Source organism: Lacihabitans sp. LS3-19, assembly GCF_024343575.1.
GTDB lineage: Bacteria > Bacteroidota > Bacteroidia > Cytophagales > Spirosomataceae > Leadbetterella.
The window spans coordinates 115,344-230,686 of the sequence record NZ_RJUA01000127.1; the positions used below are offsets into that span (position 1 = coordinate 115,344).

General features: G+C 36.6%; 79 protein-coding genes and 1 pseudogene (2 of these 80 cut by a window edge). 20 read left to right on the top strand and 60 right to left on the bottom strand.

The features are described 5' to 3' along the window. Both EGI22_RS21200 and EGI22_RS21205 read right to left on the bottom strand, forming a co-directional pair. Nucleotides 1-958, bottom strand: partial view of an IS1595 family transposase gene (locus tag EGI22_RS21200; protein WP_255070492.1) — the 5' portion only. 74 nt of this gene lie to the left of the window's left edge; 958 of the gene's 1,032 nt are visible here — the first part of the coding sequence; its start codon is at nt 956-958; the stop codon falls past the left edge of the window. 194 nt (nt 959-1,152) lie between these two features. After that, on the bottom strand, nt 1,153-3,462 hold the full coding sequence (locus tag EGI22_RS21205; protein ID WP_255070493.1) for a glycoside hydrolase family 3 N-terminal domain-containing protein: 2,310 nt from the start codon (nt 3,460-3,462) through the stop codon (nt 1,153-1,155). 288 nt (nt 3,463-3,750) lie between these two features. On the opposite strand from EGI22_RS21205, the gene EGI22_RS21210 reads away from it, so the two are divergent. Next, the gene (locus EGI22_RS21210; protein WP_255070494.1) at nt 3,751-4,146 is read left to right on the top strand and encodes a DoxX family protein; all 396 of its coding nucleotides are present in this window, start codon (nt 3,751-3,753) and stop codon (nt 4,144-4,146) included. Between the two features lie 61 nt (nt 4,147-4,207). Here EGI22_RS21210 and EGI22_RS21215 read toward each other — a convergent pair whose 3' ends face one another. The 10 genes from EGI22_RS21215 to EGI22_RS21260 form a co-directional block, all read right to left on the bottom strand. Continuing rightward, complete coding sequence (locus EGI22_RS21215) at nt 4,208-5,113, bottom strand: 5-dehydro-4-deoxyglucarate dehydratase (protein WP_255070495.1); 906 nt, start codon at nt 5,111-5,113, stop codon at nt 4,208-4,210. Nucleotides 5,114-5,448: 335 nt separating this feature from the next. Then, entirely contained in the window at nt 5,449-6,744 is a 1,296-nt protein-coding gene (locus tag EGI22_RS21220) for an enolase C-terminal domain-like protein (protein ID WP_255070496.1), read from the bottom strand. Between the two features lie 363 nt (nt 6,745-7,107). Next, complete coding sequence (gene garD, locus EGI22_RS21225) at nt 7,108-8,781, bottom strand: galactarate dehydratase (RefSeq protein ID WP_255070497.1); 1,674 nt, start codon at nt 8,779-8,781, stop codon at nt 7,108-7,110. Further along, entirely contained in the window at nt 8,778-10,223 is a 1,446-nt protein-coding gene (locus EGI22_RS21230; protein ID WP_255070499.1) for a GntP family permease, read from the bottom strand. The genes garD and EGI22_RS21230 overlap by 4 nt, the downstream gene beginning before the upstream one ends. A 434-nt stretch (nt 10,224-10,657) precedes the next feature. Beyond that, the gene (locus tag EGI22_RS21235; RefSeq protein WP_255070500.1) at nt 10,658-12,898 is read right to left on the bottom strand and encodes a xanthine dehydrogenase family protein molybdopterin-binding subunit; all 2,241 of its coding nucleotides are present in this window, start codon (nt 12,896-12,898) and stop codon (nt 10,658-10,660) included. 4 nt (nt 12,899-12,902) lie between these two features. Further along, nucleotides 12,903-13,358, bottom strand: a complete 456-nt coding sequence (locus EGI22_RS21240) for a (2Fe-2S)-binding protein (RefSeq protein ID WP_255070501.1) — start codon at nt 13,356-13,358, stop codon at nt 12,903-12,905. 162 nt (nt 13,359-13,520) lie between these two features. Beyond that, complete coding sequence (locus EGI22_RS21245; RefSeq protein ID WP_255070502.1) at nt 13,521-13,637, bottom strand: twin-arginine translocation signal domain-containing protein; 117 nt, start codon at nt 13,635-13,637, stop codon at nt 13,521-13,523. An 84-nt stretch (nt 13,638-13,721) separates the two neighbouring features. Then, complete coding sequence (locus EGI22_RS21250) at nt 13,722-14,162, bottom strand: nuclear transport factor 2 family protein (RefSeq protein WP_255070503.1); 441 nt, start codon at nt 14,160-14,162, stop codon at nt 13,722-13,724. Between the two features lie 28 nt (nt 14,163-14,190). Then, a complete protein-coding gene (locus EGI22_RS21255; protein ID WP_255070505.1) occupies nt 14,191-14,640 on the bottom strand; it encodes a nuclear transport factor 2 family protein in 450 nt (149 codons plus the stop codon). A gap of 55 nt (nt 14,641-14,695) precedes the next feature. Next, a complete protein-coding gene (locus EGI22_RS21260; RefSeq protein WP_255070506.1) occupies nt 14,696-14,821 on the bottom strand; it encodes a hypothetical protein in 126 nt (41 codons plus the stop codon). A 118-nt stretch (nt 14,822-14,939) separates the two neighbouring features. On the opposite strand from EGI22_RS21260, the gene EGI22_RS21265 reads away from it, so the two are divergent. Continuing rightward, nucleotides 14,940-15,851, top strand: coding sequence for an AraC family transcriptional regulator (locus EGI22_RS21265; RefSeq protein ID WP_255070507.1), 912 nt, complete (start codon nt 14,940-14,942; stop codon nt 15,849-15,851). A gap of 155 nt (nt 15,852-16,006) precedes the next feature. On the opposite strand, the gene EGI22_RS21270 is transcribed toward EGI22_RS21265, so the two are convergent. Both EGI22_RS21270 and EGI22_RS21275 read right to left on the bottom strand, forming a co-directional pair. Next, entirely contained in the window at nt 16,007-17,722 is a 1,716-nt protein-coding gene (locus EGI22_RS21270) for a GMC oxidoreductase (RefSeq protein ID WP_255070509.1), read from the bottom strand. 262 nt (nt 17,723-17,984) lie between these two features. Then, a complete protein-coding gene (locus EGI22_RS21275; protein ID WP_255070511.1) occupies nt 17,985-18,527 on the bottom strand; it encodes a gluconate 2-dehydrogenase subunit 3 family protein in 543 nt (180 codons plus the stop codon). 389 nt (nt 18,528-18,916) lie between these two features. Between EGI22_RS21275 and EGI22_RS21280 the strand changes: the two genes are divergently transcribed. Beyond that, nucleotides 18,917-19,648, top strand: a complete 732-nt coding sequence (locus EGI22_RS21280; RefSeq protein WP_255070512.1) for a ZIP family metal transporter — start codon at nt 18,917-18,919, stop codon at nt 19,646-19,648. A gap of 109 nt (nt 19,649-19,757) precedes the next feature. On the opposite strand, the gene EGI22_RS21285 is transcribed toward EGI22_RS21280, so the two are convergent. From EGI22_RS21285 to EGI22_RS21315, 7 genes are all read right to left on the bottom strand, one after another. After that, nucleotides 19,758-19,967 carry a hypothetical protein gene (locus tag EGI22_RS21285; RefSeq protein ID WP_255070513.1) on the bottom strand — a complete coding sequence of 70 codons (210 nt, stop codon included), beginning with the start codon at nt 19,965-19,967 and terminating at the stop codon, nt 19,758-19,760. A 91-nt stretch (nt 19,968-20,058) separates the two neighbouring features. Beyond that, nucleotides 20,059-23,172 (bottom strand): DNA methyltransferase, encoded by a 3,114-nt coding sequence (locus tag EGI22_RS21290; RefSeq protein ID WP_255070515.1) that lies wholly within the window; start codon nt 23,170-23,172, stop codon nt 20,059-20,061. 146 nt (nt 23,173-23,318) lie between these two features. Beyond that, nucleotides 23,319-24,620 (bottom strand): prolyl oligopeptidase family serine peptidase, encoded by a 1,302-nt coding sequence (locus tag EGI22_RS21295; RefSeq protein ID WP_255070517.1) that lies wholly within the window; start codon nt 24,618-24,620, stop codon nt 23,319-23,321. A 314-nt stretch (nt 24,621-24,934) separates the two neighbouring features. Beyond that, nucleotides 24,935-25,921 carry an aldo/keto reductase gene (locus tag EGI22_RS21300; RefSeq protein WP_255070518.1) on the bottom strand — a complete coding sequence of 329 codons (987 nt, stop codon included), beginning with the start codon at nt 25,919-25,921 and terminating at the stop codon, nt 24,935-24,937. A gap of 121 nt (nt 25,922-26,042) precedes the next feature. After that, complete coding sequence (locus tag EGI22_RS21305; RefSeq protein ID WP_255070519.1) at nt 26,043-26,570, bottom strand: GNAT family N-acetyltransferase; 528 nt, start codon at nt 26,568-26,570, stop codon at nt 26,043-26,045. Between the two features lie 72 nt (nt 26,571-26,642). Continuing rightward, nucleotides 26,643-27,554: an AraC family transcriptional regulator gene (locus EGI22_RS21310; RefSeq protein WP_255070520.1), complete on the bottom strand. Its 912-nt coding sequence runs from the start codon at nt 27,552-27,554 to the stop codon at nt 26,643-26,645. Between the two features lie 2 nt (nt 27,555-27,556). Further along, nucleotides 27,557-28,303, bottom strand: a complete 747-nt coding sequence (locus EGI22_RS21315) for a hypothetical protein (RefSeq protein ID WP_255070522.1) — start codon at nt 28,301-28,303, stop codon at nt 27,557-27,559. Between the two features lie 537 nt (nt 28,304-28,840). On the opposite strand from EGI22_RS21315, the gene EGI22_RS21320 reads away from it, so the two are divergent. Genes EGI22_RS21320 through EGI22_RS21335 form a run of 4 tightly spaced genes read left to right on the top strand, consistent with a single transcriptional unit; the run spans nt 28,841 to nt 33,623 of the window. Beyond that, entirely contained in the window at nt 28,841-30,139 is a 1,299-nt protein-coding gene (locus EGI22_RS21320) for an amidohydrolase/deacetylase family metallohydrolase (RefSeq protein ID WP_255070524.1), read from the top strand. A 31-nt stretch (nt 30,140-30,170) separates the two neighbouring features. Then, nucleotides 30,171-30,626: a RidA family protein gene (locus tag EGI22_RS21325; protein ID WP_255070525.1), complete on the top strand. Its 456-nt coding sequence runs from the start codon at nt 30,171-30,173 to the stop codon at nt 30,624-30,626. 11 nt (nt 30,627-30,637) lie between these two features. After that, nucleotides 30,638-31,843, top strand: a complete 1,206-nt coding sequence (locus EGI22_RS21330; RefSeq protein WP_255070526.1) for a PLP-dependent transferase — start codon at nt 30,638-30,640, stop codon at nt 31,841-31,843. Between the two features lie 43 nt (nt 31,844-31,886). After that, nucleotides 31,887-33,623, top strand: a complete 1,737-nt coding sequence (locus tag EGI22_RS21335; RefSeq protein ID WP_255070527.1) for a c-type cytochrome — start codon at nt 31,887-31,889, stop codon at nt 33,621-33,623. A gap of 393 nt (nt 33,624-34,016) precedes the next feature. On the opposite strand, the gene EGI22_RS21340 is transcribed toward EGI22_RS21335, so the two are convergent. The 4 genes from EGI22_RS21340 to EGI22_RS21355 all read right to left on the bottom strand — a co-directional run bounded on the left by EGI22_RS21340 (nt 34,017) and on the right by EGI22_RS21355 (nt 51,553). Continuing rightward, nucleotides 34,017-36,017 (bottom strand): TonB-dependent siderophore receptor, encoded by a 2,001-nt coding sequence (locus EGI22_RS21340; RefSeq protein ID WP_255070529.1) that lies wholly within the window; start codon nt 36,015-36,017, stop codon nt 34,017-34,019. 273 nt (nt 36,018-36,290) lie between these two features. Continuing rightward, the gene (locus EGI22_RS21345) at nt 36,291-37,472 is read right to left on the bottom strand and encodes an oxygenase MpaB family protein (protein WP_255070531.1); all 1,182 of its coding nucleotides are present in this window, start codon (nt 37,470-37,472) and stop codon (nt 36,291-36,293) included. Nucleotides 37,473-37,677: 205 nt separating this feature from the next. Further along, on the bottom strand, nt 37,678-50,289 hold the full coding sequence (locus EGI22_RS21350) for a fibronectin type III domain-containing protein (RefSeq protein WP_255070532.1): 12,612 nt from the start codon (nt 50,287-50,289) through the stop codon (nt 37,678-37,680). 268 nt (nt 50,290-50,557) lie between these two features. Then, entirely contained in the window at nt 50,558-51,553 is a 996-nt protein-coding gene (locus tag EGI22_RS21355; protein ID WP_255070534.1) for an LLM class flavin-dependent oxidoreductase, read from the bottom strand. Nucleotides 51,554-51,920: 367 nt separating this feature from the next. On the opposite strand from EGI22_RS21355, the gene EGI22_RS21360 reads away from it, so the two are divergent. The 3 genes from EGI22_RS21360 (at nt 51,921) to EGI22_RS21370 (ending at nt 58,644) form a co-directional block, all read left to right on the top strand. After that, the gene (locus tag EGI22_RS21360) at nt 51,921-54,662 is read left to right on the top strand and encodes an ATP-binding protein (RefSeq protein ID WP_255070535.1); all 2,742 of its coding nucleotides are present in this window, start codon (nt 51,921-51,923) and stop codon (nt 54,660-54,662) included. 228 nt (nt 54,663-54,890) lie between these two features. Then, a complete protein-coding gene (locus EGI22_RS21365; protein WP_255070538.1) occupies nt 54,891-55,250 on the top strand; it encodes a LytTR family DNA-binding domain-containing protein in 360 nt (119 codons plus the stop codon). Nucleotides 55,251-55,254: 4 nt separating this feature from the next. Next, a complete protein-coding gene (locus EGI22_RS21370; protein WP_255070539.1) occupies nt 55,255-58,644 on the top strand; it encodes a LamG domain-containing protein in 3,390 nt (1,129 codons plus the stop codon). A 603-nt stretch (nt 58,645-59,247) separates the two neighbouring features. Here the strand turns inward: EGI22_RS21370 and EGI22_RS21375 are convergent. The 5 genes from EGI22_RS21375 to EGI22_RS21395 form a co-directional block, all read right to left on the bottom strand. Beyond that, on the bottom strand, nt 59,248-59,904 hold the full coding sequence (locus tag EGI22_RS21375; protein ID WP_255070540.1) for an LLM class flavin-dependent oxidoreductase: 657 nt from the start codon (nt 59,902-59,904) through the stop codon (nt 59,248-59,250). Between the two features lie 209 nt (nt 59,905-60,113). Then, nucleotides 60,114-62,327, bottom strand: a complete 2,214-nt coding sequence (locus EGI22_RS21380) for a molybdopterin cofactor-binding domain-containing protein (RefSeq protein ID WP_255070541.1) — start codon at nt 62,325-62,327, stop codon at nt 60,114-60,116. Then, nucleotides 62,324-62,794, bottom strand: coding sequence for a (2Fe-2S)-binding protein (locus tag EGI22_RS21385; protein ID WP_255070870.1), 471 nt, complete (start codon nt 62,792-62,794; stop codon nt 62,324-62,326). Before EGI22_RS21385 ends, EGI22_RS21380 begins: the two co-directional genes overlap by 4 nt. Nucleotides 62,795-62,877: 83 nt before the next feature. Beyond that, nucleotides 62,878-63,540: a hypothetical protein gene (locus EGI22_RS21390; protein WP_255070542.1), complete on the bottom strand. Its 663-nt coding sequence runs from the start codon at nt 63,538-63,540 to the stop codon at nt 62,878-62,880. A gap of 22 nt (nt 63,541-63,562) precedes the next feature. After that, complete coding sequence (locus tag EGI22_RS21395) at nt 63,563-67,318, bottom strand: ThuA domain-containing protein (RefSeq protein ID WP_255070543.1); 3,756 nt, start codon at nt 67,316-67,318, stop codon at nt 63,563-63,565. A 147-nt stretch (nt 67,319-67,465) separates the two neighbouring features. Between EGI22_RS21395 and EGI22_RS21400 the strand changes: the two genes are divergently transcribed. Both EGI22_RS21400 and EGI22_RS21405 read left to right on the top strand, forming a co-directional pair. Beyond that, nucleotides 67,466-68,188, top strand: coding sequence for an NUDIX domain-containing protein (locus EGI22_RS21400; RefSeq protein WP_255070545.1), 723 nt, complete (start codon nt 67,466-67,468; stop codon nt 68,186-68,188). Between the two features lie 155 nt (nt 68,189-68,343). Further along, a complete protein-coding gene (locus tag EGI22_RS21405) occupies nt 68,344-69,483 on the top strand; it encodes a trypsin-like serine protease (RefSeq protein ID WP_255070547.1) in 1,140 nt (379 codons plus the stop codon). Nucleotides 69,484-69,542: 59 nt separating this feature from the next. Here the strand turns inward: EGI22_RS21405 and EGI22_RS21410 are convergent, their stop codons facing one another. Together EGI22_RS21410 and EGI22_RS21415 are read right to left on the bottom strand one after the other, a co-directional pair. Further along, nucleotides 69,543-71,939: a TonB-dependent receptor gene (locus tag EGI22_RS21410; RefSeq protein ID WP_255070549.1), complete on the bottom strand. Its 2,397-nt coding sequence runs from the start codon at nt 71,937-71,939 to the stop codon at nt 69,543-69,545. Between the two features lie 480 nt (nt 71,940-72,419). Then, on the bottom strand, nt 72,420-74,075 hold the full coding sequence (locus EGI22_RS21415; RefSeq protein WP_255070551.1) for a carboxylesterase/lipase family protein: 1,656 nt from the start codon (nt 74,073-74,075) through the stop codon (nt 72,420-72,422). Between the two features lie 538 nt (nt 74,076-74,613). On the opposite strand from EGI22_RS21415, the gene EGI22_RS21420 reads away from it, so the two are divergent. Then, complete coding sequence (locus tag EGI22_RS21420; RefSeq protein ID WP_255070553.1) at nt 74,614-75,264, top strand: transposase; 651 nt, start codon at nt 74,614-74,616, stop codon at nt 75,262-75,264. Nucleotides 75,265-75,431: 167 nt separating this feature from the next. Here the strand turns inward: EGI22_RS21420 and EGI22_RS21425 are convergent, their stop codons facing one another. The 23 genes and pseudogenes from EGI22_RS21425 to pcaH all read right to left on the bottom strand — a co-directional run bounded on the left by EGI22_RS21425 (nt 75,432) and on the right by pcaH (nt 98,890). Then, complete coding sequence (locus EGI22_RS21425; protein WP_255070555.1) at nt 75,432-78,731, bottom strand: glycosyl hydrolase; 3,300 nt, start codon at nt 78,729-78,731, stop codon at nt 75,432-75,434. 36 nt (nt 78,732-78,767) lie between these two features. Continuing rightward, nucleotides 78,768-79,634, bottom strand: coding sequence for a PHB depolymerase family esterase (locus EGI22_RS21430; RefSeq protein ID WP_255070556.1), 867 nt, complete (start codon nt 79,632-79,634; stop codon nt 78,768-78,770). After that, entirely contained in the window at nt 79,635-80,609 is a 975-nt protein-coding gene (locus EGI22_RS21435) for an alpha/beta hydrolase (RefSeq protein ID WP_255070558.1), read from the bottom strand. It abuts the gene before it with no gap. A 53-nt stretch (nt 80,610-80,662) separates the two neighbouring features. Then, a complete protein-coding gene (locus tag EGI22_RS21440; protein ID WP_255070559.1) occupies nt 80,663-81,274 on the bottom strand; it encodes a hypothetical protein in 612 nt (203 codons plus the stop codon). A gap of 4 nt (nt 81,275-81,278) precedes the next feature. Then, nucleotides 81,279-81,575: a Dabb family protein gene (locus tag EGI22_RS21445; RefSeq protein ID WP_255070561.1), complete on the bottom strand. Its 297-nt coding sequence runs from the start codon at nt 81,573-81,575 to the stop codon at nt 81,279-81,281. Between the two features lie 15 nt (nt 81,576-81,590). Next, nucleotides 81,591-82,361 carry an SDR family NAD(P)-dependent oxidoreductase gene (locus tag EGI22_RS21450; protein WP_255070562.1) on the bottom strand — a complete coding sequence of 257 codons (771 nt, stop codon included), beginning with the start codon at nt 82,359-82,361 and terminating at the stop codon, nt 81,591-81,593. A gap of 79 nt (nt 82,362-82,440) precedes the next feature. Next, nucleotides 82,441-83,637: an MFS transporter gene (locus tag EGI22_RS21455; protein WP_255070563.1), complete on the bottom strand. Its 1,197-nt coding sequence runs from the start codon at nt 83,635-83,637 to the stop codon at nt 82,441-82,443. 180 nt (nt 83,638-83,817) lie between these two features. Beyond that, nucleotides 83,818-85,533, bottom strand: coding sequence for a DUF5597 domain-containing protein (locus EGI22_RS21460; RefSeq protein ID WP_255070564.1), 1,716 nt, complete (start codon nt 85,531-85,533; stop codon nt 83,818-83,820). Nucleotides 85,534-85,555: 22 nt separating this feature from the next. Next, entirely contained in the window at nt 85,556-86,458 is a 903-nt protein-coding gene (locus EGI22_RS21465) for an AraC family transcriptional regulator (RefSeq protein ID WP_255070565.1), read from the bottom strand. Nucleotide 86,459: 1 nt separating this feature from the next. After that, on the bottom strand, nt 86,460-87,215 hold the full coding sequence (locus tag EGI22_RS21470; protein WP_255070566.1) for a cyclase family protein: 756 nt from the start codon (nt 87,213-87,215) through the stop codon (nt 86,460-86,462). A gap of 305 nt (nt 87,216-87,520) precedes the next feature. After that, nucleotides 87,521-88,273 (bottom strand): SDR family NAD(P)-dependent oxidoreductase, encoded by a 753-nt coding sequence (locus EGI22_RS21475; RefSeq protein ID WP_255070568.1) that lies wholly within the window; start codon nt 88,271-88,273, stop codon nt 87,521-87,523. 329 nt (nt 88,274-88,602) lie between these two features. After that, entirely contained in the window at nt 88,603-89,880 is a 1,278-nt protein-coding gene (hisD, locus tag EGI22_RS21480; protein WP_255070569.1) for a histidinol dehydrogenase, read from the bottom strand. Then, on the bottom strand, nt 89,881-90,168 hold the full coding sequence (locus tag EGI22_RS21485) for an antibiotic biosynthesis monooxygenase (protein ID WP_255070572.1): 288 nt from the start codon (nt 90,166-90,168) through the stop codon (nt 89,881-89,883). Between the two features lie 241 nt (nt 90,169-90,409). Then, on the bottom strand, nt 90,410-91,618 hold the full coding sequence (pcaF, locus tag EGI22_RS21490) for a 3-oxoadipyl-CoA thiolase (RefSeq protein WP_255070573.1): 1,209 nt from the start codon (nt 91,616-91,618) through the stop codon (nt 90,410-90,412). Next, nucleotides 91,615-91,980, bottom strand: a complete 366-nt coding sequence (locus EGI22_RS21495; protein ID WP_255070574.1) for a DUF983 domain-containing protein — start codon at nt 91,978-91,980, stop codon at nt 91,615-91,617. Before EGI22_RS21495 ends, pcaF begins: the two co-directional genes overlap by 4 nt. Before the next feature lie 82 nt (nt 91,981-92,062). Then, nucleotides 92,063-93,409: a 3-oxoacid CoA-transferase gene (locus EGI22_RS21500; RefSeq protein WP_255070575.1), complete on the bottom strand. Its 1,347-nt coding sequence runs from the start codon at nt 93,407-93,409 to the stop codon at nt 92,063-92,065. Further along, the gene (locus EGI22_RS21505) at nt 93,396-94,613 is read right to left on the bottom strand and encodes a 4-hydroxybenzoate 3-monooxygenase (RefSeq protein WP_255070576.1); all 1,218 of its coding nucleotides are present in this window, start codon (nt 94,611-94,613) and stop codon (nt 93,396-93,398) included. The genes EGI22_RS21500 and EGI22_RS21505 overlap by 14 nt, the downstream gene beginning before the upstream one ends. 18 nt (nt 94,614-94,631) lie before the next feature. Next, on the bottom strand, nt 94,632-95,024 hold the full coding sequence (gene pcaC / locus EGI22_RS24195; protein ID WP_369010888.1) for a 4-carboxymuconolactone decarboxylase: 393 nt from the start codon (nt 95,022-95,024) through the stop codon (nt 94,632-94,634). Then, nucleotides 95,019-95,759, bottom strand: a pseudogene (pcaD, locus tag EGI22_RS21510) (3-oxoadipate enol-lactonase); the annotation flags it as partial. The pseudogene pcaD and the gene pcaC, both read right to left, overlap by 6 nt. Before the next feature lie 148 nt (nt 95,760-95,907). Next, nucleotides 95,908-96,285: a GxxExxY protein gene (locus EGI22_RS21515; protein ID WP_255070578.1), complete on the bottom strand. Its 378-nt coding sequence runs from the start codon at nt 96,283-96,285 to the stop codon at nt 95,908-95,910. Nucleotides 96,286-96,326: 41 nt separating this feature from the next. After that, nucleotides 96,327-97,655, bottom strand: a complete 1,329-nt coding sequence (gene pcaB / locus EGI22_RS21520; RefSeq protein WP_255070579.1) for a 3-carboxy-cis,cis-muconate cycloisomerase — start codon at nt 97,653-97,655, stop codon at nt 96,327-96,329. 11 nt (nt 97,656-97,666) lie between these two features. Next, nucleotides 97,667-98,176, bottom strand: a complete 510-nt coding sequence (locus EGI22_RS21525; protein WP_255070580.1) for a protocatechuate 3,4-dioxygenase subunit alpha — start codon at nt 98,174-98,176, stop codon at nt 97,667-97,669. Between the two features lie 6 nt (nt 98,177-98,182). Further along, nucleotides 98,183-98,890, bottom strand: coding sequence for a protocatechuate 3,4-dioxygenase subunit beta (gene pcaH, locus EGI22_RS21530; protein WP_255070581.1), 708 nt, complete (start codon nt 98,888-98,890; stop codon nt 98,183-98,185). 210 nt (nt 98,891-99,100) lie between these two features. On the opposite strand from pcaH, the gene EGI22_RS21535 reads away from it, so the two are divergent. Further along, nucleotides 99,101-99,973: a helix-turn-helix domain-containing protein gene (locus EGI22_RS21535; protein WP_255070582.1), complete on the top strand. Its 873-nt coding sequence runs from the start codon at nt 99,101-99,103 to the stop codon at nt 99,971-99,973. On the opposite strand, the gene EGI22_RS21540 is transcribed toward EGI22_RS21535, so the two are convergent. Continuing rightward, nucleotides 99,970-102,045, bottom strand: coding sequence for a BatA domain-containing protein (locus EGI22_RS21540; RefSeq protein ID WP_255070583.1), 2,076 nt, complete (start codon nt 102,043-102,045; stop codon nt 99,970-99,972). The genes EGI22_RS21535 and EGI22_RS21540 overlap by 4 nt on opposite strands. A 186-nt stretch (nt 102,046-102,231) precedes the next feature. Beyond that, on the bottom strand, nt 102,232-102,498 hold the full coding sequence (locus tag EGI22_RS21545; protein ID WP_255070584.1) for a hypothetical protein: 267 nt from the start codon (nt 102,496-102,498) through the stop codon (nt 102,232-102,234). Between the two features lie 115 nt (nt 102,499-102,613). Between EGI22_RS21545 and lhgO the strand changes: the two genes are divergently transcribed. The 5 genes from lhgO to EGI22_RS21570 all read left to right on the top strand — a co-directional run bounded on the left by lhgO (nt 102,614) and on the right by EGI22_RS21570 (nt 111,134). Continuing rightward, a complete protein-coding gene (gene lhgO / locus EGI22_RS21550; protein WP_255070585.1) occupies nt 102,614-103,816 on the top strand; it encodes an L-2-hydroxyglutarate oxidase in 1,203 nt (400 codons plus the stop codon). Between the two features lie 87 nt (nt 103,817-103,903). Further along, complete coding sequence (locus tag EGI22_RS21555) at nt 103,904-106,045, top strand: NADH-quinone oxidoreductase subunit L (protein WP_255070587.1); 2,142 nt, start codon at nt 103,904-103,906, stop codon at nt 106,043-106,045. A 1-nt stretch (nt 106,046) separates the two neighbouring features. After that, the gene (locus EGI22_RS21560) at nt 106,047-107,618 is read left to right on the top strand and encodes a NuoM family protein (RefSeq protein WP_255070588.1); all 1,572 of its coding nucleotides are present in this window, start codon (nt 106,047-106,049) and stop codon (nt 107,616-107,618) included. Then, nucleotides 107,615-109,060 (top strand): NADH-quinone oxidoreductase subunit N, encoded by a 1,446-nt coding sequence (locus tag EGI22_RS21565; RefSeq protein WP_255070589.1) that lies wholly within the window; start codon nt 107,615-107,617, stop codon nt 109,058-109,060. Before EGI22_RS21560 ends, EGI22_RS21565 begins: the two co-directional genes overlap by 4 nt. Before the next feature lie 322 nt (nt 109,061-109,382). Beyond that, nucleotides 109,383-111,134 carry a hypothetical protein gene (locus EGI22_RS21570; RefSeq protein ID WP_255070590.1) on the top strand — a complete coding sequence of 584 codons (1,752 nt, stop codon included), beginning with the start codon at nt 109,383-109,385 and terminating at the stop codon, nt 111,132-111,134. A gap of 69 nt (nt 111,135-111,203) precedes the next feature. Here EGI22_RS21570 and EGI22_RS21575 read toward each other — a convergent pair whose 3' ends face one another. From EGI22_RS21575 to EGI22_RS21585, 3 genes are read right to left on the bottom strand one after another with little or no spacing between them, the layout of a single operon-like run. Continuing rightward, nucleotides 111,204-112,745, bottom strand: a complete 1,542-nt coding sequence (locus EGI22_RS21575) for a S10 family peptidase (protein ID WP_255070591.1) — start codon at nt 112,743-112,745, stop codon at nt 111,204-111,206. Nucleotides 112,746-112,749: 4 nt separating this feature from the next. After that, nucleotides 112,750-113,463, bottom strand: coding sequence for a LytTR family DNA-binding domain-containing protein (locus EGI22_RS21580; protein ID WP_255070592.1), 714 nt, complete (start codon nt 113,461-113,463; stop codon nt 112,750-112,752). Further along, nucleotides 113,460-114,392: a sensor histidine kinase gene (locus EGI22_RS21585; RefSeq protein ID WP_255070593.1), complete on the bottom strand. Its 933-nt coding sequence runs from the start codon at nt 114,390-114,392 to the stop codon at nt 113,460-113,462. The genes EGI22_RS21580 and EGI22_RS21585 overlap by 4 nt, the downstream gene beginning before the upstream one ends. Before the next feature lie 334 nt (nt 114,393-114,726). On the opposite strand from EGI22_RS21585, the gene EGI22_RS21590 reads away from it, so the two are divergent. Continuing rightward, on the top strand, nt 114,727-115,343 hold the 5' portion of the coding sequence (locus EGI22_RS21590) for a TonB-dependent receptor (RefSeq protein ID WP_255070594.1). The gene runs 1,888 nt beyond the window's last position; 617 of the gene's 2,505 nt are visible here — the first part of the coding sequence; the start codon lies at nt 114,727-114,729; the stop codon falls past the right edge of the window.

Here is a 115,343-nt window from a genome sequence, read left to right on the forward strand (position 1 = left end):
CTTTCATTGTATGAGTATTGAATCTAAATGCGACTTCATTGACGTAATTTTGAAGATGCCTCTTACTCATAGAATGATAAACACCAATATAAGACCTTTTAAGCCACGTCCAAAATCCTTCTAAAGAATTTGTTGTGTCTCCATTATCATTAACATACTGCTTTACACGATGATCTACGATCCTGTGGTCGTAATCACTACCCAACCCTTGGTATGCAGTCCACTCATCAGAGACTAATATACTCCCCTCCTTTACATGTTCTTTTATAATTGGCTTTAAACTAACCCCTTTAGTGTTGTTTACAACTCTACAACGAACAATTGCAGGACTATGGATAATTTTCTCCATGACCATTCTATTTGGATTGTTTTTGCTAGGTCTTTCAATGAATTCTGAAACTTCTTCTTGTAACATTCCCATTACCGGAGTTTTGTCTTTAAAACTACGCCCTTGCGATTGTGCTACTTTTTTATCCGCATGTCGATTTCTGTTTTTTCCTCCTACAAAAGTTTCATCTAGCTCAACTGTACCCTCCAATTGATTATCTAAGTTCTCATTTTCACCTAGTCCAAATCTAATACGATGAAGCATAAACCAAGAAGATTTTTGAGTTACTTTAATGTCCTTTGCTAATTGGTGTGAGGATATGCCCTTTTTATGAGCTTTAACCAAATAAATTGCAACATACCATTTTCTAAGAGGAATTTTACTGTCTTCAAAAATAGTGCCTACCTTTGCAGTGAATTGTTCTCTACAAGAAGCACATTTGAATCTCTTTTGGTCGGAGAACCTATAAACCTTAGAACAGCTACAATGGGGACAGGTAGGTTGACCGTTCCATCTTTTTTGTTCTAAATATTGAAGTGCCTTAATTTCGGTGTCGAAATAAGAAATAACATCTATTAGACTATCAAAATTATCCATGTGACATACTTGTATAACCCAAAGGTAAAACAATAATTTGGGTTATACAAGTAAATCAAATAAAAATAGTTAAAAGTTGTATTAATGTGGTTTTAATTAACCTCTAGGCGATATAGATTAATTAATCAAGAATTTATCTTCAAGAGATAGTGATTTTAGCTTTTCAAGATTGGGTTAGTATTGTATATCATTACCTAATATTTAATAAATAGCAACCTAAAAATATATCATTTATATTTCAAAACTCTCGCATCTTTGATTACACCTTTCCAATTCAAACCGTATCCAAAATTATAACTATTGCCTTCAGAATCTTTTAGTGGAACCATGTCATAAGGCACATCTTCCATTTGAGTTTCTACTGTGCTCATATTGGCTGGCATTTGCATTGGAAGCAATGCCGAAGGTTCTGATTTTCCGGAAATAATATCCAAAAGTGCCTGATCTTGAACACCAAAACTTAGTAAAATTCCACTTACTTTCGTCTCAAATTCTGCTAAAACAAGAGGATTTCCTGTGTTTACGCTAACTATTACTGGTTTACCATTCATTTTTTGTGCTGTTTCATCTACCAATTTCAAATCACTAATATTAGAAGTTTTGGCTATTTTGCCTTTATAGCTTCTGTTGGTAAAATTCTCCATTGGATCACCACCTGCTATGCTCTTTTCACGAGCTTCTGTGGCGGCATAATCATTGTATTGAAGACTGATTGGAATATATCCGTTCCCTCCATTTTCCAGGTCTTTTTTGTCGTAACCCATGGTAGCAGCTGGAGCTTGAATAAACACCAAAGCAAAGTCTGCTTCTTCTGGAGTATCTGTCACATTATAGTATTTTTTTACAATTTCCATGTTTACAGGATAATCTGTAGATGCGGGAGTTTCCATACCTAAGAAATTACGGCTGGCTGGAGTAAATCTTTTGGGAACATAAACTGTCTTTCTTCCTGAAATAGGCAATGTATTTCTTTTGTTTTTAAGCATTACGATTGACTTTAATTGAGCCTCATAGCCTTCTTTCATTTTCGCAGGACTTCCTACTACCTCTTTTGTTTTTACAGGATCTAAATATGGATTTTCGAAAACTCCCACTCTAAAAATATTCAGAAGCAATCTGTAGCCAGATTCTTGCATTCTGGCTTTCATTTTAGCTTCTCCCATTTCTTTTACACCTATTTGGTAAGCATCCAAGACTGGTTTGATATCGTTATTGCCACCAAACTGATCAACACCTGCCATCAATACTTTATAATGTCTTTCAGCCAATGTCAAACCTTCAACTCCCCAAGATTTTCCATCCACAAAATTATCCATAGCCTTGTGATCACCCGTTACCAACCAATCGGTACAAACCACACCATTGTAAGCATATTTCTTACGTAGCAAATCGGTAATGATGTATTTGTTATAATTATTCGCCACATTTTCATGGTTTACCACGTCTTGATTCCACGAGATTGTGTAATATGGCATAACCGCTGAAGCCATTTTGGTTTTGCCTTTAAGCTTGAAAGCACCTTGAATAAACGGAATCATGTGGGCATTAAAATTATTGCCTGGATATACTGCGAACTTACCGTTGGCATAATGTGCATCCCTACCAGATTCTCCAGCACCACCTCCTGGCCAATGTTTTACCATGGCATTTACACTTCCTTGTCCCCAACCAGAGACAGAATTCTTTGTGGTTTGAAATCCGTCGCAATAAGCTTCGGCCATAGCTGCTGAAAGCAATGGACTCTCGCCAAAAGTACCGCTAAACCTTGCCCAACGTGGCTCAGTGGCTATATCGACCTGAGGCGAAAGTGCAGTTGTGACACCTAATGCACGGTATTCTTCAGCTGCAATTTGTCCAAACTTTCTCACCAATTCAGGATCAAAAGTGGCAGCTAAGCCCAATGAACTTGGCCACATAGAAATTTCTCCACCTGCTGCTGCATTGTATTCGGCATTGGCTCTCGTTCCGTGTCTTGGGTCTGTGCTATTATTGGCAGGAATTCCATTTCCAACACTTTCGCAAAACGCCTGCATTTTATTGTTCCACTGAGCTGCAATTTCAGGTGACTGAACAGTAGTGATAAGCACATGTCTCAGGTTATCGTCTTTCAGAAATTTCTTTTGTTGATCTGTCAAATCACTTGGGTCAGTTTCGCCTGCTACAAATGGTTTACCATTGTATGTACCTGCAAAATACCCACCAGCTCGAGCAGGAATAGACTGATGTGCAGAATATAACATAAGTCCGGCTATTTCTTCGACTGTAAGTTTTGAGGCCAAATCTTTGGCTCTTATTTCGTAGCTTAATCGCCAATCTTCAAATTTATCTAGCTTATTGTTTTTATTTAAATCTTTAAATGCTAGTCCATTAACGGTTAGAATTTTTATACCAGAATTAGGTGAATATCCAAGAATTTGGCCATTCCCATTATTGATTACATTAAAGCTTTCATTGGTTTTTTCTGTCCATTTTTTTTGAGCGAAAGTGGAAAAACAAACAATATTTATTAAGGAAATAAAAGCAAGTTTAAGTTTCATTTTTATAACAATTTAAGGTTAAAGAATATCTTAAAATAAAGACAAAAAATTATAAAGTAATAACTACAAAGATAAATTGAAAAGCGATTAATTAAGTATTCAATTTACGGCAATTAATATGCAAAATCAAGTTTATTGACCTTATAGTTTTAGTGTATTTTTCAAAAGAAATAATGAACGAAAATTTATCCTTTTTCCTTATATGTGAAATTATGGATAAAACTTCTTTAAGCTTTTATTCATTTTTATAATTATTTTAAACGCTAATTTTTTAAACCCTAATTTAACATGGAAAACAACCAAACTATTTCAAAAGGACGTTTGTATACGTCGTATGGTCTTCAAGGCCTAGTTTCACTTATGTTCCTAATGGGAGCATTTATGAATATCAGCCAAAATGCTGAAGCCGTAAAAGGTGCCACCGACATGGGATTTGCAGAAACATCAGTGCTGTATCTGGGCATAATTTTATTGTTAAGTACATTGCTTTACATTTTTCCAAAAACTAGCATTCTCGGTGCTTTGTTATTAACGGCATGGTTAGGAGGAGCAGTGGCAACACACATGATCCATAAAGACGAAATGAGTAAAACATTAGCACCCATTATATTTGGAGTTTTGGTATGGGTAGCCCTTTGGTTGAGAGAGGGAAAACTAAGCAGCATTTTCCCATTTAAAGCTTAAAAAAACAATGCCACTAATGAGAATACCATTGGTGGCATTTTTATTTACACAATTTCTTTTATTAAATATTCTGATTTATAATATCTTGTAATTCAGCCACTTCAGCATCTGATGGCATAGACAATGGCGGTCTGACATCACCAGCACTTCTCCCAATTAATTTTGCACCAGCTTTGATTAAACTCACCGCATATCCGTTCTTTTTTCCCCTTAACCTGACCAAAGGAATATAGAATTTTTGAGTAATTTCTTTTACCGTTTCTTTATCTCCAGCTCTTAATGCCTTATAAAACTTATTGGCTAATTCTGGCACAAAATTAAACGCAGCTGATGAGTAAGTATTAACTCCAATCGAGAGATAAGCTTCTGCAATAATCTCTGCAGTGGGAACTCCGCCGATATATGAAAGTCGATTTCCAACTGTTTTTATGATATCGTTTAAGTCTTGGATATTGCCTGTACCGTCTTTCAAGCCTATAAAGTTTGGACAAGCATCGGCTAATTTTTGGATATATTCTGTAGTTAAAACTCCGTTTCCTCTATTGTAATAAATTACTGGCAATGAGGTATTTTGCATGATAGCTTTGGCATATTCTAATACGCCATCTTTGGGACATTCGGTTAGATAAGGAGGAAAAAGTAAAATCCCATGAATACCTGCTTTTTCAGCGATTTTGGTAAAAACATTGGCTTCAACAATACTTCTGCCAGCACTTGCAATCACAGGAACTCTATCTGCAACAACCCTCACTGAAATGTTTACAATTTGTTCATATTCTTCTACAGAAAGTGAGAAGAATTCGCCTGTGCCTCCAGCCACAAATACAGATGACACATCATGCCCAACAAACCATTCCACACGGTCGGCAAAAGTTGTAGCATTGAATTCTCCTTTATCATCAAAATCGGTGATTGGAAAAGAAAGAAGGCCGTTTTCGAGCGATGATTTTATTTTTGAAAGTTCCATATTTGATTAGTTATTTGTGTAATAGTTATTGGTTTCTTGGTTTATTAGTTATTTGTATATTAGTTTACTGGTTATTAGGGTATTAATATATTTGTTATTGGTTTATTAGTTTACTAGTTATTCGTCTATTGGTAATTAGTGTATTTGTTATTTGTATATTAGATTAGCTGGTAATTAGGATATTTGTTATTTATATATTAGTTTACTGGTTATTAGAATATTAATGTTTGAATATTGGTATATACATTTCGAATTATCTGACTTTAAATAAGTACTTGTTAATCCATTTTCTGACTAAAACTAATTACCTAATATACTAATAACTAGTTACCCTTTTACCATCTCGTTGCCATAAATTTCCAGTCAGGTTGTACTTTTTGCATTTCTATTTCGTCGTTACGTTTGGTAAGACCACATGTCAAGTAATTCTGATGAAGTCGGGCCAATTCTTTTCTATCTAATTCTACTCCTAATCCTGGCCCTTCTGGTACTGCAACTGCCCCATCTTCAAATTTCATCCTTCCTCCTACTATAATTTCGTCAGATTGCCAAGGATAGTGCGTGTCTAAAGCGTATTTAAAATTCGGAATAGCAGCACCCAAGTGTACCATGCCAGCCAAAGAAATACCCAAATGCGAATTAGAATGCATAGACAAATCTCTTCCAAAAGTCTCACAAACAGATGTCAAATTCATGGAAGCGTGCAATCCCCCCCAAAAATGATGGTCCGATAAAATGATATCTTCTGCACCCAAAAGTATACTCCTCGGAATATCTTCAAATGAAGTTGTGCACATATTGGTAGCCAATGGAGTTTTTAGAGCTTTTCTTACTTTAGCCATATTTTCTTGCCCTCGGCATGGGTCTTCCAGATATTCTATTACGCCTTCCATTTCTTTGCCATATTTTATTGAAGTTTCCACCGTCCAAAGAGCATTTGGGTCTATTCTGATAGGCACTTCCGGCCCAAATGCCTCACGAAGTGCAAATATAGCATCAACTTCTTGTCTTGGCTCAAACACGCCTCCTTTTAGTTTTAAAGACTGAAAACCAAACTCTTGGCACATGGCTTTGGATTGAGCAACTATCTCCTCGGGGTTTAATGCACTAGCTTGTCGAGCTGCGTCCCAACCTGTGGCTTTTGGATCTATTCCGAATGCTAATTCTCCTCCAGCACCTTCATATTTATAAAACAAATAGGCAGAAAATGGAACAGTATCACGTCGCTTTCCTCCTAACAAATCTACAATCGGTCTATTGACTATTTTTCCGACGATATCTAAACAAGCCACTTCTATCGCACTGAAAATATGAACAATAGTTCGCTGATCCCAAGGTGTATCTCCTCTTTTAAGGGTATCTTCTGAGTCAAAATTTGCAGATAAAATATCCTTGATTTTGTTCAGTTGAAATGGATCTTGACCAATTATTAATTCTCTGCTTTTGGCCAATGCAATATCAATAGCAATATTTCCTGGAATTTCACTAATCCCGCTAATACCGTCATCTGTTACCAATTCCACAACCGTGCGTAATGCATAAGGAGCATGAAGTCCGGCGGCATTAAGCAGAGGTGGATCAATCACAGCGATTGGGGTGATATGGAATTCTTTGATTTTTGGTCCTTTCATGGTTGGTTATTGGTTATTGGTGTATTTGTTATTTGTGTATTTGTTATTTGCGAAATGGTTTTTGGTATATTTTTCATTTGTTTTTTTAATAAATCCAAACTTTTTACTAAACTAATTAATTAACAATAAGTCATATACATTAAAAATAATACTTTATACAAAACTTATTAGAATTAAGCTAAAATTTCAATTACTACTAAAAAAAATCTGATAAATAAAGTGCAAACCAATTCATTTAACCCTATAATAATTCTAACTGATAGGTCACAGACTTCTATAAAATCAATACTTTTTTACTAATACCCTTCCGATAGCTATTGGGACACAAATACCTAATTCCCTATTATACTAATAACCATACCCCTACGTCAAAGGGCCAGGATTAAACAGCACCAAGTCATTGTAAAGCCCTAATTTATCGGTGGCAACTTTTTTGTTTCCGCCGGCAATGTCCAAAATCATTTGGAACAATTCCCAACCCATTTCTTCAATTGTTTTTAGGCCAAAAGCAACTGGCCCTGCATCAAAATCTATCAAATCATGCCAGCGATTGGCTAATTTCGAGTTTGAGCTTACTTTTATTACCGGAACCATATTTAATCCATAAGGTGTGCCGCGACCTGTTATAAAAACGTGCATGTTCATTCCAGCTGCCAATTGTAAAGTGCCACAAACAAAATCGCTTGCTGGCGTGGCTACAAAGTTTAGGCCTTTTTTTCGAATTTTGTCACCGGGCGAAATCACATCTACTATCGGACTTGTACCTGATTTCACTACCGACCCTAATGCTTTTTCGACAATATTGCTCAGTCCTCCACCTTTGTTGCCAGGTGTGGTATTGGCACTTCTATCTGCTTTGCCTTGATGGAGATATGCATCATACCAAGCCATTTCATCTTTCAACTTTTGAGCAACCTCCTCATTCTCTGCTCTCGGAACAAGCAAATGGATGGCATCTCGGACTTCTGTTACCTCCGAAAAAAACACTGTTCCACCTGCTCTTACAATCAAATCTGCGGCAAAACCAGAAACTGGATTTCCGGTTAATCCGGAAAAAGCATCACTACCGCCGCACTGCATTCCTACTACCAAATCTGATGCCGAGCAAGTGGTCCGTTGACGCAGATTTAGCTTTTGAAGATGTTTGGCAGCCAAGGCCATTATTCCATCAACCATTTCCTCAAAACCCTCAAAAGCTTCGTCTTGTAAATAAAGAATGGAGCCTTGAGAGTCGGAGTTTTCAGCATTCTTAGGGTTGTCTGGCAATAACCTTTCTGGCCGAAGTTTTTCGCATCCCAAGCCAATAATCATTATTTCACCCCCAAAATTTGGGTTTTGTGCAATATGCTTTATGGTCTTTATTGGAATCAGAGCAGCAGGAGCATCAATGGCTATTCCGCAGCCGTAACTATGATTAAAAACCACCACATCGTCCACATTTGGGTAAAGCGGTAGCAACTCCTTTTTTATTTTATTTTCAATAAAATTGGTAATCCCAGCTACGCATTGAACACTCGTCGTAATACCTAAAACGTTTTTTGTACCAACACTTCCATCCGCATTTTTATAACCTTGAAAAGTAAACCCTTCTAATTTTTCTGTTGCTACAACCAATGGTTTTTTATATAGAATATCTTCTAAACTTGGCGGTAAAGGAAGGTCAATATTAGATTCATTCACCCAAGAACCTTTTCCTATAGGCTTGTTTGCATAACCTATGGTTTGACCATAACGGATTACGACATCTCCAACTACAAAATCCATCAAGGCAACTTTATGTCCCATTGGAATATCTTCATCCAAAACAATACTATTCAAAACTATAGCCCCTCTTTTCAATCCTTCAGGATTCGCCACAATGGCTACATTATCGGTTGGAGAGGTTTTTATTACTATATTTTGCATTTGGTAATTGGTATATTTTTTATTGGGGTATTGGTTATTGGTATAATTGTTATTGGTGTATTGGTTATTGGTGTAATTGGTTATTGGTGTAATTGTTATTGGGAAATGGAAATTTGCAATTCCAAAACTCACACCATTGGAAAAAACCAAGCAGCTATCATGGTTAAAATAACGCCTGTTACGCCCATCAAGCTTTGCATGGGTGCTATGGTTTTCATGGCTTCTGTTTCGGTAAGATTGGAGGTTTTACACATTATCCAAAAGCCTGCATCGTTCATCCAAGGAATAAGCTTCGCTCCGCTTCCTATGGCCAAACATAAGTAAACCGGATGAAAACCCAAATTCGGATTTTGAGCCATTCCGGCCAATATGCCTGAGGCCGTAATCAAAGCTACGGTAGCCGAGCCTTGGGCTGTTCTTACAATAGCGGTAATCATAAATGCCAAGGGAATCAAGGCCATTTGGTAGCTACTGGTTAGGTCCGCGATTCTTTGGCTAATACCCGATTGTTGCAACATCCCTCCAAAAGCACCTCCCGATGCTGTTATTAAAATAATACCTCCGCCAGTCATAAGGGCAGTTTGGACAAACGCCGTAATCTTTTCTTTTGAAGTTTTTTTCTGCCTAGACAAAACAATCAAAGCAAAAATAGCTCCCATAGTAATGGCGATATTTTTATCTCCAAAAAACAAGACAATATCAATAAAATGGTTGATTAAAGAGAATGCTGTCCAGTCTCCTTTTGTCGTCACGAAGGCTTCAAATCCCGAACGAATGCAGATGGTAAGCAAAGGAAAAAGAGCAGGCAACAATGCCCAACCTAAAGACGGCAAATCTTTGTCATCTTTGTTGGCTATTTCGGCAATATCCTCCAAACGTGCATCTGGCGAATCTCTTAATGGAATTGGCATTTTTTTGTTTAAATAAATGGCAATTAAATAGCCCACTATAATAGTACACAGACCAAGCAAAGAACCACAAACCATCATTAAACCTATGGGCACATTCATAGCCCCTATCAAAAATAAAGGTCCGGGCGAAGGTGGAACATAAGAATTTGCCATAACCGCTCCCGCAATAACTGATAAAGCTAGTAAAAGATAATTTTTACCCAAACGCATTCCCATGGCTTTTGCCAAAGGCATCATAAGGAAAATTACGGTATCCACAAATACGGGTATGGTCAGAAAAAAGCTACTCAAAACAAATCCCAAAGGGGCATTTTTTTCACCTGTCACTTTTAACATTGACCTAATTATCTTTTCAGCAGCACCGCTGTCTAACATCGCTTTGCCTATTATGGCCGCCATGGCTATCAGTATCCCAATTTTGGCACAAGTATTACCAAACTCTGTGCCTATTCGGTCGCCTATGCTCTTATGCGAGAGTTTTAATGCTTCGGCCGCAGACATGCCTTTGGCCAAATAAAACTGTTCTACTGAGGCCAAAGGTGTAAGTAAAGCCACTGTAATACCAGCTAAAAGCAAAGCCAAAAAAGGATGTAATTTCAAGCCAATGATACCACCTACAACGATTACAATACCTACAAGTAAAATAAAAATAGGATCAGACATAGAAAGGGTTTATTAGATTTCAAATCTTAAAGAATTGCTCTAAAGAAATTGAAAATAGGGTAAAATACTAAAGCAAAATTATAGATTAAATATCCAATTTTCTGTTGAAATAATGCTAAAGTTTGGTGTTTTTTGGCGGTTAGAAGGGGGTGTGGATTCTTTAAAACGCCTTTAAAATAATTGAAATCTAAGTAAGTTTAATATTGGGGATAACTATATCATATTCGATAAACAATATTTTTAAAGAAAAGAATAAAATTAAATGTATTCTTAAAGGTTAAATGAAAAATAGAAGGAATAAACGCTAATTGATTTTGAAATAATATTAATTTTTATGGCTATTTCAATGCAAAACTTTAACAAAAAAAAAATCGAAACAAAAGGCTTAATCCTACTTCTGTTTCGATTATAAAAATTTATCATTTTATTAATTCCTAAACCTCACCACCATCACCTTTCATAAACGGCTGATTATAGTGCCTTTTACCTGTATTTTTGTAAAGAGCATTAGCTACAGCACCAAAAACTGGCGGAAACGGTGGTTCGCCTAGACCTGTTGGGTCTATTTCGTTTTGTACAAAATGCACATCAATAGATTTTGGTGCTTCATTGTGCCTAATCATGCGATAAGTATTGAAATTATTGTGGTCGGCTTTCCCGTCTTTGAAAGTCATTCCTCCATAAAACGATTGACCAATGCCATCTACCACCGCACCTTGCACCATGTTGATAGCTGCATCAGGGTTTATTACTATGCCGCAATCTATCGCCGAAGTTACTTGCTCAACATAAGGTTCGCCATCGCGAGTGACCATATCTACCACATGGGCAGCATAACTGTTATGACAAAAATATGCCGCTACACCTCTATTGTATTTGCCATTTTCCGACTTACCCCATCCAGATTTTTCTTTTACGAGTTCCAAAACTGCTGCATATCTTTCAGCATCGTATTCATTGTTTTTACCAACTGGGTTTTCTTTGGCACGTTTCAACATTTCTAGACGCAATTCTATCGGGTCTTTGCCCATAGCTTCTGCTACTTCATCCAAAAATGATTGCTCCGCGGCAGCGTTGAAGTTAGAGCGGGGAGCTCTAAATGCACCAATGGTAATATTGGTTGGAATTTCCCATGACTCTGCCAAATAATTGTCAACTGCACCTGCTGGGAAACGATTGGCATGAATCGGACTTTCGGGAATACCACCTCCAATCACATGGAAACCAATTAATTTCTTGTTGGCATCCAAGGCTGCACGATAAGTAGCGGTGTACATGGGTCGGTAAATACCGTATGTCATGTCGTCTTCTCTGCTGTAAATCAGCTTAACTGGTGCTTTCATTTTTTGAGAAATTCGAGCAACCTCATAAGCATATTGAGCATAGGCCCTTCTTCCAAATCCACCACCCATTCGGGTCATCTGAATTTCAATTTTTTCAGGTGGTAATTTCAAAATTGAGGCAAGTGTAGGCTCCATCCAGCCTGGGGCTTGAATTGGTCCGGCTACCAAGGCTTTATCTTCTTGCACATGAGCAAAGAAGTTCATGGGCTCCATGCAATTATGAGCTAAAAATGGGGCATTGTAAGTTCGTTCTATAATTGTAGCTGCATTTTTAAAAGCAGCCTCGGGATCTCCATCTTTCCGCAATTCTTTCGCAGGCATTTTTGCGTACTCTGCCATCATCTGCATTTGATTACTGCTGGTCTCAAGTCTTCCAGGAACTACAACTTCAGTTTTACCTCCTCTACCGTTTACTATATTTTTACTATCGCCAGAGGCTTCCCATTGAGCCTTTAACTTTTTTCGGGCATTCATTACTTCCCAAGTAGAGTTTCCAACAACAGCAATCATTTCATTGAATGTACGGGTGTCAAAACCACCTTGAACAAAATCTTCGTCGTATAATTTTATACTAAAAACATCCTTAATACCTGGCATTTTTAAGGCTTGACTAGCATCAAAAGATTTTAGTTTCATTCCAAAAGCAGGAGGATGTTGAATCATAGCGATCAACATGCCGTCCACATGATAATCAATACCGAAAAGGGGCTTCCCAGTAACTACTTTTTGGCCTTCTATATTTTTCTTCGATTTATTAACTATTGAAAAATCTTTAGGTGTTTTAAGAACCATGCCTTGGGGTACCTTTAGACTAGCGGCAAGACTTGCCATTTCCCCGTATTTGGCCGATTTTCCATTTAAATGATAAAGCACACCCGCTTTAGTGGTGATTTCATTCACAGGTACATTCCATGTTTTTGCTGCTGCTTGACATAGCATTTGGCGTGCAGCAGCACCTGCTTCTCTTAGTGGTTTCCAATACATTCGGACTGAATTGCTACCACCGGTAAATTGCGGCCCTAACTTGACATTATCATGTGGACCCATCTCAACTTTCACCTCACTCCAATCTACATCCAATTCCTCTGCTATTATCATCGGTAAAGAAGTCATCACATTTTGACCAAATTCAGGATTTGGGCATAAAATTTTAATGACATTATCTGGGGTGATTTTTATGTAGCCTGTCAACTCACTCCAATCTGCTGGAAGAATCATTACTTCAGCAGCTTTGGCTTCAGTAAACCAGTTGAAACTTAACAATAAGCCCCCTCCTGCCAATGCCGAAGATTTTAAAAATGAACGTCTGTTAAAATTATTCGTATTTTTCATAAGCTTATTTTTTTGCAGCAGTTTTGATTGCTTCTTTGATTCTCAGATAAGTTCCACAGCGGCAAATATTGCCACTCATTGAAGCTTCAATGTCTTCATCGCTTGGGTTTGGGTTGTTTTTTAGTAGTGCAGCCGCAGACATAATTTGTCCAGATTGGCAGTAGCCACATTGGGCCACATCGTGCTCAAGCCAAGCTTTTTGTACGGGATGGGTGGCATTTTCGGAAAGCCCCTCAATAGTGGTCACTTCTTGGTTACCAATCGATGAAACAAGCATCTGACAGGAACGAACAGCCATTCCGTTGAGATGTATCGTACAAGCCCCACACATGGCTATTCCACAGCCGTATTTTGTGCCTGGCATATTTAAGGTATCTCTCAAAACCCAAAGCATAGGGGTAGTAGGGTCAGCCTCTACTTCTTTTACTTTGCCGTTTATTTTTAATTTATATTTTGCCATTATAATGTATTTTAAAATTAATTAAAGTTACTCTTTTTTTTTTATGTTAAAGCTATTGTAATCAAACAGATACTTACAAAAATCAAATAATTTTATGTTAAATATGTTCCATAAATGGCTGTTTGTAAAAACGTTTCCCTGTGGCTTTGTAAAGCGAATTGGCTATTGCTCCGAAAACGGGTGAAAATATAGGTTCATCTTAAACAAGACTCCTCCGCCTGCCAAAGCGGTTGCTTTTAGAAATGAGCGGCGATTGAAGGAATTTTGCGTACGTTTCATAAGATGATTCAGTTTTTTATATGGCTAACGAAACAATAAGCTAATAAAAATATCAGATAAAATTGCTCCCAAATGACAAAACTTTTAGTTTGGCCCCATCAGCTTTGAAAAGGAAAGTGACCCCATTTTCCATTCGTTATTGACTTTAACATAAACTTCTGTTACCATAAACGGATTACTAACTTCGTTGGTACCCACTACGGCCAAAAGTGTGATTCTGTTTAATAATATTACGGTATTATCAATAATAATTGGAGAGAAAACCTCATGAACATCCGCTTTTTTGTAATGAATAAATCCTGATTTGATGATCTCTAACTCACGAGTTTTGCCCCAAGAACCACCCATGTGCACAAACATGGCTTGTTCATCAAATAATTTTTCAAGTTTATCAACGTCTTTGTCGGCCATCCATTGCCATTTATTTTTGGAGAGGGTTTTAATTTCATCCGCCACAGAATTTTGGGCAAATGCTGAAACAGAAAAAACAAAAAATGTCAGGAAACTAAAAAATATTTTTTTCATATTGAAAGTGTTTTTTTGAAGGTTTTAATTACTTTTTGATTTGGTGCGTATCTCTTACGCTACTAAAGGTTAGAGCTAACATTTTCCAGTTTTTTTTCTGTTTTTGATAAACTTCCGTTACCGTAAACTCCGTGGATACGTCAATACCTCTTACGATTGCCACCAAGGTAATTCGGTTCCAAATGATGGCTGTTTTACCTGATATTTCAATGGCTGTATCATGCACTTTGGCTTCTTTGTACCATATACTTCCTGACTTAATAATCTCTAGTTCCTCTGGGGTTTTCCAGGTACCGCTCATGTGTACAAACTTGGCTTTTACATCAAAAAGGTCCGCAAGTTTATCTACATTTTTGTCGGCCATCCATTGCCATTTGTCTTTGGATAGTTGGAGTACTTCTGACTCTGTTTTAGATTGGGCAATGGAGACCTGAAATACTGAAAATGTAATGGCAATGCTTAAAAGGAAGGTTCTCATGATAATTGATTTATTTAGAAATGTCATATTTACGTGAATTCACATACTAAGATTGTTATTTCGCAGCAGGGATAGAGTCATTGTTTGAGCTCTTTTGGGTTGGCGTAGACACCCAAAAAGCGAGTGACGAAAGCCCGCCCGGCTGCCCAAAATTAGAATGAATATTTGCAAAGGTGGGCATAAAAACATTAGGTTAGGGTATATGAATTACTGCTTTTGCTACCATTTTTACTTATTAAATGACTACTCTAACTTTAAGATACTTAATTTGATTATTTTTGGAAGAAACAAGAACAAAAATGGATAGAAAATATAGGATTTCGAGCATAAGCCAGTATAATGCAGACAACAATCAGATGACTTTGCACCCCTTGGTAAGCGTAGTTGATTTTTCGAAAGCAGCAGAAAGAAACTGGGGCGAGGCGTGTAAAATTCGGTTTGAATATGAAATGTATTGCATATACCTAAAAGATGTAAAATGCGGCGATATCCGGTATGGAAGAGAATATTATGATTATCAGGCTGGCACTCTGGTGTTTTTTGCCCCTGGTCAAATAGCAGATTATGATATGCCTGCTGAGCCCTATCAGCCCATCGGTCACGGTTTGGTTTTTCATCCCGACTTGATTCATGGCACTACTTTGGGTAAAATGATACAGGATTATGGTTTTTTCTCGTACAAATCAAACGAAGCCTTACATATTTCAGATGATGAGCGTCAAGTAGTGCTCGATTGTTTTGCCAAAATCTATCGGGAATTAAAACAAGGGGTGGATAAACACAGCAAAAAGCTGATTGTGTCTAACATTGAGCTCTTTTTGAACTATTGTGAACGGTACTACGACCGGCAATTTATCACCCGTGAGAAGGTCAATCATGGTATTTTGGCCAATTTTGAGGAAATGCTTAACGATTATTTCCATTCGGAGAAACCACAGCTTTTGGGTTTGCCGTCGGTATCCTATTTTGCTATGCAATTACACCTTTCTGCCAATTATTTTGGCGATTTAATTAAAAAAGAAACTGGCAAAACTGCCTTAGAATACATCCAAATCAAACTCATTGACACCGCCAAAGAACGCATTTTTGATACATCTAAGTCTATCAGCGAAATTTCGTATGAGCTCGGCTTCAAATACCCTCAGCATTTCACTAGATTATTTAAACAGAAAGTTGGAGTGAGTCCAGTGGAGTTTAGAGGTTTGAATTGAGGTAATTTAATTTTTGACCTCTAGATTATAAGATTATATTATTAGGTATCGGTAAAGTTGATTATTTGTATAGGTAGTTTCACGTCCTTGAAATAAGTTCGAATTATTGTTTAAAAAAAGGTCGTGGCAAAAGATAACCACCACGACCCATCTTTCTACAATTCTTTTTTCTTCAAAGCCTTCACAGCAAAATCTGCTGCACGAGCCGTAAGAGCCATATATGTAATGGAAGGATTTACACATGAAGAGGAGGCCATAGCAGCTCCGTCGGTTACGAAAACATTTTTGCAATCATGTACTTGATTGAAGGCATTTAGTACCGAAGTTTTGGGGTCGCTACCCATACGGGCAGTTCCCATATCGTGGATACCTAAGCCCATGTGCGTTGGTCGGTCATAAGGTGTCACGTTTTTGAAACCAGCAGTTTCCAGCATTTCAACTGCACTGGCTACGATGTCTTTACGCATAGCCCAATCGTTTTCAACAAATGCGGCATCTGTCACTATCATCGGTATTCCCCACTTGTCTTTTTTATCCGAATCTAGAAAAATTCTGTTGTTTGGATTCGGCAAAATTTCGCCAAAACCACCTATCCTGATACTCCAAGGGCCTGGTTTTGTTAAGCTTTGCTTGAAGTCACCACCAAATCCATCAGCATTTACACCTCTTTCCCATCCATCGCGTACGGCACCACCTTGATACCCAAATCCTCTTAAATAAGCGGTTTGTTTGTCGTTACCCCAATTTCGGAAACGTGGAATATACATGGCATTTGGACGTTGACCATATACATAGTCGTCTTCAAAACCTTCAATGGAAGCTGAAGCACCAGAACCCAGTTGGTGATCCATGAGGTTTCTGCCCACTTGGTCGCTATCATTTCCAAATCCATTCTGAAAACGATTCGATTTTGAGTTCAGCATCAAGGCGGCAGTATTAATAGAACCAGCATTTAAGAAGAGAATTTTAGCAAAATACTCTTCCGTTTGCATAGTATTTTGATTTATGATTCTAACGCCAGTGGCACGTTTTTTCTGCTCATCGTAGATGATTTCAGACACTATAGAATCATGCAAAATGCTCAAACGATTGGTACGCATAGCTGCCGGAATTGAACCCGATAAGGAACTATAATACGCACCGTAAGGACAACCTCTTTGGCATTTGTTTCGATATTGGCATGAAGCCCGACCCAAATCTGTATGTATACTTTGAGGTGAAGTCAAATTGGCAACACGACCCACTGTAACTGGACGATTAAACTTTTCGTTCATCATTTTTTTGAAATGTACCTCAGGAGCGAAAAGTGGCATGGCAGGTAAAAAATGCCCATCAGGAAGCACATCTAAGCCTTCTTTTTGACCACTTACGCCAACAAATTTTTCAACATGCTCATACCAAGGTACCAAATCTTCGTATCGAATTGGCCAATCAACACCGATTCCTTCTTTGGCATTGGCTTCAAAATCTTGTTTGTTCCATCTATAAGACTGACGACCCCAATGCATGGACTTTCCACCTGTATGATAAGCACGAATCCAGTCAAATGGGCGTTTTTCGATGTAGGGATTTTCTTTGTCATTGGTCAAATGATTCACAACTTCCTCACTTCCAAGCCCCCAAAATCTACTATTTGCCCAACGTTCTTCGGCTGAAATATTGGTGGTTTTTCCTCGGTGTTCAATCTCCCAAGGTTCTTTCATAGCGGTGTCATAGTCTTCCACATGTTTGATTTCATGACCACGTTCTATCATCAAAACTTTTAGACCTCTTTCTGTAAGTTCTTTTGCCGCAAAACCACCTGACATGCCTGAGCCAACTACAATGGCATCAAAAGTATTATTCTTATTTGCTTTTATATTTAAATTCATGATTTGATTTACGATTTGTTCGATTTATGATTAATTCGATTTTAGATTGATTCGATTTACGATTGATTCGATTTTAGATTGATTCGATTATTTGCGATTGGTTCGATTAATTTGATCAGGCGGCGTCTGCTTTCGATAAGCTCGATTTACGGTTATTATGATTTAAGATTGGTTTGATTTAAGATTAGTTTCAATTTTGAATTCTAAGTTTAAAAACCATAAATCGAATCAATCTAAAATCGTTAATCGGATCAATCTAAAATCAATAAGCATAAGCTTTTTGATTGGGCTTAAGCTTTATCAGTTCAAGTTTACCTGGTATTTGCACATACTCAAATGAAGCCTTTAGGCCAGCTTCTGAGGTGAAATAACCCAAAAGGGTAAGTTCTTTTATCAATCGCCAGAATGGGGTTACATTTCCAGTATTTTTCTTGGTTTCTTGTTCCAACAATTTCAGAACACCCTTTCTTTCATCCGTATTTAAACTTAAAAACTTTACACTTTCCATGCTAGCCAAACCTTCTACAAAGCTCTGTTGCTCAGGTTCTTTGTAGCAATCTTTCAACATCATCTTGATGAAAGCTGGCACACCAACATCTTTCGCTCCCGGTGTATTAGTTTTAGGAATAATTAATTCCGCTATTTCAGCTACAATTTTTTGTTGGGTTTCGGTTAAAGAAAACATCGCACCGTTCATTTTGGGTTTTGTAGATTTATCCCAATTATCCATCGCCATGACTGTTGATGCAGAAAACGCCCCACCCAACATCAAAGCTACATTTCTTATGACTTCTCTTCTGTTCATTTTTTTTCTAAAGATTGAATATTTTATCAAAAACAAATATATTTATTCCATCTGATAATTCGCTCATGAAGCAGAAATTTATTCGTGTAAAAAAAACACTTATTGAGTTTTGGAAATACTTTGGAGTGCTTTATGTTTTTATAAAAAAAGGACTTTATTGACTTTGAAAAAGTATTTGATAAAAACAAGTCCATTAATAATATCTACTACGACCTAATTTTTAAATATCCCCAATATTTCAAGAGGTTTTTTAAACAAAATTTGTGGTTTCTAATTTGTATGTCGGAAGGTGAATTAAAGAAAAAAAACAAAATCCTTGTCTCAATCTAATTACTTATTAATGATAAAAATATTACCATTACTTTTGCAAAAAAAACATTCAAAATCTCATGTCAGAAATTCTAATTCAGATAGCTTTATTTGCCTTAATTCCTGTTATCACCATGAATCTAGGTGGTATAATTGCATTAATCCGTCAGCCAAACGGTAATGTAAGAAGTTTGATTTTGCATTTTGCTGCTGGGGTGGTTTTTTCGGTGGTTGCAGTTGAGATTTTGCCAGATATTGTAAAAGAGCATGAACCAGTAATGGTGGTGATTGGATTCTCCCTTGGCTTGATTACTATGTTGGCAATAAAGCGGTTTTCGGAAAGTAAAACTGGAGAAAAAGTTAATATAAATGATAGCAAATTACCCATAAGTCTCTTAGTTGCAGTTGGTGTCGATATTTTTATTGACGGACTTTTGCTAGGTATTAGCTTCAATGCTGGAAAAAAAGAAGGTTTATTGCTTGCAATAGCTTTGAGTCTTGAACTTCTGTCTTTAGGAATAGCAACTTCTACAGAATTACGACAGAACAAATTAAGCAAATTTAGGACCGCAGGACTTATTTTTGGTTTGACAATGATTTTCTTTTTAAGTGCAGTTTTAGGTTCATCTCTTTTGGCCAATCTTTCGCATCAATATATAGAAGTGGTACTTTCATTTGGTTTATCCGCACTTTTGTTTTTGGTAACCGAAGAATTGCTTTTAGAAGCCCACGAAGAGGCAGAAACTGCATGGCACACTGCTGTATTCTTTTTCGGTTTTTTGATATTTTTGATTTTAGGAATGGTTGTTTAGGTAAATAGGAATGAATTTACCTTATTGTAAAATTCAGTTTTGATTAATGTGGGTTTGTCGTTGATCTTATCCAAATACTTCTCAAACTTTTTTGTGATAATAACTTCCATTATTCACTAATTTTTGCTCTCAATTTCTTTAAGAAAGTCGAAGTATTAACGGTTTGAGATTTATCCACTTTCTCCATAATATTTCCCAATAAAAAATCTTCCAATTCATTAACTTTGAACAACTTGCCAGTATCTCCCATCTTTTTTGCCAATTCCAAAATCAATCTAGCATTTGCCGAAGAATTTGTATTTATTATTACTGTTTTCATCTATATTTTTTTAAAAAAATTAATAAAAAAATTAACAATTATAAAAATCGAAATTGGATCTCCGAAATCAGAATATAAAAAGGAAGTTATTTTAATTCCCCTCTACAATCTTAATTTCCTCTTCGGTAAGGCCATAAAGTTGATAAACCATGGCATCTATTTCTTTGTCTGTTTTGTCTATTTCGGCTTTTATGGATTGGGCTTTTTGTGCTTCTACCGAAAAATAACCTTCCCATTCTGCTTCTTCTGCAAGACTTAATTTTATTTTCTTTTTGGCTAATTCAGCAATAAACTCTTTGTAAGTCAATGAATACCAATTCTCTAACTTAGTTGACAGTTCAGTTAATTCAAATTTACGTTGAAGTGTTCTTTGAAATTTTTGCGATTGCTCTTGAAGGTTTTTATTTTGAAAAAGTATTGTTTCTACTAAACTTGTTAATTCTTGGTTTGTGGAGGGAACGGGAATTTGTCCAAAGTATTTCCAAATAAGCTGATAACCATTTTGAATTTGAGTACAAAATTTACTTATCAACCACCAACCCATTTTTGAATTCAAAACTCCTAATAATGCTTTATTTTCTGTTGGAATTATCCACATTGAATTGTTACAATACAAACCTAATTCGTCATAAATAAAACAAGGCTTGACCTGAAAGGTTTGAAACATTATTTTAGGTTTGGAAAAAAACTCATAGTAGTTAATAGAATCTGAGGTTTCAAACCATTTATTTGTTGTTTTTTTCCTACTACCTTTTTCGCCACTTTGTTCCAATCTTTGAATACCGAATTTCAATAAATGATTTTTAATTCCTTGAATATTTTCAATGTCTAATTTAAATGCAGGAAAAGTACCTATTAGGTAATTTTCAATTTTTAGTGGACAATATCTACTTATATTTCTGCCCTGAACAAAAGGAAAAATATAATTCTTAGCATTATAATCACTGTTAATAATTTCATTTTTTGTCAATTCATTAATAAAAAACGCTTCAGATAAACCAGTTTTTACGCCATAATATGCGTCACCATTTATATAATCTTCAAGAGTTAATAATTGATTTTGTAGTTTGGTTAATAGCTCTTTATCTGAATTCGAAGAAATCACCCATGTTTGTTCATTGAAGGAACCGATTGGAAATATTTGCGTATTTTGATGAATATTAAAATCAAAATCATTTTTCATTTCAGATTTTAAAACCGAAATGGGTATGTAATCAGAAGGATCTTTTTTTTCAGATATAAAAATACAAGGATAAGTTGTAGCCCCTTCAAAAATTTGCAAATCTCCAAAATCTATTAGTTGATTCATTTGAAATTTTAGAAAATAACTCCTCAATGATTTGCCATATTCCGCCTGTAACCATTTGTTAGGCATTATATAAGAAACTATTCCCCGAGTTTTTACAATTCCAAAGCCTTTTTCAACAAATAGAACATATAAATCACCTCTTTTTTCGAATGTTTCATATCCTAATTTAGATATTTGTTCAGACAAAATCTTATTAGTTTCTAATTTCACATACGGCGGATTCCCAATAATTACATCAAAACCACCTTTGTCAAAAACCTGAGGAAATTCCTCATTCCAATTGAATGCTTTTTCGCCAGCTATTTCGGGGTCGTCTATTAACGAGTTGCCACATTTTATATTACTATTGAGGTCATTGAGTTTTCTGTTGGGCTGTGCAGTCCTTAGCCAAAGCGAAAGTTTGGCTATTTCTACACTTTCCTCGTTTAAATCCACCCCAAAAAGGTTGTTTTCTAAAATACTTTTCGAAACGTCGTTTAATAAAATGGCATCACCAAATAACTTGGCTTGCAGTTCGTCGAGATATTTGTGTTCGTTAATAAGAAAATCAAGTGCCTGATTAAGAAACGCCCCAGAGCCACAAGCAGGGTCGCAGATTGTAAGTTGTAGAAGCCATTCTCTATAATTTTTCAATTTGTCAAAAAACGGCCCACGAGCTTTACCAGTTTTCTTTACAAAGTCCTCATCTTTAAGCTCTAACTCAGCTTTTTTATCAATACATAGTTTACCAACGGTGTTTTCTACTATGTATTTGGTTATGTATTTTGGAGTATAAAATACCCCGTCTTTTTTGCGTTTAGTTTTCGACTTTTCTATTTCTTGACCTTCTAATTGAGCTTGAATTTCATCCAATTCGTTCAAAGAGTTTTCGAAAATATGCCCAAGAATGTTAACATCTACTTCGCTTTCAAAATTGTATTCCGATAGCTTGTGGGTATGCCTAAATAATAATTCATCGTCGATACTGATGGCGTCTAGCAATTCGTCAGGCTTGAAAAGCCCGCCGTTATATGCAAACACATCGTATCTTTTACCTTTAAAACCGGTATTTAGATAGCCAAAATATTTTTTAAATCTGCTATAGAGTGGTGTATGCTCGTCTCTATCCTGGATGTCACGCCAATCGTTCAAAACCAACCTCACCGAGTTTGGTGGAAGGAGATTTCGATCTTCGGCAAAAAACAAAAACAAAAATCTATCGAGTAGTTTTTGAGATTTTTTAAAGAGCGTAAGAGCATCAAATTCGGGATTAAGCTGAACCAGATTTTGATGTAACTCCCTTTTAAACAGCGAATAATCTTTGTAAAGTTTTTTGGTGATGTTGTCTTCTTCACTTAAAGACTCCGCCTTGATTTTTTGAGGAATATTGGCCTGAATGGTCTCAAACGAAAGACATAAATAGAGCAGTTCGAACTCTGCCTCCGTTAAAGTAAACAAATTGAACTCCAAATGGTCTATGGCGTTATCGATATAAAACCAAAGTTTTTCAAAATTTGAAGTAATGACATAGGTGCAATTGGCCTGATTGTTTTTGTAGCCAAATGCTTGCGTTTCGATTTTTGCAAGATCTGTGGTGTCGGTTCCTTTAAGCTCAATTACAGCTGTTACAATTCCATTTATGATAATGGCCCCATCAGATTTTTTGCTATCCTTCTCGTTTTTCTTTTCAGTTATTAAATTAAAATTGGGCTCAGGATTCTGTTTGTAACCCAGCACTTTTACGAATAAATCTCTAAAAAAACCTTCTTGATATTGCTCTTCCTTGCTGTTTCTGATGTTTTCCTGAATATCTGCATTGTGGAAATGTGACCTAAATACAGAATAGGCAGTTTTTAAAACTTCTTTATTTATATTGTTGGCGTATTTTTTTGAAACTGTGGCTTGGAAAAAGGACATTGCGGTTTAAAGAAAATTATGTTTTCGAATGGTTTAAAATGTGAATATACATTTCAATTTCTTAATATTTTCCATTTTTCGAGAAATCATTAAAGATGGAAGGTATAAAAAAAATCAAGGTGGCTAAACCACCCTGATTAATCAAATTACTTCTTAGCCTGAGCGGCCGTCCATTCCATCAAAGTAGTTGGTTTGTCATTGAGCAAAACTTCCGATCCGTCATATTCGGTATGAGATTGGTTGGCATGCGAATATATCCACGACCAATGTCCATTGAAATAATAATTTTCACCGCCATACATACCTGAAAGGTCCGTCACATGCTCATAAAAACTGAAATGAACATTTTTAGCTCCTGCTTTTTTCAATCTTTCATAAACGGGTATTGCAGTTTTAACAGGATCAGTGGTTTTATCATCTTTAGATTGAATAAACCAAATCGGAACATTTTTTATGCTATTTATCTGAGCATCAGTAATATATTGCGATTGATAAGCCAATGCACTTATATATCCAGCAGCAAAATAATTGGGTTCTTTCAAAATCAATTTCAAAGACATATAACCTCCATTTGAACAGCCTCCTAAATATATTCTCTTTTTATCAATTCCAGGATGAGCGTTTACATATTCTTTAATTAAAGCCATCAAACCTACATTATACACATCTTCTCCATTTCCAGATTGGGTTTTGCCATCTTTGTCGTGCATCCAAGCACCAGGGGTCTGTGGAACTAAAACATAAGCTCCACCAAAATATTTTTGAATTTCGGGCGAAGCATAGTTAAAAGCCTTATTGGCTGTCAAAGCTATACTTGGGTCTGTTCCACCTTCGCCACCGCCATGTAGCCAAATGATAAGTGGTGCTTTGGAAGCAGATTTTTTAGGTATAAAGTGGGCATAAGTAAGCGATTTACCCGTTTCGTATTCGTATTTTCCAGATAAATCAAACTCGTCAATTATGGGCATTATCCTTCCTTTTTCTTTGTCCCAAACTTGGTTGGTTTTATTATTGGTAACCGTCATTTTATAGTTTACCCATTGGTTGCCTCTACACTCTGCTTTTCGTGAATATTGCAAAGCTGAACAGATGGATAGATTAGGAGCAACGTATAATATCAAAGTAACAAATGATCCTTCCTCTAACCTACTACCTTTGCTGTCAGACACATAAGCAAATATAACCGTCCGATTTCCTTTTGCATCAGCTACAGGAACTTCAGCACAGTCATGACTTCTTTCTGCATAAACCGAATAATCTGCCATGTCAACTGATTTGGCTGGAGCGTTAAGTCCAACCACAACTTTATTGACCATCGGTCCCCAATCAAATCCCTCGATTATAGCAGTGTATTCTCGCGATTGAGGGTTTTGCGAATGGCCTTTTTGAAATATTCCAAATACTAAAAGCAGCAACAAAAAGAGTTTTCCAAATTTCATTTCTTTCATTTTATTAAGGTTTTTTTATGCAAAATACAGATAAAAAACTAAAACTAACAATCGATTATTTTTGATGTTCTATGCAAAGATTTGAAATGGAAGGTTGGTTAGTGAATCTATTTGAAACATGAGTCCAAAAGCACATTAAAACAAAAAAAAGAGTTAAAATTATCTTTTGTGAAGGCATTAAATTTCTAAAATTGTGTATTTCAATAACCTGTATAAAGTTCTTTAGTTTGATGTGGAAACTTTTCATTAACCGATTTGAAAAATAATTTAATCACCTCTATTATCATTTTTTTGAAATAGTGGCAAAATCCACATTACAAGCCAGTTGCAGCTTCTTGAGCCTCTGTATATCTAGATCCTATAATTTTAACCTTCTCCGAAGCAGCTGTAAGCTCTAAAAGTTCTTGTTTTGTGAATTCAATTTCGACAGCAGCATTATTTTCGATTAAACGATGAATTTTCGTTGTCCCTGGAATCGGAACCGTCATTGGATTTCGAGCCAGAACCCAAGCCAAAGCTATTTGAGCATTTGTGGCACTTTTGAGCTCTGCAAATTTTGCAATAACATCTATCAAAGCTTGGTTAGCCACACGTGCATCTTCCGAAAATCTTGGAATAACTCCTCTGATATCTCCTGCCTCAAACTTCCTGTCTTTGTTCATTGCACCTGTCAAAAAACCTTTGCCTAATGGGCTAAATGGCACAAATCCGATTTCTAATTCTTCTATGGTTGGAATGATTTCAGTTTCATGCTGGCGTGTCCAAAGGGAATACTCGCTTTGCAATGCCGAAACTGGGTGCACTGCATGGGCCTTTCTTATGGTATTGGCACCAGCCTCAGAAAGTCCAAAATATTTAGCTTTTCCTTCTTTTATCAAATCTTGAACAGCTCCGGCTACATCTTCGATAGGTACATTTGGGTCTACTCGATGCTGATACAACAAATCAATACATTCAATGCCTAGCCTTTTTAAAGAGCCATCAACAGCTTTTCTTATATTTTCTGGTCGGCTATTTACACCTGCCATTTTGCCATCAACAATATTAAAACCAAACTTTGTGGCAATCTTAACCTTATTTCTAAATGGTTTCAATGCCTTTCCTACTAACACTTCATTAGAAAATGGCCCATAAACTTCCGCAGTATCAAAAAAAGTAATGCCTACTTCAACTGCCTTTTGTAACAAAGCAATCGACTCACTTTCGGATGGAAATGGAGCATAAGAAAAACTCATTCCCATGCATCCTAAGCCTATACATGAAACTTCTAAACCTTGATTTCCTAATTTTCTTGATTTCATAAAATTGTTTTTAACCTTACAAAAATACAACAAGAAATAGCCAATAATTAACGATATTCAAACGATTTGTTACGAAAATCAAATAAACGTAATTGTGATTTAACTTAATTTTATCTCTATTTTAAGCTTCTTTCAAATACATTTTCATCATAATATCAGTCTGCTCGTCGTCGCCTAATTTGAAAATATGTTTGTCAAATTCTACGAAACCATTTTTCTTATAAAAACTGATGGCTCTTGGATTTTCTTCCCACACGCCTAACCAAACATAATCTACTTGTTTATCTTTCGCAATTTTTATTGCTTGGTCATAAAGCAATTGGCCGACACTTTTTCCATGAAATTCCTTCAAAACATAAATTCGCTCAATTTCAAGAGCTTTTTCATCTTTCAATTCGGTTTGTGACTGACCAAAATTTAGTTTTAAATAACCTATAACTTGGCTTTGGAGCTTAGCAAAATAAAACTCGGCATTTGTATCATTGAGTTCATTGTTAAGTTTTTCTAATGAAAAACCTTCCTCTAAATATTTTGACATATTCTCTTCAGTATTTCCAGAAGAAAATGTCTCAAAAAAAGTTTGCTTTCCGATTTGCTGTAAATCAGGCAGATCTATCTTTTTAACTTTAACTATTTCAATGGATTTCATACTTTAAATATGTATTTTTTTTCAATTTAATAATTTAAATTTCTCCAAGATTTAAGAATTAAACAATAAATCTCAAATGTTTCTAAACTTGGAAGGACTAATCCCTAAGTGTTTTTTGAAAAAATTATTGAAGTGTGTAACTTCGGTAAAACCCAGAGCATAGGCAATTTCGGAAATATTCCAATTACTTTGCTTAAGCATAATTTTGGCCTCTTGAAGTAGCCTTTCAGCTATAATTTGAGTTGTAGTTTTTTGTGTAATTTCCTTTACCGCCCTGTTCAAATGATTCACATGCACATTTAATTGCTCTGCAAATTCTGATGCCGAACGAAGCTTTATGCTCGGGTGGTTTTCGTCTATTGGATATTGCCTTTCTACCAATTCCAAAAATATAGTGGAGATTCTCTGAGAGGCTTTGATTTGTTGTCCGCCCATATGTTTTTCTAACAAAGAGGCGGGTTCCATTTTCATTGCAAAATGTAGCAATTCAAACACAAGATTTCGCAGGACGTCATATTTATGTACATATTCTGAATTTATCTCTTCAAACATTTTTGCAAATATTGGCCTTACCAATTCACCTTGTTCTTCTGTAAGCTCAAACACATGATTACCAGTCGGTTGAAAAACAGAATATTGATTTAGATCGCCAAATCTTTGAAAGAAATCCTGATTGAAAATACAGTAGGAACCCTCAATAATACGCTCCAAATTTTCACATTTATAGGGTATATGTGGATTAGAAAAAAACAAAGCCTGATTTTTAACTTTTATCACTCTGTCGGCATATTGAATTTCAATGTCTCCCAACACATACATGACTTTATAAAAATCTCTTCTTTTGTACGGTAAATTTCGGGCTTTACTAGATTCTACAATTTCATGTTTAAACACATTGAAATGCCCGATATTGTTTTTCAACCTATCAGGAATCCAATCAAACTTACGCTTATAAAATTCCTCTAAAGTTTCTTTGTTATCCATTTTCAAAATCTGACATTTAAGCCTACATTCCAAACGAAATTGTCACCGGGAATAGTGGATTTAAGTTTGTAAGTAACAATAGAAGATATTCCGACAGGGCAATCTTTTCTATTTATTCGTAGTGACTCGTTTATGTATGTTCCTTTTTTGCCATCCAAATCTAAATAAAACAACTGTGGAAATAAACTTAAATAATATTTTTTACTGATATCTATATGCGGAAAACGAGGTTGTAAAGACACAAAATAACTGTTTTGGACTGCATAAGAATCGAGGCCTTTAGAATACAAAGCATAAAGGCCTAACTGAAATTTTGGAGAGTGAATATATACAGGCACTACCTCTGTGGCAACATATCGTTGTGAAATATATCTTTGCTCTTCTTTGCCATTTATAGAAACAGTACTTGGGCGAATCACATAGGAGGGATGAGCTCCTACATTAAACCCAAAATGCTGCCTGTTTTTGATTTTGAATCGCATCCAATATATATAAGACCACGGTTTTCCATTCAAACCCCAACGTAGCTCAGGCTCAAAAAATATGCCTTTTTTTCCTAAAGATACATTAAGAATGACCGCTGGTTTTCCATAAGTCAAATTTGGAAAAAGGGAGATGCCGTTGTTGTTGATATTGATATTAGCAGAGGCTTTTAATGGTTCTTGAACTTTTACACTATCGCTTTTTTGTGCTATTAAATCAAAAAAAGGCAAGAGAACAAATAGAATGAACAGAAGGGCTTTGAACATATAATAACTGTTGTTTTTAGATTTTTACCTTACAAAATTAAAGCTGAAAATTAATTAAATTTAATAATTTTCAAACCAAAACTTACGAAAATCAAACAATAAATTTAGGAGAACAAACTAGAAAATTTGATTTTAGATACAAGGCCAATCTATAATATTAAGTAATAGGATACAATTAGGCCGTTTATGTTCAAATATTTACCGATACAATTAAATTATTTGTGTTAAATATAAAAACTGAAACTTTGACAAAAAACACTGTTAAATGAACTATCGTCTTTTGAGCACGGAAATAAGTAAAAATCAAATAGACAATTTCATTTTAAGAAATAGGTGTTTCTTTTTAACTAACACCTATTACTTCAAATAGGGATAATTTCATAAAACACTTTCTGCAAGCATTATTAAAATATTTTAAAAATAAATCTTCTTTTTTTATGCTTTTCTAAATATTTTTCCTAAATTTCTATTAGTTAATTCATTAACACGCTATTCAACCTTAAATAAATTTTAATTTATTCTTAATAAGTACCGCTTATGAAGAGTTTTTATCTTACCAAACGCTGGCTAAGTCGCCATACACTTGTTACGTTAAGTGTTTGTTTTTGTCTGATTACTGCTCATGTTAGAGCTCAAGACTACGACATAATTATTAAAAACGGTCGCGTAATTGACCCAAAAAATGGTATAGATGGATTACAAGACCTTGCCATAAAAGATGGGAAGGTTGCCCTCGTTGCCAAATCGATTGACGCTAAAGCATCACAAGTGGTTGACGCACGTGGTTTTCTAGTTACACCTGGCCTTATTGATATTCATGCTCATGTGTTTTTTGGTACCGAACCAGATCATTATTTGAGCAATGGGCTTACTGCTGTCATGCCAGATGGTTTTAGTTTTCGTGTAGGCGTTACTACTTTGGTAGATGCAGGCGGAGCTGGATGGAAATCTTTTCCCACTTTTAAGAAAAACATCATTGATAATTCCCAAACACGGGTTTTATCTTTCATGAATATTGTGGGAGAAGGCATGGTGGGTGGTGTGCACGAGCAAAACCTGGGGGATATGGATGCCCGAATGACGGCCATGGTTGCCAAAAGATACAAAGACTATGTGGTAGGTTTAAAAGTAGCCCATTTTAACGGACCAGAATGGAAGCCAGTGGATGAAGCTGTAAAGGCGGGTACAGAAGCTAATATTCCAGTTATGATTGATTTTGGAGGAAATAACCCGCCTAAATCTATCCGAGAATTATTTTTTGATCACCTAAGGCCTGGGGACATTTTCACCCATGCCTATACAGACCTCAGACCCAATGAAAGCGGAGAAAACAAGGTTCGGGAATTTATAGTAGATGATGTCAGTAAAAAAGTGAAGCCATTTGTTTTTGATGCACAAAAAAGAGGGATAATTTTTGATGTGGGTTATGGAGGTGCCAGTTTCAATTATTCTCAAGCTATGCCAGCCTTGCAGCAAGGCTTTTTTCCAAATACGATTAGTACCGATTTGCATACTGGCAGTATGAATGCTAGTATGAAAGACATGCTGAATATCATGTCGAAGTTTTTGCAGATGGGAATGAAACTGCCCGCCGTAATTGAAGCTTCTACTTGGAAGCCGGCTCAGGTGATTCAGCGTGAAGAATTGGGTCATTTAAGTGTGGGAGCCATTGCCGATATCGCCATTCTTAATTTGCGTGAAGGAAACTTTGGCTTTTACGACAAAACAGGCTTTAAAGTAACTGGAAAGCAGAAATTCGAATGCGAAATGACCATAAAAGGTGGTCGAATTGTATACGATTTGAATGGAATCGCCAATCCTATTTACAAAAAATAAAACCTAATTATAAATTTTAACAATAAACATAATGAAAGAAAATCGAAGACCCCTTTTAAAGAAAATTTTAGGCTCTTTTTTAGCTGTAACCGGAATGAGCTATGCTGCCAAAGCTGAGCCCAATGAAGAAAAAGAAGTATTTAGTGTAGAAACTGACGATGAAATTCCTTTGTTTTCGGGAGCTACTAAATTGGGAAAAATGGTTTTTATAGCTGGAAAAGGAGCTCATTTTGATGGAGATATTAAGGCACATACCGACCATGTGCTTAAAGAATTAGAGAAAGAACTGATTAAAGCGGGTTCATCTATGCATAAGGTTCTTAAAGTATCGGTTTTTTTGAACGACATCGCCGACTACAAAGGCATGAATGAGGTATATAAAGGTAGGTTTGGCAAAAAACCGCCAGTACGTACTACGGTTGCTGTGGCTAAAGGTGGTGTACCTGGAGATTCGCTGGTTGAAATGGACTGTATTGCTTACATATAATTTAAAAGAATATGCAAAGAAGAGATTTACTTAAAAACTTAGGCGTTATACCTTTAGCTGGTATGTCAGTAAATGGTCTGGACATTACACCGAAAGAGCTTGCTGTAAAAAGAAACCTCTTTGAAGAGCTAGGTGTAAGAACCTTTATTAATGCGGCAGGTACTTATACCTTTATGACGGGTTCACTGATGCAAGATGAAGTAGTAGAGGCTATTCGCAGCACCTCAAAAGAATTTTGCCTTTTAGATGACCTTCAAGATAAAGTAGGCGAAAAAATAGCAGCTTTGGTAAAATCGGAATCTGCTGTTGTAACTGCAGGGTGTTTTTCGGCTATGACTTTGGGGCTTGCGGGCGTACTATCGGGCATGGATACCAAAAAAGTAGCACAAATTCCTCACCTCGAAGGCACAGGTATGAAATCCGAAGTTATCATCCAAAAAGGGCATAATGTGGGATATTCGCAGGCACTTACCAACACAGGTTGCAAAATGGTTTTTGTGGAAACCAAAGAAGAAGTAGAAAAGGCAATCAATGATAAAACAGCACTGCTTTGGTTTTTGAATATCCAATCAGATCAAGGGAAAATTACACATGAAGAATGGGTGTCTTTAGGAAAAAAACACAATATTCCCACCATGATCGATATCGCTGCTGACGTGCCTCCGGTTTCTAATTTATGGAAGTTTAATGACATGGGTTTTGATCTAGTATGTATTTCTGGAGGAAAAGCCATGCGTGGTCCACAAAGTGCAGGACTGTTGATGGGAAAGAAAAACCTCATAGATGCGGCCCGCTTATCAATGCCACCTAGAGGGTCTACCATAGGTCGCGGTATGAAAGTCAACAAAGAAGAAGTCGTTGGAATGTATGTGGCATTAGACCATTATGTTAAGCACGATCATGCAGCCGATTGGAAAATGTGGGAAGGACGTGTGGCCACTATTTCTAAAGCTATTAGTACTTTTCCAGGACTTACTACTGACATAAGGATTCCTAAACTGGGAAATATAACTCCAACACTACACGTGGAATGGGATCCGGCTAAAGTAAAAATTAGCTCCAAACAATTGCAAGAAAACCTGAGGAATGGTAGCCCATCGATTGAAATTGTGAATAACGGTGAGAACCACATCAGCATGACTACTTGGATGATGAATCCGGGAGAAGATGCAAAAGTAGCAAAACGATTGAAAGAGGAGTTCCAAAAAGCTGTTTGATTTTAGAAGGTGTATAATTCTTCCATTTCTTTTTTTTAGAATAATGAAGCTAAATTATAGAAGAGTATTTTTTCTGGCCGCTTTACCATTTTTTGTCCATTTTACCTTTGCACCAAAAACCTTTGCTCCAGAGAAAAACGGAGGCTTGATGCTTCCTGGCAATTTTGAGGCCATAGTAGTAGCCGATAGTATTGGTTCTGCTAGGCATTTGGCTGTAAATTCAAATGGCGACATTTATGTAAAATTGAGAGCCTCTTATAAAAAAGGGAGCAATGTAGCCATGCGGGATACCGATGGAGATGGCAAGGCGGAAATCATAGAATATTTCAGCGTTTATGAAGATCCGTCTAATTACGGCACGGCCATGCGAATACACAAGGGCTATTTATATTACAGCTCTTCAGGTCAAATATTCCGATGTAAATTAATTCCAGGGCAATTGCTTCCCGATAAAAATGTGGAGCTTATTCTTACCGATGATTTTAAAAATGATCCCCATGGATATAATCATACGGCCAAGCCTTTGACTTTTGACGATAAGGGCATGATGTACGTGCCTTATGGCTCACCGGGAGATGTTTGTCAACTAAAAGACCGAGTGCCCGGAGAGCCGGGACAATACCCTTGCCCACAACTGGCAGAGCATGCAGGTGTTTGGGTTTTCGACCCCAATATTCCCAATCAAACCATCAAAAACGGGAAACATTTTGCTACTGGTATTCGCAGTGCGGTGGCTATCAACTGGAATCCGGTCGATAAGCAATTGTATGTAGTGCAGCATGGTCGTGACGACCTCCACCGCACTTGGCCCGATTTATATAGCAAATGGCAAAGTGCTGTTTTACCAGGAGAAGAATTTTTACGGGTAAAAGAAGGAACCGATGCCGGGTGGCCTTATTATTATTACGATCCGATACAAAAGAAAAAACTGCTGAATCCGGAATACGGTGGCGACGGGATAAAAGCCGGAAATGGAGATAAATACGAACAACCTATTATTGGATTTCCAGGGCACTGGGCTCCAAACGATATTCTATTTTATACAGGAGATCAATTTCCGGAACATTACAAAAATGGGGCGTTTATTGCCTTCCATGGTTCGACAATTCGTTCACCCTATTCGCAAGCCGGTTATTTTGTGGCTTTTGTCCCTTATGTAAATGGGGAGTTTTCTCAGAAATGGGAAGTCTTTGCTGATGGTTTTTCAGGTTCTGATGCCATAGTAAACACTATGGACGCAAAGTACAGACCAATGGGCTTGGCTCAGGGTTCTGATGGTTCTTTGTTTATTAGCGATTCGCAAAAAGGCAAAATCTGGAAGATAAAATACCAAGGTAATAAAGAAAGGTTTGGCAAGAAAGAATTAGCCAAAATGGAGAAAAGAAAGCAAAGCTCCCACATTCGCAACCCCCATGAAAAAAAAGACAAACTTAAATCGGGTGCTATGACAGACGGAGAACGCATTTATACCACTTATTGCGTAACCTGTCATTCCAAAAATGGTAAAGGAGATGGGCAAAGATACCCTCCTCTCGATAACTCAGAATATGTGTCTGGCGACAAGACAAGATTAATAAATATCTTACTAAATGGGCTAAACGAAGAAATAACCGTAAAAGGGAAAAAATACAATGCAATAATGCCAAGTCACAGCTTTTTATCCAATAGAGATATTGCAGCCGTTTTATCCTACATAAGACAGAATTTCAATAATAAATCAACTGAAATTGCACCTGCGGAAGTCAAATTGCTCAGAGAAAAAATGAAATATAATGATTGATAATCAGTAACTTATATTTTTTAAGCTAAATAGACCAATAAATTTTTGCCCAGACTGCTTTAAGGTTAAAGCAGTAATTGCAGCTCCATCTTTTCAGATTCAAGAAGCAAATTTATCCTTTCAATACAAATTAGCTTTTCTGATTATTTTTCGAAATTATAAAAATCAAAAAATATTTAAGCGAAAAATTTAATTCACAACCCATTTTAAAGAAATTTGAGAGCTTATAGGAATTGAAAAATAAAACCAAGGCCGATATAAATTATAGGGAGGCCTTTTTGATCAACGGAAACAAAATCCTAATCTCCACTACGATTTGAATTATTAAGAAAAGTTTGAAAGGGTCTAATTTCTTTAAGATAAATAAATTCACTGTTGTGAATGTGCTTTATTTTAAAAAGACAATTTCAAGCCTAAGATAGCACTTCTGCCTACGCCATTTATGCCAGAACCATGCAGTCTGTAATCTGCATTTCCGAGGTTCTGGAGGGCTAAATTTAGGCTAATAGATTTCCAAGAGTAAGAACTAAATACGTTTAGTATCTGCCATGGAGCGGTACCTTCTGGGCCAATTCTATTATCAGAAATGTCTCCAGAGGCCAATCTTTTTTGTGCAGAAGCAAATAGAAACTCTGGCCTTAAAACAAAATTGGATTTTGAAAATTCAATTCCAGTTCTGCCGAAAGTCGGTGGTGTTCTTCTTAATGGCTCATTTTTGGTAATATTTTGGCCATAAGTATAAGTTAGATTTCCGAAATACTTCAGAGATTTGTTGATTTTTCCTTCCAAATCCAATTCAAAGCCCTTTAAACTAGCGGATTCCACATTTTCTTTGATATAGACGGGGTAGCCATTTATCACTTGCTCATCAACCTTTACTCTGGTTATAAGATTACTCAGTTTATTGTAAAATATTGAGCCTGTAATGGCAATAGGATTTGATTGGAATTTATATCCTAACTCAAAATTATCAGCAAACTCAGGCTTCAAATCATAGGCAGGTATTTCATATCTAAAATCAACAATTCCGAGTGTTCCCATATCATCAATATTAGGTGCTCTGAAACCTCTATTGTACCGAAAATAGGAATGCGAATTGGTGTTCGGAAAATATGAAATAGCGATACTTGGAACTGCAGACTTAAAGTTTAATTCGCTCGTCCCCAATGTTTCGTCTTTTATCCTTAGGTCAATAATATTAAATCTATGGCCAACAGAAAAACTCCATTTGTTTATGGTGTAGCTATGTAAGCTATAAACTGCATAACTTGACGCCGAAGATCCATCGGGATACAGTCCTCTGCTTGGGTTTGAAGGGTTGGCTAAATGTAGTTTTTTATCGCTTTGCACCACATCATGATAAGCTTCAATGCCACTGCTCGCCTTCCAATTTTTAGAAAAATTCGACTGAAAATTAATATTCAACCCTGTAGTACCTATTTGGTCATTTTCTTCCGTTAAGTTGGGTGCTCCATTTTTCTGACTTTCTCTTTTCTCGTTGGTTTTTTGCCTTGAAAGCGTTGTATTTATTTGCTCAAATAATAAGCTTTTTGTTTTTACTGAATATTTGGCATAGCTTAAATTTCTTTTTTGAACCGTAAACTGATTTACCTTGTAATCTTCTAATTGGATTTTGTGGTAAACAGGCACGTCGCTAGCCTCAAAATATTGATGGGCCAAGGTCAATATGCCTTTTTTGATTTTAAATATCGACTTGAAATTGCCCATTTGCTCTCCATATCCCGAGTTTTTTTGGATTCCAGTATTCTTTCCGCCCGGCAAATCTCCAAAATTTCTTCTAGTAAAATCAGCCATAATTGCTGCATTTTTAAAGCCATAAGAGATTTCGGCTCGGCCAGTTTGTTCGATGTTTTGCGTACCCATGCGACCATAAACATTCCCATGAAAACCCGAAGAAAATATTGGATCTTTGGTAAATACCTGAATTGTACCGCCAAGAGCATCAGAGCCATAAGCCACTGAACCTTCACCTTTCAATACCTCGATTTTTGAAATCGAAAAAGGGTCAATCGTATTGAAATATTGGTTGGGCCCATAGCGAAACGTACTGTTGTTTAACCTTATGCCGTCAACTAACAATAAGGTTTGGTTACCAGTGAGGCCACGAACAAAAGGCGAGCCTCCACCATGATTGGTTTTTTGAACAAAAACACCTGCTGTTCCCATTAATATCTCAGGTGTAGTGCGAGACAAATGACTTTCGATGTATTTACTATTTACCGAACTTATGGTCGCAGGTATACTAAAAATCCTACTTTCAGAACGGTTAGCAGTAACAACTACCTCGTTAAGTAAATTGGTTTTATTAATACTAGAATCTGGCCCTGAGCTAATTATAGTGGCAGAAATTTGTAAAAAAAACAACAAATTCATATTATACTTTTGATAAATACATTAAGTCTTTTGTAACATTCCCTAGGCCGAAATAAACTTTATTTACATCTCATTTAATTACGCTCAGATGTACGTTAATTTCTAAAAAAACATTTTAATTTAAGGACTGCTTGACACAAACATACGGTCTAATTCAAAAATACACTAAAATTGCATATTATTTAAGTATTATTTTTTGAGAAAACTTTGCTTTTTTTGAGAATTATTGAATTTAAAAATAGAGATCAAAGAGAATCTTGCCCTGTATTATAGTTATTTCCTACCAAAAGTACCGTAGTCCTTCATTGCTTTTTCTTTTATTTCCAATTGAATCTCGCGTGCTATTTTTACCCAGCCTATTCTATTATTTCTATATTTAAAAGCTAATAATTTAACCATAAATTTTGAAATATATGGAAAAAATGGAAGTCTACTTTTGGGCAGTCCTAAATTTCTGCAAGAATTTCTGCTAAGAAAAAACTGATTAAAAGATAAATTAGCCTCGTAAATAATCCATTTTTGAAATTTTGTGCCTGAAAACTGTGGCTCTTTGGGGATATTTAAAAGCGATTGAGCAAGTGCAATAGCGTCTGCATCACCTTCTGGCTGGGTCATCGTCCAGATATAAAGAAGCCGAACAGCTTCCTGTCTATTGTGTGGCAGAAGCTCTGAAGGGATGCCTTGATAATGGCCTATAAATCGCCATAAATGAAAAAAACCTTCTTCTTCTTTTGTGCTTAATTTATAGTTTAATCTTTCTAATCCTATCATAAATAGTAAAGAAAAACCCAGATTGGTGGCCATCATATCTGCGGCGTTTATCGGTAAACCCCAAGCTTGTGGATTCCACGCTGGATTTTTAAGAATATAATGTCTGGCCATCGCATGAACCAACCTTACTTTTAGAATTAAGCCAATTCCTTTCGTGCCCGATTTAAAAAGATTTTCCTCAATTACATTAACCCAAAACTCCGTAGTTTCTGAAATTCTTTTGCCTGCAACTTTTTTAAGTTCAGAGGTAAAAACCAAGGGTTTGTTTACTGCTGAAGACTCATAGCCGCCCATTAAACTAAAATTACGAAGGACCAATAAGCCCAAAACGCCTGATCTGCGAGCGAAAGCAGCTCCATCTTCAAGTTTATCTGCGTCTACCCATTCTGGAAAATTTAGACATTCTTTGAGCAATTGGCTGGTGTATGGATATTCCATAGCCAATTCAGGTTTATCTATTGCTTGGTTAATAAATCCAAAAAGTTCTCCATGTGAAAAATCAGGCAGAAGCTCTTTAATAACAGATTCGCCTAAGTCATCACTTTGCAAATAATATTTTGAAAAAGCCAAAATCTCATCTTTTTCAGGCAAGTGTCCAAGTTTTGACAGTTCGGTTTTCCAATGAGGCTGTTGCCAATAGTGGCTAAAACTTTTAGTAGGATATTGGATTCTTTCTAAATGCATTTAAAACAAAATAATCTAGCTAATAAAGTATGATTTTAATTAAGAAAACCTTCGCTCAAAGCATCTTTCAAAATCGAAAAAGACTTCAATTTTGCGTCCATATCATAACGTTCTTCAAAATTTAAAATCAACGGTAAAAATACTTATTTTTCATATAATTTATCAACATATAATAAAGCAAGCCGTTTTTTATTTAATTTATAATTTAATCACAAGCCTTAATTTCGGCTTTAAATGTATGCTGCTTTTCAACTCTAAATCCAGGTAATAGCAGAATTGACTTGCCTGCTTCAAAAATGACAGTCGTTTTGGGTATTCCAGCAGAATGACCAATGACTTTGTCAGACTGTATATTGTTTAGTGATTTAATTTGTTCAAAACCTGATACAATGTTATGGTCTAGCACCACATTAGGTACAGCCACTGCGAGCCTTAAAGTATCTATAGACACACAACCTTTAGCGTTATTATAGCTAAAGAAATATTCTCCGCTGCTAGTAATGTTAACTCCATGCCAATTATATGATGTACATGTTGAGGCTATTTCAATGTTATTAGTACTCTGGTTGATAGTTAAGTCTAAAGTATCTACTGAAGCACAAGAAGAGCCATTGTCGTAAGCATAAGTATAAATTCCACTGATTGAATATTCGGTTCCATTCCATGTAAAAGGTAATTCTGAACTACATAGCTCCTTTACTGTCTTATCATTTGATGGGGTATTTACAGATACACTTACGGTCTGTATTGCAGAGCAACCCATTGAGTTTGTAGCGGTAACCACATAATCTCCAGATTTATTTGGATAAATATTGTTCGGATTTTGCTCAGTAGAACCAAAAGAAGCGGGTACAGATTTCCATGAATAGGTATGTTCCAAATCAGCAATTCCTGAAATAGAAATATCGTCTATAGCCCATTTCCCATAGGCCCATGAGCTAGAACTTGAGTAAAAATTAAACTTTAGTTTCACATCGCTTTCATCAAGGTAAGCATTCATTGAGTTGCTTTGATTTATAAAAGCATCAACATCGCCTAAATACAGCCATTGATTTTTACTATCTAAAACGTTCCAAGTGGAACCTCCATCTATAGAGACTTCGATACTCATTTTTTCATTAGAGCTTGAATTGCCAGAATAAAAATAATTAAAACTTAAGTCTGCTTCCTTTATACCTAAAGTGCTAAATGAAGGTGAAATCAACGAAGTGTTAGTTACAGATGTTTGGGAACCTTGCAAAATCGCACTTGTCATAAAAAACGGAGAATTGCTCGGACTATGATAAGTCTCATTTGTTTCGGAGTAGCCATCCAATCTTCTAATCCAAGGTGAGTGATAAATATCACCTCCTGTATTATTATTGAGTACCGTCCAATTATGGGTTATAGCATCAAAACTCTCTTCTAATATTACACTAGAATTTGTTGAGGCGGCAGTTGACCAAAGATTAACAGACTCACCTAAACAAAGGACATTATTATCAATGCCAGCGGTTAAACTAGTCACTATTGGATTAATGGTCAAAGCAAGAATGGCAGTACTGTCACAACCTGATGCATTATTTGTTATGAATTGATAAATTCCGCTTTTCGTATAATTGACACCATTCCAGGTATAATTCGCACAAGCGGTTATGGTAGCAAACGAACTGCTGATTTGCTTTACTGTAAGATTTAAAGTGGCAGCACTATCGCATCCTGCAGCATTTACTAAATGGGCTTTTTGACTTCCTGCAGTTTCAAATATTAGTCCATTCCATGTATAAGGTAATTCTGATGAACAAATTGAAAGGTTAGTTGTAGATGTACTTACATCACCAGAAGTAAGCACCACAGAGGTAGTACCTATAGCAGAACAGCCATTAGACGAGCTGGCAGTTAATGTATAAACCGTGTTTTCTGTTGGTAATAATCCTTTAGGGTTTGGGATACTTGAAAATACGCCAGAAGTACTTGAAGACCAACTATAAGTAATTGGGAATTCGTTTACTCCCTCTACTTTCACATTATCAATCGCCCAATCTCCATAATTAGATTCAAAAACGAAACGAATCTTTAAGGCCTCTTCTCCTAAAAAACTTTCAAGAGATAAAGTTGTTTTCTTGAAAGCGTTTGGCAGTCCTTCAGATTCCGAATCATTATAATATAAAGGAAACCAAGTTATTCCTAAATCTTTTGAAACTTCCACTTGAAGAGTATCGTATTGATATTCGTGGAATTGAAAGAAACTAAGTGTAGCTGATGTCAATCCTTCCAAACTAAAAACAGGAGACGTCAAACTGGTTTTTAGAAGGGCTTTGTCATAAGCTGTAGAAAAGTAGAATTGAGAATTGTCATTGCTATGTAAGCCACCAGAATATCTGCTGTAATTATTGTAAGCATCTGGTCTAAGCTTCCAATCTCCAAAATCAATGGAGTTTTTTGGTAAAATTTGCCAGTTAAAGGTTGTCCAGTCGTTAACCGGAGAATTAAAATCTTCAGATATCAAGACAAAAGAATTTTTAGAATCGGCACTTGAAAACAAGTCAACTTCAGTTCCTGAGCAAATGGTGTTAGAACTTGCACTGACACTTAAGTTTTTGACGTCAGCGTTTATTTTTAATATTAACGTGGCGGTGTTATCACAGCCTTTGACATTCAATGTTTTATAGGTATAAGTTCCACTTGAGCTGTAGTCATTTCCATTCCAAACAAAGGGCAAAAAGCCTTCACAAACTTCCATTATAGTCTCTGAAGTTGTTGCCTTATTTACTATCAGGTTTAAATTAGCTATACTGTCACAGCCTACTGAATTAGTCAGTATCGCAACTTTCCCTCCACCCTCTGTAAATGAAATACCATTCCATTGGTATGGTAATTCTGATTCACAAATACTAAGGTTATTAAATGAAGAACTATTTGAATTAACTACGACCTCTACTGTTTTTGTGGTAACACAACCAAAATTATTACCTATAACTAATGAATAAGTCGTGCTTTCTTCTGGGCTAATGTTTAGTGGATTCTGAATAAATGAAGTAAAATCGGTATTGGAAGACGTCCAGCTGTAGGTGTGGCTCAATTCACTTTGTGCCTTTATGCGTACATTGTCTATTGCCCAAAAACCATTTCCACTGGCATTATTATGAAACCTTAATTTAACTAGAGGCTTGTTCAGGTACCCATTTAAAGAAATTACTTGATTTGCAAAGTTTGAGGATGAGCCAACACTATTTACATTTTCTGCATAAATTGTATTCCAGGTAATTCCTTCATCTGTAGTAATTTGAACAGAGATACCATCTTCGCCATTATATTTCCAAAAGAAATGATGAAAATCTAAATTTGCAGACGTATAATTTTGTGTACTAAAGAATGGAGACTCTAAATAGCCTTTGCCGTTATTATATGTACCTTCCTCATTAATATACATCTGCGAGTTATCATTGCTATGCAGGTTATATATTCCAGCAGTATAGCCATTTGGAACCAGCATCCAAGTGGGTGTTAAACTAACATCTTGCGTATTTAAATCAATATCAATCCAATTTGAGGAGCTACCTTCAAAATCACTTTGATGTAATGTACTATAGCCCAAACCATCAAAATTTGAACTTAAATTCACAAAATCTCCATAGCATATTGTAGCACTGCTAATTCCTGCAGAACCGGCCAATGGCTCAGGACTTAACTCAAGAATAACATAAGCAATACTATCACAGCCATTTTTACTTGTTAGGTTTGCAAAGTGACTTCCTGCTGAATTTATGCTTAAGCCGTTCCATAAAAAGGGTAACTCACTCGGACAAATAACTGCTTTAGTATAGGAATAAAGTGCATCAAAAACGGTCAAATTTAAAATGGTGGTACTGTCTGAACCTGCTGAATTTGTGAGTATGGCGGACTGTGTTCCTGCATCAGTAAATGTTAATCCATTCCATGTAAAAGGCAGCTCACTTGCACAAATGCTCAAGTCGTTAACACTGCTCGTAGGTTTATGCACTTTAATTCTTACGGTATCTGATGTTACACAAGCCAGTCCATTAGAAATAGCCAGGATGTAGTCAATATCGTCGATAGGAGAAACAGATGCAGGGTTTTGAACATTTGAATTAAACCCAGTAGGTTCAGAAGTCCATGTATAATTTAAATTTTGGTCGTGAGTCCCTTTCACGCTAACATTGTCTAAAGCCCAGAAAGAACCATCTTCCACATGATAATAAAACCTAAGCTTAAGTTGTGCCTCATTTAAATATGCACTTAATGGAATGGTAGAATGAGTTAACTGGTTACTATAGCCCATATCAGTTGTTGCGGTATAAACATCTGTCCAGTTAGAACCATTGTCAGTACTAACTTGCACTTTGATAAATTCACCAGAGATAGTTCTTGCTAGAAATACTTGGTCAAATTCTAAGCTTAAATTATCGTAGCCATTGGTACTAAAAAAGGGTGATTCTAATTTTACATCTGTAATATTTCCAGAACCACTTACAGCATCACTTATTATATATGGTGAACCGTCAGGTGTAATAATATTATCAACGCCACTTTCCTTAATTGTCCAATCGGCATTGCTAACCTGAGCTCCGGTTCCATCATTCAACATCACCCAGTTTTCTAAAGGGAGATTGAAGGTTTCATTAATAATTTTTGAATTTGCTGAAGAAGTTAACACTAATGACCCTCCTAGGTTAATTTCAGAAACCGACGATGAAGCTAGAACATCAAAAGGAAGTGAATTTACCTTTAAATTAAGAGTGGCTAGACTATCACAACCCTGTGCGTTTGTTAAACTAACTATACTAGAACCAGACCTTGTCAAAACAAGACCGTTCCAATTATACGGTAATTCGTTTTCGCAAATGGTGGTATTGGTAATAGAGCTTGAGGTATTTAAAACCGTGAGGTTTAATGTAGCGTCACTTACACACCCACCATCATCAACAATATGTGCCGTTTGCGATCCCGCAGTATTAAAAGTGAGGCCTTTCCATAGATAAGGTAATTCGCTTGAACATATGGTCAAATCTATAGTGCTCACTTCTGTTAAGACCTCTACTGTTATTTTCTTCTCCGCTACACATCCCAAGCCATTTGTGGCTTTCAAAAAGTAGTCTGTGGTTTCTATTGGACTAATTTGAGCGGAAGGACTAAGAGCCGAGGAGGTGTAGCCAATTGGTATAGAACGCCATTGGTAGTTTTCACCAAGCATAGTTCCTGATATTTCAATATTATCAATGGCCCAATGCTGACCAAAGGAAGCTTTATAAACAAACCTTAGTTTCACCGAAGACTCATCTATAAAATCGGTTAAGGCTATTACCTTGTTTTCAAAAGCATTTGCACTCCCAATATTTGAAGAATGATGCTGATATGCCAATTCCCAATTGACTCCATTGTCCTTGGTGATTTCTACCGAAATAGTATCGGTATTACTTATCTGTTTGAAATGATGATAAAAAGAAAGAGAGAAGTCGGTATAACCTACCGTGCTAAATGCTGGCGACTCTAAATAGGTTAAAGTTTTTGAACCCGCTCCTTGAGAATCACTATTGCTTAAGTAAAATACCGAATTGTCATTACTTCCAAACACGGTCGACTTATAGTCATACGCATCTTGTTGTCTTTCCCAGTTAGCACTGGTAAAATTCCCTCCTATGCTTTGGTTTGTAGAAATCCATAGCACATTAGCATTATTAAAATTTTCAGTCAAAATGACACTTTCAGTCAATAGAACATTGCTTCCGCTAAGGCTAACACTATTCCCATTGCATATTTGAATATCACTGGCGGTTGCTAATAAGTTTGATGGTATCGGATTGATTTTTAAGTTTAAAACAGCGGTACTGTCACATCCCTGATAATTGTTCAAAACTACAGTATATACACCTTCTGCTGTAAAACTTTGTCCATTCCATGCAAATGGAAGTAGATTTTCACAAAGGGTAACCGTTGTGGTGGAATGTGGGATATGTAGTTCTTTAAGTTCTAAAACCACCGTACTATCGCAGCCATTTGATCTAGTTAAATGTGCTGTTTGAATCCCTCCTTCTAAAAATTCAAGTCCACCCCAAGTATATGGAAATTCTGATGCACAAATTGACTTCCTCAAAGTGTCTGTAGAATTATTTACCGTCAGTTCAAAAGAATTTAAAACGGAACAACCTAAACTGTTGGTCACATTAACACTGTAAGTTGTGTTTTCTAACGGCAATACCTTTTCAATAGGATTTTGTAATGCCGAGAAAACTTCACCACCGGCGATAGACCAAGCATATTGATTTTCTCTTAGAATTCCATTTATGCTGAGCTTATCAATAGCCCACCAGCCTCCATTATTGGCTTTAAACCTGAAACGTATCATTACGCTCGGTTCATTTAGGAAGTTATTAAGTTTCACTTTTTCGGCCTTAAAACCATTCTCTGTCCCTACTGAAGACCTCTTAATTAATAACTTATTCCATTGCAAGCCTTGGTCTACCGAAACTTCTACAACAATACTATCTGTCGGATTAAAAGCTTTGTAATAATGGTCAAATAAAATGTAAACAGAATCAAAACCAATGGTACTGAAGGGTTGAGATGAAAGAATAGTATGGGTAGTGCCACCTGATTGTGCACTAGAATTACTAAGATAAAACGAGCTAGCATCTGGGCTATGAAGTATACTAGGCCCTATGGAATGCCCGTCAGGTACCACCATCCAAGAGCTATTTTCTGGCAAACCGCCCATACTTAAGTTTTCGGCTAGCATTTCAGTTGTTAGTCCGTCAAAATTCTGTGTCAAAATATTGACAGGTAAACTTGGACTACTGCTTGAACTTAAGCTAATAGAATCTGCACCGCATAGCATGGAATTGTTAGCTGTTGCAATAACATTTAGAGGAACGGGGCTTTCATTTATGGTTAGGGTTACTACACTGTCGCAGCCAAAAGCGTTTGTCAGTGTTATTGTTTTTGAACCTGCTTCTGTAAAAATTTGCTCTTGCCACTCAAAAGGAAAGTCCTCAGGGCAAAGGAATAAATTTACCTGGCTATTTGAGGTAGGAGTAACTTTTACAAATACACTATCTTGCGTTAGGCAGCCTTCCGTATTTGCGGCCAAGACTGTAAAGATTGTGCTTTCTTGTAAGTTTGTAATTTCTGGATTCTGTTCCGTTGAAGTGAAATTTCCTGTATTAGATGTCCAAGTAAACTTCTGTTTCAATAGTCCAGTAAACTTTACATTGTCAATAAACCACCAGCCTTTAAAGCCGGTTTCATGAAATTTAAATCTGATTTTTACATTTGGCTTTCCCGCATAAGAATCTAGATTAACCTCAGTAGCACTGAAAATTAATATAGAACTTCTAGTATAAACAGAATTCCAGCTTGCTCCGTTATTGTCAGAAGCCTCTATTTTTATAGTAGCACCTTGATACAAGAAGTCTTGCTCAAAATTTAGTCTTAGCGTTTTATATGCTGAAGCATTTATTGTGGGAGATGTTAAATTTGTTGATGTCAAATTAGAACCAGATTCTACTATAGTATTCACACCTATAAACTGTGAATGGTCGCTACTTACCCTGTTTTGGTAACCTGCCGCATCATAAAACTTCCAGCCCGCATTTGATGTGCTATTATTGGTTATTGTCCAATCTGTTAATGGTGCATTAAAAGCCTCTACCAAGATTAATTGGGAAGCTCCGTCTTCTAAATTTGCCGAAAGGTTTATTAAACCTCCCGCACAAATAATAGTATCGCTTGCAGATACACCTACCAATGGAGAAACAGAAAGGTTAATAAAAACCGTACTATCGCATCCCAGAGCATTCGTCAGCACAACTGACTTGGTTGAACTTTCTGTAAAACTCAATCCATTCCAAGTAAAAGTGCTCAATTCTGAGGAGCAAATTGAAACATTCGTTTCTGAAGAATTTGAATTTAAAACCAAGTTAAGCGTCGCAATACTGTCGCAACCAATAACATTTTGAGTTTCAAAATTATAGGTTCCACTTTCTGTGTAGGTGGTTCCATTCCAGACATACTCATTACAGGCTACAACATTAGCAACTGAAGTAGAAGAAGCATTGACACTTAAAATCAAAGTAGCCAAACTATCACATCCCACACTATTTTTTAATATCGCAGTTTGGGATCCATCTACCACAAACGTAAGTCCATTCCATGTATAAGGTAGCTCTGATGAACATAAGGTTTGTGTAGTATTTGAAGTAGTAATTTCTCCTACTTTTGAAATTAATTGTTGCGAATCTGTAGATTGACATCCATCAATGTTTGTGACTGTTAAAAAAATTTCCGTATTCTCGCCCCCCATTGTAAAGGTTGGGTCCTTTACATTTGAATTAAAACCAACAGGAATAGAAGTCCAATTATATACTACATCAACAGCACCGGTAATTTTTACATTATCTATAGCCCATCTTCCTCCATAACCGTCTGCTTTATGAATAAACCTTATTTTAAGCCCGTCTTCATTTAAATAGCCTGATAGTGGTATTACTTTTTCTATAAACCTGTCTGATTGACCAATATCCCCTACCGAACTACCCGTTTTATTAGAATATTTATATAAAATTTGCCAAGTTACACCAGAGTTTCTTGAAATTTCAACCTTAATAGAATCATAAGAACCACCCTCAAAAGTATGGAAGAAACGTACTTCTGAAGAAGTATAACCTCGTGTGCTAAATTCTGGCGATTCTAGACTAACATTGGTTTCTACACCTGTGGCAGCATCGTAGGCACTACTTAAATAAAACTGTGAGTGGTCATCACTTTGATAAGTTCTAATATTTTTATATAAATAATTATCTGGATAAATTATCCACGCTCCTTTTTGATCTGAATCTAAAACGTTTAAATTTTTCCTTTTCCAATCATTACTTAAATCGTTAAATTTTTCTTGCAATATTTTTGCAGAGTCTATTTTTAAAATTGGTGATAAAGAAATCAGTGTTCCTTCGCAGGCTGTGGAATAATTGGTTTTTATAATAACACCTTCTGATGACAACGATAGATTTAAAGTGGCAAGACTATCACAACCTACACTATTGGTAAAAGTAGCCGTTTGTGTTCCGGGTGCTGTAATGGAAATTCCATTCCAAACATAAGGAAAAGCAGAGCTACAAATGCTCTTATTGATAGTTGAACCCGTATCTAAAACTTTTAGACTTAAAGTGACGGAACTATCGCAGCCGAAAGCATTTGCCAAATGAGCTGTTTGGCTTTCTGTTTTTGTGAAGGTTAAACCATTCCAAGTATAGGGCAATGCAGATGAGCAGATTGAAACATTTTGGAAAGAAAAACTGTCATTAATCCCAAGTTTTAGGGTCGCCAAACTATCACAGCCTGCACCATTTACTAGTTTAACTGCCTGAATGCCAATTTCATCAAAAACAAGGCCATTCCAAGTATAAGGAAGCTCTGACGAGCAAATTTTAAGTTCGGTAAATGAAGAAGTATTTTTATTTACATTAACTGTAAACTCAGAAACAGTGCTGCATCCATATTCATTCATTCTTGCCACTTTATACGTGGCAGTTTCTGAAGGCGTGTAAGTATCTGGGTTTTGCTTGTTCGAGTTAAAACCACTAGGTACCGAGCTCCATGTTATTCTATCCGGAATAAATTCTGTATGAATTTTAACATCATCAATTGCCCAAAAAGAAAGAGAAGATGAGGTAAACTCAGTTTCGTAAACAAACCTTACTTGTAATTGGCTCTCGTTTACATAAGCATCCAATGGTATTTCCAGGAGTGTCGGATTATATATACCGCTATTCCAGTTTTCTAGTAAACTTTTTGAAGTAGTCCAAGAGTCTTGAAACTCATTTCTCCGTTCATATAATTTAGCCCAATCTGTTCCATTTTTTGAAATCTCTATCCGAATAGCACTGTAGTTTTCAGTAATATTACCTGCATATAAATAAGCGGTATTTAAACTAAGTTTGGCCGTGGCCATTCCTGTGGTACTAAAAGCAGGTGATTCTAAAATGCTTCTGGTAGTACCTTTAGAGCCAGTTATTCGATTACTTTGTAAATTACTACTGACATAAACAAAAGATGACCGATCAGGAAATTGTATAGGTTTGTTAGAATAATCACTGTAAATATGTTTATAACTGTCAGGTTTAATACTCCAAGCTGCGTTCTCTGGCGTTCCTCCTTTACTTTCATTTATTGTTTCCCAATTTCCAATACCACTGTTGAAATTCATTTCCATCTCTACATAGCGGGTAGTGTCTTGCAATAAAGAACTGGCTGAAGAAAACAGATTAATACTTGTTCCTTCACAAATATTACCGCTAACTGAAGTAGATGCAGTTATAGGTCCAGCCTTCCTGCCAATTATAATATCCCTTCCATTATCATTCCCTTGGGTGTAAGGTGAAGAGCCATTAACCCTTACACGATATTTAAATCCAATTAGAAAGTTAGTCGGTATAATAGCCTCTATCTCGCCGCTTCTTGTTCCTTGTATGGTAGCTAGGACTATAGGATTAGTGAAGGAGCCATTTGAATCGCTTAATTCCAAGGTAAATTGGTTTCCAGCATTAAAGGTTTTACAGCCAATCGAAAAAGGAACTTTGATGGTTTGTCCTTGACAAACGTTTGTAACAACACTTGTATTTATTTCTGTAAAGCTTGAGTTTTTTACAATAGTTCTTACTGTATTGTAATCTTCAATGGCATTACTACAAGTGGTGCCGGAAGAAATATTGGTAATGGTTATAAGAGAATTGTCTTTTACTAAAGCGGTATAAAAAGTCCCTATTCCGTTTTCAAAATCCAATTCAGCTGTTTTTCCTGTAAGTGATGGGCTGGATGAATTATACGTGATTACATATTTCCCATCTGGCATGTTCTTAGAAAATACGGTTACGGCCGAACTGGCAATTTCTCCACATACTCTAGAAGTAACTGGAGCAGATGTGAACTTGTAAACTGGGCAAGTGTAATACAAATTAACTACACCATCCGCACCTTTTCCGCCGTCTGTGCCCTCTCTAAAACCAAAATCGGCCATGTCGAATTTACTAATTATTAATATATCTAAACCTTCAAGTATTTTTTCAATCAAGTAATCTTGGATAATACCTTTCACTAAGTCCGCGACACCACCCGTTGACCCCGAAGTGGCTAACGAAACTCCAGTTTCTATAGCATTATTTATAGCCAATTGAGTTAGAGCATCATAGTCAATTATTTCTATTCCGCCCCCACCTCCGCCATCTCCTGGGTTGACACCGTCAGCTGTAGGGGCTCCTCCGTAAACTTTAATATATAGCTCCAAAGGCGATTCCCCATAACTATAATTAAAACCATCTGAAGGTAACTCAACTGTACTATACCCTTTGCTACCATACGATAGGTGGCTGCCAGAGAAACCATATTTCCCTTCGTTTGCTAGTCCACCATTTCCACCTTTTAATTGAAAACTAGGCTCTCCAAATGATGCATCTGTATAGCAATAATCTGCTGTTTTAAAACTTACAGAAATAGCATCTCCTTCATTGTTGGAGTTTTCTCGTATTTGGATTTGATTCATTTTCCCAGACGGCAATAGGTCTGTTATATCAATCCAATTCCTGCCTTTGGGTGTATGCAGTTCAGTTTGAAAAAGGCCTCGGTAATATGTTATGGTGTATCCATTATTTCCATTTACCTGATTCCAACTTAAAAGCGTGGAAGTACTGGTCTGACCGTAAAGTGAATACTGTGATATTTTAGAAGGACTACCAGAGATGTTCGTTTTAAATTTAGTGCTATAGTAAATGGCATTAGCTTCCACTCCATATTTCACACGACATTCATAGTCAGAGTCAGCATCCAAATTTTGAATTGTAATCGCAGAAACTTGATTATTTAGAGCATTGGCTGATAATACAGTCCAATTCGTTTCCGAAGATTTTTTAAATTCTACAATGGCGGTATTGCTGTTTTTATAAAGATTTACCACTATAACCTCTATTGAATTAGTGCATATATTTCCAAATGAAACATTAGTGGGAGGTAGTTTAGATAAGTTGGTTATAACTTCTGAGGTTGTAAAACTTATTTTCCCAACATTAGGGTTACTTAAACCATTTTTAGGGCGAATTATAATCTGCACATCATATAAAACCCCACTTTTCAAATCAGTTAGAATAGCTTTATTTTCGTTTACTTCGATTACATTTTTTTTGTCCAAGTTTGAGTATCTAGGCTGATAAATAATATAATAAGAACTAGCTCCAGGTACGCTTTCCCAAGTAATTGAAGCAAATTTATCGGCAAGTGCATTTACTGAAATCCCTTGAAAAGTAGGCCAAACTATATTTGAGCAGTTATAAGCAGGTAAAATGGCTCTGCCGTTTCCTCCTCCAGCTATTTTATCTGGTGAAGCAAAACCTCCTTGAGATTCCACCAATCTATTGTTTCCATCTCGAAATGATGAATTACTCCCATCACTAGGCCATGAGCTTGTGTTATTCGATTGGTTGAATATTCCCTTAGTACCACCCTCACCAACTTCTACTGCGTATTTTTTTCCAGGTATAATGGATAATGATTTACCTGCCCAACTACTGGCTCCACCACCAGAACCGGCACGTCGGTAATCAAGATTACCGTTTATGGCCTCACCACCAGCATTACCTCCAGCTCCCCCACCCCACATAGAAACATCCACATTACTAACCCCTGCACCAAAAATCACTTCTTTGTTGGTTTTGATGGTTTCTTTCTTATATTCGACTGATTGGGCTAAAATGGAAGTAGAGTTGAAAAAGAGAAAAATAAATGAGGAAAAAAGTAATTTATTAATTCTTTTTGAAGATAGTTTTCTTAGCATGACTTATGCATTTATTAAGTTTGAATAATATTTTATCAAACTTTCACATAAAGTCCTTATGCTAAAATTAGGAAAATTACGTAAGAAAAGCCAAGGAACTCATTTTTATATTTTCTTAAATCTAAATTCCATTCCGTTAAAAACAATTTATATATTAAACTAATTGGCTATAAGAGTGAACAATAAATGTTTGATTTGTTAGTAACAAAAAATAAAATTGAAAAAAGAAAATCTCTTTCACTTTGTATCTTTTTTTCTTATATAGCCTTTATTTTAAACTCAAAGCATCTTTCAGAATCGAAAAAGACTTCAATTTTGCGTCCATGCCATAAATGTGAGAAGCTACCATAAACTCATTGATTCCGGTGTCTTCGATAAATGCTGTGAGACTCTCTTTTATGGTTGCCTTACTTCCGACAAAACTACATGCGAGCATATTGTTGACAGCATTTTGCACTTCGGGATGATTATACGCTTCGGGCACCCTTTCCAAAGGTTGTAAGGGTTTGCGGGTATTTGTCAGGATGCCAATAATCAAACTTATCAAACTATTTAAAAGAACATTGGCTTCATCGTCTGTGTCGGCAGCTAAAACATTCACACAAGCAATAACATAAGGTTTTTCTAAGGTTTCTGATGCCTTAAATCTACTTCGATAAATGCTGATGGCAGTTTTAAGTTGTGCTGGAGCAAAATGGGAAGCGAAAGCATAAGGCAGGCCCAATTCGGCAGCCAAATAAGCACTATCGGTACTTGAGCCCAATATATAAAGCGGAATATTCAAACCTTCTCCAGGAAATGCTCTGACTTTGGCAACCCGATTTTCTTCACTAAAGTAAGTCTGTAATTTTCGAATATCTTGAGGGAAATTCTGAGCAGCATCCATATTGTTTCGTCTCAATGCATAAGCTGTCTCTTGGTCAGACCCTGGAGCACGACCTAAACCCAGGTCTATTCTTCCAGGATATATTGACTCCAAAGTACCAAACTGCTCGGCAATAACCAAAGGACTGTGGTTGGGCAACATTATGCCTCCAGAGCCTACTCTAATAGAATTTGTTTTACCTGCCACATGACCTATCAAAACCGAAGTAGCCGAACTCGCAATATATTCCATATTGTGATGCTCCGCCATCCATATGCGTTTATAGCCCAATTCTTCTGCATTTTGGGCAACTCTTACAGTGTTTTCTATTGCTGTTTTAAAATTCCCTCCTTGGACAACGGTGGCTAATTCCAATACTGAAATGGGTATTTTTGTCATTATGTGTAATTACTTTCTTTAAGAACCAAAAGGGTTTTTATAAAGTTTAATTTATACGAAATGTGCTCAAATTCTTTTCTATCAATTTAGAAAACAATTCGGCATTGTAGCTCAAAAATAAAATTTATACAAAAAAGAATTAAATATTTATGATCAATTTTACTATATTCAATGCTAAATACCTGATTAAACTAATACCATCTAATAATTTAATAAATCAGACTTAAAATTTGTTTATATTTAAATTCAGCCTGATGCGTTTTTTTTACATTAAAAATAAACAAATTTGAAAAAATCAAAGTAGGGCTAATAAAAATAAATTTCAATTACCCTTTTGCCGGGACACCTATATGTTTTTTGACTTATTATGACATTCAATGAAGTACTTTTAAATGAGCAAATAGAATTGGAAATGACTTTGGATAATGTTCGAATGATGTCTTCGAGAATGACAAAAAGCGAGCAGCTATTCGAGCTTATAGATGAATTTTACAAAAAAGTCCTATATAAATTTTCCAAGGCAGAATTCTTTATGTTTTTTGAAAGAAAATTGGCTGGAAATTTTAAAATTTGGGCTGGTAAAAGAGAATGGAAAGACGTCATAGAACTTTTTAAATCTCCTAATAGTGAGACTTTCGATGAGATTATTTCCAAATATGCAAATAACGAATGCTCTTCATTTAACTTAAATGGCTTAGAAAAGTCTCGATTTTTTAATGAGCTTTTTAATCAATCTAAAGATGATCCCTCAAAAGTGAATTTAGAAAATGAATTTACATCAATGGAGGTATTCGGAAATATTTGGCTTTCTAAAAATTCTGGTTTCATTTTCTTAAGACAAACGAATTTAGATTTCAATAAAAAAGAGCAGGATATAAACATCCGATTAGGGAATGTTTTTGAGCAATTTTTTACACGACATCTTGATCTTAAAAAAACTGAGAGATATGAGAAAGAAGCGGAAATAGAAGAGGCCTTAGAGATTGTTAGAGCTCGGAGTTTGGCTATGCACCACACTTCAGAGTTACAAGACTTGGTAAATGTAGTTTCGCAACAATTAATCATTAATCAAATAAATATTAATGGTGGTGTATTTATTACAATAAATGATGAAGTTACCCTTGAAGGTGTACCAATATGGGGTTCGGGCGGACTGGCTAACTATGTTCAGAAAGCGATAGTACCTTACATTGATAATCCTATCTTTCTAAATCTTAGGGACGCGATACGCAATAGAACTCCATTTGTGACTGAATTGATATCGAAAGAACATAAAGTTGAATTCTTTAAGCATCTTTTTAATCATTTGCCTTGGAGAGAAACAGACCCCGAAATTAAAAAGCAAATTTTAGACAAAGATGGTGGTTATGCCAGGTCTGTTACCATCTCTAAACACACTTGCATTTTTATGCTAAACAATATCGGGGTTCCATTTTCTGATTTTGACAATGAAACCTTAAAACGATTCGGAAAAGTTCTTGAACAATCATATGTTCGATTCCTTGACCTTCAAAAAGTGGAAAATCAAGCTAAAAACTTAGCTGAACTTGAGGCCGCAAAAACCCGACTTTATGCCAATATCACCCACGAGTTTAGAACTCCACTCACGGTAATCAACGGCATGACCGAACAGATTTCGTCAAACCCAGAAAAGTGGCTGAGTGAAGGAGTTGAAATGATTAATCGGAATTCTAATAGATTGTTGGAATTGGTCAATCAACTGTTAGACCTTAGTAAATTAGAAAACGGCAAATTAAAATTGTATAATCAGCAATCTGATATTTTAGAGTTTTCAAAATACATAGTAAAAGGACTTGATAGTTTAGCTGCTTCTAAAAGTATAGATATCAGGTTTGAGTCGGAATTGCAGAATTTAGTAATGGATTTCGATAAAGAGAAAATACAGGTAGTCTTAGTAAATTTGGTATCAAATGCCATCAAATTCACACCTAATGGAGGCCTAATTACCGCGAGAATATCCCAGCTTTCTTTAAACGAAAAAAGACATGCAAAAATCTTGATTCAGGATAATGGATTAGGTATTTCAGAGAAAAACTTACCGAATATTTTCAATCGATTTTACCAGGTTGATGATTCCGATACTCGCCTCGAAGGAGGTTCTGGTATTGGTCTAGCCTTGGTACATGAGTTAATTAAAAGCATGCAGGGGAATATCTGTGTCAAAAGCAAACTTGGAGAAGGTACCGTTTTTGAACTTTTACTTCCGATTAGTAATGAAGCCCAACTTATAGTGAATGAAGAGGCTTCGAAAAAGGATTTCAATAAAATCACACCTATCTCGATAGAAAAGCCAATTGATGAAAAGAATAATGAAAACCCTCTATTATTACTAATCGAAGATAATCCAGATGTGGTGAGCTACATAGTATCGTGCTTAAATGAAAATTATGAAATAAAAGTCGGCAAAAATGGACAAGAGGGTATTGAAATGGCACTTGAGTTTATTCCTGATCTAATTATAAGTGATGTAATGATGCCTTTGAAAGACGGCTTTGAGGTATGCTCTTGCCTTAAAAAAGACCAAAAAACGAGCCATATCCCCATAATTCTTTTGACCGCCAAAGCCGATATAGATAGCAAGCTGCAGGGCTTGGAGGAAGGTGCCGATGCGTATCTCATTAAACCTTTCCACAAAGAAGAGTTGGAACTGAGAATACGCAAGCTGTTGGAGCTAAGGGAGAAGCTTCAGCAATATTACCTTAGTCAAATTTCCACTCCTGAAAATCCTTCAATTGCTGGAAAAATCAGTGAAAATAATATAAATGAAAACACATTTTTCAGAAAAATAAGAAATATCGTTGAAGACAATATATTGAATTCAGAATTTAATATTGAAGACTTTTGTACTTCTATAGGCATGAGCCATTCTCAACTACACAGAAAACTCATAGCCATTACAGGCACTTCACCTAATAGGTTTATTCGAAAAATCCGACTCGAAAAAGCTTGTCATTTACTTCGAAACAGAGAACTAAACATCAGTGAAATAGCCTACAATACGGGTTTCAACGATCCAGGTTATTTTAGTCGCATGTTTAAACAAGAATATAATGTTAGCCCGCTAGAGTGGCGAGCACATCTAAATTAAAGATTTATTCCCATCTAATATAGTTGGCTAAAATATTTAGCCAAACCTTCATACTTTTTATATATCTGGTAAAATCAAATGCACAGTTTGTCCTGTTTTTTGGTGATTTTATCCCATGTGTATTGTATCAATATTTTGAACTTTGTGCAGTACAGAATTATCATAGTTTGGAACATAACTCCAACGGGAATTTTTGTCAATGCAAAAGAAAATTTTAAATAAAAAACCATGAAAACTAATTTAAAATCAAATGAAAACAGCATTCATCTCGGGAGTCGAACTCAATTGTTGCCACGCAAGATATTAATGCTAAAAGCCGACATTAACTATACTGAGGTCTTTTTGACAGACGGCACCAAACTACTTAGCTCCACTACGATGGGCATCATTGAGAAAAGGCTGGAGGATTATAATTTTTTCAGAGCAAACCGGTCAACGATCATTAATCTTCAATACCTGGACAAAGACGAAACTATAAAAGAACTATGTTCTAATCTTTTGATTCACACCGGTAAGAAAAGAGAAGCAGTCAGCATCAAAATTTCCCGTAGACGCAAAGCCACATTTTTAGCAATTATCAACCCATAATATTATGAAAAGAATTTTTACATTTTATAGCTTTGGCCTGTTATTATTGTCATATTCAGGCTTTGGTCAGACCTTTTCTGGCACTACAAATTTGTCGGGTAATCTAGGTACTAACACCGCAGCTGATACTAAGGGTACTATTTCTATCACTAGCTCTTTGTCAAGTGTATCAGGTGGAAATGCCTCGTTTATTAAGTATAATAATTTTGCTGATTTTTACGGGGTCAATCTCTCTTTTAGCTCCGTGGCTGTAGCAAACAGATTGCGTGCCCAAGCTGGAGTTCCTTTCTCTATTACAATTAATACGTCAAGGATAAAATGTTGTAATCAAGAGTTAGGAGTAGACGAAACCAGAATTCGTCATGGAATTGGTAAAAATGAGCAGGGCTATAAGTATGATATTGAGGAACAGCAAACCCCTTATTCTGTGTTCCCAGACCCTAATAATAAGCTTCAAACATTCACGATTAATCATACTTTTCCAGTTGGGAGAACAGAAGCCTGGATTGTACTTCAAGTAAATGAAACCAATGGATCGAACTTTTTGAATCCATATTATACCACTATCATTATTCCGTTTATGATACAAGGGCCAACATTGGCAATCGTAGATTCCCTAGGTACCACTACACAGCCGCAAGTTCCTTATATGGTTTTACATAAGCCCCCAGGAGATTTAAGCGAAGCATCAATTCTAAGTACTCAAAAAACATGCAGGAGCTTTGAAGAAACCTATGAAAAAGACGTGACAAATAGTTCAAGGGGAGCTGTGAAAATAGGCACAAAAGGCTCTGCAGGAATTGCTGTTACTGTTGATTACGAAATTTACGCCCAATTCAATGGTGGAGTAACCTCTAACGATATTCAAATTAGAACAAATTCCAAAGAGACATGTATTGAGGTGTCTAATCAAATAACAACAACATCACTGGCAAACAGTAATGGACAAGCTACCAAAGGGGACCTCTTCATTGGATATGGAATGGATATGGTTTACGGCTTATCTCGAAGGGTGGATATTGTCGGTAATACCATAGTTGTGGATACAGGATTGGTTTATGCCCCTCTTACTCCTACAATAAGAGAGTTTGTACTTACCGAAGACGCAATTTTAGCTGATATTGCATTACAACAAACTAAAGTAAATAATCTTGGGTTGTCAAATAAAGATAGGGCAACAGCTCAATATCAAATAGATGCCTGGAATGATGTTCTAGCAGCAAATCAAAATAATATCGCAAATGCTTCGGAAAAATTATCAGGAACTAGTCCAATAATTGTATCTGCTGGTGCACAAGTCAATAGATCATATGGTACAAATTTCACGCAGACAACTTCTATTGAAACCAAAAAATATCTTGAGTTTACGGCGGGTTTTGAATTCAAAGTAGAAATTGCCGGTTCTGGCTATACACTAGGCCATGAATTTACAAGTCGGAATACTTATGGATCCCTATCTCAAAACTCCAATAGTGGAAGTACAATATTTTCCTATGTATTTAATGATGATGACAACGATAGCCCTGATGGCATTGATATCTTTTATGTAGATATTTTTCGAGACCCAATGTTTGGAAGCCCTTTATTTAAACTAGCTACTGGAACTCGAAGTAGTTGCCCATTCGAAGGTGGTGAACAAAGGGATCAGCCTCGTTTAGAAATTGCAGGGGCACCGGCAGGGAGCCATACAGCCACAATAAATGATGTATCTCTTGGAGAAACTGCAAAATTTAAAATTAACCTTTGTAACAATTCTAACGATAAAAGAACTTATAAATTAGGTGTAGGCACTGCATCATCGAATACCTCAAATTTAATGATTCTAGCTAATGGAGCAACAAATATTACCTCTTCACCTACAGAAAAAACTGTATCCCCTAATACATGTCTCAACAACTATGATATAGAAATTGTTAGACAATTAGCGAGTGATACAACTGCTATTTCAAATTTAATAATAGAATGGTATGCTGGATGTGAATCTGGAATAAAAGACAGCATTATTCTAAATGCTAGCTGGGCAATACCTCCACCCCCCGTTTTAGGAACCTTACCTAATGCAAATCCTGAAAAGCACATAAAGGTTTGTGGTGAAACTATTCAACCCATTCCCTTAGTTGCAACTTGCACTGGTGTTTTGGAGACCCGATGGTATAAATCGCCTACTGGGGGTGTAACTCTAGGTACTAACCCAATAGTAAACAATATTGCTCAACCATTATATGATAACAATGCCGCAGACGGAGATGAGTACTACGTTAGTTGTCAATCACCCAACTATATTTCACCAAGAAGTTTTTTCGGGAAGGTAGCCTTTCAGACAAGTCCTGTGCTTATTACTGAAAGCGGGCCATTGTCTTTTTGTGCACCAGGATCAGTTACTTTTAAATCTTATGCAGACAATAACAACAAGGCTTTAAGTTTAATAAAGACTAATAACCAATATGTTGAGGTACCACACAGTAACAGTCTCAACCTAAGTTCCAGTTTTACTTTTGAAGCTTGGGTAAATTATGCTGGTGAAAACGTAGCCATTATTGATAAAGGAAATTACGACTACCTATGGATGCTAAATGCCAATGGGGTTGGCAATAAATTGGGATATTATGAACGCGGCATAGGATGGAAATATTCCAATGGTGCCGTTCCCGAGAATACTTGGACACATGTGGCCCTTACCCTTCAAAGTGGGGTTCTTCGGTTTTATATTAATGGGGTGGAATCAGGCTTTGTCTTTATGGGTTCTGCTTTTCAAGACAATCTACCCATGAATATCGGTCGCCAACAGCCCTCCTCTTGTCAATGTAATCATTTCAATGGAAGTATGGACGAGCTTAGGATCTGGAATGTGGCAAAAAGTCAAGGCGAAATTCAGGCAAGTATGAAAACCGGAGTACCACTAAACAGTGCTGGATTGGTAGCCTACTACAAATTCAATGAAGCTTCGGGAACTAGTGTAATTGACGCTACCAACAACAACAACGACGGCGTTTTAGTGAACGGTGCAAGCCGACAAGCAGCCATAACGGTCCCATTAAATGAATTAGACGTATTATGGACCCCAATCAATACAACGACTTCGAGTTTTACGGCTACTGCATCAAACACGTATACTGCGAGTGTTAGCTACGGCATAGGCTGCAACACTTCTGTGAACAAAACTGTATCTGTAAATTCAAATGCCGCTTTGGTTTCACTTTCTAGTCCGAATGATGATATTGCCAGTGCTATTATTACAAAAACTGCTTCGAGTTTGAATGGTAAAATAGTAGCTACAAACAAAATAACAGGAACTGCAAGAGTTAGTTACCAAGCAAAAGCTTTAGAGTTAAATGCTGGTTTTATAGCTGATGCTGGAACTGTTTTTTCAGCGGAAATAGGGGGCTGTCAGTAAGCGAATACTGAAATATAAACTCTTAGTTGGTTAAATGGATTTGGAAAATCATTTTTGAAAAATTAGGTAATTTAAAGTGGGTCTGTTAAATGAAAGTAAAAGTATTTGGGAAATGGAATCTCAATTATTATACTTTGCTGTACATCCTGAATAATTTTTGGCAACAGATTTCCAAATTACCTTTTTCAAAATAATTTAGCTTTGATATACAAAGGCAATTGCACTAAAAAATATAAAAAAATAGACAAATCGCCGATAGTAAATATATTAATTTAATTCAAAGTTTGGTTTAGTTTTAGCCGATACTACATTAAAGAAACAGAATCAATATTTAAATACTGGCTGTCAGGCTTGATTTCAACCTAAATAAAGGGCAAATTTTGATTGAGAAAAATAACATTTTTCCGATTTTTCAAGAGAACTACAAACTTTAAATTATTAACTTGAACTGAAAAGATAACTATATTCCAAAAGCTACTTTAAAATAAAAAAAAGGCGACCTAAGTCGCCTTTTTCAACATAATTTTCAAAAACTACTTTGTTCTTTTTGCCTTTGCTTCAAACATGTCCAATAATGTTCCTTTCATATTGTCTTCATCATGTTTAGTGTTTGTGAGTATTCGTCAGGATGCCAATAATCAAACTTATTAGACTATTTAAAAGGATATTGGCTTCCTCGTCAGTGTCGGCAGTTAAAACATTCACACAAGCTATCACATAAGGTTTTGCTAAAGATTCAGAAGCCTTAAACCTGCTTCGATAAATGCTGATGGCAGTTTTGAGTTGGGCTGGTGCAAAATGTGAAGCGAAAGCATAAGGCAAGCCAAATTCGGCCGCCAAATAAGCACTATCGGTACTTGAACCTAATATATATAGCGGAATATTCAAACCTTCTCCAGGAAATGCTCTGACTTTGGCATCCTGATTTTCTTCACTAAAATAAGTTTGCAATTTTCGAATGTCTTGAGGGAAATTCTGGGCCGCATCCATATTGTTTCGTCGCAATGCATAAGCTGTCTCTTGGTCAGACCCTGGAACACGACCTAAACCCAGGTCTATTCTTCCAGGATATATTGACTCTAAAGTACCAAACTGCTCGGCAATAACCAAAGGACTGTGGTTGGGCAACATTATACCTCCAGAGCCTACTCTAATAGAATTTGTTTTACCTGCCACATGACCTATCAAAACCGACGTAGCCGAACTCGCAATATATTCCATATTGTGATGCTCCGCCATCCATATTCGTTTATAGCCCAATTCTTATGCATTTTGGGCAACTCTTACAGTGTTTTCTATTGCTGTTTTAAAATTCCCTCCTTTGACAACGGTGGCTAATTCCAATATTGAAATGAGTATTTTTGTCATTATGTGTAATTGCTTTCTTTAAGAACCAAAAGAGTTTTTAGAAAGTTGGTTTTTGACATTTTATAAACCCAATGTTTTTCAATTGGGAAAAAACGCTCGCTTTAAACCGTCCAATTTTTCATACTCAAATCATGATTTTTAATCGGCAATTCTCTTACTCGAATACCTGTTGCAGCATAAATGGCATTACAAACCGCTGGTGCTATGCCTGGCGTGCTTGGCTCTCCCGCACCACCAGGTTGGGCTTCACTGTTTAATATATAGGTTTCAATTGCTGGAGATTCGCCTATTCTTAGCATTTGATAGTCATGAAAATTACTTTCCTTGACCGCACCGTTTACAATGTTTATTTCTCCATAAAGTGCCGCTGTTAAACCGAAAACAATTCCGCTTTCCATCTGGGCTATAAAACCATCAGGATGCATCACAAAGCCAGCGTCAGCCACACATGTGATTTTATCTATACATAGTTGTCCTTCCTCAGATACACAAACCTCTGCCACTTCAGCAACGATAGTTCCAAAAGATTCAACTAGCGAAACGCCCCTTCCTTTGCCTTTTGGTAGCTCAGTTCCCCATCCAGATTTTTCGGCTGCTAAAGCCAATACTTTTTGCATTTTAGGTTGATTTAAAAGCATTTCGTTTCTGAAAACTATTGGGTCTTTTTGAATCGAATGAGCAAGCTCATCTATAAAAGACTCAATAAAAAAACCATGTTTTGAAGCATCAACACTACGCCAGTTTCCCCAAGGTATATGCGTTTTAGGAATCACATGTGCAATGTGCTGATTTTCTATTAAATAAGGAATGAGTGAAGCTTCTTTCGGGTGGTTTTTGAAGGTATAGAAATTCTGCCATGCCACTACTTTTCCCGTTTCGTCAATAGCAGCTTTAAATTTACTTATGCTTGCATCTCTGTATTTATCTTGTTGAACATCTTCCTCTCTACTCCAAATAAACTTCAGCGGAAAATCAACTTCTTTGGCAATTTTGGCCGCCTGCACGGCTATATCCGTTTCTGATTTCCTGCCAAATCCACCACCCAAATATTGATTATAAACATGTACTTGATCCATACCCATGTCCACAATATCGGCCACAGCTTTTTGAATTCCTAGCGGATTCTGACAGCCTATCCAAACTTCACACTTGTCTTTTTGTAACCAAATGGTGCAATTCATGGGCTCCATGGCAGTATGGGCCAAAAACGGCACTTTGTAGGTTTGTTCTATAACCTTAGACGCTGAATTTAAACTTTTCTCAACATCGCCCTTTTCAATATCCTTTTTAAAATCATCGGTCTTTTTTAGGGCTTCTGCAAAAGACTCAAAGATTTCAGCAGTGCTAATTTTATCGTTGGGAGAGGTTTCAAAAGTGATTTTTAATTCTTTTAGTGTCTGCGAAGCTAACCAATAACCCTCAGATACTACAGCGACTGCATTTCCAAGATTTATGATTTTTTGATAATTTGCTCTTTTCGTTACGCCTGACTCATCTATATTTTTAATATTAGCACCAAAAACAGGAGAGGCTTTTATGGTGGCGTATTTCATATTTGGCAAAATAGTATCTATTCCAAATTGGGCCGTTCCATTGACTTTTGCAGGTATGTCGTTTCGCTGAGGCGAAGTACCCATTATCTTAAAATCGGCTCGTTCTTTTAGTTTTGGTTGAACTGGCATTTTTAAGTTTACAGCCGATGGAGCAAAATGAGCGTAAGTTTCTGTTTTCTTAGTTTTAAGATGAGAAACCATACTATTTTCAGTTTTAATTTCCTCCAAAGGCACTTTCCACTCTTCTGACGCTGCTTGTTTTATCATTTCTTTGGCCGCTGCCCCCGCTATTCGCATTACGTATTTTCCTGTAAACCGCACCGATGCACTTCCGCCTGTGAGCTCCATGTTCATGACTTTGCCTATGGTATTAAAAATACCATTCATGGTATCTTGAAGAAAAGCTGGATAATCTGTTCCTTCGGCCACAAATCCCCTTATAATACCACCCGAGGCGTATTCTTTATTAGATGGTGCCTCCTCTATTTTTATCTTATTCCAATCGGCATCTAATTCGTCAGCCAACATCATAGCCAAAGAGGTGTGAACACCCTGCCCCATTTCGGCATGGGGAACATATACCGTTATTATATTATCAAGGCCGATTTTTATCCAAATATTTATTAAAGTTTCGGCATCTTTTGCAAGCAAATCCTTCATTTTGCCCGCTCTATTTCCAGGTCTAATGGCAATACCAACAACTGCAGCACCTCCGGCTAATATTCCTGTTCCAATAAATGCCCTTCTTGTCCACTTGTTCATATTTTTTCAGTTTTAAGGTTATTGGAAGCTTTAATTATTCCTCTTTTTATTCTAGAATACATGCCACATCTACAAATATTCCCACTCATGGCGTTTTCTATTTCGGTTTCGGATGGATTGGGATTTTCAGAAAGCAAAGCAACCGCCGACATGATTTGACCTGACTGACAGTAGCCACATTGCGGCACTTGCTCTTCAATCCAAGCAGCTTGAACTACCTGAATAATGTTATCAATGGCCTCAATGGTTGTGATTTCTTGACCTTCGGCTACACTAAGTGGTGTAACACAAGACCGAATGGCTGCACCGTTTAGATGAACTGTACATGCTCCACACTGAGCCATACCACAGCCAAACTTGGTACCAGTCAAACCTACTTGTTCTCTTATAATCCAAAGCAGGGGTGTGTTTGGATCTGCCTCTATTGCATGTGCTTGGCCGTTAATTTTAAGATTGGTCATATTGATGATTTTTACTTTAAAATAACAAAAAAAATCATCTCGAAATAAATTTCGAGATGATTTTCTATTGAATTATATACTCGTAAGAATTATTTGACTCTTACTCCTTTCGATTCAAACATGTTAAACATTGTTCCTTTAAGATTATCTGCATCCACTTTGCTCAAATTGAGATCTAAATCATAACCACTTGCAGAAAAGAAAATCACAATTTTATCCGCTTCTTCTTCGATACTGGTAATAGGGATTTTGGGAGCATTTGGCTCAGCTAAATTTGAAAGTTCCCCCGTCAATTTTCCGTCTTTTCTTGATAATTCAGTTGTGAATTTCACATCCCCTTGAGGTGTTCCTACTACTAAAAACTCCCATTTTCCTGCGAAATAATCAGCCGAGGCCTTTCTTACTAGTGTAGTTTCAAACATATCCATTAACGAACCCTTTAGATTGTTTTCGTCAACTTTTGTCAATTTTACGTTAAGATCATAACCCTGAGCAGAAAAATAAATAGTAATAGCATCTGTTTCTTCATCAATCTGAGTTACAGGAATGGCATCACCTTCGCTTGGCTTCAGTGTACCACTTAGTTTACCATTTACTATCTTAAAATGAGCTTCCATTTTAGCATCGCCATTTGGCGTTCCTTTTATAAGCATATCCCATTTTCCAGCAAAGAAATCAGCATTGCTAGCCGAATTACTGTTAAAGGCTATACCAAAAAATAATAGGGAAAGAATTAAAACTGTTTTTTTCATTTGTTTTTTATTTAGATTGATATTAATTATTTCTTATTGCCTTTGTTTTAAACATACCCATCATTTTGCCTGATAAGGTATCGTTATCTTCTTTTTCTAAACTTACATTAAGGTCAAAACCCGCCATCTTGAAAAATAGTTTAATATTATTTTCTCCTTCTTCTATTTTATCAATGTTAACTAAGGCACTTTGTCCTTTTGGAGTGACGGTTCCACTTAATTTCCCTTCGGTTCTATCTAAAGCCAATAGCATCTCAGCATCTCCCTGCGGCGTACCATAAATTGTAAAAGTCCAATTGCCAGCGAAGAAATCACCGGTAGCTTTTGACTCAACAATCGCTGGGGCTTCTCCTTCATTATACATTTTAACTTCCGCTCCCATCACTACCATTAAAGATTGGTTTTCTGATTTCGGATTAACAAAAACCACGCAGATGTCTTGTAGCTTATCTAATGCAACACCTGTCAAATTAATTGGAACTGTGACTACTTTCGGACTAAAATCCATTTTGTCACTTGGTTCTAAAAATTCAGATTGCCCTATTTTCTTTCCAGTAGCATTTCCAATATGGACTTCTACTATACCACCTACTGCATTTAATTGTGGCTTAGGAGCAGTTGCAAAAACTTGCATTTCTTTTATGCCGTTTAAGTCAATTTGTTTCATTATCATGTAAGCTCCAGACTTTGCAGGGATAGCCAAATTATTACCTCCAAAAGCCATTTTGTTGACATCTACATATTCATCAAAACCATGGGCATCAATTTTGGCGTTACGCAATACGAAAGTTTGTTCAGACTTTAAAGCTGGCAAACCATTGGCTCCTTGGTCTTCGTACGCAGCTCTTACGATGTAAACACCTTTGTTTTTATCACTTTCTGGTGCTTTCGCTACGTATTTTCCTTGAACAGGAAGTGACTTAGCTTTTGGTGCTTCGTTGGCAATGTTCAAAATGTATTTCACCATTTCAGAAGCGTCTTTGGTTGACAATTGCGGATGACCCGCCATTGCCGTTTCGCCCCAAACGCCGCTTCCACCTGAAATAATCTTTTTAGCTAATAATTCTTCTGCTCCCTTGTCTCCTTTGTACTTACCTGACACCTCACGATAACTTGGCCCGATAGATTTTTTCTCTTTGCTATGGCAAGCCATACAATCGCTGGCTTCTATAAGTTTTCTACCCGTGGCAAAAGCCGCACTCGCATCAGCCGAGCGATGACCCATCGAAATCACGTTTTTATCAAATCCTTCTGGTAAGTAGTCAATATTTACAGCAACATTTTCTGCTTCAATTCCTTCTCCAAGTTTTCCATCTTCTTTGTCACTCACCTTGATATCGTATTCAAAAGAACGATTCGGCACGTAAAAAGTCTTGTTGCTATTCGGCATGTTCAGGCTTAATACTGGTGGCTCGTTTCCTGCTGTCACTTCCATGCTTTGGGTGCTAATTCCGCCTTTTCCGTCATTCACAGTTAAGGTCACATTATAAGTTCCTTCTTTAGTCAGTGTCAAAGCAGCATCAGGCGTGCTGATCAATTTATTATAACCTTGTTTCGAAGTGATTTTCCACGTATATTTCAAAGGGTCATTGTCTGCATCCGTGGTACCTTTTGAGGTCAATTCTAGTTTAAAAGGTGTAGCTCCACCCATTTGATTGGCAGCCATCATGAGTTGTGGCTTGCGGTTTCCACCATTGTATTCAATACGAATCAAGCGAGCGTCGTCATTGGCAGTAAACCAACCTGAGCCATATTCCAACATGTACAAATCACCGTTTTCGGCAAATTCCATATCCATAGGATTGCTGAATTTATAGCTCGGCATAAATCGCTCCATAGATTTGTAGTTGCCGTCTTTGTCCATCGATACGGCCATAATCCAACCTCTCATCCATTCGTATTCCAAGAATTTTCCGTCATAATATTTTGGAAACGCTCTTTGTGAGGTTTTAAACATATCTGAGTAAAAAACTGGTCCCGCCATGGCATTTCTACCACCGCTTCCTACCAATGGAAATTCTGGTGAATCACCATAAGGATACCAAATGAAGGCTTTTTGTGCTGGAGGCAATACTTTTAATCCTGTATTGTTTGGAGAAGTATTTGTCGGTGCATTTACATCCCAAAGTTCAAGAGATTTATTATTTGCAAAATCATATTTATTATAAGCCTTATTATCTCCCACAAAATGTGGCCAACCGAAGTTTCCGGCTTTGCGTGCTTGGCCAACCTCATCATGACCAGCTGGTCCACGTAGCGAATCTGGCTTTGCGGCATCAGGTCCAACTTCACCCCAATACACAAAACCCGTTTTTTGATCTACAGATATACGGAATGGATTTCTATGACCCATGGTATAAATTTCGGGCTTGGTTCCTTCCATTCCTTTTGGAAATAAATTTCCTTCGGGTATGGTATAGCTGCCATCTGCTTGTGGTTTTATTCTAATAATTTTCCCTCTCAAATCATTGGTATTCGCAGAAGATTTCTGAGCATCCCAAGGCATTCTTCCTGGTCTTTCGTCACTTGGACTGTAGCCATTAGAACCATGTGGATTGGTGTTGTCACCTGTCGACAAAAACATATTTCCAGCATTATCCCAAGCTATAGATCCTCCGGTATGACAACATTCTTCTCTTTGTGTAGGAATCTGTAACATTTCCTTTTCAGAACTTAAATCAATCTCATCGCCTTTCATCGTAAATCTTGAAAGTTGATTGTAAGAACCTTTCGTTGACGAATAATACATATAAATCCAATGATTTATCGGAAAATTTGGGTCTTTGTTTAAACCCAAAAGGCCGTCTTCAGCTACAGCTTCCTTGCCTTCTGCACTTACATATTTTAAGCTGACCGGAATATTTGCAATGGTCTTAAGTTCTTTGGTAGAATTTTTATACAATCTAACTTCGCCTTTTCTCTGAATAAATAAAACTCTGTCTTTATCCAAAAGCGTTAGCTCCATTGGTTCGTCTAATTTTTCTTTCAAAATAACCTTCGTGAATCGATTTTCTTCAGGTCTTGCCTTTGTAAAATCTAAAGGTGCTCCCGTAGCTGCATATTTGATACCCGCCCAAAGGTGATTTAAAAAAAGTGGCTCTGAGAAAGTTTCATCTGTATGGCCCATGGCTGTATAAAAAGCACGGCCGCCATCGAAATTATGGTACCAAGAGATAGGGTGATTGTCCCCATTTTTACCACCTTCGTAGCTCTTCTCATCAATTTTTACAACTACCTTGATATTTGGCGAAATGTTCTTGAAGCTATAAAACTCATCGGTACGTTCAAATGAATCAGGCATTCCGGTTGTAAAAACACCTTTTTCAGTAACAAAAAATCTACCTTTCTGTACATTGTTTGGCATAGGATGATCCAAAAACCAAGCACCTGCCAATTGGTTGTACCAAGACCATTGGTATTCGGTGTCTGTAGCGGCATGAATACCTACGTATCCACCGCCTGCTTGAATGTATCTTTCAAACGCGTTTTGTTGCTCATCGTTCAAAATATTGCCCGTGGTATTTAAGAAAACCACCGCATTAAATTTCTTTAGATTGGCTTCTGTAAACTGGGCAGCATCTTCCGAAAAGCTAACTGTAAAACCTTTTTCTTTTGCCATTTTAGCTAAAGCGGGTTTACCTGCCTCAATAGATTGATGGCGGAAACCTTCGGTTTTGCTGAACACCAAAATGTTGATTTTTGACTGAGCAAAAACCATTTGAGAAAAAAGCAAAAAGCTTAAAAATGTAAGGACGAATCCTGATCTTTTTAAATTCATAGTAAGAATGTTATATTTTTAATTCAACAAAAGTATTAAAAAATAAATCAATGTCTATTTTTTAGACAATAATTTATTTATAGTTTTATATTTGAATTGTACAATGAATTAAATCTTAACTTTGTAGAAAATATTAAGCCCAAAGCCATGAATTCTTTCAACTCAAAAAACTATCTACAACAGCTCTCCATCGACTGCGTGATTTTCGGCTATAAAGAGGCCGAACTTAAAGTTCTTATTCCTAAAATCTTATTAAAAAAGCCTTTGTATTCCTTACCAGGTGGATTCATTTATTTGGATGAAAGTATTGATAATGCCGCTATGCGAATTTTAGAAGAGCGAACTGGCATTAATGACATTTATCTGGAGCAATATCATGTATTCGGGAAAGAAAACAGGATAAATAAAGATTTACTAGACAATATGGAAGAATTTTCGAAACAAATGAATCAAATTGAATTAGAAGAAAATGGTATAAACTGGCTATCTAATCGATTTGTAAGTATCGGCTATTATGCATTGGTAGACATAAATAAAGTGAATCCGAAAATTGGAAAAATGGATGAAAGTGTGGAATGGTACAATGTAAAGTCTTTGCCACAGCTAATAATGGATCACGGTGAAATGGTGGAAAAAGCTTTAGAAACTTTACGCAGAAACCTAGATGAAAAATTGATTGGCTTTAATCTTTTGCCCGAAACATTCACGATGCGAGAAGTGCAAGAACTTTACGAAGCGGTGTATGACAAGCCTTTTGCAAGAAATAATTTCCAGAAGAAAATCTTGGATCTCAATGTTCTCGAAAGATTAGAGAAGAAATTTACGGGTGCTGCTAATAAGGCTCCTTATTTGTATCGATTTCTGATGTGATGGTTCTCAATTATTATCGTTAAACTCTTGTAAAAGAACCTCCATAACCAAAGCCTTATTCCCACAATAAGCCTCCCGCCATCATCGTTAAACCAAATAATTTTAAACGAATGGATTGTTATGGAAAAACGAATGCTAAATTTGACGAACCATTAATGAAAACTAAAACGCTTATAAAAATGTACAAACAGTCTATAGGACTATTCCCAAAAAAATACCTCTCTTTTCTATTTTCAGTTTTCTTTTTCTTTTCGTGTAGTTCTGATTATATCGATCCCCTTGATAATACTGTTGATGGAAATTCAGACCCAAACCCTACCCAAATTGCCTCCTCTGGCTCATTTGTTTATGCACCAACCCCTTTGGGTACTTTTGGTACTTCACCTCAAACATTTGGAATACGGAACGACAAAAAACTTAGCGATTATGAAGCGATAGCTACCAATATGGCACCATACAATACAGACGAATTTCCAGACTTTGGATCTGTGGTATGTATTATTATTGAAGACGGAAAATTTGAATATATTGGTACTGGTGTTTTGATAAATTCGCAATGGATCATAACGGCAGCTCATAATTTTATCGAACCCGAAAAAAGTAAAAAATTGCCCGCTCTCTCTGCAATAAATATTTTGGTGGGCAACGACCCCAACAATCCTTCAAAAACCTTGAAAGTTTCGCAAGTGATAGTGCATCCACAATGGACCATCTCTGATGGCGGATTTGAGAAAGGCACCGACTTGGCTCTGGTAAAATTAAGCAGCCCAATTACAAACATTACACCTGCCAATCTAAACCTAGATATAAATGGTGAAAAAGACAAAGCGTATATTTGGACTTGTGGCTTTGGTGATTATTCAGGCCAAGCCGGCCAAAACAAAGACGACTATTCGAAAAAACACGCTATGGTGAATGTGCTGGATCGCATAGTGAATGGATTAAGCTCAAGTGTGGGTGGGGTAAACTATAATGGCGGTTTATTGGCATTTGACTTTGACGCACCAGATGGCAAATACAACACGCTTGGTGACAACATTGTGAATGTACAAGAATATGATCTTGGCAAAGGAAATAGCTCTCCAGAAGCCCTAGAAATGGAAGGCGGAACCATAGAAGGCGACAGCGGAAGCCCTATATTTGTGAAAATAAATGGTGTCTGGAAAGTCTGTGGGCTGCTACACGGAGGCATTGACAATGTGGCTTCTGGCGTAAAAGACAGCTCATACGGAGACATAAGCGTGTACACCCGAACAGCTTCCGCCGCAAGCTGGATACAATCGGTAATCAATTAAAGCTTAGGTGGTTCCGTCAAAAAAAACTAGACCTAGTAATTTGATATTTTCCTAAAAATTTACCACTCCTTCGAGAACTTGTTCTCTAATAATTTCTCTTTAACGGCAGAATTAAACGAATACGCAAAAGTCAGCATTATGGCACTTGTGTCGGCTTTCGAAGCCCTTGTAGAATAAAAATCACTCGTATAATTTGTGCCACCGCTTTTCAAAGTATTAAAAACATCGACAGCCGTAAGTGCGATACGAGCATGGCTGTTGATTTTTTGTTGATAGGCCAAGTCTACAAAATAAACGGGAACAGTTCTCCCTTGTGGCGTAGTTGTAGCTGAAGTATAGTTTCCTATTATTTGTACCTTTCCACCTTTTTTGACCGCAAAATTATTGATGACTTTACCGTACCAGTTAAACGAACTTTGCACTGCATCAGCTATAATATTGCTGGCATTAAGTTTTTGTTGAAAAAATGATGCACTCACGTTAAAATCATATACAGAACTTGGTTTGCCAATCAATATATTTTCGATGCCATAGCTATCTGCAGTGCCTATATTCATCGGTTTATTCAAAACGATTCCGTCTCCAATTTCTTGAAAAAACGATCGAATGGTGTTTTTAGAATGTCGATAAAAAACATTGCTGGTTAGGCTGTATTTGTTCAACTCTCGGTTATAACCCAACTCAAGAGCATGAATAATTTCGGGCTGTAAATTGGGATTTCCGCTGTGTGGATTAAAGGCATCCGTGATGTCTATGAAAGGATTTAACTGTCCCAATCGCGGTCGATTTATCCTTTTTCCATAACTCAATTTCCAAAATCCATCGGCTGATGAATTGTAAACAAAATTGGCTGTTGGGAACAATTTTAAATAATCATTGGTAAAGGCCGTGCTTTTATCTTGGGTTTGCCCCGCATTGTGTACATTTTCTGCTCTAAGTCCTAAATCATAACTCAGTTTTGAATTCTCGCTTTTGACCGAACGAACAAGACCATAAAACGCATTGATTTGCTCATTAAAATCAAAGACATTGCTCGCACCTGTGTTTGTCACATAATCATTTCCGACTTTGTTGGCTGTTAAATAATCAGATACAATCGAACGAAATGTACCTTTATAGCCCATATCTAAAAGAACTTTAGAGCCAATGGGTTGCGTAAAATCCAGCATGGCGTTGGAGATAACACCGTTTTCATAATTATGCGTTTTTTGATAAAAATAATCTCCAGAAGGACTATCTGTGGCTATCAAATTTCGGGTATCGATAACCGTATTTTCTTTCCCATTTTCAATGGAAGTATTCACACTTGCGGAGAGCGATTTGTTTTTTTGTTCATAGGACCTATTAAAATTCAATGCAAATTCTGCAACTTTAGCACGGCGAATTTCTACCGAATGTCGGTCATTGCCTGATGTAAAAAGATTGCTTTGGGTCGTAAATTGACTTAAAAGTGTTTCGTCATTGTCTTGGCCTTGTTGGTTGCCTATGGCCTCAAAAGCCAATGTATTTTTACTATTAAACTGATAATCAATATTTAGTTTTAAGTTTTGTAACCTTTCAAAACGCTCGTCTTTGCGGTCTTGGTTAAGAAAATACGACTCCGCCAAATTATAATTCGTTCGGTCTCCAGTTATACTTCTCGTACGACCAGCAAAACGGTTGTCATAAGCCAATCCAAGATTCCATTTGCCAACTTTGTGGTTTAGCAGTTCCGAACTATTAACCCTAAATCTCGACCCTGCTCCTACACCCATGGCTAAAGCTCCGTTGGTGCCATCTGCTTTGTTTTTCTTTAATACAATATTGATAATGCCACTTTCGGCATTGGCGTCATATTTTGCCGAAGCCGAAGTAATGATTTCAATCGTTTCAATGCTACTTGCAGGCAATTGCTCCAGATTAGATAAATTGGAGTTTCTTCCGTTTATCAAAATCAAAGGCGTTTTTCCTCTTAATGTTACCCCTCCGTCTGCATCTACGGCTACAGTCGGGGTGTTTTTTAGCAAATCCGTTGCAGTGCCACCTGCTTGGGTAAGATTCGCTCCAGCATTTACCACAAAACCCACATTGGTCTTTTGGATAAGGCTTTTCTGGGCCGTTACTACCAAGTCTTTGAGCAGATTATTGTCTTCTAAAAAATTTATCGTACCTAAATCAAGAACTGGACTTTGCTCTGAAAAAGTGATCGTCTTTGCAAGATTTTGAAAACCCACCAACCGAATCTGAATATAATATTCAGCAAAGGGAATATTTTCAATTTCAAAAGCACCAAGAGAATCCGAAGTTGCATAAAAACTCACTTTTGTAGAATCTGGAAGTTTCGACAAAGTAATCGTGGCGAATTCTACAGGTTGTTTTGTGTCGGTTAATTTCCCTTTTATAACTCCTGTGTTTTGGGCAAATACGGTCGAAGTAAATATTAAGATCGAGGTAAAAAACTTGAAGACTATTTTCATGTAAATTATTAAATATTCCAGTGGAATTCAAAATCCACATGATTCTCTTTTCTTATATAATTTTAAACGTCAGTTCTTTTGTCTTCGTTTCCCTTCGCAGATTAAATTTCAGTTAAAAGCTTAAATTAAATTTACCTCCAAACTTAAAATTAAAAAATCCTACAACATAATACTGCAGGACTTTTATGACATAGAAACTCAAATTCATTAAAACTTTAAAATTCCAAACGTTAAGTTTTTTGAATTATATACTTATTGTTCCTTTAATTTTTTGAACAGTCCGTTGTGAAATTTTGGGAAAATTATGTTTATAAATTGGAAAAATGTTAACCCAAAATTTCACAGAGGATCATTGTTCAAAAAGTGTTTTTTTTGTTACTTTTTTTTCGAAAAAAAAGTAAGCCCGCCTGGCAAGGCACACAAAGTATATAACGAGCACTTTATAAATAAAATGCTTTAATTCTAAACTCTAAAACAACTTTAAGCCAATGACTTCCTAGCCTCGCCGTCAGGATTATTAACCAATGCTGGCTGGTCATCTAGTATCATGGTTTCACCATTGGTTTTGGTATAGGCTTTCCATGTGGAAATCCCGCCATTGGGTTGGCCAGTTTTCATAAAACTCAAAAGCGATTTCGCCATTTTTTCGGACAATGCCCTCGGTCTTTTGCCTCCTCCCGTGTGCGTAAGCATGAGGTCAGTATTGTAAAACCAAAAACAGATATCATCACAGTGAAATGCTCTTATTCTACCATCAAATAGTGGTGGCTGCCAGCCATACCATGCCACGTAAACAGCAGCTCCCCCTTGCGAAACCTTGGCATCAGCAATAGATACCGCATTTTTTCGGTTTGACAATATCATCGACCATATCTCTATTGGCCTGGCCTTAGGGAAGTTTTTAGAATAGGCATCTACAATCTCAGCCGATTTATCACCAAACCTCGGCTTGATTTTTTCCATCACATCTTCCATACTTAGTTTTTCCAAACTGGCGTCTGTCCGGCTCGGACTTTGCTCATTAAAAGTAGAACATAACATCAGCGGAATATCCGACGAAAAATCCTTTTTGTCGGCAAAAAACGCACCACCGTTTAGATATTCTCCATCCGCCACAGGCGAAAATCCTCCACGAGCTATGCCCATTTTTTTGGCCTCCTCAGCCATTTTTTCTGTTGCTCGATTTGCTACGTCTATGTATTCTCGCCAAGACAAAGCCTGAAGCTTCTCTATTTCGCCTTTTTGAAGGCCAGCTTCTTCCATTACTTTCAGCCCAAGTTTTTCGGCATATTCTTTATTGGCACCTGCCAAAGAGCCTCCGCTCAACACTACGGCCTTATGAAAAAGCCCTTTTGCCGAAGGCATATTCATCAAAGCAGTTACTTTGGAGCCACCGCCTGACTGCCCCATTATTGTTACATTGTTGGGGTCACCACCGAAATTCGCGATATTGTTTTTAACCCATTCCAGAGCCAGCACCATGTCCAGGTTGCCCACATTGCCCGAAGCCGCATGACCTCCAGCTGCTGAAAGCTGAGAATACCCCAATGGCCCGAGACGATGATTGAGTGAACAAAACACCATATTACCCAAACGAGCGAGGTTTTCGCCGTGGTAGCCGTCTTGCTCTATGGCGTTGCCGTTGGTATATCCTCCACCGTGCAACCACACCAAAACAGGGCGTTTTTGGGTATCTAAAGCCGGCGACCAAACATTGATACGCAGGCAATCTTCCGACACGTCGTCGTAGTTCCAGTGGTCTACAAACGAAGCGTAAGTATTGGCATATCTGTTATCCATGATCTGCGGAGCGGTATTGCCCCACCAAAGTGCAGGTTTTACATCCGACCATTTTGCGGGTTTCTTTGGCGGCATAAAACGATTTTTGCCTGAGGTATCTGCCCCATAGGGTATGCCCAAAAAAGTATGGATATCACGAAGGATAAACCCTCTCACCTTGCCGTGCTCTGTATTGGCTATGGCGATGTTGTCGCCCACAAAAAGCACCTGGTCGTCAGCCAACTCTTTGGTAGTGCCCGATGGCAGCTCCTCATGTGCCAAAGCCGAGCCAGAGAGACCCAAACCCGCCACGCTCACACCAAGCGACCTGAGAAAATTACGTCTAGTAGAATTCATTGATTTAATATTTTGGTTGAATAATCCCTCTAAAATAACAGAAAAACTTATAGTTTTTCCATTTATTCTTTCCTTTTGCTTTTTGGGTCGGCGGATTGGGGGAGATTTTCGATGGGTGGGGGTGAGGAATAATCTCTCTACTCTGAAAAGAGCTTTTTCGTTTTGAAATTAAATCAAATTTACTTAAAAAATGAAGCCCCTGTTTTTCTTAATATTTATTCAGAAATGAAAATTTTAGAATTGAAATTATTAAGTTAGCATAAGGAATTAAAAGATATAAAATGTCAAAAAAAAATTATTGAAATTATATTATCTGATTTTAGGAAATTCGTAGAATATGAATAGTTTAAATTATTTAAAATTTGAAAGGAATTGATTTTAAATGATTATATATTAATGCCGAAACATTTAAATACCATTATTTAAATTTGTATTGGATCATCAGACCCCGCCGTAGAGATGCACGGCCGTGCATCTCTACGCAACGGTCAACAAAACGGTCAACAAATTAAACAACAATTCAAATGCAATAAATAAAATGGATAAATTCAAAAACAAATACCGCATATCATCGCATCGAAAACCCAATTGGGATTATTCGGCAGATGCATTATATTTTTTGACAATAGTTACCCAAAACAGAGAATGCAATTTAGGTAAAATCGTAAATAAGAAAATGATATTATCTGATTTTGGCAAAATCGTAGAATTTGAATGGTTTAAATCATTTGAAATTAGAAAGGAATTAATTTTACATGATTTTATAATAATGCCGAATCATTTACACACCATTGTTGAAATTTTTAATGGGTCCTCCGACCCCGCCGTAGAGTTGCACGGCCGTGCATCTCTACGTTTCGATTCAACCGATCCAACCGAACCTATCGATGTAACCGAACGAATCGATTCAATCGATTCTAAAATATTATCAATAAAACGAAATCCACCCATTCGAATACCCAAATCAATTTCATCATTTGTAGCAGGTTTCAAATCTGCCGTAAATACAAAAATTGATGATTTTATTGATGAACAAAATTTGTCCCAACCAAAATACAATCGAAACAATCATTTTTTTCAACCTAATTATCACGATCATATAATTAGAAATCAATGCGAATATCAAAACATCTCAAATTATATTAGAAATAACCCATTGAATTGGAATAATGATTCATTTAATTGCTAGTCATTCGAAACAGATGCTGGAAGAACAATTCAATTCCCAGCAAATCCTAAGAGTTGACTTGCCTTTGTTGGTCAATTTGTTTCTATTTAATTTTCGCCAATATTTATTTCAAAAAAAAGAGCAGCCCCTAAAGCCATTCTCTTCAAAATCTAAAAAAAACCAAACTTCTACTTCACCAAAACAAGCTTAACCTCTCCCAAAAGTCCAGCTGGTACCAACGGTGTGTTGGCTTGATAAAATGGCATGGTGGTAAATGTGGTTTTGGTCGTATTGGCTTGAGCATCGCCTATGAGGCGATTTACCCAGGTGTTGGTCACTTTTATCTCTATTTTGTTTTCGCCAACTTTTAGTGCTTGGCTGATGTCTTGTCGAAACGGCGTCTTCCATACCGTGCCCATGTTTTTGCCATTTACAATTATCTCAGCAATGTTTTTTACTTCTCCAAGGTCAATGATGTATTGGGCAGTTTTGTCAAAAGTTTTCAAAGCAAAAGTGTTTTCATATATCGCTGTTCCAGAGAAATATTTAATGTCGACATCGGTACTTTCTGAGAATGAACTTAGCTTATCCATCCTTATGTTTTTTGCTCCTACATTCACTTTCCAATGTTGATTTACTGTCATTACGAGCGTTTCCTTTTTCGATGGTTTCACATATTTATTGGCAACCGCTTTGTCTCTAAACACCACAAAATAGGCATCCCAAGATTCAAATTTCAAAGGAACGATAGTTCTGCCATCTTTTATTTCATAAGACAGTTTCTCTGTTTTGCCAGTTTGGGCGTTCCAAAGTTCTGGTATTTTTCCAGTAACTCTAAAGCTAACTTCTGCGGAAGTTGACGAATCACTTCTATTATTTAGCCAATAAATTTGATTGACGATTGCCGATTGTTGATTAATGATTTCTCGGTGTCTGAATAAGATTTTGTGGTCGGTATTTCTTATTTCTACGTCAGGCGATATTTCTATTTTTTGATTTTGGCCAACATTGGGCATTGCCCATATTTCGTCTGCTAGCTTTGCAAATCCTGCTGCATTATCAGAAAGACTTGGCGAACCTTTTGGTTTAGTTCCGATAACTTTTATACCCGATTTAGCTAATTTTGCTATGCTTTCTAATACCGAAAGTGTAATCCATTCTGTGCTTTCGTCTAGCATCAATACCTCGTAGGAATTGCCGCTTTTGGCTACCATTTTTTTATTTTTCGCTTCTATTTCATTTTTCAAAGCCGTAGCATTCACAAAATCAAACTCATAACCTTTCGGAATATTCGGCAGACTTTGGCGACAAACCCAAGTGATATTGGTGTTTTCACCGTATAAATAGAGAATATCTGCCACGTTTTTGCCTTGTTGGAGCATGTGCGAACTTCTACCCAAATAATCCATCCAGGCTTTTGCTCCTGCACCCGACCAAGTCTCTAATCTCGAGAAATATTGTCCAAATGGTCCCAAAGAAAAGCCAGGTGCTTTATCTAAAGGCTGATGCACAGAAGTATGAATCACGAAGCGGTTTAGCCCGGAGGCCAATTCCATGTCAGCGGTTCTTTTAAGTTTTTCGGGATATTCCTGAAATGGCTTGCCAACCGAAGTCATAGACTCGGCCGCCACGAAAGGTTTTCCGTAAATATTGGCCACAGAGGCAGCTTCTCTTATATCGGCTTCGCTCCTCACCTCCTCATCGGCTCCTGGCACCAAACTTCCTGGTGTCCACATAGCGGCCATGGGAATCTCTGCGTTCTTCTTAACATCCATACCATCTGCCAAATATATTCTGCCGCCCTCGTGCGACTCCGTGTAGCGTTTCATGCCACGTTTGTGTAGCTCCTCTCCTATCACATCGTAATGGTTTTCGGCAATCATTTCACCAATCGTTTTCCTGAAATCCCAAAGGAATTTTTCGCTTTCTTCTAAACTATTTACCACGCGACCCGTGAGAACAGGCAGGTATTTCAACAAACTATAGCCCCGACGGTTTTGGAACTCCTGTGGCATGTTTTGTGTCCAGTTCATGTGGCCAGCTTCATAGCTATCTAAAACCATATACTCCAATCCTTTGGCTCCCATTTGGTTGCCAGTGGCATCTTTATACAAATCCAGATAGGTATTGATGTATTTTCTTACGGCGTCTTTAGACAATTTATCAACCTCCAAACCAGTGGCTTCAGGCGAAGCAGGATGATTCTGACGACCAGTAAGGCTATAACCCAACCGAAGGATTATCCATTCTCCACCAGCAGGTGCAGTCCAATTCAAGCTACCATCTGCCCCCATTTTATCACTTAAATCTATGATATTTTGGGCTTCTATTACATCAGACTTTTCAGTTTTAAAAGCCAAATCGCCGTATTCGTTGTCTTCTTTCCAAGGCGTAAAACCTGCCTTATCTTCGGCCTGATTGATTCTTGAAGTATTAAAAAGGACAAACTCTGCCACATTAACGCCGTCGGGTTTGGTGGGTGCAGGTACGCCCATCATGACCAACATCGGGTTCACAGAAATCGGAAGTGTTCGGAAACACATTCGCCAATATTTGGCCGTGGTGGTAGGAATGGAAACGGTATTAAATGGAACTATACTTCCCGAAACTTTGGCCACAGTTCGCCAGTTAATTCCATCGTCGCTTACTTTCAAGCTTCTATTTTCGGGTGCTCCATTAAAATCTTCGAGTGCATCATGACTTGCTCCAGAAACTCCAAAAGCCCTAAAGGTTTGGGCTTGGTCAAATGAATATTGCACATACATATCTTCTCCAACTTCCATTGGTGGAATGGTATACGTTTTTTTAATATCATGGTCTAGCAGGCCTTTTACATCAAAATCTCCACCCGAAACCGTGATTTTGGGGTTCATCATGGGCAGGTGTTTTTCTTTTTCGGAAAGCTTATAGGCTATCACATAAGCATCTGCAGCAAACTCGGGTTTCTTACCAACAAATCCTCCTGAAAAACCTCCCTCGGTTAATTCTACATCTTGGTATTTTCCGATAATATTGGGCAATGAAGGCAGTTTGCCGTTAAAATTCTCTCCACCTTTCATGAGTACTTCGGACCAAACGATTTTTTTCATGGCGTCTTTTGGTTCTACCCACGGGCCACCCGTGACGCTCCAACCCGGTGAACCAGCTATGGCCATTTCTAAATCATTTTTCATGGCCAAATCCGTTGTAAACTTAAAGGCATCTTTCCAATCTGTGTCCATAAAAACTAGTTTTTTGGGTACAACTACTGGTGTAGCCAAATTGGCGTCGAAGTTTTGAAAACCACCAATACCTGTCTTTTTCATCCAATCCAGGTCTTTTTGGATTCCGTCTTTAGAGATATTTCCATTCATCCAATGCCACCAGACTCTTGGTTTGGCTGCGTTTGGTGGTGTTTGGAAGTCTTTTAGAAGGCTGGTTTGCCCTTGGGAATTTATGGCTGCTAGCAATAATACTGCTAGCAGCGTTTTTGGGTTGAATATTTTCATAGTTTTAGATAAGATTGAATGTATTTTTTGATTGGATTAGTTCCTTTGGAAAAACTTCCAGGCCTCTAAATAAATATCTATATCGTTGGGATAATCGTGTTTGCCACCAATCACCTTGTAAAGGGTTACTTCTGGTTTTCTTTTCGATTTATACGTATATTTTTCAATAGTTTTTCCATCTGCAGGGTCATTATCTGGTATTTTTTCCATTTTAGGTTCGCCTTTATAACCAGCCAAATCCGCCCAATAATTGAAAGTTCTTGAGGTTGAGCGAACATATCCCAAGTTAACCTTTGGCCCTAGTTTTACTTCACCGCCTTCAAAAGGATTTATATTGTCAGCAGTTCCATTTATAATCATTACAGGTTTCGCAACGTGCTTTTCGATACAATCGAGGTTATTGGTATCTGGCAAATTAGCAATAAAAGCCGTAATTGCTCTAAATCTCTCAGGCATAGTGAGGGCAAGTTTATAGGCCATGTGTCCTCCACCTGAAGTGCCAATAGCAAATACCTTTTTGTCATCGATCGCATATTTTGATTTAAAGTAATCAATCATTTGCCCGAAGAATGCCTCCTCATTTATGTTTTCTAAGTTGGCAGCCGAATTAGCAGTTTTACGACATTCATTCCAGTAACGCTTGTAGCCATTTGGATAAACCATTAGTATATTTTCCTTGGGGGCCAATGCTTCAAGATTCTTTTCCGAAGGATTATTTCTAATGCCAATGCCATCTCCTTGAGAACCATGTAACACAAAAATCAGAGAAGCATTTGGCAAGTTAGTTGGCACAAAATAAAAACTACGATAATTGTTGTCAATCAACAAAGAATCAGACAAAGTTTGAGCTTTTGAACTTACAAAAACCAAGCATGCGAAAAAGAATATTAGGCGTTTTTTCATTTATTTTAAATTCAGAATCCAAGTCAAACATTTATCAATCCATTCTTCGGTCGCAGTTGGGTTATCCAAACCAAAGCCATGGCCACCTTTGGCATAAAAAAACGACTCCACCGGCACTTTGTTTTGTTGAAGTGCGGCTATAAAAAATAGCGAATTTTGTACTAAGACTACTTTATCATCAATTGCATGCGTAATAAATGTTGGTGAAGTATCGGGTGTAACATGGCGTTCGTTTGAATATTCCAATATTTTGGCTTCATCTACTCTAAACTTCTCTACATTTTTTTCGGCAGTTTGCCAGTCTTTTGTTAGTTCTTTATACTCTGAAAGTGACAATTCGCCGACAAGATTAAACCTAGAGCCTTTATGGGTGATGCTATCCGCAAAACTTATTACGGGATAAATCAAAACCATAAAATCAGGTCTTAGGCTGGTGTTTTTCGGATTGGGAATGAGGGTCTTCTGGTAATGTGTACCAGCAGTAGAGGCCAAATGTCCTCCAGCCGAACTGCCTGCTATTCCTACTTTATTGACATTTATCCCCCACTTTTCTGCGTTTTCCCTTACTATTTGTATAGCTCGCTGTGCGTCCATTAAGGGTACAAATTCCTTGTTTTTGGAATCTATAAATTCGGTAAAAGGCAATCGATACTCCAGTACAAATCCCGCAATGCCATTGGCTTGTAGTTTTTTAGCCATATCGTGCCCCTCATGTTTTATGGCTAATCCTGTATATCCTCCACCTGGGCAAACCACCACCGCTCTACCCGTATTTTTTGATTTTTCAGGTAGATAAACAGTAAGTTTGGGTTCTATAACTTTGGTCATCCAGCCAGCATTGCCACTGTTTTCATTGGCAGTTTTAGGAGCTTCAGCAAGAGAATATGGCGGAAGACCAGAATACAAGGGTATGGTTTCCTGCCCAAAAAGTGTAATCTGGACTAAGGAAAATATCAGAAATAAACTTTTTTTCATGCTTCTGAAAATTAGATTTTAAAAATACTTTTTCGATTAGTAAAAAAGCTTTTTTACTTTATCATTATCAATTTCTCCGCCTTGGTTGTATCTGATTTTTCAAGGTCTGATAATATCGTAACTGTAGAAACAAGCACACTGTCAGTCTTAATACGGGCATTTGCCTTTGTTATCAATAAAGATGGGGAATTTCCTGCTTTATAATTTTTGGCAATTTCATAGGTGTTTTTCAAAGAATCATTTCTATAAAAGGACAGAAATATATGAGTTCCTAAATAATACGGGGAGCGGTCTTTGCTTATATATTGAAGTTTCCAAAGCTCATATCTTTCAGTTTTACTTTTATGCAAAGTCTTTATTTGATAGGCTCCTCCATCCGCCATTTTCCCTACATCGAGTGTTTTTAAATAAGCATCATATGCATTAGCTCTTTTCAAAGAATCTATTATTTTTAAATCTGAGAAATAGTTTTTAAAGTCTGTATTCTCATCTAATCCAAAAATACTTTCAGACATTAATTTCACTTTCAAATCAGTCAAACGCCTGTAAGACAAAGAATCGATTTTATCGACATTTACCTCAAAATCGACTTTGTTTTTAAGGTTGGAATCGTCACAAGCAAATATTATAGCGGCTATTGAAGCCAAAAGAAAGATTTTTTTCATTTTTTTATCCATTTAAAAGTTCATAATCTATTTCTAAAAAATCTTCCACATTGGGTATCCAGAAATTCTGCACAAAGGCAACATGTTGTGGATGATTGGTGTAGGCATCGTATTGTTCTTGAGTATCAAATTCCATAGAAATACCATACTCAAATTTGTTTTTGGTACTCGTTTGTTTTAATACTTCAAACTTTTTTACGTAAGGAATTTCTGCCAGCTTATCCACTGCATCAAAATATGCCTTTTTTGCTTCTGAACTAATGTCAGCTTTGAGTTTTAATATTACTGAATGTCTAATCATTTTTTGTTAATTGAATTAATAAGGCGAAACTCCTACTGAAGTCCATCCGCCGTCGATTACTAAATTTTGTCCTGTTATTTGCCTTGACATTGGCGAAACCAAAAATAAAGCTGCATTGGCTATATCGCTTACGGTGGCAGGACGCCCAGATGGCGTTATTCTCGACCAAGTTTCAATATATTCAGCATCTTCAAGTGTTCTTTCTGTCAAAGTAGCCCCTGGTACAATAGTATTGATGTTAATGCCCTGCGGTGCTAAATCCACAATCAAATTTTTGGCTAATTGGTCTATGGCCGCTTTGGTCATTCCGTAAGCAGCGAGATTTTTGTGTGCCGCATGGGCCGTAACTGAAGATGTTAATAATACACTTCCTCCAGTACCTTGTTTCACCATTTGTTTGGTTACTTCTTGGGTAAGAAAAAACGTCCCAAAAAGGTTCGTTTTCAAAATGGCATTCATAGACTCTGGCGTGTATTCCCAAAAATCTCCGAAGGTTGTAATTCCTGCATTGGCGATCAAAATATCGATTTGCCCAAATTCCTTTAAAGCAAAATTTACTATATTTCTTATGGTATCTAACTCAGAAATATCTCCTCCAAATGCTAAACATTTCCCTTTGCCTTCTTCATTTATTTTAGCCGAAGCAGCTAAAGCCAAAGCCTCATTAATGTCATTCAATACCACATTTGTACCTCGCAAAACCAAATTTTTGACGATTTCGAAACCTATTCCGACACCTGCACCACTTACTATGGCCACTTGGTTTTTAAAAATATCACTTCCCATTTGAAAATTAAATCCTATTTAAGCATAATCAGGATTAAATATATGGAATTTAATCAATAGAATATAAAAGAATTTGGCATTATATATCCATTACCTTTTTTGTTTCTAAGTTCAAAGCAAATACAAAGGTCAAAACAGCCAAAACAGCCGCTACCCATAGAAACGCTGAGGCATCAAAAGTATCTGAAAGAAAACCCGAAACCGCCGGCACCAATACGCCGCCGATTATTTCGGCCACTGCCGTAATTAACCCGATAGTTTTGGCTTTTAAGTGATTCGGAACAGCTTCTGATGGAATTACTGCCGCAGCTATGGGTATCAAACCCATCATAAAATAGGTCAAAAACATCATAGGCAGATGTAATACACTTCCTGAAAAATAATAGACCGCAAATGGATAAAGAGCACCTACTATACTAAAAATCAGAATGATTTTTTTGCGTCCAAACTTATCAGAAAGACCTGGAACTATCATGGATGATAAAAGCCCCGAAATACCCAGAATCCCCATAGTTTTACCCATTTGGTCACTGCTCATGCCTTGGGCATTTACAAAATAATTGGAAATAAATGGCAAGGTTGCAAACCACCAACCAAAAACACAACAGGCGATAGCCATGCCCCATCTAACATTGTGATATTGGAGAATTTCAGAAATATTAAAATGACTTTTTTGCTCAGAGGCATTCGATTCAGTAGTAGTTTTTTTAATAAAAGCCCATGTTAAAATACCCATAAGCAAACCTGGAACGCCTGCTACATAAAAGGCACTTCTCCAACCCATATTTTCGGCGATTTGCACCAAAAGCACTGGAGCGATTATAGAGCCAAACAATGCTGAACCAACAGCTTGAAGCAAGCCCGTATTTAAACCCAACCTACCTTGACTAGATACTTTTTCTACGAAATTCTGTGCCAGCGGAATTACGGGTCCTTCGGCAAAACCCATGACCATTCGAGCAATCAAAAGACCTGTAAATGACATAGCCAAACCTGAACCAAAAGAGCAAAATGAAAACACAAAAACGGCTGCTACAAAGACCATTTTCTTTTTGTTATTCGCCTCTGCCCAAGCTGTGGAAAAGAAACTTGAGAATGCCCAAGCTAGAGAAAGAACTGCAGCAAGTAGACCAATTTGGGTATTATTCAAATCTAAATCTTTTGAAACAAAAGGCATCAAAAAATTGAGTGCCAGTCGGTCGAAAAACAAACAACCAAATGTGAGTGCCATCAGCAGCACTACACGGTTTTCGTAGGTAAAAAATCTACTTTTCATTTATATTTAAGATTTGGGTTGGTTTTTGGGATAATTAGAAATTGGTTTTTGAGAGATTTGTTGATTGTTAATTTGATTTTAGAACATCAGGTATGCTTTAAGTCAATATATAAATTTGAATTTTTTTTCAAAAGCGTTCAATTACATTAAAAATCTAATTCTTTTTCCTTTTCAAAATTTTCAATTCCTATACAATCTCACTTTTAAAACGGTCAACTCACCTTCGTGCAATACTACTTTCAACTCATCTCCATTCCATCTTTTGGTAGAAACGAATTCATTTTTTTCGAAATTTCCTTTCTCGATTGATCGATAGCCCAGGTGTTTAAAAGTAATTCCATTTTTCAATGCAAAATCTACTCTTAAGCCGTAACCTAAGATATAAAATTCATCGGCATAGTTTTGAATAACTATCGCTGCACCATAATCTTTTGGCAAGCCTGCAAAAGGATTTGGAGGTGGGCCTTGCTGAGTTTCCGCCTTAGGCATTCCTTCTGGTATTTCGATACCCATCAATTGTGGAAATGAAATAGTTTCTTTTCCTGCTTTTTCCAGAGATTTTCCAAAATCTATGGCAAAACGATGACTTTCTGCCGAACTTATTGAGAGCACATAATCACCCATTTCAATTGATTTGTTCTTAGCCATGGGAGCTTGGTATAGTCCTCGCATTTCTGGAGAATTAAACTTTGAAGTTATCAAGCCACTCATTTCGGCCAAAGTTTGGTTCACATCTGAAAGCAAAGTCTTATTTTTTTCATCAGTCCAGCCATCTAATCCATAAGGGGCAAAACCAATGGCATCGTATTCGCCAATGGCATAAAGAACTCCCGCAGGCGACAAAATACTTTCAGGAATGAATAAGGTATTTCCGCCTATTTTATAAGCAGAAAAAAGCATGTCATAATCAAGCGAATATACATTTGGTGAATAAAAATCCAAGGCATTTCCACCTGCTCTATACATGTCTAAAACATGCGAATTGATAGTTCCATGTGGATAATAACCCAATTTATTGTAAAGCCAGCCGTTGCAATAGCTAGGCAAATCCAAAACTTTACGCCCTTCAGCAGCAAAAGCATTGATGAATTTTGAATAATGATAAGCCATAAAAAGCTCCTCTGCATAATGCGGATAGCCGGGTTGATCTGCAAAAAGTTCTTGCCAAGTTCCTTTTGTTTTATTACCATTGGCGGCCCATGCGTTTTCAAATGCTGAAAACAATTTTCCTTTATTTTTTGCCAAATAATCAATTACTTCTTTGGGAACACTCGCCTGCCAAGCTTTCTGTGCTTTCGAACTAAAATCCCGGTAACTCGTAAATGTGCCTGGCTCATTTTCAGGCTGAAGCATAATTACAGTATGTTTTTTATCAAAATCCTTTAAATGCTTCATCAATTCCAGGTAGGCTTTGGAGTCTGCTTTTAAATTTTCCTCTGAAAACGGACTTAAAATCTCTAGGAAAGAACCATCTTCGGTTACATATCTTTCAAATCGTTGGGGATTGGTTTTTACCCACTCAGGTGCGTATGAAGATGTGGTGCTTTTCCAGCTTCCAAACCAAACGAGAATCAATTTCAATTTTTCTTTTTCGGCAGCTAATATCAAATGATTCACCAAGTCAAAATTGAATTTCCCCTCGACAGGCTCTACCATTTCCCAATAAGCATAGCCTAAAACGGTGTTCATTTTCAAAGCTTTCGCTTCTTTCATCACAGCAGTAACTGCTGCAGTATCAGAACCCGTAGAATTGTGCATTTCCGAGCCTAAAATCAGAAAAGGTCTGCCATCTACCAACATTTTGGTTTGGTTATCGACTTTTGATAATTGCGGTAATTGGGCAATAAGTGCCTGATTTACAGCTAAGAATAGAATTAAAATTATTTGTTTTCTCATTTTTTTTAAGGTTGAATATTATTTAAAGCATTTGATATTCTTTCGGACTCAAGCCCGTTTGACTTCTAAAGAATCTTGAAAAATTGCTTGGATTTTGGTTGCAAAGACGAACTGCTACTTCAGCAATTTGAAAATTGGAATATTTTAACAGAGATTTTGCTTCCAGAATCAGCATTTCATTTAATATCTCTTGTGCCGTTTTATTGGTAACCAATTTTACACATTTATTCAAATGATTGGGCGTTACGCTCAATAAATCAGCGTATTCTGAAACTTTTTGGTATTTATAAATTTGTTCTGAAAGGGCATCTTTAAATTGCTGCACTAAAAACCCAGAAGCGTTTTTAGTCTTCGTTTTTTCTTTTTCGACAAAACGATTGGCTTCAGTCAAAATTGACAAAATCTTAAAGACAATTGCTTGGTGATCTTTGGAGGTAAAATCAGGATAGAAATCCTCTAATTGATGAAACAATTCGATAATTCGTCGTTTGGCTTTTTCATCAACGGTAACAATGGGGTTAGAAAGAAAATCAAGAAAAGTGAAGCCCTCCAAAGTACGATGAAGTGAAAATTCCTGAAATAATTCTAAGCTAAAATGCAGAAAAAAACCTTTCACTTTTTCGCTCATCATTTTATGCTCGGTGATTTGAAAGGCAGGCAAAAAGAAAAACTGATTGGCTTTAAAAGCATACTCACTGAGGCCTTTGCTCCTGATCGACTCCCCTTCAGTAATAAAAATCAAGTCAATAACCAATTTTCGATGCGGTGGAAAAGGAAAAGTCATTTTATCTCGAAAGTCTTCCAACCTATTTATATGAAATAAATGCCTGGTCTGCGACAAAGGTAGATTCCATTCCACATTGCCAAAATGGAATTCTTCTAAATCACGATTACTCAGAATAGGTATGACTTTTTCGCTATCCATATTATTCAAAAATAGCTACAGCTCTTGTCCAGCCAGCACTTGCTTTCTCGATTTTAGCAGGAAAACAAGAGATCTTGAAACCAAAGGGCGGCAACTGATCCAAATTTGCCAATTTCTCTATCTGGCAGTATTCTTTTTCAATCCCTACATAGTGTGCCTGCCAAATAACACCTGGCCTGGGGTTGGCTCTATAATCGTCTGCTTGTATGTGCAGCGGAATATCCCATCCCCAACCGTCGGTTCCCATTACTTTTATGCCTTGGTCAATCAACCAATGGGTGGCTTTTGCCGATGCTCCCACATGAATTTTTACAAAATCTTCGTCATGAATTCTTTTGTCGGCATCGCAACGAATCAAAACTATGTCGAAAGGTTTTAAAGTATAATTTATATCCGCCAATTTCTCTATCAAATCTTCAGGCTCAAACATGTAACCGTCGGGTTTATCGGTAAAATCCAATACCACGCCGTCATGAAAAAACCAATCCAATGGCATTTCGTCGATTGTCCGAGAAGGCTTTCCTTCGCAAGTTGGGTAATAATGATAAGGAGCATCCACATGCGTACCGCAATGACTTGTAACAGTCAAGGTTTCTCCCGCAGGACCATTTCCTTCGGGAAAACAGTCGGTCATGCCTCCAAAAAGCATAGAACCTAATTTTTTTGCTCCATCCTGATGGCCTTGGTATTCGATTTTGGTAGGTAGCGGTTCTTTAATTTTCTCTGAAATGGTTACCGAAAGGTCTATTATTTTCATCTTCGTTAGTTATTAGTTAATTGGTTATTGGTTGACTGGTTATTGGTTATTTGTTCATTGGTTAACTTTAATTTAAAAAAAATCCTAATTATAATTCGTACATCTTAAATCGTCATTCTTTATTCGAATTTGGAACGCTGATGACGCGGATTGCAAGCAAACGCAGATAAACACGGATTTATGCTTGTTTTCAAAGCAATTGTCATCCATTTCTAAAATTCATCGTTTCTCATTCATCATGTCTCACTCATCATTCAACATTTCTGATTCATTATTCATCATTTCTCATTAATCATTCAAAATATTCATTTCAAAAGCCTCCCACCATCTACCGTAATAATATTTCCTGTTGAAAAAGTAAGGTGTTCTGCTACTGAAAAAACGGCGTTTGCAACATCATCCCCTTGTGCAAATCGCTCCAGTGGCGTATTATCCATTTGGTTTTTTAAGAAGGCTGGGTCAAAGTTTTTGGTGTATTCTCCTTCTACAAAACCCGGAGAAACAGAAACAACTCTTATTTTTGGTGCCAATGCTCTGGCTAAAGACCGTGTCATAGAATCGACCGCCGACTTTGACGCACAATAGGCCACATTTGAACCAATTCCATATATTCCAGCAATGGAAGAGATATTTACCACCAAGGCAGTTTTTTCTTCACTTTTCAAAAGCAAATCTTTCATGGCTCTTACCATCGCAAAACCTCCTTTGAAATTGGTAGCCATGATTTTATCTATCCATTCGTCAGTCAAAGCGTCCAAATCTTCGTGTTTTACGGGTGTGGTAATACCTGCATTGTTTACCAAAACGTCAAGTTTGCCATATTTTTCTGCAACAAACTTTTGTAATTCGGTAACTTTTATAGGATCTGTAGTTGGGGCGTGAAAAATAGAATGGGATGGGATTTCGGGCGAGATGTTATTTAATTCCTCTAATAATTTTTCGGCTTTTTGGGCATTAGAATTGTAAGTCACAATCACCGAATAGCCACTCTCAGCGAATTTCCGACATATTGCAGAACCTATTTCTCCTGCACCACCGGTTACGAGAACACATTTCATAATAGTTAATGTTTATTTGTGTATTGGTTATTTGTGTATTGGTTATTTGTGCACCGGTTATTTGTATAATGATCATTTGTCCAGTTGTTTTTGAAATACATCACAATGCTAATTTTTAAATTCATACCTTTTATTTGTTCCATTTACCATCTAAAATTCTAATCCGAATATTTAATTTCAAAACCAAAAGCCTCCAGAAGCTAATTAACCGATAACTAATTAACCACTAACCAATTAACCAACAACTGATTAACTAATCAACTGATTAACTAATAACCATTAGCTAATTAACCAATAACTGATTAACTAATCAACTAATCAACCAATAACTAAGCCCCATATCTTCTCACCCTAATGTCCGCTTGTTCCTTATGTCCTGCAAAGTTCTCAATTTCGCAAAGTCTCGAGCAATACTCACCAATCATAGCACTTGCTTCTGGTGTTCTGATTTCTTGGTAAGTGCAAGTTTTCATAAATTTTCCAACCCACAAGCCTCCGGTGTATTTGGCACCATGTTTTGTTGGCAAGGTATGGTTGGTTCCGATAACTTTATCGCCATAAGCCACATTGGTATATTGTCCAAGGAAAAGTCCGCCGTAATTGGTCATTTTTTCTAAGAAATACCTTGGATCTGCGGTCATCACCTGTACGTGTTCGCTTGCTATTTCGTCAGCTTCTGCTACCATTTCGTCTATCGTGTCTACCACTATTACTTGACCATAATCTCTCCAAGACACACTAGCGATATCGGCAGTTGGAAGAGTTTTCAATTGTCTTTCTATTTCCAAAATAGTTTCTTTTGCTAACTTCTCCGAATTGGTCAACAAAATAGCTGGCGAAGTTGGGCCATGTTCGGCTTGACCTAATAAGTCCGTGGCACAAATTTCTGCATCGCTTGTTTCATCAGCTATGACCAAAGTCTCGGTTGGGCCTGCTAATAAATCAATCCCAATTTTGCCAAACAATTGTCTTTTTGCCTCAGCCACATAAGCATTTCCTGGCCCTACAATCATATCCACCGCACCTATAGTTTCAGTGCCTAATGCCATTGCAGCTATGGCTTGAACGCCTCCTAATAGATAAATTTCGTCCGCCCCTGCCATGTGCATGGCTGCCACGGTAGCGGCTGGAATTTCTCCTTTTATAGGTGGCGTACAGGCAATTACCCTTTTCACTCCTGCAACTTTCGCAGTGAGTACACTCATGTGAGCAGAAGCCACCATTGGGTATCTTCCACCGGGGACATAACAACCTACCGAGTTTACAGGAATATTTTTATGCCCCAAAAACACACCTGGAAGCGTTTCCACTTCAATATCTTTCAAAGCATCTTTTTGATGTTGAGCAAAATTTCGAATTTGGGTTTGAGCAAATTGAATATCAGTTATTACCTGCGATGGTAAAGTAGCTATGATATCAATTATTTGGCTTTTAGATAATTTAAAACTCTCAGGCGACCAATTGTCTAATTGCCTGGAAATATACCTAACTGCTTTATCACCACCAGTTTTTATTTGTTCAATAAAATTTTCAGCAGTTTCTCTGACACGTTTATCATTAGATTCCGCTTCAAAAAGACCGATGGCTGATTTTAATATTCTTTTCATTTATAAAAAACTATAATGTACAGCCACTGGAGACGTATTGAAAAAAGGAGATAAGATTGCCCTCCATTGAACAAACAATTCGGACGCTCGGAAACCAATGGTATGATCTTCCAAAGTCTCCCAATTTATGATGGCTAAAAACTGAGTAGGATTCTCAATACATTGTTGAAAATTCACGGAAACAAATCCTTTGGACTGAGAAATGACACTTTTGGCAGCGTCCAAAACACCTTTAAATTCATCTAAACCTTCTGCTTTGATATCGAAGGTGGCGATTTCTTGAATCATGATTATTAATTTTTATTCCAACCCTTAAGGCTATACTTATTGTACAAAAATAATATAAAATTAGATAAAAAAATGAATCACATAAAATCAATTACTATTCAATATCAATCATTTTTTTCTCCATTTTTTAAAAATTCTTAAATTATTAATCATTTCTTATCTTTAAGCAGTATTTGCTGTAATATTTGGGCATAAAAAAAGCTCAAAACTTGAGCCTTTACTTTTTTTTAAAAAAATAAATCTATACCCTTTCCACAATTACAGCATATCCCATACCAACACCTACACACATAGAGGCCAAGGCATAGCGTTTATTGGTTCTTTGCAAATGATTTACGGCAGCTTGAATTATCCTTGTACCTGACATTCCCAATGGATGGCCAATGGCTATCGCTCCTCCGTTTGGATTTATTCTCGGATCATTGTCAGCTAATCCTAAATTTCTTGAAACTGCCAAACATTGTGCTGAAAACGCTTCATTAAATTCGATAACATCGATATCGTTTAAATTCAGCCCTGCTTTTTTTAAGGCTTTTTGGGTAGCACCTACTGGCCCTATGCCCATTATTCTTGGCTCAACACCCACCACAGCTGAGCTAACTATTCTGGCTTTGGGTTTTAAACTATAAGACTTTAAGGCATTTTCTGAAGCAATAAGCATAGCGGCAGCACCGTCATTTAGGCCTGAAGCATTTCCGGCTGTTACGGTACCATTTTCCTTTTTAAACGCCGGCCTTAATTTAGCCAGTCCTTCTAATGTCGTATTGCCTTTTATAAATTCATCTTTACTGAAAACCGTAATATTTCCTTTTCTATCTGCCATTTCTACAGTTACGATTTCTTCAGCTAAAATTCCTGCATTTTGGGCAGCGAAAGCCTTTTGCTGAGAATTATAAGCAAACAAATCTTGGTCTTCTCTAGAAATCTTATACATTTCGGCCAAATTCTCCGCCGTGATTCCCATGGCATCTGTACCGTACATTTTCTGCATCAAAGGATTGACAAACCTCCAACCAAAACTCGAATCCTCCATTTTGGAGTCATTCCCAAAACCCTTTGAAGGCTTAGAAATCACCAATGGACCTCGTGTCATGTGTTCTACTCCGCCAGCTATGAAAATTTCTCCATCATCCGCTTTTATAGCACGATTGACCTGAACTACCGCAGACATCCCCGAAGAACATAACCTGTTGACAGTTTCGCCAGGAACCGTAAAAGGCAAACCAGCCAAAAGTAGGGCCATTCTGGCCACATTACGGTTATCTTCTCCTGCTTGATTATGGCAACCTAAAATTACGTCTTCAATCATTTCAGCAGGAATATTAGGATTCCTTTTCAACAATTCTCTAATAGGAATTGCGGCCAAATCATCTGCTCTGACCGGTGACAAACTCCCTCCAAAACTGCCTATCGGCGTGCGTATGGCATCAACTATAAATGCGTCTTTCATTCTAAAACTTCTATTCTATTTCCAAAAATATATAACCAAATCAAACGGGACAATCTAAAATTGAGCGGAAAAAGGACAACCATAAAAACTACAATTATAGCTAAGTTCCAATAATCAAACAGGTCATTTCCATAAAAATAACATCCAATAATTATCAAAAGACCTTCAAAACTCGCCAATCCATAGCTCACAAACATAGCACCCCAATAAAAGCCAATTTCAGGAAAAAAATTATAGTTACAGTTGGGACATTTGAGATTCATTCCTGTCAAATTCAAAAATGAAAACAGATTTTTATTTAAAAATACAAGGCCTTTTCCACACTGAGGACAACGATTTCTGAAAATATTTTTTATGACCATATTGCTGTTTTTACAAGCTAAAATTACGCTGAATATATTTAAATTTCACGATAAATTATTCTTTCTGATTTCATAGCGTCTTTTATTTTAATGCATTTGCAAACTTGGCAGTTGTCAAATTTCTTACCTCTTCTAAAGTAGCATTTGGCATTAACTCCAATAGTGTCAATTGACCATTTGGATATGCAAAAACAGCCTTGTCTGTAATAATCATATCAACAACTCCCGAAGCCGTTAATGGCAAAACGCAGGCTGGAACAACTTTGGCGGACCTATCGGGATTTGCATGTGTCATTGTAATAATTAACCTTTTGGCTCCTTTAGCTAAATCCATCGCTCCTCCAACACCTAAAAGTGGCTTACCAGGAACAGCCCAGTTAGCCAAATTTGCTGCTTCATCGCACTCCAAACCACCCATTATAGCTACATCAATATGTCCGCCACGGATCATAGCGAAAGACTCCGCACTATCAAAATAACTACTGCCTTTTAGCGGCGTAACAGGAATTTTCCCTGCATTTACAGGATAATCCATCGCTCCTCCCCCATCTTTTGGTACGGGCCCTACCCCTAACATACCATTTTCGGTGTGTAAAATTATCCCATGTTCGTCTGTTATCAAATCTGCAACTAAGGTAGGAATACCAATTCCTAAGTTCACTACATCTCCTTTTTTAAGCTCTTGTAAAGCACGTCTTGCCATATTCATTCTCACCTCGTCAACTTTCTTTGAAGAAGAAACTGAGGCAGAAGTGCCGAGATCTTCTAATGTAAGTTTGGCTTCTACCAGATAATCCACAAAACACCCTTGTGTATGAACATTTTCAGGGGCTATGGCACCAACTGGCACAATTTCTTCCACTTCCGCAATCACCAAATCAGCCGCAGTTGCCATGGCTTTATTGAAGTTATTTTCGGTCATTCTATATTGCAAATTGCCAGAAGTATCCGCACGCCATGCACGTATGAAGGCCACATTTCCTTTTATACTTTTCACAAAAACTTGCTCCTCGCCGTCTATAATTTTCACTTCTTTACCTTCGGCTATTTTTGTCCCTGCAGAAGTTTTGGTATAAAAACCACCAATCCCAGCACCGCCTGCTCGAATTGCCTCTGCCAAAGTGCCTTGAGGAATCAATTCTGCTTCAACCAAGCCACCCTGAACCGCCTTAACTGCGTTGGGATTTGAGGTAAAAAACGAGCCAATGATTTTCTTCAGTTGCCCGTTGGTCAACAAACGATCTCCTCCCAAGCCTGGTTCGCCAGTATTGTTACCAATAAATGTCAAATTTTTCGTGCCAATTTCTGCCAAAGCATGCATCAAATGAACAGGATTCCCTGTCATTCCGAATCCACCTTGAAGAAGGATGTCGCCTTCTTTTACCATAGAAGCGGCTTCTTTTAGACTAAGTATTTTAACTTCTTTCATTTATTCCTATCAATATTTCCTCAAAACTCTCAAATGGCAATCCCACATAATTTTCTGCAATCGTTGTTTTATATGCCTCTGAAATAGAAATATAATCAAACTTTGCTTTTTGCAATTGGTACTGAAAAGATCCATGCTCATCTTGTTTGTGAAACAAAGTGGTCATAAAATTCGAAAAATCTTGTGCTCTCCAATTTCTTTTCAAGGCTTGGCTGGAATAATTATCCAATGTTTTTATCGAATCGTTTTTATAATAATCCACCAATCCGTCTACCAAATGCTTGACATCTGCCACGGCCAAATTTAAACCTTTACCACCAGTTGGAGGGACAATGTGTGCTGCATCGCCTGTCAAAAACAGTCTCCCATATTGCATTTTATCAATAAAATAACTCCTCATAGGCGTTATGCTTTTCTCAAATATTGGCCCTGAATTTAGCTTCCAGCCTTCAGTTGCCAATCTTACCGAAAGTTCTTCCCAAATTCTTTCGTCTGGCCAATCTTCTACTTTCGCGTCATTTTCTACCTGAATATAAAGTCTGCTTACGGTATTTGACCTCAAACTATGCAAAGCAAAACCCCGCTCATGATAAGCATAAATAAGTTCTTCAGAAGAAGGAGCCACGTTGGCCAATATTCCCAACCAACTGAAAGGATATGTCACTTGATATTCACCATAGCTATCTTTAGGCATAGTTTTTCGACCTAAACCATGGAAACCATCACAAGCCGCTACAAAATCACATGATAAGGTATGATTTTCACCTTCGAAAGTATAGTATATTTTAGGATTTGAAGTTTCAATATCGATTATTTTCTTTGCCTCTGCTTCAAAAAACAACCTCTCTCCAGCCTCCTGCCAAGCGTCGGTCATATCTTTCACAATCTCTTGTTGTCCATAAATAGTAATATTCCTATCACCTGTGAGTTTACCGAAAGGGACCCTAATCCTTTGATTATCAAAATTCAAATAAACGCCGTGATGCTCCTGTCCTTCTTTCAAAAGCCTATCAGCTAAACCAAGATCTTTTAAAATATCAACTGTGTTTTGTTCCAAAAGTCCCGCCCTAACCCTCGACTCTACATACTCCCGACTTCTATTCTCTAGAATCACTGACGAAATTCCATGTTTCTTCAACCAATGAGCCAAAGTCAATCCAGCTGGCCCAGCTCCAATTATTCCTACTTGTGTTTTAATTTCCATTTTTAATCTCAAAAAATATTAATTTTTACCTAATTCTCTAAAGACCTCCTCCGCTGTTTGAATTGCCTCATTGGCCGCAGGCAAACCACAATACAAGGCTGATTGCATAATAACTTCTTTGATTTCATCTTTACTGACACCATTGTTAAAAGCGGCTTTTATGTGCATTTTCAACTCTGCCCCACGATTTAAAGCTATCAACATGGCGATCGTTATTAGACTCCGATTATGTTTTGAAAGACCAGGTCTAGTCCAAATTTCACCCCAAGCATAATGGCTAATGAAGTTTTGAAAATCTCCATTGAATTCATTGATTTTAGCATTGGCTTTATTAACATGTTCCTCGCCCAAAACACTTCTTCTAACATGCATTCCTTTTTCGAAAACAGTGTCGCCTACAAAAAAATCAATCAGCACTTTCGCATATTCTTTTGGTAATTCTGTGGCAGAAAGGTGCCGAGCAGGAAGTAACTTCAAAACTGCATTTGGCACCATAGAAACAATATACTCAGCTTGCTCCACATTGGTTACGGGATCTTCATCGCCTGTAATAACCAAAGTCTCGACCCTTAAATTTGACAAATTCTCTCGAAAATCTGCATCTCTGATAGCTTTACAACAATTTGAATAACCTTCAATATCGCTTCTCAAAAACATGGCTTTCGTTTCAGCAACTCTTTCTGGGTTATTTATTCTAAAAATTTCTGTAAACCAACGTTCCATTGTGTCATTAACAATAGCTCCCATTCCATTTTTTGAAATGGTTTCTATTCTGTCGTTCCACCTTTCGTCATTGCCAATTTTGGCTCCGGTATTGCTTAAAACTATCTTTTTGAAACGATTCGGATGATTTATACCCAACCATTGTCCTATTAAGCCTCCCATAGAAAGTCCACAAAAGCAGGCCGTTTCTAAGTTTAATTCGTTCATTAATTCTACTACGTCATTCCCTAATTGCTCAATCGTCGAATCACTACCAGATAAAAAACCTTCACTTTCTCCATGCCCGCGGTTATCGTACCTTAAAACCCTAAAATAAGGCAATAAATAAGGCACCAATTCGTCCCACATCATCATTTCTGAGCCCAATGAATTGGAAAAAATCAAAACTGGACTGTTTGGTGTACCTTGTATTTTGTAATTCATATTTATCAATATTTTCTCGCAAATGTCATAATTTAATTATCTCGCAAAGTCGCAAAGACACAAAGTTAAAAATCATAATGTACAAATATTCAACACTTTAATTAAAAGAAATTACTATTTTCAGTTGTTTTTTGACTAAACAAAAATCTTATAAGTTATTTACAATTCTAGTTATCCCATTTTTAATAAGTGGTTCATTGAAATTTATCAAAAGGCCGAGCTTCATTTGCGTAATACGAAGATAAGTCAGCAATTGCTTTGGATGTACAGGGGCAATAAGCTCAACAGACTTTAATTCGATAATTACTTTTTTCTCAACAATCAAATCTGCTCTAAAACCCATGTCCATTTTTATATTCTCCCAAACAACTGGGATACCTTTTTGCTTTTCTACAAATAAGCCTCGTTTTGATAATTCAAAATTCATAATTTCTTCATAAACCGACTCTAGAAGACCTGGTCCTAATTGTGTATGAATCTTGAAAGCCACATCAACAATTATTCTAGATAAATCATTTTCATTCATTTAATCAAAATTTACATTTCAACTTATTAAAATCAAAAAAATTAAAGCTCTGCGTCTTTGCGACTTTGCGAGAGTAAAATTGCATCCACTATCTCAATACTATTTCCAATTGAATTTTCAGGCATGAATAACTCATCCAAATTCTCTAATTCAATATTATTCTCAAGCAAAACTTCTTTCAAATGTTTCTTCTTAGAAATAGCGGTTTTACAAGCTTTTTCAACTATCTCATGGGCTTGTATTTTACCCATTTTTGTGGCTAAAGCCAAAGATACATTTTCGGCAAAAATCAAACCTTTTGTAATTTCAATATTATGAAGCATACGTTTTTCGTCCACTTCTAGGCCTGATATCAAATCAATAGATTTTTCTACACTTCCTCCAGTCAAAAGCATAATTTCGGATAAAACTTCCCATTCAGCATGCCAAAGACCCGCCGAACGTTCGTGTTCTTGACCCATTGACAACAACATACTTCCAACCAAATGCGGAGTTCTTGTAGCGTTGGCCAAAATGGCCGCACATGTCACTGGATTTCGTTTGTGTGGCATTGTACTTGAGCCGCCTTTTCCTTCACCCGCACTTTCAAATACCTCCCCTACTTCGGTTTGCATCAAAAGCGAAACATCTTTCGCAATCTTGCCCAATGTACCAACCAAAATCCCAAGTTTAGAAGCGAGTTCATTGAAATTATCCCTTTCAGACTGCCAAGAATTGGCTTTTTTTAATTTTAAAATCGAGGAAAAAGTTAAACAAATTTCATCCGTAATATTAGCATTTTGGCTTCCTACAGCACCAGAAAGTTGAATCACAAACAACCGCTCTTTCATTTCCCGAATCCTAGCAAAAGACCTTTCGATACCTTCAAGCCAAAGGGCAGTTTTTAGACCAAAAGTAATGGGTCTGGCTTGCTGCAAAAGCGTTCGACCAACCATTACTGTATTTTTATATTTTTCCGAAATTCTTACAAGTTCTGTTATAAAAATTTCTAGTTTTTTATCTAACCAGTCTACAAAATCTCGAATTTGTAAAACCGTGGCAGTATCTACAATATCTTGGCTAGTTGCTCCCAAATGAACAAATTTAGAAGCTTCAAAACTATTGTTTTTTACAACTTTCGTTAAGGCTTTTACCAAAGGAATAGCTGCATTTCCACCTAATTTTATTTCATTTTTGAGTTTTTCTATATCTATCATTTCTGGATTGCAACAGCCTACAATCACCTGAGCAGCCTCTTGACTTATGACACCATGCTTTGCCTGAGATTGAGCCAAAGCAGCTTCAACCTTTAACATATAGCCAACGGTATTTTTGTCAGAAAAAAGCTCATTGACTTCATTAGAATAAAAAAGCCCAGAATATAAACTCATTTGAGATAGTTTTAGATTTCAAAAAAAACGGTTTCGTTGTCTCCCTGCATGTAAATATTAAACTCGTAAAACTTTTCCTGTTTTTGAGCTATTAAGGTAGATCTACGACTTTCTTCAATCTGCAATAAAGTAGTGTCTGTTGTATTTAAATCTTCGTCTGAAAAATAAATTCTTGTGTAGGAGTGAATCAGTTGTCCACGCATAAACAGAATCACAGAAAGATAAGGAGCTTGCCCATCAATTGATCCCGGTTTTTGAGTTTTAAAAACAAAACTATTGTCTTTCTCCGTTCCAGTGCCGAATCTCCCAAACAGATTGTTTTTTGCATCCCAAATCTCCAACATGGCGTCAGGAATTACGTTTCCTTCGCCATCAAAAACTCGGCCTTTTACAATTATCTGCTCATCTTCTATAGCTACCAATTCATTATTAGCTAAGCTTTTAAAGCTATACAAATACTGCTCAGGCGTCAAACCATAGGCGAAATAAGGCCCGACAGTTTGTGAAGGTGTTTGTTTCATAATATTTTATATTTTTTCAAAAGGAGTAGCATTATTTCCTCTAAGTACAAAATCGAATCTATACCCCAAAGCAAAACTCTCTTCGGTGGCATCTAAATCAAATTTAGAAATCAACAAATCTCTGCCTTTTGGTGGTACGCCCAAAAATATTGGGTCGTGCTGCAATAAAGGATCGCCCGGGAAATACATTTGCGTAACCAAACGATTGGTAATATTGGCACCAAAAAGTGAAAAGTGGATGTGATTGGGTCTCCATGCATTGTAATGATTTCCCCAAGGATAAGCACCTGGCTTGATTGTATAAAACTTATAATTACCATTTGCATCTGTCATACATCTACCAGCACCCAAAAAATTAGGATCCAAAGGGGCATCATGTTGGTCAACTTTATGCACATATCTTCCGCAAGAATTTGCCTGCCAAATTTCGATTAGCGTATTGGGGATAGGTTGTCCATTTTCGTTAAAAACTGTACCATGCACCACTATCCTTTCGCCTAAAGGTTCTCCATTTACGATTGAGTTTCGGGTCAAGTCATGATCCAAAGTACCCAATTCAAAATCTCCAAAAACTGGCCCCGATAGCTCAGATAAACTCTGTTTCAAAAGTACCAATGGTTTAGTTGGGGCTCTTAATACCGTAGATTTATAGTCTGGATAAAGCCTTGGTGGCTGCACTTCTTCGTCGAAAAGGTTGTAAATCAAATTACTCATATTTTTAAAATATTAGTTCTTTCAATAAAATACTGAACAAATGTATTTTATAAATATAAATTAATCTTGGATAAATTAAAATTTTACTTGTACTTTTAAAACATAAATAGTTTTAATAATTAAAAATATAAATCTACATAATCCATAAATATTTATAAATAAATAATTTATAGTAATTAATAAAACAAAAATTTACTGTACTTTTAAAACATGAAGCAAGATTTTATAATATACAAAGGACTTTATGGGGACAATTCTTATACGCCAATGCTGGACTTTATCCATGCAGAGCCTTTGGAAGAAAGAAGCAAAATGTACAATTGGGAAATCCAAGAGCATTTACACACAGACTTGGTGCAGCTATTTGTTATTGAATCTGGCGAGGGAATTTTGTTTTCAGAAAAAAAAGAGCGGACCATTTTTGGCCCATGTGTTATTTTAATTCCGCCCAATTTTCTACATGGATTCAGCTTTCAGTCAGGCACAAAGGGCGATGTCATAACCTTTTCCGTGTCTTTTTTAAATGCATTAGAAAAAGGAAATTCAAATATCGTTTTCAATCTTAGCAGACTTGGGTATTTTGAATTTGAGAATCAAAAAAATGAATTTGAGAGAGTTTTGTTTTTCAAAAATAGCATAGTGGAGGAATTAAATACAGAACAAATAGAGAAGCAAAACTCAATCCTGAACTTGTTTTCCTTATTATTCATTTCCCTTTCAAGGTTTAATTACACACAAAACCTAATTTTTTCAGAAACCGAAAACAAAACCTTAAGATATTTACAAGTATTTCAGAAAAACGTAAGAAGAGACTTTCTAAACAATAAAACTATACAGGAATACGCCGAGGAATTGCAAATAACTACGGTGCATTTAAACCGTGTTTGTCGGTCGGTTTTAAAAAAATCACCCATCCAGATTATTCAAGAACAAATAATTGTGGAGGCCAAAAAGTATCTTTTAAATACGAAGTATTCCATTGCAGAAATTAGCTATATGCTCAACTTTAACGACCCCGCTTATTTTACGAGGTTTTTCAAGAAAATGGAAAAGGTTTCACCTTCCGACTTCAGAAAAGTCTAAGATTTCATAAATCTAATCAAAAGTATTTCTAGCAATAAAAACGCTAAAGCAGCTATAATGAAGTATTTCCAAAGCGGTTTACCCATCGAAGTATCTCTAAAAGCCTCGATGAAACTGCCATCAAAAATATCGTCATAAACCTCCACATTAATTTGATTTTTAAAAAAACCTCTCAAAGTTTCAGGGCTATAAACATCCATTTTAGATTCTTTATGGTCATGATTTAGAGCCAAGGTTTTTTCTACTTTTCCGTTGATTACTAAATCATAAAATCCTGAACCAAACAGTTGTCCATCACTCAATTCAGACGACTTAGGCAAGGTAAGATTCAAAGTTTTGCCCATCAAACGTTGCACAGGTATTATTTCTAATTTGTCATTTTTAAGTTTATAGCTTGCATTCTTAGGAGCATTTGGCATAAAAAAACTAAGACTAGATTCGCTAAAACTATAAGCCAAGCGATCTGATTTACTGCTCAAATAGGCCATTTTATAAAAAGTCGGTACAAAATAAGCGTGCTCAGCAAAGTTGCCAAAGTTGGCATTAAATGGACTCGCAAACAAATATAGATTCCCGTCACCAACTTTAGTTTTGGTTAAAAAACCTCTTCCATTTCTAAAGCTCAAAAGCTTATCTGCCGCTCCAGACCATTGTAATTTATTAATGGCTTTCGGCAAACTAACCATACTATTAAACGAGCTCCTTTCAAACACATCCTCAAAAAACGGCGAGGCTTTATCTGGCTCATTTATTTCCAAAAGATTATCAACTGTAGGCACATCACTACCTATTTCAAGGTTTTGTATACCATACTTACCTAAAAAAGCCTGCAGATTTTGCACTGAAGGGTTGTCAGAAGGACTTATAGCCACACTTCCACCATCTGATAGAAATGTTTCAATAGCCAGCTTTGTCTCTCCATCTAAAGTAGATATCCCTTCCAAAACCACCAAGTCCGCATTCTGAATTTGGCCTGGATCAAAATTGCTTATAGGCGAACTCTGAAAATTAAACAAACTGTCGTTGGCATACATTTTTGCTATATAATTCTGAGAACTTCGCTGCCCAAAAAGATGCAAAACGCGAATAGTTGGCGAAGCATTTAAAACAAAATAGTAGTCATTGTCAAAAGTTATCGGCTGATCGTCAAAAATTACCTTGCCTTTATGCGAGCCTCTTTCTTTCACAGTAAAATTAAACTTTGCCATAGCAGAACCATTAGCAGGAATATCTACTGACGAAGTGGATGACTGAACATTATCCAGATATAATTTCAAAGACAATTTCTCAACACCTTTATTGCCAGAGTTGGATACCTTGATATTTAGCACATTGTTTTGCATTTCACGCACAACAGGCATACTGAGCCAAGTAGAATCTACGTAAACATTCTGAGATGTTTTGCCCACTACAGGAATCAGATGCACTTTGTCATTTGAGTCTATCTTTAAGTTTTCTAAAACCCCAGCAGTACTCTTTTGAAAATCCGAGAACCAGAAAAAATGATTTTCAGCCGACGGATTGTGTTTTTGGGCAATCGAACGTTGACGTTTGTAAACTTGCTCAAACGTCCTCGGTACTTCTGAAAAATCTACTGTGGTCAGTCTGTCTTTAACTTTGGAAGCGTTGGTCACAAACTGATCTTGGCCATCAAAGTCATTGGTGGTCATTTGTACATTCGATGACCTATTGAAAATAGAGAGCAATTCGTCTATTTTGATAACTGCAAGATCCAGAAATCGTTTGCTCTCTGTGGTATTTTGCATACTGAGGGAATTGTCAAGATAAATGCCATTAATACCTACAGGTTTTGAACTAAGGCTTTTGTTATTCTTAAAGAAAATTGGCTGAGCAAAAGCCAAAACCAAACATGCTAAAAAAAGCATCCTTGCGGCCATTACAAGCCATTGTTTCAATTTCCTAAAAGCCGATGATTTGGTTTCGACGGTTTTCAAAAGGGCGACATTAGAAAAATAAACCTTTTTGGTTCTTCTAAAATTAAAAAGATGAACAATGAGCGGAATACTCAAGGCCAACAATCCCCACAAAACACTTGGAAACAAAAACTGCATATTTACTAAAATTCAGATTTATGTAGCATCAAAAGTACAATATTATTCATTAAAACAGCATCCTTAAAGGAGCAATAATTAAAAAACTCAAAAGCAAGAATTTTATTATTTCTTAAAAAAAGAAAATGGTTTTACAGCATTCATTATGAATTCTGTAAAACCATACTTATAGAAACCGAAATAGTATTAAGCTCCAGTACTATCCGCTGCCGCAACTGGGGCTGCGGGAGTAGATGGTCCGTAAAGGATATCTTTGATGGCTGCAGTGCGAGCCTCAAGCTCTGGCTTAGCCGTATAAGTTACTTTTAATTGTCTTGCCGAAGAATCTGGACCTAGTCCATATACATATTCGTCGCCTTCATTTACGTCTTTTTGTTCTATGCGGTTGTTGTTCTGATATGTACAAGAAGCCATCGCCAACAAAGAGAAAAGGAATACTATGTTCTTTTTCATTATGAAATATATATCATTTAAATTTGCACAAATTTAAAATGAGCAATCCAAAAAGCCAAAGTTTATTTTAATTATTAAATACTTATAATCTAAAAGCCCGATTGGGAGTGTAAAAATGCGATACGATGTAGTTGTGATTGGAGGCGGAATAGTAGGTTTGGCCACTGCACTTAATTTAAAAAAAGCCAATCCACAACTTAGACTGGTACTTTTAGAAAAAGAAGACAAACTAGCCGCACACCAAACAGGACACAATAGCGGCGTAATTCATTCAGGACTTTATTACAAACCAGGTAGCTTAAAAGCCAAAAACTGCATAGAAGGCTACAATATGCTAATTGATTTTTGCAACGAAAACGATGTAAAGTATGAATTGTGTGGTAAAATAGTGGTTGCAACCAATGAACAACAACTTCCTTTGCTCGATACATTATTTGAAAGAGGTGTGCAAAATGGATTAGAAGGCTTAGAAATGCTAAACCGAGATCAACTTAGAGCAATAGAACCGCATGTAGCTGGGATAGCAGGCATAAAAGTACCTCAAACGGGTATTATTAATTACACAAAGGTTTCAGAAAAATATGCAGAAAATATTCAAAAACTGGATGGCGAAATAAAACTTGGAGAAAAAGTATCCTCAATAGCTGATCACGATGGATTCTCTACAGTGATAACCAACAAGGGAAGCTACGAAACTACTTTAGTAGTAAACTGTGCCGGTTTATATTCAGACAAAGTGGCTCAGTTTACAGAAAAAGATAAAATAAATTTAAGAATTATACCTTTCAGAGGGGAATATTATGAGATAAAACCTGAAAAGCAATATCTGGTTAAACACCTGATTTACCCTGTACCTGATCCAAATTTCCCTTTCCTTGGTGTGCATTTCACGAGAATGGTTGACGGCGGAATAGAAGCTGGGCCAAATGCAGTCTTGGCTTTTAGAAGAGAAGGTTACAAAAAACTTTCTTTTGATTTTTCTGAATTTAAAGAAACCTTGGCATGGCCTGGATTCAGAAAAGTGGCAGGCAAATATTGGAAAACTGGCCTTGGCGAGTATTACCGTTCGTTTTCGAAAGCGGCATTTACAAAAGCTTTGCAAGCTTTGATTCCAGAACTTGAGAAAGATGACTTAATACCAGGCGGTTCTGGGGTAAGAGCACAAGCTTGCGATTATGATGGCGGTCTTTTGGATGATTTTGCAATTATCGAAAACAAACAATCAATCAATGTTTGCAATGCACCATCTCCTGCGGCTACTTCATCTTTGGCAATTGGCAAGAGTGTGGCAGAAATGGTATTAAAAAGGCTTAAATAAATTAAAAAAAGTATTAAATAGCCCAAAACACCCTATTTCTTAATTATAATATTTAGTTTTGTTTTTCAAAAATTCTCTGAAAACTAGATGAGCCCAGAGTCCATTGTTTTTTTTAATCTCATATTTTACTTAGGGGGTTTTATCTTGCTTCTAAGTCTAAACAATTCGATTTTTAAAGAATTTTCGGGTGGTATATCTATAGTATTGAGCATTTTAGGTATCATTTTTTCTTCAAGCCTTGAATTACCCTCTACCGAGTATTTTTATGTATCATACAAATGGTTGCATCTTGGAAGTACGCAAATAAACTTTAAAATACTTATAGACAACCAGACCTATTTTATGTACTTTTTAGTACAAATAATAGCCTTTTTTGTCAATCTATTTTCACTAAAATACCTTAATGAAGATGCTGGAAAAAATCGTTTTTTTGCTTTTCTAAACCTCTTCATTTTTTCGATGTTAGGTTTGATTTTGGCAGGAAATATTTTCCAATTGTATTTCTTTTGGGAATTGGTCGGATTTTGTTCTTATTTGTTGATAGGGTTTTGGTACACCAAAAAATCTGCAAATTCAGCTGCCATCAAGGCTTTTTTAATCAATAGAATGGGTGATGCATTCCTGTTAGCAGGTATTTTCCTTCTGTATTATTTGTACGGAACACTAGATTTTGATGCTTTAAAAACTGCCAAAATTAGTTCAGGACTAGGACTAACAGCTTTTATTTCCACCCATGGATTACAAACTTTGGCCATTTTATTAGTATTTGGAGGCGTAACTGCAAAATCTGCTCAGTTTCCTTTACAAGTTTGGCTCCCAGATGCTATGGAAGGACCTACGCCTGCTTCCGCTCTGATTCACGCCGCCACAATGGTTGTAGCTGGAGTATTTCTTTTAGGCAGAATCTCACCAATTATCACTACTGAGGCAGGTTTGACGATTGCTTTGGTTGGAGGATTTACGAGCGTCATTGCAGCTATTTCAGCCATTTTTCAATATGATATCAAGAAGGTTTTGGCCTATTCTACAATATCCCAATTGGGCTTTATGGTTACTGGAATGGGAATAGGTGCAGTTGGAGCTTCGTTTTTTCATTTATCTGCTCATGCGTTTTTTAAAGCTGGCTTGTTTCTCTGTGCCGGAGCCGTTATAAGTTATATGCACCACGAGCAGGACATGCGAAAAATGGGAAATTTAATTCTAAAAATTCCAGTAATATTTTATGCTTATTTGATTTGTGCGGCGTCACTTGTTGGTTTGCCATTTACTTCAGGTTTTTTATCAAAAGACTCTCTTCTGAATGCAGCTGTGGCTTATGGACTTAGTGATGGCTATTATAGTTTAAAAATTTTAGTGCCAATATTTATGGGCATTACTTCATTTTTGACTTCTTTTTATGTCATAAGGCAGGTTGTAATGGTATTTTTTCAAAGACAAGAAAACCCCATGGAAAAAATTATCAGCAGCACAAAAAAAACCGTTGGAGATGCTTATAAATCTTTTCAGGATATTCTCAATGCCGACAACGAATCACTTGGTCAGGATTATATTATAAATTTTGTAAGAAATTTGGGCGTATATGATATTTCTGTGATGGGATTGGCCATTTGTTCCACTTGGTTTTTGTTTTCTGACTCTCCATTTTCTTTTGAAAACGTATGGTTCCTAAAGGTTTTCGGACAATCTCATGAGCATTTTGCGTGGATTCCTTGGTTAGTTGGCTTTTTGTTTATTTTGGCACTTATAATTGGTTACAATACTACGTTTGATGAACTCAGGATGTATTATTTAGGTGAAGCACGAACAGGATGGAAACAAAAGCTTTTCAAATCAGCTAAAATGCATTTTTATATTGGTGAGTTTTATTCTAGTATTTTTCATCGATTTGTGGCCAATAAGCCCTTTGTAGAAATGGAGAATGCTATGCAGCACCAGACTGATGACTTTTTAGAAAGACAGACAGGTTTGGCACATTGGCTTCAAAAATTCGAAACAGACATTGTAGACCTTTTTATAAAAAAAATTACCTCGGTATTTTTATCTTTGTCCGCCTATAGTGCCAAGACCGATGATAAAATCATTGATGGCTTAGTATTAAAAACATCTGGTGGACTTAAATCCTTGGGCGATAAAATCCGTAAGGTACAATCTGGCCAAATACAATTTTATATTTTGGGTATGTTGCTTGTTTTTTTAACCATCGTTTTAATTAAAATTATAATATACTAAAATGCAGTCTGGCTTATTAAGTTCTCTAATAATATTACCGCTGATTGCGTCAATCATTGTATTGTTGTTGCCAGCAGCGTACAAGGCATCTTATCGTTGGATATCTTTAATAACTCAAATTTTGCTCTTGATTAATGTCGGAACATTGATAGGAGCATTTGATCCTCAGAAAAACGAATATCAGTTTTTGGAGCATTATGAATGGATTAGATTGACTTTAGGCAATAGCTCAATACTTTCTATTGATTATATTATTGGTTTAGATGGGCTCAGTTTGGCCATGGTATCGCTTTCAGTATTGGTTTTTTTTATAGCAAACATCTCTTCTTTTTCAATAGCTAAAAAAGAAAAAGCTTATTTCAGCTTATTTCTTTTATTAACAGCCACGGTTATCGGATGTTTTGTGGCAATTGATTTCTTCTTGTTTTTCATATTTTTCGAGTTTATGCTCTTGCCTATGTACTTTTTGATAGGTATTTGGGGAGGACCAAACAAAGCCTATGCTTCTTTGAAATTCATTATTTATACGCTTGTGGGCTCGGTGATGATTTTGGTGGTTATGATTGCTTTGGCGATGAGCAATGTAGATGAATTTTTTACAAGTGAATACAAAACAACAGTTTTCAGTTTTGATTTTAGGATTCTATCAGATACAAATAATCTACTGAAAGGCTCATTATTAAGTATCCAAAATCCTATTAAAATATTTGGTGTAAATGCCCGTGACTTTATGTTTTTGTTGCTTTTCATTGGCTTTGGCATAAAACTTCCTATGGTGCCGTTTCATACATGGTTGCCTGATGCCCACGTAGAAGCTCCTACACCAATTTCGGTTGTGTTGGCAGGTATTTTACTTAAAATTGGTGGTTATGGCTTGATTCGAATTGCTTATGGCTTTTTCCCAGATGTGGCCACGAACTACAGTTTGTTAATATCCATAATGGGTTTAATTTCTATTCTGTATGGTGGATTTAATGCATTGGCACAAAAAGACCTTAAAAAACTGATAGCCTATTCTTCAATATCACACATGGGCTTTGTCTTGATCGGTATTGCAGCTTTTAATGTCGAAGGATTCAATGGGGCAATTTTCCAAATGTTTAGCCACGGTTTGTTATCATCTATGTTGTTTTTGGTTGCTGGAGTACTGTATGAAAGGACACATAATAGAGAGATTGCAAACTTTAAAGGTTTAGCCAAAAACATGCCCCTATTTACAGTAATGGTTGCTATTGCATTCTTTGGTTCTTTAGGATTACCTTCTTTATCTGGCTTTATCGGCGAATTTTTCACTTTATTTGGTAGTTTCCAATCTTCCAAAATACCTAAAGTAATTCCAGTTTTGGGTGTTTTAGGAATTGTACTTTCGGCTGTTTATTTACTTTGGACATTTCAGAAAATGTTTTTTGGAGAGTTTTGGACAAAAGAAGAATTTAAGAAAAGCCTAACAGATTTGGATCAGAAAGAAATATTCATGCTTAGCACTTTGGGAGCTTTAACTTTGTTATTCGGCATTTTTCCAAATTTACTTTTTGACCTAATAAACCCCACTGTAATCCATCTTTTTAAATGATAGCTTTACAGGAAATACTCCATAGCACCCAACAGATACTTCCTGAGTGGCTCCTTGCCATAGGGATTTTGGCATTGGTACTTGTGATTTCTTTCGGCAAACCGGAATCAAAACTCCCTTACGGACTTTCGTTTATTTTAATCCTAACTTACACGCTGAGCGTAACTTTTTTCTATTCTGATTTAGCCAACAAAAGTATAAGTTTATATTCAGGCATGTTGATTTTAGACAAAACCAGTATATTTTTCAAACAACTTTTGGGTATTTCGGCCATAATTTTTATGGTACACAGTAGACTTTTTAGATACAAATTTGAAGGTGAAATATATTTCCTGATACTCTGTGTTATCTTAGGATTGAGTTTTTTGTCCATGACTACTCACTTTTTAGTGATTTATATTGCTGTGGAGCTAGCATCTATATCGTCTTATATATTAGTGGCTTCTAAAAAGCAAAAAACCAATTTTGAGGCTGCTATTAAATACCTGATTTTTGGGGCAGCAAGTAGTGCTATAATGCTTTATGGAATTTCGTTTTTTTACGGCATTAGTCATACATTAAATTTTACGGATCCAATTTTTTTGAAATTCACAAATACTAACTCACCCTTAATCATTCAGGTTTTGTCGTTCATGTTTTTAGGTGGATTATTCTTTAAAATTGCAGCAGCACCATTTCATAGTTGGGTTCCAGATGTTTATGAAGTTACCACTACCCCTATCATTTCGTTCTTGTCTTTTGCTCCAAAAGCAATTGGCGTTTTAGTGGTAGCCAGAGTAGCTCAAGCAAACTTTGCAGACATTAATCCTGTACTTTTACTTATTATATTTTTATCATTAATTTTTGGCAATTTGGCCGCTTTATGGCAAACCAACTTAAAAAGAATGTTGGGGTATTCGGGTATTGCTCAAGCAGGTTTTATATTAATTGGCTTATTAAAAGGCCCTCAATCTGATTTTTACGGTGCGTTCTTTTATATTCTGACCTATTTACCAATCACAATGGGGGCGTTTTTTCTTGCGGATATTCTATACAAACAAACTGGGAGTGACGAATTAGAAGATTATAAAGGACTTGGTCAAAAACACATATTTTTAGGTATAAATGCTGTAATCATAATGATGGCACTGATTGGCTTACCTCCTACCATAGGATTTATGGCCAAACTAATGGTTTTCAGCTCTATCATTAACCTTGGCGATGCTTTAGGGAGTTCCGTTTATTATGGATTACTTATATTTGGATTATTAAATGCCGCTATTTCAATATATTATTACCTAAAGGTCCCTTATATTATGTTGATAAAGACCGCCTACAAGCAACCCAAATACGCTCCGAATTATCTACTTTCAATTGTATTAACTTACTTTAGTCTCTCTCTTTTGATATTTTTCTTCTTCCCTGATTTTGGAACTGAATGGATTAAGGCAGTTTTGTTTTAATTCAGTTTTATGAATTTTGATTTTAAAATTGTGAAAATCAATTTTATGCATTAATATCATTCCTAAAACTCTTATTGTTAAGCTATTGTTAATCACCGTTTAATATTTTATTTTTTCAATAAAGTATTACAATTTTATATTGAAATCGAACTCGGATATAAAAAATAAAGCTCTTAGGATTTCACAAAACTAAAAAAAACAGCCTTAGATTTAAACAGATTTACTTTCGAAATATTTGAGACAAAAAACAATTGATTCTGATTTTTAGAACCTTGTTGGTAGAATATTTTGAATTTAACATAGAACAAACAAAATGAAGAAAATGAAAAAAGAACGAGTTTTAAGTATTGAAATGGCCAAGAACAAAAAATTCCATTTTTGGATTTCTAGCATTTCTTTATTGATATTTTTATTACTAATGAAAGTATCAGGTTTTGCCCAAAAAAGTAAACTTGAAACTGAAAACGGCATGATAACCTCGATTGCGGTTTATGATGCAGATATACGTAAAGACATTCTGGTAGCTTGCCAAAATCCGAATATATTAAGTGAAATAAAAAACCTTAAAGATAAGGATCAAAAGGCTTTTCAGAATCTAATAAAGACTTTTGATCAGAAAAAACAAGGTTGGTTTTACGAATTAACCCGTTTCCCTGATTTATTGCAAAAACTTGCAGCAGAAGGAAAAGGCTTAAGCAAATCTGAAGTTAAAAACATGTTGCCAACTCAAGATGCAACGCTAGAAGAAGCCGCTTGGGAATTGTATCGCAACAATAACCGCGATTTAGTAGCAGTTGACAATTTGAACAAGCAAATAAGCGACAATTTTAACCAGCTTATTGGCGGCTTAGACAATAATGCTCAGTCGGCATTTAATAATCTTTCAAAATATCCTGATGTCCTTAATTTTCTGACAAACAATATAGAAATGGCAGAAAAAGTTGGTTACAGATATGCCAACGACAGAAATGCTTTGATGGACGAATTGGCCGAAAAACACGATAGCCAAATATTGGAGAATGAAAAAGAAATGGCACTTTACAAGCAGCAAATAGAGGAAGATCCAGATGCTGCCAAAGAGCTGAGTCAAGCCACACAAGACTATGCAAATGATAATGGCTATATTTTGCCTCAAAATAGAAATTATTACGTAAATAATTATTATTCAAACCCTTACTCCTACTGGTTTGGATATCCTACTTGGTATAGTTCGCCTTTGTGGTATCCTGGTGCGTATTGGAACTCATTCGGATTTTCTTATGGACTAGGTGGTTTTGGATTTTATGCTTATCCATCTTTCGGTTTTTCAAACTGGTTCTACGGACGTGGATACTACAACAGATATCCTTCACTTTATCGTAGATTTGGAAACTACTACAATTCGCCTAGAAGCTATGCTAGATATGGCAGATACAGCGGATTTAGGAGTGCTGCAAACGGACATTATTCCAATAGCAGAAATGGATACAATTCTGATAGAAGAAATGGCTACTCAAGAGGAAATGCTTATGCTAGCAACAATTCAAATAGAAACAATAGCTACGGTTCATCAAGAGGAAATAGTAGTAGCTACGGTAGAAATGGAAATACCTCTTCAAATAGCAGTAGAAATAGCTCTTACTCAAGCAGAGGAAACAATAATAATAGCAGAAACGGAAATTCAAACTACAATAGCGACAATAGTTCTTCAAGAAACAACAGTTCTGGACGTATAAACATTGGAAGTTTGAGTAGAGAAAGCAGTAGCTATTCAAGAAATAATAGTGGCCTTAGAAATAGCAGCGGAAGCAATAGCCAATCTTCAAGTACATACGGAAGAAGCAGTCAAGGCACCAGCAATAGAAGCTCTGGTACCTCTTCAAGCTCAATAGGAAGAAATAGTAGAAACAGCTCATCGAACAGTAGTCCGAGTTATAATAATCGTAGCTCAAGCTCATCGTCGAGAAGTAGTGGAAGAATTAGTTCTTCAAGCCCAAGTAGAAGTTCTGGCAGTGTAAGAAGTTCTAGTGGCAGCCGAAGCTCAGCAGGCAGTGGTCGAGGCGGAAGTAGCTTTAGTGGCGGTAGAAGACATTAAAAAATCAAATAAAAAAAAGCGAATTCAAGATTCGCTTTTTTTTATGAACAATAATATATTTATGAATTATTAATACTTGGCCGCTTGACCAGTTTTTGGTGTAGTATTTTTTATAAATTCTCTTAAATCCTCATTGGCTTGCTTTAGGTCTTCCCTTCTCAAATACATCATGTGGCCAGAACGATATCCTTTCCAGCTTAATCTTTCTTTTGTTTTACCGCTCTGATCCATTTGCCAAAGATTAAACTTGGCATTAAAATAATCACAAGCTCCATCATAATAACCCGATTGCGTTAAAACATGCAAGTACGGATTCTGTGCCATTGCTAGTCTAAGATTCTCGGCAAGATTGACATCATCACGCTCCCAAGGATGCACAGGCCCAAACATGTTGTATTTCAAATCCGTCTTAAAGTTCAATTCTTCTCTTAGGTACATATTGATAGGCGGTGTAAACGAATGTAGCCACGAAGTCAACTCGGCATTGTATTCAGGTTTTTCGCCACCATCTTTAGAATCAATCCCTAAATACCTAGAATCAAGCCTTCCCACTGTATACCCACGATCACGCAACAATTCTTTCCAAAAATGATTGGTCGAAATCCTTAGATTATTTTGCATTAATACTTCTTCAGACAAACCAGAATATTTCGACATTTTTGAAGCAATAGCCTTTTTATCAGCTTCAGGTAAAAACCCTCCTTTTGCCAACGCCGGAATCAACTCTTTTACTGTAAAATCCTCAACTTCTGGCAACATATCTGTTAAATCTTTACTTTGTAGGCCAGCACCTAAAGCTTTGTGATACCAAGCTACTGCCGAAAAATAAGGCAATCTTAAAGCGTCGCCCATAGTTTCGTCTCTTTTAATTCCTAAATCAGTAGGCGAAACAAGAACTACACCATTTAGATACATCCAATGGTTGCTCTGAAGTTCCAAGGCCATGCCTGAAACCCTATTAGTTCCATAACTTTCACCAATGATATATTTAGGAGAAGCCCAACGGTTGGCTCTGCTTACAAATGTATTCAACCACTCCGAAAGATATTTAATGTCCGCTTTTACCCCAAAAAATGTTGACTTTGGTGTTTCTGCATTTACAATTCTCGAAAAACCAGTATTAATTGGATCTATAAAAATAATATCTGCTACATCAAGAATAGAATAAGGATTGTCTTTATAACCATAAGGCTGTACTGGATAGCCTTCATCATCGATATTCAAGACTTTCGGGCCAGTGTAAGCTATATGCATCCAAACTGAAGCCGAGCCAGGACCTCCGTTAAATGAAAACACCAATGGTCTCGTGGATTTATCTTTTATATCCGAACGCTCATAATAAGTATAAAAGCATGAAGCAATGATTTTGCCAGCTTCGTCCCAAACTGGTATAGTTCCAGCAGTAGTTTTATAAGGAACTTTTTGCCCTTTTACTGTTATTTCTCCATTAGTCACCACGCTCATATCGGGATCTAGGACCCTAGAGTTTGAAACTTGAGCCTTAGTCTCAACTTTAGTTGTTACGGTAATCGGTGTTTCTGCTTTTTTATTCTGAGCTTGAGCTAAAGAAAATGCTCCAATCAAAAAACTCCAAAGTATAGTTTTTTTCATAGTATTATTTATTATAGTTTATTGCTTCTAAAAGACTCTCCATATTGCTGTCGCTTACCGGAATTTCAAATTTCCCAATTGTTATTCTATGATTTCGAATCGATTCTATTTTTTCAAGATTTACGATAAAGGACTTTTGAACTCTTAAAAACTTCTTTGAAGGCAGCTTCTCCTCTATTCCTTTTAAAGTCGACTTAGTCAAAATCGGGTGAACAGCATTGGTTACATATATTTTAATATAATCCTTAAGCCCCTCAATATGAATAATTTGGTCAAAATTTATTTTTACCAAAGAATACTCCACATTTACAAACATATAGGTTTGCTCCTCAATTTTATCCTCAGATTTTAAAAGTTTATAAAACTCTCTCGCTTTTAGTGCGGCTTTTGTAAATCTCTCCAAACTAACAGGTTTCATCAAATAATCTATTACTTGAAGGTCATAGCTTTCTACTGCATATTGCTCATATGCAGTTACAAAAATCACCATTGGTTTTATGGTAAGACTTTCTAAAAGTTGCGTACCGGTCATTCCTGGCATCTGAATATCCAAAAACACTAAATCTATTTTCTCCGTTTGTAAAAGTTCAATAGCTTCGAAAGCGTTTTTACAAGTGCCTACCAATTCTAAAAAAGGAAGTTGACTTATGTTTTCTTCAAGCAATTTTCTGCCTAACATCTCATCGTCAACCGCTATACATCGAATTTTAGAATTCATATTTTGTTTTTTAAATCTAACATTAAAATTACTTCAAAAATACCATCCGAATTATTCATTATTAGCTTGTGTGTTTTAGGATACAATAACTCTATCCTTCTCTTTACATTTCTAATTCCAATACCAGAATTAGGGTCTTTTTGCTCTTTTTTTTCTGCTCCAACTAAATTTTTCACAGAAAACTCAAATTTATTATCATCTTTAAAATCTATCAGAATATCAATTTTGGGATCTTTTAAAAAACCAACCCCATGTTTGAAAGCGTTTTCCACAAATGGTATCAAAAGCATTGGTTCTATCATTTTAGAACCTGGCTCGCCTTTCATCTCTAGGTTTATTTTTACATCCTCTCCAAACCTCACATTTTGCAATTTAACATAATTCTCAAGATATTCTATCTCTTTCTCAAGCAATACTTGCTTATTTTCAGTTTCATAAAGCATGTATCTGATTAAGTTTGAAAGCTCTAAGGTTACATTTTCTGCACTTTTTGATTTTGTTCTGATTAAATAAACTATGCTATTGAGTACATTAAAAATAAAGTGAGGACTAATTTGAGATCTCAAAAAAGACAACTCAGATTTTAAACGCTCAGCCTGCTCCTCTTGGTTTTTTTTAGATTGACTAATCATGAAAATAATAAACCCATACAAAGTACTCATGGAAATAATAAAAAGAACAGGAAACAATGTTCTAGTATCATAAATCCTAATTGGATATTTATCAATCAGATAATCCTTTAAAAAATAATAAGAAACCAAAAAGACTACAAAAAGTAAAAGCAAGCTTAAAATATAACTTGTAACCTGACCTTTCGGAAGAAATTTTTGGATCAAAAATTCAGAATTAAAATAAAAAAAAGGCATTGAAAAAAAACCTAATGGCAAGAGTTTTTTCAATAGTTCATATCGCTCTTGATCGCCTTCCATAATCGAGTTGAGGATGGGCAGAACCAACCAAAAAAACCAAAATATTACATGAAATAATATCCTGAACAATAAATCACTTGAAATTTTATTTTTAAAAAATTGCACTACATTAATAATTGTAAAGTATGCAATATCTTAATAATTCTCGAATTTGAAACAAATACAAGACAAAATTTAGAATTGAATAGATTTATGATTTGAATTTATCGCAATTAGGCTAAATCCTCGATAATTGACCTTTTATCCTCATTAAATATGTATTTATCGAATATCAAAAGAATAGAAAACCTTTTGGCCATAATTTTGTTTTAAATTCTATTACAAAAACTATTTTATGACTAAGCACTTCATCGCAATTATTTTATTTCTAGGGACTTTCGCTCAAGCACAAATGCCAACTACCAATTCTGGAGGAGACGGAAAAATATCCGGAAACCTGATAGACAGTCTTTCAAATGACCCAATAGAATTTGCAACTTTGGCACTTTTTAAGGTAAAAGACTTGAGCAAACCTATAGACGGGACTGTAACAGACGACAAGGGAAAGTTTACGCTTAAAAACCTTGCTGAAGGAAAATACGCAGTAAAATTTACCTCGATTGGTTTTAAAGACAAAACCATTTTTTTAGAAGAAATAACCTCAAAAAATCGTGTAATCAACCTTAAAGATATTTTACTATCAACCGATGCAAAAGTATTAAACGAAGTAGTGGTTACTGGCCAAGGAGCAGTGGTAGAGGAGAGAGTAGATAGATTGATTTATAATGCTGACAAAGATATTGCTTCAAAGGGCGGTGATGCTTCAGATGTATTACGAAAAGTGCCTCTTTTGAGTGTGGATTTGGACGGTAACGTATCATTGAGAGGAAGCTCAAGTATCAGAGTGTTAATTAACAACAAGCCTTCCACTATAATGGCGGCAAGTGTTGCAGATGCTCTAAAACAAATACC

Bases quoted from the DNA above. Each gene is read 5' to 3' on its own strand.
- EGI22_RS21205 (WP_255070493.1), bottom strand. From the start codon at position 3,462: ATGAAACTTAAACTTGCTTTTATTTCCTTAATAAATATTGTTTGTTTT.
- EGI22_RS21210 (WP_255070494.1), top strand. From the start codon at position 3,751: ATGGAAAACAACCAAACTATTTCAAAAGGACGTTTGTATACGTCGTAT.
- EGI22_RS21215 (WP_255070495.1), bottom strand. From the start codon at position 5,113: ATGGAACTTTCAAAAATAAAATCATCGCTCGAAAACGGCCTTCTTTCT.
- EGI22_RS21220 (WP_255070496.1), bottom strand. From the start codon at position 6,744: ATGAAAGGACCAAAAATCAAAGAATTCCATATCACCCCAATCGCTGTG.
- EGI22_RS21230 (WP_255070499.1), bottom strand. From the start codon at position 10,223: ATGTCTGATCCTATTTTTATTTTACTTGTAGGTATTGTAATCGTTGTA.
- EGI22_RS21235 (WP_255070500.1), bottom strand. From the start codon at position 12,898: ATGAAAAATACGAATAATTTTAACAGACGTTCATTTTTAAAATCTTCG.
- EGI22_RS21240 (WP_255070501.1), bottom strand. From the start codon at position 13,358: ATGGCAAAATATAAATTAAAAATAAACGGCAAAGTAAAAGAAGTAGAG.
- EGI22_RS21245 (WP_255070502.1), bottom strand. From the start codon at position 13,637: ATGAAACGTACGCAAAATTCCTTCAATCGCCGCTCATTTCTAAAAGCA.
- EGI22_RS21250 (WP_255070503.1), bottom strand. From the start codon at position 14,162: ATGAAAAAAATATTTTTTAGTTTCCTGACATTTTTTGTTTTTTCTGTT.
- EGI22_RS21255 (WP_255070505.1), bottom strand. From the start codon at position 14,640: ATGAGAACCTTCCTTTTAAGCATTGCCATTACATTTTCAGTATTTCAG.
- EGI22_RS21260 (WP_255070506.1), bottom strand. From the start codon at position 14,821: ATGCCCACCTTTGCAAATATTCATTCTAATTTTGGGCAGCCGGGCGGG.
- EGI22_RS21265 (WP_255070507.1), top strand. From the start codon at position 14,940: ATGGATAGAAAATATAGGATTTCGAGCATAAGCCAGTATAATGCAGAC.
- EGI22_RS21270 (WP_255070509.1), bottom strand. From the start codon at position 17,722: ATGAATTTAAATATAAAAGCAAATAAGAATAATACTTTTGATGCCATT.
- EGI22_RS21275 (WP_255070511.1), bottom strand. From the start codon at position 18,527: ATGAACAGAAGAGAAGTCATAAGAAATGTAGCTTTGATGTTGGGTGGG.
- EGI22_RS21280 (WP_255070512.1), top strand. From the start codon at position 18,917: ATGTCAGAAATTCTAATTCAGATAGCTTTATTTGCCTTAATTCCTGTT.
- EGI22_RS21285 (WP_255070513.1), bottom strand. From the start codon at position 19,967: ATGAAAACAGTAATAATAAATACAAATTCTTCGGCAAATGCTAGATTG.
- EGI22_RS21290 (WP_255070515.1), bottom strand. From the start codon at position 23,172: ATGTCCTTTTTCCAAGCCACAGTTTCAAAAAAATACGCCAACAATATA.
- EGI22_RS21295 (WP_255070517.1), bottom strand. From the start codon at position 24,620: ATGAAAGAAATGAAATTTGGAAAACTCTTTTTGTTGCTGCTTTTAGTA.
- EGI22_RS21300 (WP_255070518.1), bottom strand. From the start codon at position 25,921: ATGAAATCAAGAAAATTAGGAAATCAAGGTTTAGAAGTTTCATGTATA.
- EGI22_RS21305 (WP_255070519.1), bottom strand. From the start codon at position 26,570: ATGAAATCCATTGAAATAGTTAAAGTTAAAAAGATAGATCTGCCTGAT.
- EGI22_RS21310 (WP_255070520.1), bottom strand. From the start codon at position 27,554: ATGGATAACAAAGAAACTTTAGAGGAATTTTATAAGCGTAAGTTTGAT.
- EGI22_RS21315 (WP_255070522.1), bottom strand. From the start codon at position 28,303: ATGTTCAAAGCCCTTCTGTTCATTCTATTTGTTCTCTTGCCTTTTTTT.
- EGI22_RS21320 (WP_255070524.1), top strand. From the start codon at position 28,841: ATGAAGAGTTTTTATCTTACCAAACGCTGGCTAAGTCGCCATACACTT.
- EGI22_RS21325 (WP_255070525.1), top strand. From the start codon at position 30,171: ATGAAAGAAAATCGAAGACCCCTTTTAAAGAAAATTTTAGGCTCTTTT.
- EGI22_RS21330 (WP_255070526.1), top strand. From the start codon at position 30,638: ATGCAAAGAAGAGATTTACTTAAAAACTTAGGCGTTATACCTTTAGCT.
- EGI22_RS21335 (WP_255070527.1), top strand. From the start codon at position 31,887: ATGAAGCTAAATTATAGAAGAGTATTTTTTCTGGCCGCTTTACCATTT.
- EGI22_RS21340 (WP_255070529.1), bottom strand. From the start codon at position 36,017: ATGAATTTGTTGTTTTTTTTACAAATTTCTGCCACTATAATTAGCTCA.
- EGI22_RS21345 (WP_255070531.1), bottom strand. From the start codon at position 37,472: ATGCATTTAGAAAGAATCCAATATCCTACTAAAAGTTTTAGCCACTAT.
- EGI22_RS21350 (WP_255070532.1), bottom strand. From the start codon at position 50,289: ATGCTAAGAAAACTATCTTCAAAAAGAATTAATAAATTACTTTTTTCC.
- EGI22_RS21355 (WP_255070534.1), bottom strand. From the start codon at position 51,553: ATGACAAAAATACCCATTTCAGTATTGGAATTAGCCACCGTTGTCCAA.
- EGI22_RS21360 (WP_255070535.1), top strand. From the start codon at position 51,921: ATGACATTCAATGAAGTACTTTTAAATGAGCAAATAGAATTGGAAATG.
- EGI22_RS21365 (WP_255070538.1), top strand. From the start codon at position 54,891: ATGAAAACTAATTTAAAATCAAATGAAAACAGCATTCATCTCGGGAGT.
- EGI22_RS21370 (WP_255070539.1), top strand. From the start codon at position 55,255: ATGAAAAGAATTTTTACATTTTATAGCTTTGGCCTGTTATTATTGTCA.
- EGI22_RS21380 (WP_255070541.1), bottom strand. From the start codon at position 62,327: ATGAACAAGTGGACAAGAAGGGCATTTATTGGAACAGGAATATTAGCC.
- EGI22_RS21390 (WP_255070542.1), bottom strand. From the start codon at position 63,540: ATGAAAAAAACAGTTTTAATTCTTTCCCTATTATTTTTTGGTATAGCC.
- EGI22_RS21395 (WP_255070543.1), bottom strand. From the start codon at position 67,318: ATGAATTTAAAAAGATCAGGATTCGTCCTTACATTTTTAAGCTTTTTG.
- EGI22_RS21400 (WP_255070545.1), top strand. From the start codon at position 67,466: ATGAATTCTTTCAACTCAAAAAACTATCTACAACAGCTCTCCATCGAC.
- EGI22_RS21405 (WP_255070547.1), top strand. From the start codon at position 68,344: ATGAAAACTAAAACGCTTATAAAAATGTACAAACAGTCTATAGGACTA.
- EGI22_RS21410 (WP_255070549.1), bottom strand. From the start codon at position 71,939: ATGAAAATAGTCTTCAAGTTTTTTACCTCGATCTTAATATTTACTTCG.
- EGI22_RS21415 (WP_255070551.1), bottom strand. From the start codon at position 74,075: ATGAATTCTACTAGACGTAATTTTCTCAGGTCGCTTGGTGTGAGCGTG.
- EGI22_RS21420 (WP_255070553.1), top strand. From the start codon at position 74,614: ATGGATAAATTCAAAAACAAATACCGCATATCATCGCATCGAAAACCC.
- EGI22_RS21425 (WP_255070555.1), bottom strand. From the start codon at position 78,731: ATGAAAATATTCAACCCAAAAACGCTGCTAGCAGTATTATTGCTAGCA.
- EGI22_RS21430 (WP_255070556.1), bottom strand. From the start codon at position 79,634: ATGAAAAAACGCCTAATATTCTTTTTCGCATGCTTGGTTTTTGTAAGT.
- EGI22_RS21435 (WP_255070558.1), bottom strand. From the start codon at position 80,609: ATGAAAAAAAGTTTATTTCTGATATTTTCCTTAGTCCAGATTACACTT.
- EGI22_RS21440 (WP_255070559.1), bottom strand. From the start codon at position 81,274: ATGAAAAAAATCTTTCTTTTGGCTTCAATAGCCGCTATAATATTTGCT.
- EGI22_RS21445 (WP_255070561.1), bottom strand. From the start codon at position 81,575: ATGATTAGACATTCAGTAATATTAAAACTCAAAGCTGACATTAGTTCA.
- EGI22_RS21450 (WP_255070562.1), bottom strand. From the start codon at position 82,361: ATGGGAAGTGATATTTTTAAAAACCAAGTGGCCATAGTAAGTGGTGCA.
- EGI22_RS21455 (WP_255070563.1), bottom strand. From the start codon at position 83,637: ATGAAAAGTAGATTTTTTACCTACGAAAACCGTGTAGTGCTGCTGATG.
- EGI22_RS21460 (WP_255070564.1), bottom strand. From the start codon at position 85,533: ATGAGAAAACAAATAATTTTAATTCTATTCTTAGCTGTAAATCAGGCA.
- EGI22_RS21465 (WP_255070565.1), bottom strand. From the start codon at position 86,458: ATGGATAGCGAAAAAGTCATACCTATTCTGAGTAATCGTGATTTAGAA.
- EGI22_RS21470 (WP_255070566.1), bottom strand. From the start codon at position 87,215: ATGAAAATAATAGACCTTTCGGTAACCATTTCAGAGAAAATTAAAGAA.
- EGI22_RS21475 (WP_255070568.1), bottom strand. From the start codon at position 88,273: ATGAAATGTGTTCTCGTAACCGGTGGTGCAGGAGAAATAGGTTCTGCA.
- hisD (WP_255070569.1), bottom strand. From the start codon at position 89,880: ATGAAAAGAATATTAAAATCAGCCATCGGTCTTTTTGAAGCGGAATCT.
- EGI22_RS21485 (WP_255070572.1), bottom strand. From the start codon at position 90,168: ATGATTCAAGAAATCGCCACCTTCGATATCAAAGCAGAAGGTTTAGAT.
- pcaF (WP_255070573.1), bottom strand. From the start codon at position 91,618: ATGAAAGACGCATTTATAGTTGATGCCATACGCACGCCGATAGGCAGT.
- EGI22_RS21495 (WP_255070574.1), bottom strand. From the start codon at position 91,980: ATGGTCATAAAAAATATTTTCAGAAATCGTTGTCCTCAGTGTGGAAAA.
- EGI22_RS21500 (WP_255070575.1), bottom strand. From the start codon at position 93,409: ATGAAAGAAGTTAAAATACTTAGTCTAAAAGAAGCCGCTTCTATGGTA.
- EGI22_RS21505 (WP_255070576.1), bottom strand. From the start codon at position 94,613: ATGGAAATTAAAACACAAGTAGGAATAATTGGAGCTGGGCCAGCTGGA.
- EGI22_RS21515 (WP_255070578.1), bottom strand. From the start codon at position 96,285: ATGAATGAAAATGATTTATCTAGAATAATTGTTGATGTGGCTTTCAAG.
- pcaB (WP_255070579.1), bottom strand. From the start codon at position 97,655: ATGAGTTTATATTCTGGGCTTTTTTATTCTAATGAAGTCAATGAGCTT.
- EGI22_RS21525 (WP_255070580.1), bottom strand. From the start codon at position 98,176: ATGAAACAAACACCTTCACAAACTGTCGGGCCTTATTTCGCCTATGGT.
- pcaH (WP_255070581.1), bottom strand. From the start codon at position 98,890: ATGAGTAATTTGATTTACAACCTTTTCGACGAAGAAGTGCAGCCACCA.
- EGI22_RS21535 (WP_255070582.1), top strand. From the start codon at position 99,101: ATGAAGCAAGATTTTATAATATACAAAGGACTTTATGGGGACAATTCT.
- EGI22_RS21540 (WP_255070583.1), bottom strand. From the start codon at position 102,045: ATGCAGTTTTTGTTTCCAAGTGTTTTGTGGGGATTGTTGGCCTTGAGT.
- EGI22_RS21545 (WP_255070584.1), bottom strand. From the start codon at position 102,498: ATGAAAAAGAACATAGTATTCCTTTTCTCTTTGTTGGCGATGGCTTCT.
- lhgO (WP_255070585.1), top strand. From the start codon at position 102,614: ATGCGATACGATGTAGTTGTGATTGGAGGCGGAATAGTAGGTTTGGCC.
- EGI22_RS21555 (WP_255070587.1), top strand. From the start codon at position 103,904: ATGAGCCCAGAGTCCATTGTTTTTTTTAATCTCATATTTTACTTAGGG.
- EGI22_RS21560 (WP_255070588.1), top strand. From the start codon at position 106,047: ATGCAGTCTGGCTTATTAAGTTCTCTAATAATATTACCGCTGATTGCG.
- EGI22_RS21565 (WP_255070589.1), top strand. From the start codon at position 107,615: ATGATAGCTTTACAGGAAATACTCCATAGCACCCAACAGATACTTCCT.
- EGI22_RS21570 (WP_255070590.1), top strand. From the start codon at position 109,383: ATGAAAAAAGAACGAGTTTTAAGTATTGAAATGGCCAAGAACAAAAAA.
- EGI22_RS21575 (WP_255070591.1), bottom strand. From the start codon at position 112,745: ATGAAAAAAACTATACTTTGGAGTTTTTTGATTGGAGCATTTTCTTTA.
- EGI22_RS21580 (WP_255070592.1), bottom strand. From the start codon at position 113,463: ATGAATTCTAAAATTCGATGTATAGCGGTTGACGATGAGATGTTAGGC.
- EGI22_RS21585 (WP_255070593.1), bottom strand. From the start codon at position 114,392: ATGGAAGGCGATCAAGAGCGATATGAACTATTGAAAAAACTCTTGCCA.